This window comes from Ralstonia sp. Ralssp135, assembly GCF_047304345.1.
GTDB classification, from domain to species: Bacteria; Pseudomonadota; Gammaproteobacteria; order Burkholderiales; family Burkholderiaceae; genus Ralstonia; species Ralstonia chuxiongensis.
The window spans coordinates 1-110843 of sequence record NZ_JBGLYZ010000006.1 but is presented as its reverse complement, the minus strand read 5'-3'; the positions used below and the strand labels follow the sequence as shown (position 1 = coordinate 110843).

The 110843-nt window shown below is 63.9% G+C and carries 109 protein-coding genes and 1 tRNA gene (1 of these 110 running past the window's edge); 66 read left to right on the top strand and 44 right to left on the bottom strand.

Features of this window, described 5'->3' with window-relative positions:
* Together lysA and lptM are read right to left on the bottom strand one after the other, a co-directional pair.
* Positions 1 to 628: the beginning of a diaminopimelate decarboxylase gene (gene lysA, locus ACCD03_RS07160; RefSeq protein ID WP_253541862.1), read on the bottom strand. The gene continues 632 nt to the left of window position 1, outside the view; the window shows 628 of its 1260 coding nt (coding positions 1–628); its start codon is at positions 626 to 628; the stop codon falls past the left edge of the window.
* Between the two features lie 64 nt (positions 629 to 692).
* Positions 693 to 926 (bottom strand): LPS translocon maturation chaperone LptM, encoded by a 234-nt coding sequence (gene lptM, locus ACCD03_RS07155; RefSeq protein WP_413411199.1) that lies wholly within the window; start codon positions 924 to 926, stop codon positions 693 to 695.
* A gap of 138 nt (positions 927 to 1064) precedes the next feature.
* On the opposite strand from lptM, the gene cyaY reads away from it, so the two are divergent.
* Positions 1065 to 1409, top strand: coding sequence for an iron donor protein CyaY (gene cyaY, locus ACCD03_RS07150; RefSeq protein WP_413411198.1), 345 nt, complete (start codon positions 1065 to 1067; stop codon positions 1407 to 1409).
* A gap of 70 nt (positions 1410 to 1479) precedes the next feature.
* On the opposite strand, the gene ACCD03_RS07145 is transcribed toward cyaY, so the two are convergent.
* Positions 1480 to 3891, bottom strand: coding sequence for a penicillin-binding protein 1A (locus ACCD03_RS07145; protein WP_413411197.1), 2412 nt, complete (start codon positions 3889 to 3891; stop codon positions 1480 to 1482).
* Positions 3892 to 4343: 452 nt separating this feature from the next.
* Between ACCD03_RS07145 and ACCD03_RS07140 the strand changes: the two genes are divergently transcribed.
* The 8 genes from ACCD03_RS07140 (at position 4344) to ACCD03_RS07105 (ending at position 12424) form a co-directional block, all read left to right on the top strand.
* Positions 4344 to 5414 carry a type IV pilus biogenesis protein PilM gene (locus tag ACCD03_RS07140; RefSeq protein ID WP_325653314.1) on the top strand — a complete coding sequence of 357 codons (1071 nt, stop codon included), beginning with the start codon at positions 4344 to 4346 and terminating at the stop codon, positions 5412 to 5414.
* A gap of 10 nt (positions 5415 to 5424) precedes the next feature.
* Positions 5425 to 6057 carry a PilN domain-containing protein gene (locus ACCD03_RS07135; RefSeq protein ID WP_252695019.1) on the top strand — a complete coding sequence of 211 codons (633 nt, stop codon included), beginning with the start codon at positions 5425 to 5427 and terminating at the stop codon, positions 6055 to 6057.
* A 2-nt stretch (positions 6058 to 6059) separates the two neighbouring features.
* Positions 6060 to 6719 (top strand): type 4a pilus biogenesis protein PilO, encoded by a 660-nt coding sequence (locus tag ACCD03_RS07130; protein WP_325653312.1) that lies wholly within the window; start codon positions 6060 to 6062, stop codon positions 6717 to 6719.
* A complete protein-coding gene (locus ACCD03_RS07125; RefSeq protein ID WP_325653311.1) occupies positions 6716 to 7261 on the top strand; it encodes a pilus assembly protein PilP in 546 nt (181 codons plus the stop codon). Before ACCD03_RS07130 ends, ACCD03_RS07125 begins: the two co-directional genes overlap by 4 nt.
* Positions 7262 to 7263: 2 nt before the next feature.
* Complete coding sequence (gene pilQ / locus ACCD03_RS07120; protein ID WP_325653319.1) at positions 7264 to 9423, top strand: temperature dependent type IV pilus secretin PilQ; 2160 nt, start codon at positions 7264 to 7266, stop codon at positions 9421 to 9423.
* Positions 9424 to 9562: 139 nt separating this feature from the next.
* On the top strand, positions 9563 to 10135 hold the full coding sequence (locus ACCD03_RS07115; RefSeq protein ID WP_253541881.1) for a shikimate kinase: 573 nt from the start codon (positions 9563 to 9565) through the stop codon (positions 10133 to 10135).
* On the top strand, positions 10132 to 11238 hold the full coding sequence (aroB, locus tag ACCD03_RS07110) for a 3-dehydroquinate synthase (protein ID WP_413411196.1): 1107 nt from the start codon (positions 10132 to 10134) through the stop codon (positions 11236 to 11238). Before ACCD03_RS07115 ends, aroB begins: the two co-directional genes overlap by 4 nt.
* A gap of 19 nt (positions 11239 to 11257) precedes the next feature.
* A complete protein-coding gene (locus ACCD03_RS07105; protein ID WP_325653308.1) occupies positions 11258 to 12424 on the top strand; it encodes a deoxyguanosinetriphosphate triphosphohydrolase in 1167 nt (388 codons plus the stop codon).
* 219 nt (positions 12425 to 12643) lie between these two features.
* Here ACCD03_RS07105 and ACCD03_RS07100 read toward each other — a convergent pair whose 3' ends face one another.
* Complete coding sequence (locus ACCD03_RS07100; protein ID WP_232041176.1) at positions 12644 to 13318, bottom strand: OmpW/AlkL family protein; 675 nt, start codon at positions 13316 to 13318, stop codon at positions 12644 to 12646.
* 250 nt (positions 13319 to 13568) lie between these two features.
* On the opposite strand from ACCD03_RS07100, the gene ACCD03_RS07095 reads away from it, so the two are divergent.
* The 28 genes from ACCD03_RS07095 (at position 13569) to tatC (ending at position 39924) form a co-directional block, all read left to right on the top strand.
* Positions 13569 to 14294, top strand: a complete 726-nt coding sequence (locus tag ACCD03_RS07095; protein ID WP_316678775.1) for a transposase — start codon at positions 13569 to 13571, stop codon at positions 14292 to 14294.
* 261 nt (positions 14295 to 14555) lie between these two features.
* A complete protein-coding gene (locus ACCD03_RS07090; RefSeq protein WP_413411195.1) occupies positions 14556 to 19268 on the top strand; it encodes a glutamate synthase-related protein in 4713 nt (1570 codons plus the stop codon).
* A gap of 141 nt (positions 19269 to 19409) precedes the next feature.
* Positions 19410 to 20873, top strand: coding sequence for a glutamate synthase subunit beta (locus ACCD03_RS07085; RefSeq protein WP_413411194.1), 1464 nt, complete (start codon positions 19410 to 19412; stop codon positions 20871 to 20873).
* Between the two features lie 174 nt (positions 20874 to 21047).
* Positions 21048 to 22088: a Bug family tripartite tricarboxylate transporter substrate binding protein gene (locus ACCD03_RS07080; RefSeq protein WP_413411193.1), complete on the top strand. Its 1041-nt coding sequence runs from the start codon at positions 21048 to 21050 to the stop codon at positions 22086 to 22088.
* Positions 22089 to 22357: 269 nt separating this feature from the next.
* Positions 22358 to 23191 (top strand): ABC transporter ATP-binding protein, encoded by an 834-nt coding sequence (locus ACCD03_RS07075; RefSeq protein WP_413411192.1) that lies wholly within the window; start codon positions 22358 to 22360, stop codon positions 23189 to 23191.
* Positions 23188 to 23955 carry a lipid asymmetry maintenance ABC transporter permease subunit MlaE gene (gene mlaE, locus ACCD03_RS07070; protein WP_253541892.1) on the top strand — a complete coding sequence of 256 codons (768 nt, stop codon included), beginning with the start codon at positions 23188 to 23190 and terminating at the stop codon, positions 23953 to 23955. The genes ACCD03_RS07075 and mlaE overlap by 4 nt, the downstream gene beginning before the upstream one ends.
* Positions 23956 to 23992: 37 nt before the next feature.
* A complete protein-coding gene (mlaD, locus tag ACCD03_RS07065; RefSeq protein WP_253541894.1) occupies positions 23993 to 24514 on the top strand; it encodes an outer membrane lipid asymmetry maintenance protein MlaD in 522 nt (173 codons plus the stop codon).
* Between the two features lie 3 nt (positions 24515 to 24517).
* A complete protein-coding gene (locus tag ACCD03_RS07060) occupies positions 24518 to 25321 on the top strand; it encodes a VacJ family lipoprotein (protein ID WP_253541896.1) in 804 nt (267 codons plus the stop codon).
* A 152-nt stretch (positions 25322 to 25473) separates the two neighbouring features.
* Positions 25474 to 26109 (top strand): phospholipid-binding protein MlaC, encoded by a 636-nt coding sequence (locus ACCD03_RS07055; RefSeq protein WP_045203040.1) that lies wholly within the window; start codon positions 25474 to 25476, stop codon positions 26107 to 26109.
* Positions 26110 to 26183: 74 nt separating this feature from the next.
* Positions 26184 to 26495: a lipid asymmetry maintenance protein MlaB gene (locus tag ACCD03_RS07050; RefSeq protein WP_024977844.1), complete on the top strand. Its 312-nt coding sequence runs from the start codon at positions 26184 to 26186 to the stop codon at positions 26493 to 26495.
* Between the two features lie 249 nt (positions 26496 to 26744).
* Positions 26745 to 27710, top strand: coding sequence for an ABC transporter ATP-binding protein (locus tag ACCD03_RS07045; protein ID WP_325653302.1), 966 nt, complete (start codon positions 26745 to 26747; stop codon positions 27708 to 27710).
* Entirely contained in the window at positions 27707 to 28495 is a 789-nt protein-coding gene (locus tag ACCD03_RS07040; RefSeq protein WP_045203042.1) for an ABC transporter permease, read from the top strand. Before ACCD03_RS07045 ends, ACCD03_RS07040 begins: the two co-directional genes overlap by 4 nt.
* Positions 28496 to 28669: 174 nt before the next feature.
* The gene (locus ACCD03_RS07035) at positions 28670 to 28906 is read left to right on the top strand and encodes a BolA family protein (RefSeq protein ID WP_024542178.1); all 237 of its coding nucleotides are present in this window, start codon (positions 28670 to 28672) and stop codon (positions 28904 to 28906) included.
* 98 nt (positions 28907 to 29004) lie between these two features.
* The gene (gene murA / locus ACCD03_RS07030; RefSeq protein WP_413411191.1) at positions 29005 to 30270 is read left to right on the top strand and encodes a UDP-N-acetylglucosamine 1-carboxyvinyltransferase; all 1266 of its coding nucleotides are present in this window, start codon (positions 29005 to 29007) and stop codon (positions 30268 to 30270) included.
* Positions 30271 to 30289: 19 nt separating this feature from the next.
* Positions 30290 to 30979 (top strand): ATP phosphoribosyltransferase, encoded by a 690-nt coding sequence (hisG, locus tag ACCD03_RS07025; protein ID WP_009241938.1) that lies wholly within the window; start codon positions 30290 to 30292, stop codon positions 30977 to 30979.
* Complete coding sequence (gene hisD / locus ACCD03_RS07020) at positions 30976 to 32304, top strand: histidinol dehydrogenase (protein ID WP_253541901.1); 1329 nt, start codon at positions 30976 to 30978, stop codon at positions 32302 to 32304. Before hisG ends, hisD begins: the two co-directional genes overlap by 4 nt.
* A gap of 16 nt (positions 32305 to 32320) precedes the next feature.
* Entirely contained in the window at positions 32321 to 33445 is a 1125-nt protein-coding gene (gene hisC / locus ACCD03_RS07015; protein WP_325653300.1) for a histidinol-phosphate transaminase, read from the top strand.
* Entirely contained in the window at positions 33442 to 34032 is a 591-nt protein-coding gene (gene hisB / locus ACCD03_RS07010; RefSeq protein WP_024977837.1) for an imidazoleglycerol-phosphate dehydratase HisB, read from the top strand. Before hisC ends, hisB begins: the two co-directional genes overlap by 4 nt.
* A gap of 55 nt (positions 34033 to 34087) precedes the next feature.
* Positions 34088 to 34711, top strand: a complete 624-nt coding sequence (locus ACCD03_RS07005; protein WP_004634603.1) for a MarC family protein — start codon at positions 34088 to 34090, stop codon at positions 34709 to 34711.
* A gap of 8 nt (positions 34712 to 34719) precedes the next feature.
* Positions 34720 to 35373 (top strand): imidazole glycerol phosphate synthase subunit HisH, encoded by a 654-nt coding sequence (hisH, locus tag ACCD03_RS07000; protein WP_232041164.1) that lies wholly within the window; start codon positions 34720 to 34722, stop codon positions 35371 to 35373.
* A 76-nt stretch (positions 35374 to 35449) separates the two neighbouring features.
* Positions 35450 to 36193: a 1-(5-phosphoribosyl)-5-[(5-phosphoribosylamino)methylideneamino]imidazole-4-carboxamide isomerase gene (hisA, locus tag ACCD03_RS06995; protein WP_045203048.1), complete on the top strand. Its 744-nt coding sequence runs from the start codon at positions 35450 to 35452 to the stop codon at positions 36191 to 36193.
* Positions 36194 to 36240: 47 nt separating this feature from the next.
* The gene (hisF, locus tag ACCD03_RS06990) at positions 36241 to 37017 is read left to right on the top strand and encodes an imidazole glycerol phosphate synthase subunit HisF (protein ID WP_413411190.1); all 777 of its coding nucleotides are present in this window, start codon (positions 36241 to 36243) and stop codon (positions 37015 to 37017) included.
* The gene (hisI, locus tag ACCD03_RS06985) at positions 37014 to 37436 is read left to right on the top strand and encodes a phosphoribosyl-AMP cyclohydrolase (RefSeq protein ID WP_253541903.1); all 423 of its coding nucleotides are present in this window, start codon (positions 37014 to 37016) and stop codon (positions 37434 to 37436) included. The genes hisF and hisI overlap by 4 nt, the downstream gene beginning before the upstream one ends.
* Positions 37429 to 37803, top strand: a complete 375-nt coding sequence (locus ACCD03_RS06980; RefSeq protein WP_024977831.1) for a phosphoribosyl-ATP diphosphatase — start codon at positions 37429 to 37431, stop codon at positions 37801 to 37803. The genes hisI and ACCD03_RS06980 overlap by 8 nt, the downstream gene beginning before the upstream one ends.
* A gap of 31 nt (positions 37804 to 37834) precedes the next feature.
* On the top strand, positions 37835 to 38209 hold the full coding sequence (locus ACCD03_RS06975; protein ID WP_092975887.1) for a DUF4870 family protein: 375 nt from the start codon (positions 37835 to 37837) through the stop codon (positions 38207 to 38209).
* A gap of 62 nt (positions 38210 to 38271) precedes the next feature.
* On the top strand, positions 38272 to 38529 hold the full coding sequence (tatA, locus tag ACCD03_RS06970) for a Sec-independent protein translocase subunit TatA (protein WP_009241947.1): 258 nt from the start codon (positions 38272 to 38274) through the stop codon (positions 38527 to 38529).
* A gap of 18 nt (positions 38530 to 38547) precedes the next feature.
* The gene (gene tatB / locus ACCD03_RS06965) at positions 38548 to 39060 is read left to right on the top strand and encodes a Sec-independent protein translocase protein TatB (protein WP_045203051.1); all 513 of its coding nucleotides are present in this window, start codon (positions 38548 to 38550) and stop codon (positions 39058 to 39060) included.
* Positions 39061 to 39120: 60 nt separating this feature from the next.
* Positions 39121 to 39924, top strand: a complete 804-nt coding sequence (tatC, locus tag ACCD03_RS06960; RefSeq protein WP_045203052.1) for a twin-arginine translocase subunit TatC — start codon at positions 39121 to 39123, stop codon at positions 39922 to 39924.
* An 86-nt stretch (positions 39925 to 40010) separates the two neighbouring features.
* Here the strand turns inward: tatC and ACCD03_RS06955 are convergent, their stop codons facing one another.
* The 5 genes from ACCD03_RS06955 to ACCD03_RS06935 form a co-directional block, all read right to left on the bottom strand.
* Positions 40011 to 41096 (bottom strand): ABC transporter ATP-binding protein, encoded by a 1086-nt coding sequence (locus tag ACCD03_RS06955; RefSeq protein WP_045203053.1) that lies wholly within the window; start codon positions 41094 to 41096, stop codon positions 40011 to 40013.
* Positions 41089 to 42900, bottom strand: coding sequence for an iron ABC transporter permease (locus tag ACCD03_RS06950; RefSeq protein ID WP_325653296.1), 1812 nt, complete (start codon positions 42898 to 42900; stop codon positions 41089 to 41091). The genes ACCD03_RS06955 and ACCD03_RS06950 overlap by 8 nt, the downstream gene beginning before the upstream one ends.
* A gap of 87 nt (positions 42901 to 42987) precedes the next feature.
* Positions 42988 to 44094, bottom strand: coding sequence for an ABC transporter substrate-binding protein (locus ACCD03_RS06945; protein ID WP_092975708.1), 1107 nt, complete (start codon positions 44092 to 44094; stop codon positions 42988 to 42990).
* A gap of 122 nt (positions 44095 to 44216) precedes the next feature.
* Positions 44217 to 45746 (bottom strand): sensor histidine kinase, encoded by a 1530-nt coding sequence (locus ACCD03_RS06940; protein WP_413411189.1) that lies wholly within the window; start codon positions 45744 to 45746, stop codon positions 44217 to 44219.
* Positions 45743 to 46444, bottom strand: a complete 702-nt coding sequence (locus tag ACCD03_RS06935) for a response regulator (protein WP_316678811.1) — start codon at positions 46442 to 46444, stop codon at positions 45743 to 45745. Before ACCD03_RS06935 ends, ACCD03_RS06940 begins: the two co-directional genes overlap by 4 nt.
* Before the next feature lie 120 nt (positions 46445 to 46564).
* Here ACCD03_RS06935 and ACCD03_RS06930 point away from each other — a divergent pair, with 120 nt between their 5' ends.
* Together ACCD03_RS06930 and ACCD03_RS06925 are read left to right on the top strand one after the other, a co-directional pair.
* Positions 46565 to 47707 carry an ABC transporter substrate-binding protein gene (locus tag ACCD03_RS06930; protein ID WP_045203058.1) on the top strand — a complete coding sequence of 381 codons (1143 nt, stop codon included), beginning with the start codon at positions 46565 to 46567 and terminating at the stop codon, positions 47705 to 47707.
* A gap of 333 nt (positions 47708 to 48040) precedes the next feature.
* Complete coding sequence (locus tag ACCD03_RS06925; protein WP_045203059.1) at positions 48041 to 49147, top strand: porin; 1107 nt, start codon at positions 48041 to 48043, stop codon at positions 49145 to 49147.
* Positions 49148 to 49572: 425 nt separating this feature from the next.
* On the opposite strand, the gene ACCD03_RS06920 is transcribed toward ACCD03_RS06925, so the two are convergent.
* Positions 49573 to 50787, bottom strand: a complete 1215-nt coding sequence (locus ACCD03_RS06920; RefSeq protein ID WP_325653288.1) for a Do family serine endopeptidase — start codon at positions 50785 to 50787, stop codon at positions 49573 to 49575.
* 19 nt (positions 50788 to 50806) lie between these two features.
* On the opposite strand from ACCD03_RS06920, the gene ACCD03_RS06915 reads away from it, so the two are divergent.
* A complete protein-coding gene (locus tag ACCD03_RS06915; protein WP_325653286.1) occupies positions 50807 to 51553 on the top strand; it encodes a Nif3-like dinuclear metal center hexameric protein in 747 nt (248 codons plus the stop codon).
* 12 nt (positions 51554 to 51565) lie between these two features.
* On the opposite strand, the gene mscL is transcribed toward ACCD03_RS06915, so the two are convergent.
* A complete protein-coding gene (gene mscL / locus ACCD03_RS06910) occupies positions 51566 to 51994 on the bottom strand; it encodes a large conductance mechanosensitive channel protein MscL (RefSeq protein ID WP_045203062.1) in 429 nt (142 codons plus the stop codon).
* A 245-nt stretch (positions 51995 to 52239) separates the two neighbouring features.
* On the opposite strand from mscL, the gene petA reads away from it, so the two are divergent.
* The 6 genes from petA (at position 52240) to ACCD03_RS06880 (ending at position 56468) form a co-directional block, all read left to right on the top strand.
* Positions 52240 to 52848: a ubiquinol-cytochrome c reductase iron-sulfur subunit gene (petA, locus tag ACCD03_RS06905; protein WP_045203063.1), complete on the top strand. Its 609-nt coding sequence runs from the start codon at positions 52240 to 52242 to the stop codon at positions 52846 to 52848.
* Entirely contained in the window at positions 52848 to 54251 is a 1404-nt protein-coding gene (locus tag ACCD03_RS06900; protein WP_325653317.1) for a cytochrome bc complex cytochrome b subunit, read from the top strand. Before petA ends, ACCD03_RS06900 begins: the two co-directional genes overlap by 1 nt.
* Before the next feature lie 37 nt (positions 54252 to 54288).
* Entirely contained in the window at positions 54289 to 55032 is a 744-nt protein-coding gene (locus ACCD03_RS06895; protein WP_325653284.1) for a cytochrome c1, read from the top strand.
* A 149-nt stretch (positions 55033 to 55181) separates the two neighbouring features.
* Positions 55182 to 55793, top strand: coding sequence for a glutathione S-transferase N-terminal domain-containing protein (locus ACCD03_RS06890; protein ID WP_004634649.1), 612 nt, complete (start codon positions 55182 to 55184; stop codon positions 55791 to 55793).
* Positions 55794 to 55865: 72 nt separating this feature from the next.
* Complete coding sequence (locus ACCD03_RS06885; protein WP_045203064.1) at positions 55866 to 56363, top strand: ClpXP protease specificity-enhancing factor; 498 nt, start codon at positions 55866 to 55868, stop codon at positions 56361 to 56363.
* 29 nt (positions 56364 to 56392) lie between these two features.
* Positions 56393 to 56468, top strand: a tRNA-Thr gene (locus tag ACCD03_RS06880).
* A gap of 71 nt (positions 56469 to 56539) precedes the next feature.
* Here ACCD03_RS06880 and ACCD03_RS06875 read toward each other — a convergent pair.
* Positions 56540 to 56869, bottom strand: a complete 330-nt coding sequence (locus ACCD03_RS06875; RefSeq protein WP_325653281.1) for a hypothetical protein — start codon at positions 56867 to 56869, stop codon at positions 56540 to 56542.
* A 468-nt stretch (positions 56870 to 57337) separates the two neighbouring features.
* Between ACCD03_RS06875 and ACCD03_RS06870 the strand changes: the two genes are divergently transcribed.
* The 8 genes from ACCD03_RS06870 (at position 57338) to ettA (ending at position 67309) form a co-directional block, all read left to right on the top strand.
* A complete protein-coding gene (locus ACCD03_RS06870) occupies positions 57338 to 58750 on the top strand; it encodes a carbohydrate porin (protein ID WP_325653279.1) in 1413 nt (470 codons plus the stop codon).
* 224 nt (positions 58751 to 58974) lie between these two features.
* Positions 58975 to 59181 (top strand): hypothetical protein, encoded by a 207-nt coding sequence (locus tag ACCD03_RS06865; protein WP_413411188.1) that lies wholly within the window; start codon positions 58975 to 58977, stop codon positions 59179 to 59181.
* A gap of 45 nt (positions 59182 to 59226) precedes the next feature.
* A complete protein-coding gene (locus tag ACCD03_RS06860) occupies positions 59227 to 60870 on the top strand; it encodes an Nramp family divalent metal transporter (protein ID WP_325653277.1) in 1644 nt (547 codons plus the stop codon).
* Between the two features lie 631 nt (positions 60871 to 61501).
* On the top strand, positions 61502 to 62488 hold the full coding sequence (gene cyoA, locus ACCD03_RS06855; RefSeq protein ID WP_325653275.1) for a ubiquinol oxidase subunit II: 987 nt from the start codon (positions 61502 to 61504) through the stop codon (positions 62486 to 62488).
* Positions 62489 to 62497: 9 nt separating this feature from the next.
* Entirely contained in the window at positions 62498 to 64477 is a 1980-nt protein-coding gene (gene cyoB, locus ACCD03_RS06850; RefSeq protein WP_045203070.1) for a cytochrome o ubiquinol oxidase subunit I, read from the top strand.
* A gap of 3 nt (positions 64478 to 64480) precedes the next feature.
* Complete coding sequence (gene cyoC, locus ACCD03_RS06845) at positions 64481 to 65122, top strand: cytochrome o ubiquinol oxidase subunit III (protein WP_027680203.1); 642 nt, start codon at positions 64481 to 64483, stop codon at positions 65120 to 65122.
* Positions 65123 to 65491 (top strand): cytochrome o ubiquinol oxidase subunit IV, encoded by a 369-nt coding sequence (locus ACCD03_RS06840; protein ID WP_024977806.1) that lies wholly within the window; start codon positions 65123 to 65125, stop codon positions 65489 to 65491.
* 150 nt (positions 65492 to 65641) lie between these two features.
* Positions 65642 to 67309 (top strand): energy-dependent translational throttle protein EttA, encoded by a 1668-nt coding sequence (ettA, locus tag ACCD03_RS06835; protein ID WP_024977805.1) that lies wholly within the window; start codon positions 65642 to 65644, stop codon positions 67307 to 67309.
* A gap of 36 nt (positions 67310 to 67345) precedes the next feature.
* Here ettA and ACCD03_RS06830 read toward each other — a convergent pair whose 3' ends face one another.
* The 5 genes from ACCD03_RS06830 to ACCD03_RS06810 all read right to left on the bottom strand — a co-directional run bounded on the left by ACCD03_RS06830 (position 67346) and on the right by ACCD03_RS06810 (position 72893).
* On the bottom strand, positions 67346 to 67579 hold the full coding sequence (locus tag ACCD03_RS06830; RefSeq protein ID WP_024977804.1) for a CDGSH iron-sulfur domain-containing protein: 234 nt from the start codon (positions 67577 to 67579) through the stop codon (positions 67346 to 67348).
* A 10-nt stretch (positions 67580 to 67589) separates the two neighbouring features.
* The gene (locus ACCD03_RS06825) at positions 67590 to 68078 is read right to left on the bottom strand and encodes an aminoacyl-tRNA deacylase (protein WP_045203071.1); all 489 of its coding nucleotides are present in this window, start codon (positions 68076 to 68078) and stop codon (positions 67590 to 67592) included.
* Positions 68079 to 68247: 169 nt separating this feature from the next.
* Entirely contained in the window at positions 68248 to 68556 is a 309-nt protein-coding gene (locus ACCD03_RS06820; RefSeq protein WP_045203072.1) for a hypothetical protein, read from the bottom strand.
* Between the two features lie 189 nt (positions 68557 to 68745).
* Entirely contained in the window at positions 68746 to 71334 is a 2589-nt protein-coding gene (mdoH, locus tag ACCD03_RS06815; RefSeq protein ID WP_413411187.1) for a glucans biosynthesis glucosyltransferase MdoH, read from the bottom strand.
* On the bottom strand, positions 71307 to 72893 hold the full coding sequence (locus ACCD03_RS06810) for a glucan biosynthesis protein G (protein WP_315862611.1): 1587 nt from the start codon (positions 72891 to 72893) through the stop codon (positions 71307 to 71309). Before ACCD03_RS06810 ends, mdoH begins: the two co-directional genes overlap by 28 nt.
* A 310-nt stretch (positions 72894 to 73203) precedes the next feature.
* Between ACCD03_RS06810 and ACCD03_RS06805 the strand changes: the two genes are divergently transcribed.
* Together ACCD03_RS06805 and ACCD03_RS06800 are read left to right on the top strand one after the other, a co-directional pair.
* A complete protein-coding gene (locus ACCD03_RS06805; RefSeq protein ID WP_253541957.1) occupies positions 73204 to 73944 on the top strand; it encodes a hypothetical protein in 741 nt (246 codons plus the stop codon).
* Positions 73945 to 74065: 121 nt separating this feature from the next.
* Positions 74066 to 74236, top strand: coding sequence for a hypothetical protein (locus tag ACCD03_RS06800; RefSeq protein ID WP_232041134.1), 171 nt, complete (start codon positions 74066 to 74068; stop codon positions 74234 to 74236).
* A 22-nt stretch (positions 74237 to 74258) separates the two neighbouring features.
* Here ACCD03_RS06800 and ACCD03_RS06795 read toward each other — a convergent pair whose 3' ends face one another.
* The 6 genes from ACCD03_RS06795 to hemA form a co-directional block, all read right to left on the bottom strand.
* On the bottom strand, positions 74259 to 74882 hold the full coding sequence (locus ACCD03_RS06795) for a UbiX family flavin prenyltransferase (RefSeq protein ID WP_325654170.1): 624 nt from the start codon (positions 74880 to 74882) through the stop codon (positions 74259 to 74261).
* Positions 74883 to 74901: 19 nt separating this feature from the next.
* Complete coding sequence (grxD, locus tag ACCD03_RS06790) at positions 74902 to 75213, bottom strand: Grx4 family monothiol glutaredoxin (protein ID WP_024977796.1); 312 nt, start codon at positions 75211 to 75213, stop codon at positions 74902 to 74904.
* A 69-nt stretch (positions 75214 to 75282) separates the two neighbouring features.
* Complete coding sequence (prmC, locus tag ACCD03_RS06785) at positions 75283 to 76185, bottom strand: peptide chain release factor N(5)-glutamine methyltransferase (protein ID WP_325654172.1); 903 nt, start codon at positions 76183 to 76185, stop codon at positions 75283 to 75285.
* A 97-nt stretch (positions 76186 to 76282) separates the two neighbouring features.
* Positions 76283 to 76651: a hypothetical protein gene (locus tag ACCD03_RS06780; protein WP_045203077.1), complete on the bottom strand. Its 369-nt coding sequence runs from the start codon at positions 76649 to 76651 to the stop codon at positions 76283 to 76285.
* Positions 76652 to 76832: 181 nt separating this feature from the next.
* The gene (gene prfA, locus ACCD03_RS06775) at positions 76833 to 77915 is read right to left on the bottom strand and encodes a peptide chain release factor 1 (protein ID WP_325654174.1); all 1083 of its coding nucleotides are present in this window, start codon (positions 77913 to 77915) and stop codon (positions 76833 to 76835) included.
* Positions 77916 to 78025: 110 nt separating this feature from the next.
* Positions 78026 to 79333, bottom strand: coding sequence for a glutamyl-tRNA reductase (hemA, locus tag ACCD03_RS06770; protein WP_045203079.1), 1308 nt, complete (start codon positions 79331 to 79333; stop codon positions 78026 to 78028).
* Positions 79334 to 79555: 222 nt separating this feature from the next.
* On the opposite strand from hemA, the gene ACCD03_RS06765 reads away from it, so the two are divergent.
* Positions 79556 to 79798, top strand: coding sequence for a GlsB/YeaQ/YmgE family stress response membrane protein (locus tag ACCD03_RS06765; protein ID WP_045203080.1), 243 nt, complete (start codon positions 79556 to 79558; stop codon positions 79796 to 79798).
* A 30-nt stretch (positions 79799 to 79828) separates the two neighbouring features.
* On the opposite strand, the gene ACCD03_RS06760 is transcribed toward ACCD03_RS06765, so the two are convergent.
* From ACCD03_RS06760 to ACCD03_RS06740, 5 genes are all read right to left on the bottom strand, one after another.
* Entirely contained in the window at positions 79829 to 81787 is a 1959-nt protein-coding gene (locus ACCD03_RS06760) for a response regulator (protein WP_413411185.1), read from the bottom strand.
* A 25-nt stretch (positions 81788 to 81812) separates the two neighbouring features.
* On the bottom strand, positions 81813 to 82280 hold the full coding sequence (locus tag ACCD03_RS06755; RefSeq protein WP_009241984.1) for a response regulator: 468 nt from the start codon (positions 82278 to 82280) through the stop codon (positions 81813 to 81815).
* 40 nt (positions 82281 to 82320) lie between these two features.
* Positions 82321 to 84594, bottom strand: a complete 2274-nt coding sequence (locus ACCD03_RS06750; protein WP_413411184.1) for an ATP-binding protein — start codon at positions 84592 to 84594, stop codon at positions 82321 to 82323.
* Between the two features lie 342 nt (positions 84595 to 84936).
* Entirely contained in the window at positions 84937 to 86031 is a 1095-nt protein-coding gene (ychF, locus tag ACCD03_RS06745) for a redox-regulated ATPase YchF (protein WP_024977789.1), read from the bottom strand.
* A gap of 124 nt (positions 86032 to 86155) precedes the next feature.
* On the bottom strand, positions 86156 to 87043 hold the full coding sequence (locus ACCD03_RS06740) for a DMT family transporter (RefSeq protein WP_413411183.1): 888 nt from the start codon (positions 87041 to 87043) through the stop codon (positions 86156 to 86158).
* A 377-nt stretch (positions 87044 to 87420) separates the two neighbouring features.
* Here ACCD03_RS06740 and ACCD03_RS06735 point away from each other — a divergent pair, with 377 nt between their 5' ends.
* Entirely contained in the window at positions 87421 to 87798 is a 378-nt protein-coding gene (locus tag ACCD03_RS06735) for a flagellar protein FliT (RefSeq protein WP_413411182.1), read from the top strand.
* A 31-nt stretch (positions 87799 to 87829) separates the two neighbouring features.
* Here ACCD03_RS06735 and ACCD03_RS06730 read toward each other — a convergent pair whose 3' ends face one another.
* The 3 genes from ACCD03_RS06730 to ACCD03_RS06720 are packed head-to-tail and all read right to left on the bottom strand — an operon-like array spanning position 87830 to position 89063.
* Positions 87830 to 88303, bottom strand: coding sequence for a lytic transglycosylase domain-containing protein (locus ACCD03_RS06730; RefSeq protein ID WP_253541988.1), 474 nt, complete (start codon positions 88301 to 88303; stop codon positions 87830 to 87832).
* A gap of 21 nt (positions 88304 to 88324) precedes the next feature.
* Positions 88325 to 88663, bottom strand: coding sequence for a hypothetical protein (locus ACCD03_RS06725; RefSeq protein ID WP_413411181.1), 339 nt, complete (start codon positions 88661 to 88663; stop codon positions 88325 to 88327).
* Positions 88664 to 88673: 10 nt separating this feature from the next.
* Complete coding sequence (locus tag ACCD03_RS06720) at positions 88674 to 89063, bottom strand: hypothetical protein (protein ID WP_413411180.1); 390 nt, start codon at positions 89061 to 89063, stop codon at positions 88674 to 88676.
* Positions 89064 to 89429: 366 nt separating this feature from the next.
* On the opposite strand from ACCD03_RS06720, the gene ACCD03_RS06715 reads away from it, so the two are divergent.
* From ACCD03_RS06715 to ACCD03_RS06695, 5 genes are all read left to right on the top strand, one after another.
* Entirely contained in the window at positions 89430 to 90725 is a 1296-nt protein-coding gene (locus ACCD03_RS06715; RefSeq protein WP_413411179.1) for a UbiH/UbiF family hydroxylase, read from the top strand.
* A 46-nt stretch (positions 90726 to 90771) separates the two neighbouring features.
* Complete coding sequence (locus tag ACCD03_RS06710; RefSeq protein WP_045203090.1) at positions 90772 to 91518, top strand: DsbC family protein; 747 nt, start codon at positions 90772 to 90774, stop codon at positions 91516 to 91518.
* A gap of 78 nt (positions 91519 to 91596) precedes the next feature.
* Positions 91597 to 92613: an MDR family oxidoreductase gene (locus tag ACCD03_RS06705; protein WP_413411178.1), complete on the top strand. Its 1017-nt coding sequence runs from the start codon at positions 91597 to 91599 to the stop codon at positions 92611 to 92613.
* A gap of 67 nt (positions 92614 to 92680) precedes the next feature.
* A complete protein-coding gene (locus tag ACCD03_RS06700; RefSeq protein WP_413411212.1) occupies positions 92681 to 94537 on the top strand; it encodes a M61 family metallopeptidase in 1857 nt (618 codons plus the stop codon).
* Between the two features lie 18 nt (positions 94538 to 94555).
* Complete coding sequence (locus ACCD03_RS06695) at positions 94556 to 96772, top strand: FUSC family protein (RefSeq protein ID WP_413411177.1); 2217 nt, start codon at positions 94556 to 94558, stop codon at positions 96770 to 96772.
* Positions 96773 to 97379: 607 nt separating this feature from the next.
* Here the strand turns inward: ACCD03_RS06695 and ACCD03_RS06690 are convergent.
* From ACCD03_RS06690 to rpe, 9 genes are all read right to left on the bottom strand, one after another.
* Entirely contained in the window at positions 97380 to 98171 is a 792-nt protein-coding gene (locus tag ACCD03_RS06690) for a uracil-DNA glycosylase (RefSeq protein WP_325653182.1), read from the bottom strand.
* The gene (locus tag ACCD03_RS06685; RefSeq protein ID WP_325653184.1) at positions 98168 to 98827 is read right to left on the bottom strand and encodes a CYTH domain-containing protein; all 660 of its coding nucleotides are present in this window, start codon (positions 98825 to 98827) and stop codon (positions 98168 to 98170) included. Before ACCD03_RS06685 ends, ACCD03_RS06690 begins: the two co-directional genes overlap by 4 nt.
* A 3-nt stretch (positions 98828 to 98830) precedes the next feature.
* Entirely contained in the window at positions 98831 to 99634 is an 804-nt protein-coding gene (gene trpC / locus ACCD03_RS06680) for an indole-3-glycerol phosphate synthase TrpC (RefSeq protein ID WP_045203095.1), read from the bottom strand.
* A gap of 1 nt (position 99635) precedes the next feature.
* The gene (gene trpD / locus ACCD03_RS06675; RefSeq protein WP_024977775.1) at positions 99636 to 100673 is read right to left on the bottom strand and encodes an anthranilate phosphoribosyltransferase; all 1038 of its coding nucleotides are present in this window, start codon (positions 100671 to 100673) and stop codon (positions 99636 to 99638) included.
* 13 nt (positions 100674 to 100686) lie between these two features.
* A complete protein-coding gene (locus ACCD03_RS06670; protein WP_413411176.1) occupies positions 100687 to 101124 on the bottom strand; it encodes a hypothetical protein in 438 nt (145 codons plus the stop codon).
* Positions 101124 to 101693 carry an aminodeoxychorismate/anthranilate synthase component II gene (locus ACCD03_RS06665; RefSeq protein WP_045203097.1) on the bottom strand — a complete coding sequence of 190 codons (570 nt, stop codon included), beginning with the start codon at positions 101691 to 101693 and terminating at the stop codon, positions 101124 to 101126. The genes ACCD03_RS06670 and ACCD03_RS06665 overlap by 1 nt, the downstream gene beginning before the upstream one ends.
* Positions 101694 to 101709: 16 nt before the next feature.
* On the bottom strand, positions 101710 to 103242 hold the full coding sequence (trpE, locus tag ACCD03_RS06660; RefSeq protein WP_413411175.1) for an anthranilate synthase component I: 1533 nt from the start codon (positions 103240 to 103242) through the stop codon (positions 101710 to 101712).
* Between the two features lie 401 nt (positions 103243 to 103643).
* Entirely contained in the window at positions 103644 to 104375 is a 732-nt protein-coding gene (locus tag ACCD03_RS06655; protein WP_413411174.1) for a phosphoglycolate phosphatase, read from the bottom strand.
* Positions 104372 to 105097, bottom strand: a complete 726-nt coding sequence (rpe, locus tag ACCD03_RS06650) for a ribulose-phosphate 3-epimerase (RefSeq protein WP_024977770.1) — start codon at positions 105095 to 105097, stop codon at positions 104372 to 104374. Before rpe ends, ACCD03_RS06655 begins: the two co-directional genes overlap by 4 nt.
* 131 nt (positions 105098 to 105228) lie before the next feature.
* Between rpe and apaG the strand changes: the two genes are divergently transcribed.
* Positions 105229 to 105603, top strand: a complete 375-nt coding sequence (gene apaG, locus ACCD03_RS06645; protein ID WP_045203101.1) for a Co2+/Mg2+ efflux protein ApaG — start codon at positions 105229 to 105231, stop codon at positions 105601 to 105603.
* 7 nt (positions 105604 to 105610) lie between these two features.
* On the opposite strand, the gene ACCD03_RS06640 is transcribed toward apaG, so the two are convergent.
* Positions 105611 to 105844 carry a hypothetical protein gene (locus ACCD03_RS06640; RefSeq protein ID WP_253542018.1) on the bottom strand — a complete coding sequence of 78 codons (234 nt, stop codon included), beginning with the start codon at positions 105842 to 105844 and terminating at the stop codon, positions 105611 to 105613.
* Between the two features lie 74 nt (positions 105845 to 105918).
* Here ACCD03_RS06640 and ACCD03_RS06635 point away from each other — a divergent pair, with 74 nt between their 5' ends.
* Positions 105919 to 107073, top strand: coding sequence for a murein transglycosylase A (locus ACCD03_RS06635; protein WP_253542021.1), 1155 nt, complete (start codon positions 105919 to 105921; stop codon positions 107071 to 107073).
* Between the two features lie 20 nt (positions 107074 to 107093).
* Here the strand turns inward: ACCD03_RS06635 and paaK are convergent, their stop codons facing one another.
* The 3 genes from paaK to paaG form a co-directional block, all read right to left on the bottom strand.
* Positions 107094 to 108398: a phenylacetate--CoA ligase PaaK gene (gene paaK / locus ACCD03_RS06630; RefSeq protein ID WP_413411173.1), complete on the bottom strand. Its 1305-nt coding sequence runs from the start codon at positions 108396 to 108398 to the stop codon at positions 107094 to 107096.
* Between the two features lie 77 nt (positions 108399 to 108475).
* Complete coding sequence (paaI, locus tag ACCD03_RS06625; RefSeq protein WP_325649138.1) at positions 108476 to 108937, bottom strand: hydroxyphenylacetyl-CoA thioesterase PaaI; 462 nt, start codon at positions 108935 to 108937, stop codon at positions 108476 to 108478.
* A 10-nt stretch (positions 108938 to 108947) separates the two neighbouring features.
* Complete coding sequence (paaG, locus tag ACCD03_RS06620) at positions 108948 to 109736, bottom strand: 2-(1,2-epoxy-1,2-dihydrophenyl)acetyl-CoA isomerase PaaG (RefSeq protein ID WP_253542038.1); 789 nt, start codon at positions 109734 to 109736, stop codon at positions 108948 to 108950.
* Positions 109737 to 109819: 83 nt separating this feature from the next.
* Between paaG and ACCD03_RS06615 the strand changes: the two genes are divergently transcribed.
* Entirely contained in the window at positions 109820 to 110596 is a 777-nt protein-coding gene (locus tag ACCD03_RS06615; RefSeq protein WP_413411172.1) for an enoyl-CoA hydratase, read from the top strand.
* Positions 110597 to 110843 lie beyond the last annotated feature (247 nt).

The following is a 110843-nucleotide window of genomic DNA, read 5'->3' as shown; positions in this document are numbered from 1 at the left end:
GCGACACCTCGGTGATTTGCGAGCCGATATGGCAGTCGATGCCGACCACGCGCAGGTTCGGCATTGCAGCGGCCGCGCGGTACGTCGGCAGCACTTCGTCAAACGCCACGCCGAACTTGTTGCCCTTCAGGCCCGTCGAGATGTACGGGTGCGTCTTGGCGTCCACGTCCGGGTTGATGCGCAGCGACACGGGCGCGACCTTGCCCATCGAGGCGGCCACGTCGTTCAGGCGGTGCAGCTCGGGAATCGACTCCACGTTGAAGCACGCCACGCCGACTTCCAGCGCGAAGCGCATTTCGTCTGCGCTCTTGCCCACGCCCGAGAACACCACCTTCGCGGCCGGCGCACCGGCGGCCAGCACGCGCTTGAGTTCGCCTGCGGACACGATGTCAAAGCCTGCACCAAGCTGTGCGAACACCTGCAGCACGGCCAGGTTCGAGTTGGCCTTCATGGCGTACTGCACATGCGCGTTGCGGCCCTCGCATGCGGCGGCGTAGGCGCGATAGTTGGCGGTGAGCGCGGCGCGCGAGTACACGTAGGTGGGTGTGCCGAACTGCGCGGCAATCGCGTCCAGCGCGACGCCTTCGATCATCAGCGCGCCTTCCTGGCGAATCAGGGACTCGGACATGAGTGGGAACATTCTGGGCGCCGCACCGGATGGGGTTGGCGCCGGTTGAGCAAAAAGGACGGGATCAGCGATTCGAGGGTACCGCGCTGGCGGCATCGGCGGCTGCGGGTTTGGCGCCCGGCACCGGCGGCTGCGGCACGGCGTTCGGCCCGGCGATGCCGGGGTCGGTGGTTTGCGGCGCGGTTGGCGCCGGCGGCACCTTGGGCATGTACAGCGGCCCGCGAATCCCGCAGCCGGATAGGCCTGCGACCGTCAGGGTCAGGCCGACAGTGGCTACAATGGCGGCGGTTCGTATCATCGGATGATGGTGCAGAAAGGATGCCCCAGGGGTGTAACCCTTGCGGCGATCGGAGTCATATGGGACGAGGCGCCTGCTGGTCAGGAAGGGCCGGAAATGGCCGCCACGCAACGTCCGCGCAAGATTTTGGAGTGTAGCATGCCCCCCCTGAGCGAATCGGAGTTCCTGGCGCTGGCCGAAGCGGAACTCACCCGCATCGAAAGCATCGTGGAGGCGGCCGCGGACGAGGCCGATGCCGACATCGAGGTCAACCGGACCGGTAACGTGCTTACGCTGGAATTCGACGATGGCTCCAAGATCATCATCAACAGCCAGGCGCCGATGCAGGAACTGTGGGTGGCAGCGCGTGCCGGCGGTTTCCACTTCCGCCGCGGTGACGACGGCCGCTGGGTCGACACGCGCAGCAAAGAAGAGCTGTATGTCGCGCTGTCGCGCTATGTCAGCCAGCAAAGCGATGTGGATGTGACATTGGCCGCCGGTTGAGCGCAACGTTCTCGTCGGATGCCGAAAAGAAAAGCCGCCCCGAAGGGCGGCTTTTTCGTGGGCGCGAAGTTCAGTTGCCGCGGAACATGTCGAGAATCTTCTGCTTCTCCTGTTCCTGTGTCGGCGCCAGATTGACGCCAGGCTGCGGCTGGTCGCCGGCCGGTGCGGATGCTCCCGGCATGGCATCGCCCAGGCCCACCGAAGCCACGCCCTGACCGTTGGCGTATTCCTCGTAGGCCCAGTCGCCGGCCATCTGTACGACGCCTTCGGGCGGCTGACGCTCGGTCTGGGGCTCACCCTTGAGCGCGTAGCTCATGTAGTTGATCCAGATCGGCAGGGCCAGGCCGCCACCGGTTTCGCGATCGCCCAGGCTGCGCGGGTTGTCGTAGCCCATCCAGGCCACGCCGACCACCTTGGGTGTATAGCCGCAGAACCAGGCGTCGAACGAGTCGTTGGTGGTGCCGGTCTTGCCGGCCATGTCGTTGCGGCCCAGCTTGACCTTGGCCTGGTAGCCCGTGCCGCCAGACACCACGCTGCGCAGCAGCGAATCCATGATGAAGTCGTTGCGCGGATCGATCACGCGCACAGCGTCTTTGCCAGCCGTCATCGGATGGCTTTGCTGTACGACGGTGCCGCGCGCATCCACCACGCGATCGATGATGTACGGATTCACGCGATAGCCGCCGTTGGCGAATACCGAGTAGCCGCTCGCCATCTGCAGCATCGTCACCGAACCTGCGCCCAGCGCCATCGGCAGATAGGCTGGGTGCCGATCGGCGTCGAACCCGAAGCGCGTGATGTACTGCTGCGCGTACTGCGTACCAATCGCGCGCAGGATGCGCACCGACACCAGGTTCTTCGACTTCTGCAGCGCGCGGCGCATCGTCATCGGGCCGTCATAGCCGCCGCCGTAGTTCTTCGGCTCCCACACCTGGCCGCCGGTGTCGCCGGTCGGGATGGAGAGCGGCGCGTCGTTGATGACCGTAGACGGTGAGAAACCCTTGTCCACCGCCGCCGAGTAGATGAACGGCTTGAAGCTCGAACCCGGCTGGCGCCAGGCCTGCGTGACGTGGTTGAACTTGCTGCGGTTGAAATCGAAGCCGCCGACCATCGAGTAGATCGCGCCCGTCTGCGGATCCAGCGAGATGAAGCCCGAGGCCACTTCCGGCAACTGCGTGATCGACCACTTCTGCGTCTTCGTGTCCTGAATCACGCGGATCACCGCACCCGGCCGCAGCTTGATCTTCGGCTGCGCATTGTTCGACAGGGCCGCCTGTGCAAAGCGCAGGCCGTCGCCCGCCAGGTCGATCGTCTCGCCGGTGAGCATCGTCGCGCGCACCAGCTTGGGCGTCACGCTCACCACCACCGCAGATTGCAGATCGTCGCTGTTCGGATGTTCGAGCAGGGCGTCGTCGATGGCCTGCTCGCGGTCTTCCGCGTCGGAGGGAAGATCGATGAACGCTTCCGGGCCGCGATAGCCGTGACGGCGCTCGTAGTCGAGAATGCCGCGGCGCACGGATTGATAGGCGACGTCCTGGTCGGCCTTGCGCAGCGTGGTGTAGACATTCAGACCGCGCGTGTAGGTTTCTTCGCGGTACTGCGCGTACATGAGCTGACGCACCATTTCGGCGACGTACTCGGCGTGCACGTCGAACTCATGGCCTTCGCCGCGCACCGGCAGTTGCTCGTTGATGGCCTGGGTGTACTGCTCCGGGGTGATGTAGTGCAGGTCGCGCATGCGCTGCAGGATGTACTCTTGGCGCACCTTGGCGCGCTTCGGGTTCACCACCGGGTTGTACGCTGACGGCGCCTTGGGCAGGCCGGCCAGCATGGCCGCTTCGGCCAAGGTGATGTCCTTGATGTTCTTGCCGAAATAAATCTGCTCGGCGCTCGCAAAGCCGTACGCACGCTGGCCCAGGTAAATCTGGTTCATGTACAGCTCAAGGATCTGATCCTTTGTCAGGCTCGCCTCGATCTTGTACGAGAGCAGCATCTCGTAGATCTTGCGCGTGTACGTTTTCTCGCTCGACAGGAAGAAGTTGCGCGCTACCTGCATCGTGATGGTCGACGCGCCTTGCGACAGGCCGCCGTGCAGGTTCGCTAGGCCCGCGCGCAGCACGCCGATGAAGTCGACGCCGCCGTGCTCGTAGAAGCGGTCATCTTCGATGGCCAGCACTGCGCGCTTCATCACCTCGGGCATCTGGGTGATTGGCACGAAGCTGCGGCGCTCCTCACCAAATTCGCCAATGAGGACGTTGTCGGCGGTGTACACGCGCAGCGGGATCTTCGGGCGGTAATCGGTGATGGCGTCGAGCGACGGGAGGTTGGGCGCGGCGACGAGCAGGGCATAGCCCAGCAGCAGCGCTCCGACGACCCCCATGGCAACGAACAGGCCGAGCATCCAGAGAAGCAGTCGCGCCCACAGCGGGCGGCGGGCTTTGGGCGGCTTGGGCGAGGCTGGGGTGGTTTGGGCAGTAGCCATTACAGGTGGGCACCGGGGGTGTCAGTCAGCGTGGCGGCGATTATATCGTCGAGGCTTCAAGGGGCTGGCGGCATCGGACGTAACAGCACGTAACCAGTGTCACCTCAGCGCACGAGACTGCACTTGTGCGCCGCGTCATGCTCACTGGGCATGCGAATTGTGCGCCCGCCGTACCTTGATTCAAGACGGCTAAGAATCCGCCGATAGAAGTAGACGGAGCGGAAATCAAGTCAGACGAAAGGGGTATCCCCCGACCGTGGGGTTTTGACAACGCTTTCCGAAGGGCATGGCGGGAAATGCATCGCGGTCCGCCTGAGCGTTTGCCTGTTCTAAAGGATTTTGTGAGAATCCAGCAGCAAATCTAAGCAGGCTATGGCGCACGTTGGATTTGCGACGGGCGCCAGGGTTCAAAAAACTATAAACGGTGGGGTGTCTCTGTGCGACGGGGTTTGTTGTCCGGCCTGCTGCGCCGCAATATCGTCGGGATAGATATCGGGTCTTCCAGCGTCAAGGTGGTGGAGTTGTCCGCCAACGGCAAGCAGGGAGATTTCCGTCTCGAAAAATGCGCCAGCGAGCTGATTGAACGCAGTGCCGTCGCCGACGGCAATCTGGTGAATATCGATGCGGTGGGCAATGCGCTCAAGCGTGCCATCGCCAAGGCCGGCATTCGCGGTAAGGAAGCCGTGCTTGCCATTCCCGCAAGCCTGACGGAATCGCAAACCGTCAGCCTGCCCGACAACCTGACCGAAGACGAGCTTTTCGTGCAGGTCGAGAGCGAAGCCAACCGGCTGTTTCCCCCCTCGCAGAACGTCAATTTCGACTATGTCGTGATCGGCCCGTCCGAAACGGAAGGCGGGATCGGCGTGCGCGTGACCGCGACGGTTTCCGAGCGCGTGACCGAGCGCGTGACTGCCGTCGAGATGGCCGGTCTGAAAGCGATCGTCATGGACGTGGAAGAGAACGCCATCCAGCGCGCCATGACGCACATGTTGGCCGTCAAGCCGGACGCCACCGAAACCGAGACGCGCGACATGCCCGTTGTGGCGATGTTCCACCTGGGCGGTGCGCGATCGCACGCACTGTTCTACCAAGGCTGGAAGGAGTTGTACGACCAGCCGATGTCCGGCTCGGGCGACCAGCTCACGCAAAGCATCTCGCGTCTGTTCTCCCTCGACCTGCTCAAGGCCGAGGTGAAGAAGCGCAAGAACACGTTGCCCGACGAATATCGCAGCCAGTTGCTCAAGCCCTCGCTTGAGACGCTGGCCATGGAAGTCGGTCAGGCGATCCAGAATTTCCTGTCGACTTCGAGCGTCGGCCGCGTGGACGAGATCGTGCTCTCGGGCGGCCACGCATCGTTACTAGGCGTGCAGACCGCGATCCAGCAACAGACGCAGATCAATACGACGCTGGCCAATCCGTTCGCCAACATGGGCGCGGCCAAGAACGTCAACGCGCGCTATCTGCAGCGCGATCTGCCGGCCTACATCGTCAGCGCAGGCCTTGCCCTGCGCGGGCTGCAATAAGGAGCAGACGATGGCCAATGAAAGCGCGAATGCCGTGAATGCGCTCCCGAACGTCAATCTGCTGCCGTATCACGCAGAGCGCCGTGCCGGTAAGCGCAAGAAAGTCTTCATGAGCCTGGGCGGCGCTGCCGTTGCGGGCGCTGTGGTGGTGTTCCTGGGCGGCATGGTGATCGATCACCAGACCGAAGAGGCGCAACGCATCAACGACATCCTCACGCAGAAGAACGCGGAGATGGACAAGCAGATCGCCGAGGTCAACACCCTCAAGAAAGACATCGACGACCTGCTGCAACGTCAGCAAGCGGTGGAAAGTCTGCAGAACCAGCGCAACCGCCCGGTGCAGTTGCTTGAAGAACTGGTGCGCCAGGTGCCGGACGGTATCTATCTGACCTCGCTCAAGCAGGATGGCGAGCGTTACACCGTATCGGGTGTGGCGCAGTCCAACGAGCGTGTGTCGGACCTGCTGCGCAACCTGGGTGCGGTGCCTTGGCTGGATCACGCCGAGCTGGGCGAATCGGTGGCCACCACCATGACCAACAACCTGAAGGAACAGCGCCGTCTGTTCAACTTCACGATCCGCTTCCAATGGAAGGCTGAGCCGGCAGCGCCGGCCAAGCCGGGTGCGGCCACGGCGGGGAAATAACCATGGCGCTCTCGACCGAAATTTCGCTGGAAGACCTGGTCAGCCAGTTCCGTGGCCTGAACCTGAATGAGCCGGAAACGTGGCCGATGGCGCCGCGCATCCTGTTCATGATTCTCTCTGCCGTGCTGGTGATCGGACTGGGTTGGCAGTTCTACTGGAGCGGCAAGTTTGACGAGCGCGACGCCAAGCGCACCGAGCAGGACAGCCTCAAGTCGTCATACCAGAGCAAGCTCGCGCAGGTGGTAAACCTTGAGGCGCTGCGCAAGCAGAAGGCCGAGGTGGAGCAGCGTGTCGCCAAGCTTGAGCTGCAACTGCCTAACAAGACCGAAATGGATGCACTGCTGGCCGACGTCAACCATGCCGGTATCGCACGTGGCCTGACTTTCGACCTGTTCCGCCCCTCTGGCGCGGTGATCAAGCCTTATTACGCCGAGATTCCGGTCGCGGTGAAGGTAAACGGCCGTTATCACGATATAGCACTGTTTGCTGCCGACGTGGCGGCGCTGTCACGCATCGTCACGCTGCAGAACATCTCGCTGACGGGCACCAAGGATGGCGGCATGGTGATGGAAACGCGCGCTGAGGCCTACCGGGCGCTCGACGCCGACGAGCAGGCGGCTCAGCGCAAGGCGAATGCCGCTGCCAAGGGAGGCGCCAAATGAGGGGCCGCACCATGAGCCGTCGCCGCATGTCGCACGTTCTGCGTCTGTCGCCGCTGTGCCTGGCCGTCGTGCTGACAGCCTGCGGCGCGAGCGAAGACGATGAATTGCAGCAATGGATGCAGCAAGCGCGCCAGAGCGTCAGTACGACCGTGCCGCCGCTGCCTGAGCCCAAGCCTTACGCGCCGCGCGAATACACGACCACCAAGCAGACTGATCCGTTCAGCGTGCAGAAGGTGGCAGAACTTTCGCGCGCGCAGAACGAATCGCCGGAACCGAATCGCCGTCGCGAGCCGCTGGAAGACTATCCGCTGGAGGCCTTTCAATTGTTGGGGACGATGAAACGCAATGGCGAGACGGAAGGTGTCCTGTCTGTCGGGGGCAAGACGCAGCATGTGCATGTGGGGCAGTACATCGGACAAAACTATGGTCGCATCGTCCGCATCGGAGACCAGGAACTCACCCTGCGTGAGCTGGTGCGCGAAGGCACGACCGAATGGAAAGAAAAAATGACGACCCTGAAAGTTCAGGAGAGCGCGCAATGACGATGCGTCTTGTGAAGGGCGGCCTGTCACAGGCAACCCGAGTGGCCCGGGGGGGCGCGGTGGCATGGCTTTCGCTGTGTCTGTTCATGATGGCCGGTCAGGCCGTCGCTCAGCAGGCAGCGCCTGCGGCGGCAGTCTCTGGCAACACGATTGAAAAGGTGGAGCAGGCCACGGCCGGTGAATCCACCGTGGTGACGGTCACGCTCAAGAGCGCGCCGACGCAGAAGCCGGTGGAGTTCAGCACGCAGCAGCCTGCGCGCATCGCCATCGACTTCTTCGGGGCGACATTCGCGCAAGGCCGCGCCAATTACCAATACGGCGGCAAGCTGCTGCGTTCGGCGAACGTCGTGCAGATCGGCGACCGTACCCGCGTCGTGCTCGATCTGTCGCGCCAGACGCAGTACAAGTCGGAAGTGCGCGGTAACCAGTACGTGCTGACGCTGGAAGCTGCACCGGTGGCGGCGGCTGTCGCGGCGCCGACCTTCTCGGCCCCGACACCCGTCGCAGGCGCCGAGCGCCCGGCGGTGCGCAACGTTGACTTCCGCCGCGGCGAGGATCTTGCCGGCCGCGTGGTGGTCGACCTGTCGACTGCCAACTCGGCGATCAACATCGCCCAGCAAGGTCAGAACCTCGTGGTCGACTTCGTTGGCGCGACGCTGCCGCAGTCGCTGCGTCGTCGCTATGACGTGAGCGATTTTGGTACGCCCGTGCAGGCCATGCGTGCCACCGACAACGGCACTGGCGCGCGCCTGATCATCGAGCCGCGTGGCAACTGGCAGTACAGCTCGTACCAGACCGACACGCAATTCGTGGTGGAAGTGCGCCCGACGAAGGAAGACCCGAACAAGCTGATTTCCGGCCCGGGCTACCGCGGTGAGCGCCTGTCGCTGAACTTCCAGAACATCGATGTGCGTTCGTTGCTGCAAGTCTTCGCCGACTTCACGAACCTCAACATCGTGACCAGCGACAGCGTGACGGGCACCCTTTCGCTGCGTCTGAAGGATGTGCCTTGGGATCAGGCACTGCAGATCGTGCTGGATTCGAAGGGCCTGGCGTCGCGCCGCAACGGCAACGTGCTGTGGGTTGCCCCGCGAGGTGAGCTGGCCACGAAGGAAAAGGCAGAGCTGGAGTCGCAACAACAAGTGACCGAGCTGGAACCGCTGCGCAGCCAGGTGTTCCGCCTGAACTATCAGAGCGCGGGAGATGTGCGCAACATGCTGCTGGGTACTGGAGCCGCAGGTGGAGCAGGCGGTGCTGCTGGTGGCGCCGCGACTTCACGGATTCTGTCCAAGCGGGGCTCGCTCACGGCGGATACGCGTACGAATCAACTGTTCGTCTCCGACATCCCCAGCAAGCTCGAAGAGGTGCAGGCCTTCCTCCAGAAGATCGACATCCCTGTTCGCCAGGTGATGATCGAGGCGCGCATCGTTGAAGCTGACGACACGTTCAGTCGCAACCTGGGTGCCAAACTCGGCTTCGCGTCGAAGACGAATGGCGCGGGTTACGGCAATACCTACACCAACGTGGTGTCGCCGGTTACGCAGGGTGCCACGTGGGACAACAGCCCGGCGCTCAGCTTCCCCGCCAACGGTATCAATGGTGTGAACGCAGCCAGCGTGGCTGTGAGCCTGTTCAACGCCGGTGCCGGCCGCTTCCTGGCGCTCGAGCTGTCTGCGCTGGAAGCAGACGGCCGCGGCAAGATCGTCTCCAGCCCGCGCGTGGTCACTGCCGACAACATCAAGGCGCTGATCGAGCAAGGTACTGAGATTCCGTACCAGCAGGCGACCTCTTCCGGTGCGACTTCGGTGTCGTTCAAGAAGGCCAACCTGAAGCTGGAAGTGACGCCGAAGATCACGCCGGATGGAAACATCTTCCTGGATGTGGACGTCAACAAGGACAGCGTGGGTATCCAGACCACCAACGGCTTTGCCATCGACACCAAGCACGTACAGACGCAGGTGCTGGTGGAGAACGGCGGCACGGTCGTGATCGGCGGTATCTACACGCAGAACGAGCGGACCGACATCAACAAGGTGCCGCTGCTGGGTGACATTCCGGTGCTCGGCAACCTGTTCAAGAGCACGAACAAGATCAACAACCGCACTGAGCTCCTCGTCTTCCTGACGCCGCGAGTGCTGTCCGATCAACTGTCGCTGAAGTAATCGAGCGGCAGTATCGCGATCTGAAAGCCCGGCCTCCTGCGTGGAGCGCCGGGCTTTTTTGTGTCCTGCCGCCGGGTTTGTGCAGGATGGTGACCAAATGCCACTACAATCAAGCTCAAATTCCTGATTTCACGCGATTTTGTCTGTTTCGAACGTATTTTTCGTCGGCTTGATGGGCGCGGGCAAGACCACGGTCGGCCGGGCGGTGGCGCGTCGGCTCGATCTGCCGTTCTTCGACTCTGACCACGAGATCGAAGCGCGCTGCGGCGTGCGTGTGCCGATCATTTTCGAGCACGAGGGCGAAGTGGGCTTCCGCGATCGCGAAACCCACATGATCGACGAACTCACCTCGCGCGATGGCGTGGTCGTCGCCACTGGTGGTGGAGCCGTGCTGCGGGCCGAGAATCGCGCGCTCCTGCGCGAGCGCGGCACTGTGATCTACCTGCGCGCCAATCCGCATGACCTGTATCTGCGCACGCGTCACGACAAGAATCGGCCACTTCTGCAGACCGAAAACCCGCGTGCCAAGCTTGAAGAACTGCATGCGATCCGTGATCCGCTATACCGTGACGTGGCGCACTTTGTCATCGAAACGGGCAAGCCCACCGTCGCCCAGCTTGTTAATATGGTCCTGATGCAACTCGAGGTGGCCGGCATTGTGGTGCCGCCCGCAGGCGCCTCCACCTCCTCGCAAGTCTCCCCTCAGTCATGATTACCGTTGATGTTGACCTTGGCGATCGCGCCTATCCGATCCATATCGGCTCGGGACTGCTGTCCAAGGCCGAGTTGTTTGCTCCCCACATTCGCGGTGCGCGTGCCGTGATCGTCACCAACGAGACCGTCGCACCGCTCTATGCAGCCAAGGTCGAGGAGGCCATTCGTTCGCTTGGCAAGGCTGTCGCCACAGTTGTGCTGCCCGATGGCGAGTCGTTCAAGAAGTGGGACACGCTCAATCGCATCTTTGACGCGCTGTTGACGGCTGGCGCAGACCGCAAGACCACGCTGATCGCGCTGGGCGGCGGCGTGATCGGCGACATGACCGGCTTTGCCGCGGCCTGCTACATGCGCGGCGTGCCGTTCATCCAAGTGCCGACGACGCTGCTGTCGCAGGTCGATTCCTCGGTGGGAGGAAAGACGGGCATCAACCACCCGCTGGGCAAGAACATGATCGGCGCGTTCCATCAGCCGCAGGCGGTGCTGGCCGATATCGATACGCTACGCACCCTGCCCGCGCGCGAGCTGGCTGCCGGCATGGCCGAGGTCATCAAGCACGGCGCGATCGCCGATGCCGATTACTTCGCCTGGATCGAGCAGAACATCAAGGGCCTCAACGATTGCGATACCGACCTGATGGCGGAAGCCGTGCAGGGCTCGGTCCGTATCAAGGCGGCCGTCGTGGCGCAGGACGAGCGCGAAACCGGCCTGCGCGCCACGCTCAATTTCGGCCATACCTTCGGCCACGCCATCGAGGCTGGCCTGGGCTACGGCGAATGGCTGCACGGCGAAGCCGTCGGCTGCGGCATGGTGATGGCGGCAGACCTGTCGCATCGCCTGGGCTTTATCGACATCGACACGCGCAACCGCATCACTGCGCTCACGCGTGCGGCTGATCTGCCGACGGTGGCACCGGACCTCGGCGTCGATCGCTTCATCGAGCTGATGCGCGTCGACAAGAAGGCTGAAGCCGGCGAGATCAAATTCGTGCTGCTGCGCAAGTTGGGCCAGGCGTTCGTGACCACGGTGCCCGATACCGATTTGCGCGCCACCTTGCAGCACGCCGTGCTGCGACCACCGACCGAAGCGCCCGTCGCCTGAGACAAGACGAGATGGCCCGATGAACGACCGATTTGATTTGCCGTCCGCGCCGTTCGACCTCGAAGGCCCTCTCGCTCCCTACGCCGCGCATTCGGCGCAGACGCGTGGCCGCGTACACGCCGAGCCCCCCTCCACCTCGCGCACCGAGTTCCAGCGCGACCGCGATCGCATCATCCACAGCACCGCGTTCCGTCGGCTCGAATACAAGACGCAGGTCTTCGTGAATCACGAAGGCGACCTGTTCCGGACGCGGCTGACGCACAGTCTAGAGGTCGCGCAGATTGGCCGTTCGATTGCGCGCAGCCTGCGTCTGAACGAAGACCTGGTCGAAGCGGTTTCGCTGGCACACGATCTGGGTCACACGCCCTTCGGCCACGCTGGCCAGGACGCGCTCAACGACTGCATGAAGCCGTATGGCGGCTTTGAACACAACCTGCAGAGCTTGTTGGTGGTCGATCGTCTGGAAGAGCGCTACGGTGGTTTCGACGGTCTGAACCTGACGTTTGAAACGCGCGAGGGCATCCTCAAACATTGTTCGCGCAATAACGCCGCCACGCTGGGTGACCTGGGGCGGCGCTTTCTCGAAGGGCAACAGCCTTCGCTGGAAGCCCAGCTTGCCAACCTCGCCGATGAGGTTGCGTACAACAACCACGATATCGACGATGGCCTGCGCTCCGGCCTGATTACGCTGGAGCAACTCGAAGGCGTGCCGCTGTGGGCGATCCACCGGCGCGAAGCCGAGGCCGCGTTCCCGAACGTTAGCGGCCGCCGCCTGATCAACGAAACCATTCGCCGCATCATCAACGCGCTGATCGTCGATCTGATCGGCACCACGCGCGCCGGCATTGCTGACGTTGCGCCGCAATGTATCGATGATGTGCGTGCCGCGCCAGCGCTTGTCGCGTTCTCCGAGCCGATACGTGAAGAGGCGCGCGCGCTCAAGCGCTTCCTGTTTGACAACCTGTATCGGCATTACCTCGTGATGCGCATGGCCGCGAAGGCGCGCCGCATCATCGACGATCTGTTCCGCGTCTTCATGGACGACCCGCGCCTGCTGCCACCGCAGTATCAGGCAAAAGCCAACCCCGAAGAGCAGCCGCGCTGGATTGCGCATTACATCGCTGGCATGACGGATCGTTACGCCATCAAGGAGCATCGCCGCATCTTTGCCGTGGATGCGGTTTGAGTAACGGCGGTAACGGTCGAGCCGCTATCCGACCGCCTGGCTCCCAAGCGATCTGAAACCAGATCAAAATCAAACGCCCAAAAAAAATGCCCGGCCGCCCCAACGCATGCCGGGCCGAACGCGCCAACCACCGCCGACGAGCGCCCCCGCCGTCGACGGCCCCTGCGGCACGTCGGTAAAAGTCGATCAGGACAGTGTCAGTTCGCTGATCGCCCTCCCTTAAAAGCGATAACCCAGGCCGACGCCCAGCAGCCATGGGTCAACCTTGACCTTGCTGATGGTCTGGCCGGCCATCTTCACGTCGGCGCTGATCCAGGTCTTCTTCAGGTCGACGTTGAAGTAGAGGCGTTCGGTCAGGCGATAGTCGAAGCCGGCCTGCAGTGCAGGGCCAAAGCTGTTTTTGCTGAGGTCCAGCGAACCAACGCCCGGCACCTGCAGATTCACATTCGAGATGCGGGTGTAGTTGATGCCCGCGCCCACGTACGGCTTGAAGCGCGACTCGGGCGTGAAGTGGTATTGCATCGTCAGAATGGGCGGCAAGTGGCGGAAGCTGCCGATCTTGGTCGGGCCGCCCAGCGCGCTTTGCATGACCGTGACGTCCTGTTGCTGCGGGTAAGTCAGGATCAGCTCGGCCGCGAGGTGTGGCGTAAAGAAGTACGAGATGTCCAGCTCAGGCAGGACCTTGTTGTTGATTTGAATAGCGTCAGCCGGAATGGCCAGTGCGGGCACCGCGTCGGATTTATTGGCGGCTGTCAGGTTGACGGCGCGAAGACGCACCATCCAGTTGCCGGTGGCCGGCGCCAAATCCGTACTCTGCGCAAAGGCGGTCTGGCTGAATCCGGCGGCAAGCATTCCAGCGGCTACAGCTACGGTGGCTAGGCGGTGAAAAGCCATGAATCGCTCCCTCTTGTGTCGTCTCGTGATGTGATGGGAGCCAGTCTCGCGGGGAAGTCGCTTGGCCGATTTGCTCGGGATCAAGTTCACCCCGTCGTCGATGGCGCGTACGGCCGCCGATTTGACGGCACGCAAACTCTGCCGTTGCCTCTCGACGACAGCGGGCATGCAAGCGTTTGCCTGCCGAAAATTGGGGACAGGTTCGCCGGCTTCACGCTACGATGGCGCTTTTTGCCGCACTGTCTTTTCCATGGCCCGCCTGCCTCGCCTCAGTCCTACCGACGTCCCTGTGCACGTGTTGCAGCGCGGCAACAACCGCCAGATCGTTTTTCGCGGTGACGACGACTACGCGTTCTATCTCGACACGTTGCGCATGGCTGCGCGCGAGCACGACTTTGCCGTCCATGGCTTCTCGCTGATGCCGAATCACGTTCATCTGGTGGGAACGCCCAAGGTGGCGGACAGCCTTTCGCGCACGCTGCAGGCGGTCGGACGGCGCTATACGCGGTACTTCAACGCCGCCGCTGATCGCAGCGGAACGCTGTGGGAAGGGCGTTTCCGCTCGACCGTACTCGACCCGGCCGAATGGGTGTTGCCGCTGCTGTTGTATGTGGAGTCCAACGCCGTGCGCGCGGGTCTCGTCAGCACGCCGGAAGACGACCGATGGAGCACGTATCGACATCATGTGGGCATTCAATCCATCCCGTGGGTGAGTGACCACTATTGCTATTGGCGCCTTGGTAACACGCCTTTCGAGCGCCAATCTCGCTATCGAACGTTGTGGCATGAAGGTTTGGGTCCAGACCAACTGGCGCAGATTCGCCAGCATGTGCATAGCGGCTGGCCACTCGGAAACGAGGCGTTTCTCGCGACGCTGGCGCGCGCCGGAGGCCGCCGCGTTGCCCCATTGCCCAAAGGGCGACCGCCTCGCCAACCCGCAGAAGTGGCCGTGGAGGGCGGCGCGCGCACCGAATAGCGACGTAACGGCGCCGTCATGCGCAGCCGTTTCAATGCAGCCGAATTTAATCTGTCCCCACTAATAAACCCGCACTGTTGTCGTGCATTTATTAATTTACTCCGACCCCATTTAAAAACTTTTGCCTGTTACAGGCCGCTCTTTTATATTCGTTCCACCCCGCATTCATGGTGCGGCGCGCCATTGCTTGTCTGCCACCGCATCCGCACGATCGCGAGGGCCTTCTACGGCGCGCAGTACCCACAACCTCGGAAGATCGCCGTGGAACAACATTCCTTCCCCGCCGCACCGTCGGCCCAGGGTCTGTATGACCCGACCAATGAACATGACGCTTGCGGCGTCGGCTTTGTCGCTCACATCAAGGGCAAGAAGAGCCACGAGATCGTCCAGCAAGGTTTGCGCATCCTGCACAACCTCGATCACCGGGGCGCGGTCGGTGCTGACCCGCTGATGGGCGACGGCGCGGGCATCCTGCTGCAGATTCCCGATCAGTTCTTCCGTGAAGAGATGGCGAAGCAGGGCATCAATCTGCCGCCGGCCGGCGAATACGGCGTCGGCATGATCTTCCTGCCGAAGGAACACGCTTCGCGCCTGGCCTGTGAGCAGGAACTCGAGCGCACCGTCCGTCTGGAAGGCCAGGTTGTGCTGGGCTGGCGCGATGTTCCGGTCGACAAGACCATGCCGATGTCGCCGACGGTGCAGAAGACCGAGCCGGTGATCCGCCAGATTTTCATCGGGCGCGGCCGCGACATCATGACGACCGACGCGCTGGAGCGGAAGCTGTACGTGATCCGCAAGACCGCCAGCCACGCGATCCAGGCACTCAAGCTCAAGCACGGCAAGGAATACTTCGTGCCGTCGATGTCGGCGCGCACTATCGTCTACAAGGGCCTGCTCTTGTGCGAGCAGGTGGGCCGCTATTACCAGGACCTGGCAGACCCGCGTACGGTGTCGGCGCTGGCGCTGGTGCACCAGCGTTTTTCGACTAACACGTTCCCGGCCTGGGAGCTGGCGCACCCGTACCGCATGGTTGCGCACAACGGCGAAATCAACACCGTCAAGGGCAACGTCAACTGGATCAACGCGCGTACGGGCGGCATCTCGTCGCCGGTGCTGGGTGATGATCTGCCGAAGCTGTGGCCGCTGATTTATCCGGGCCAGTCGGACACCGCATCGTTCGACAACTGCCTCGAGCTGCTGACGATGGCCGGCTACCCGCTGGCCCAGGCGATGATGATGATGATTCCGGAAGCGTGGGAGCAGCACACGCTGATGGATGACAACCGCCGCGCGTTCTACGAATACCACGCCGCGATGATGGAGCCGTGGGACGGCCCCGCCGCCATCTGCTTTACCGACGGCCGCCAAATCGGCGCAACGCTTGACCGTAACGGCCTGCGTCCGGCGCGCTATTACGTGACCGATGACGACATGGTCGTGATGGCCTCGGAAGCCGGCGTGCTGCCGATTCCCGAGTCGCGCATCGTCAAGAAGTGGCGTCTGCAGCCGGGCAAGATGTTCCTGATCGACATGGAGCAGGGCCGCATCATCGACGACAAGGAACTCAAGGACAACCTGGCGAACGCCAAGCCCTACAAGAGCTGGATCGATGCTGTGCGCATCAAGCTCGACGAGCTGGACGCGAAGGCCGAAGACGTGGCCGCCGAGACCAAGCCGGCCGCCAAGCTGCTGGACCGCCAGCAGGCCTTCGCCTACACGCAGGAAGACGTCAAGTTCCTGATGACCCCGATGGCCGCCAACGGCGAAGAAGCCGCGGGCTCCATGGGCAACGACAGCCCGCTGGCCGTGCTGTCGTCCAAGAACAAGACGCTTTACAACTACTTCAAGCAACTGTTCGCGCAGGTCACGAACCCGCCGATCGACCCGATCCGCGAAAACGTGGTGATGTCGCTCGTCTCGTTCATCGGGCCGAAGCCGAACCTGCTTGAGCTGAATAACATCAACCCGCCGATGCGTCTTGAAGTGAGCCAGCCCGTGCTGGACTTCAAGGACATGGCGAAGATCCGCAACATCGAGCACTACACCGGCGGCAAGTTCATGGCTTACGAGCTGGACATCTGCTACCCGGTGGCGTGGGGCAAGGAAGGCATCGAAGCGCGCCTGGCCTCGCTGTGCGCCGAGGCCGTCGATGCGGTCAAGTCGGGCTACAACATCCTGATCGTGTCGGATCGCGCGGTCGACGAGAAGCAGGCCGCGATTCCGGCGCTGCTGGCCACGTCCGCCATCCACCATCACCTGGTGGACAAGGGCCTGCGCACGAGCACCGGTCTGGTCGTCGAAACGGGCTCGGCCCGCGAAGTGCACCACTTCGCGCTGCTGGCCGGCTACGGCGCAGAAGCCGTGCACCCGTATCTGGCGATGGAGACCCTCGCCGAATTGGCGCCGGGTCTGGGCCTGACCGCCGAGAAAGCGATCTACAACTTCACCAAGGCGATCGGCAAGGGGCTGCACAAGGTGATGTCCAAGATGGGCATCTCGACGTACATGTCGTACACCGGCGCGCAGATCTTCGAAGCGATTGGTCTGTCGCGTGAGCTGGTCGACAAGTACTTCCAGGGCACCGCATCGAACGTCGGCGGCATCGGCATCTTCGAGGTGGCCGAGGAAGCGCTGCGCCTGCACCGCGACGCCTTTGGCGATGCACCGGTGCTGGCGAACATGCTGGACGCTGGCGGCGAATACGCCTATCGCGTCCGCGGCGAAGAGCACATGTGGACCCCGGATTCGATCGCCAAGCTGCAGCACGCGACGCGCGCGAATTCGTACCAGACGTACAAGGAATACGCGAACCTGATCAACGATCAGAGCAAGCGCCACATGACGCTGCGCGGTCTGTTCGAGTTCAAGGTGGACCCGGCACGCGCGATTCCGCTGGAAGAAGTGGAATCCGCCAAGGAGATCGTCAAGCGCTTTGCGACCGGCGCCATGTCGCTGGGTTCGATTTCGACCGAAGCACACACCACGCTGGCCGTGGCGATGAACCGCATCGGCGGCAAGTCGAACACGGGCGAAGGCGGCGAAGACGAGCGCCGTTACCGCAACGAACTGCGCGGCATTCCCATCAAGCAGGGCACGAAGCTGTCGGACGTGATCGGCCGCGAAGTGGTCGAGCGCGATCTGGAACTGCAGGAAGGCGATTCGCTGCGCTCGAAGATCAAGCAGGTGGCGTCGGGCCGTTTTGGCGTGACGGCGGAGTATCTGGCCTCCGCTGATCAAATCCAGATCAAGATGGCGCAGGGCGCCAAGCCCGGCGAAGGCGGTCAATTGCCCGGCCACAAGGTGACGGACTACATCGGCAAGCTGCGCTATGCGGTGCCGGGCGTTGGCCTGATCTCGCCGCCGCCGCACCACGACATTTACTCGATCGAAGATCTGGCACAGCTCATCCACGACCTGAAGAACGTGAACCCGCGTTCGGACGTGTCGGTCAAGCTGGTGTCGGAAGTGGGCGTGGGCACGGTGGCAGCAGGTGTTGCCAAGGCCAAGGCCGATCACGTGGTGATCGCGGGCCACGACGGCGGCACCGGCGCTTCGCCGTGGTCGTCGATCAAGCATGCCGGCACGCCGTGGGAACTGGGCTTGGCCGAGACGCAGCAGACGCTGATGCTCAACGGCCTGCGCAACCGCATCCGCGTGCAAGCCGACGGCCAGATGAAGACCGGCCGTGATGTCGCGATTGGCGCGCTGCTGGGCGCGGACGAGTTCGGCTTCGCCACTGCACCGCTGGTGGTCGAGGGTTGCATCATGATGCGCAAGTGCCATCTCAACACCTGCCCGGTGGGTGTGGCGACGCAGGATCCGGTGCTGCGCAAGAAGTTCTCGGGCAAGCCCGAGCACGTGGTGAATTACTTCTTCTTCGTGGCCGAAGAAGTGCGCGAAATCATGGCCCAGTTGGGCATCCGCACGTTCAACGAACTGATCGGCCGCGCGGATCTGCTTGACACGAAGTCCGGCATCGAACACTGGAAGGCCCGCGGCCTGGACTTCGCGCGCATCTTCTATCAGCCGGCCAAGAAGGAGGGCGAGCCGTGCTACCAGGTCGACGTGCAAGACCACGGTCTCGATCGCGCACTGGATCACCAGCTCATCGAGAAGGCCAAGGCTGCGCTGGAAAAGGGCGAGCGCGTGTCGTTCATCCAGCCAGTGCGCAACGTCAACCGCACCGTGGGCGCGATGCTCTCGGGTGAAGTGGCCAAGCGCTACGGCCATGAAGGTCTGCCCGATGACTCGATCCACGTGCAGATGCAGGGCACGGCCGGCCAGTCGTTCGGCGCGTTCCTGGCACACGGCGTAACGCTGGACCTGGTGGGCGACGGCAACGACTACGTGGGCAAGGGCCTGTCGGGCGGCCGCGTGATCGTGCGCCCGCCGCACGAGTTCCGCGGTGAGCCGACCAACAACATCATCGTCGGCAACACCGTGCTGTACGGCGCGCTGGCCGGTGAGGCGTTCTTCAACGGCGTGGCCGGCGAGCGCTTTGCGGTGCGCAACTCCGGCGCCACCACGGTGGTGGAAGGCACGGGCGATCACGGCTGCGAGTACATGACCGGCGGCACCGTCGTCGTGTTGGGTACCACCGGCCGCAACTTCGCGGCAGGCATGTCGGGCGGCGTTGCCTACGTCTATGACGAAGACGGCCTGTTCGACAAGCGCTGCAACACGGCGCAGGTCGCACTGGAATCCGTGCTTTCGGCAGCTGACCAGGAGAAGGCGCATACCCCGTCGACCTGGCACAAGGTGAACGGTGAGCGCGTGCTCGACGAGCACCTGCTTAAGGCGCTGGTGGAAAAGCACTTCCGCTACACCGGCTCCGAGCGTGCCAAGGAGCTGCTGGCCGACTGGAACAACGCCCGTCGCCGCTTCGTCAAGGTCTTCCCGACCGAGTACAAGCGCGCGCTGGCCGAGATGTACGAACGCGAACAGGAAGCCAGCCGCGAACAAATCGCGGCCTGATTCCCGTCGATTTGGCGAGTGGTTGATCCGCGCGATCGGCCATTCGCCGCCACCGAATACAACGCAACCTCACAAGACAGGCTCGACTGCCTGGCTGGCACGACTGTGCCGGCAGAGCAGCATCGGGTCAGGAAGGACACCATGGGCAAGGCGACCGGTTTTCTCGAATTTCCCCGCCAGAACGAGGCATACGAAGCGCCCGAAGCGCGAGTGAAGCATTACAAGGAGTTCGTGTTCGCGCTGGCGGACAACGAAGCCAAGATCCAGGGCGCGCGCTGCATGGATTGCGGCATTCCGTTCTGCAACAACGGCTGCCCCGTCAACAACATCATTCCGGACTTCAACGACCTGGTGTATCGCCAGGACTGGAAGACCGCGATTGAAGTGCTGCACTCGACCAACAACTTTCCCGAGTTCACGGGCCGCATCTGCCCGGCACCGTGCGAAGCGGCTTGCACGTTGGGCATCAACGAACTGCCGGTGGGCATCAAGTCGATCGAGCACGCCATCATCGACAAGGCCTGGAAAGAAGGCTGGGTCGCGCCGCAAGTGCCGAAGCACAAGACCGGCAAGACCGTGGCCGTGGTCGGCTCCGGCCCGGCTGGCATGGCGGCTGCGCAGCAACTGGCGCGCGCCGGTCACGATGTGACGCTGTTCGAAAAGAACGACCGCATTGGCGGCCTGCTGCGTTACGGCATTCCCGACTTCAAGCTGGAAAAGGCACAGATCGACCGCCGTATGCAGCAAATGGAAGCCGAAGGCGTGACCTTCCGCACCGGCGTGATGGTGGGCGAGAAGACGGTTCCGGCCGGCATCACCAACGACGCGCGGGAGATGATCGCTGCCGACGACATCCTCAAGCAATTCGACGCCGTTGTGCTGACGGGCGGTTCGGAAGTGCCGCGCGATCTGCCGGTGCCGGGCCGTGATCTGGACGGCGTGCACTACGCGCTGGAATTCCTGATTCCGCAGAACAAGGAAGTGGCCGGCGATGCGCCGAACCCGATCCGCGCCGATGGCAAGCACGTCATCGTGATTGGCGGCGGCGACACGGGCTCGGACTGCGTGGGCACGTCCAACCGCCATGGCGCCGCATCGGTCACGCAGTTCGAACTGCTGCCGCGTCCGCCCGAAGAAGAGAACAAGCCGCTGGTGTGGCCGTACTGGCCGATCAAGCTGCGCACGTCGTCGTCGCATGACGAAGGTTGCGAGCGCGACTGGTCGGTCGCCACCAAGGCGCTTATCGGTGAAAACGGCCGGGTGACTGGCCTCACCGCCGTGCGCCTGGAATGGAAGGACGGCAAGATGGCCGAAGTTGCAGGCAGCGAGTTCACGCTCAAGGCCGATCTCGTGCTGCTGGCGATGGGCTTTACCAACCCCGTCGGCGGCGTGCTGGATGCCTTTGGCGTGACCAAGGATGCGCGCAACAACGCGCGTGCTGCCACCGAAGGCGACAACGCTTATGCCACCAACGTGCCGAAGGTGTTCGCCGCCGGTGATGTGCGCCGCGGCCAGTCGCTCGTCGTGTGGGCCATCCGGGAAGGCCGCCAGGCTGCCCGCTCGGTCGACGCATTTCTCATGGGGCATACGGAACTGCCGCGCTGACCACGCGGTTGACCGGATGACTCAGGCCCGCCTTGGCGGGCCTTTTTATTTGTGACGCGCGTGTGATGACTCGAGCGTCATGCCTCATGGTTTACGTCGACATGGTTTACATGAGTGCAGGGCGGACGGGCGGATTTCTAGAATGAGATCTCCCCGTGATCCCCAACCTGCCTCATGCGACCTCGTGCCCGCAATGTGCGTGCAGATGTGCCCCACGCGCCCGATGTGCCAGATCGGCAGCGGCGGCTGGCGCTTGCGTGGCTGGGTGTGCTGCCGGCAATGCTGACGTCGCCCGCGCATGCATTGCTGCAAGGGTATCCCTCACAACCGCTGCGTCTGGTCGTGCCCGCAGCGGAAGGCAGCGCGTTTGACGCGCTTGCCCGGGCACTGGCGACGCAATTGCAACAGCAGGTCGGCCGCGACGTGGGTGTCGAAGATCGCCCCGCAGCCAATGGCATGGCCGCCGGCGAGGCCGTGGCCCGCGCGCCGTCCGATGGCCATACGTTGCTGCTTCAACAGACCACGTTTGTCGCACAGCCCGCGCTGGAACCGGCGTCGTATGACCCGCTGCGCGATTTTCAGCCAGTGGCGATGGTGGCCACGCTGCCGCTGTTTCTCGCCGTCGATGCGCGCTTGCCGATCTACTCCATCACCGATCTGCTTGCGCAGGCGCGCGGCGAGTCCGTCACGGTCAATTGCGGCTCGGATATCGTCGGCACGTGGTCGCATCTCGTCGCCGAGCAGTTTGTGCGCGACTACGCTTTCCATGCGCCGCATGTGGCCGTTCGTGGTGAAGCCGGACTCGTGCAGCAGATTCTGGCTGGACGCATGACGACGTGTTTCGCCTGCTATCCGAGCGTGGCGGCAGCTGCAGCCAATGGCCAGTTACGGTTGCTCGGGGTGACCGGCGGGGCTCGCTCCCGTTTCGCGCCCGCTGTGCCGACGCTGCGCGAAGGCGGTCTCGCCGGATTCGATCGCAGCGCCTGGATCGGCACCTTCATGCCGGCGCGCACCCCCCGGCTTCTGTCGATGCGCGCGGCGGCAGAACTGCGTCGCGCCGTCGCTTCAGGTGACGTCTACGCTACGTTGCGCGCTGGCGGCTTCGAGCCGGAATGGGATGCCCCCGACACATTTGCCCAGGCCGTGCGCCGTGATGCCGCGCACTGGCAGGGGGTGATTCGCCAAGCCGATCTACGGCTCGATAGCGGCGAATAGACCACCTCCGCTGCCGGCCTGCAGCGTCAGCCCAACTTCGCAGGCGCACCACTTTCAGCAACCCGCAAGGCCCGAAAACCCGCGGCGCGGCGAACAAGCCACACTAACTGTCGGTAAGCAAGGCGTGGCTGACGGGCTACGCGGGTTTCCACCTATAATGGCGGGCCGCGCGAAGCCGCCTTTTTTTGGCGAGCCCGCGGAAGTCAAGACAACGAGATGCGGCAGCATGAAGCCGCCAACCTGCCGAGCCCTCTGCACCGATCTCCACCGTGTCCACCCAGTCTTCCAACGCCGTTGTCGAACTCGATCAGGTCGATTTCGCCTATCAGCCAGGCGCGCGGCGCATCCTGTCCGGCCTGTGCATGCGCGTGCCCAAGGGCAAAGTGGTGGCCGTCATGGGTGGCTCGGGTTGCGGCAAGACGACGATTCTCCGATTGATTGGAGGCCAGGTGGCTGCTGCTGCCGGTACTGTGCGCGTACACGGCCAGGACATCGGCGCCATGGACAAGCGTGAGCTGTACGCCGCACGCCGCCAGATGGGCATGCTGTTCCAGTTCGGGGCACTGTTTACCGATCTGTCCGTGTTCGACAATGTGGCATTTCCACTGCGCGAACATACCGAACTGCCCGAACTTCTCATCCGCGATCTGGTGCTGATGAAGCTCAATGCCGTCGGCCTGCGCGGTGCGCGCGACCTGATGCCCTCAGAGATTTCCGGCGGTATGGCGCGGCGCGTGGCATTGGCACGGGCGATCGCGCTGGATCCGTCGCTCCTCCTCTACGACGAGCCGTTCGCCGGGCTGGACCCGATCTCGCTGGGCCTGACCGCCTCGCTCATCCGCAAGCTGAACGACGCGCTGGGCGCGACCAGCATCATCGTCTCGCACGACGTGCAGGAGACGTTCCACATCGCCGATTACGTCTACTTTATTGCCAACGGCAGCATTGCCGCGCAGGGCACGCCGGCTGAACTCACCGCGTCGACCGATCCGTTCGTGCGCCAGTTCGTGCACGGCGAGGCGGACGGCCCCGTGCCGTTCCACTATCCCGGAGCGCCGCTGGCCGATGACTTCGGTCTGGGCAAGAGCGGAGGTGCACGATGATCTCCGCCATCGGCCGCTTTGTTCTGACGCTGATCAGCCGCTTCGGCTATGCAGCGCGCACGTTGATTTCGCTCATTGGCGCCTCTGGCGACGTGCTGCGTCGCCCACGCCTGGTGATCGAGCAACTGCGCTTCGTCGGCAATGATTCGTTCATCATCATTGCCGTATCGGGGCTGTTTGTTGGCTTCGTGCTTGGCTTGCAGGGTTACAACACACTTAACCGATACGGCTCCGAGCAGGCGCTGGGCCTGCTGGTGGCGCTGTCGCTGGTGCGCGAACTGGGGCCGGTGGTGACGGCACTGCTGTTTGCCGGTCGCGCCGGTACCTCGCTCACGGCCGAGATTGGCCTGATGAAAGCCGGCGAGCAACTGATCGCCATGGAAATGATGGCCGTGGATCCGCTGGCCCGCGTGCTGGCGCCGCGCTTCTGGGCGGGCTTCATCGCCATGCCGCTGCTGGCGGCGATTTTCAGTGCGGTCGGTATTCTGGGCGGATACTTTGTCGGGGTCGGGCTGATTGGCGTAGACCCTGGCGCGTTCTGGTCGCAGATGCAAGCCGGCGTGGATGTCATGGACGACGTGCTCAACGGCGTCATCAAAAGTGTCGTGTTTGGCGTGGCGGTCACCTTCATTGCGCTGTATCAGGGCTATGAGGCCAAGGCCACGCCGGAAGGCGTCTCGCGCGCGACTACCCGGACGGTGGTGATCGCGTCGCTCACCGTACTGGCGCTGGATTTCGTGCTCACGGCACTGATGTTCAGCTGAGCCGCCGGTTGTCGTTAGCGTTCAACGAGAAAAGATCATGCGTAAAAGCGTCCTCGATTTCTGGGTCGGCCTGTTCGTTCTGGTGGGCATCATTGCGCTGCTATTCCTGGCGCTCAAGGCGGGCAATATGAGTTCGGTCTCGTTTGCCAAGACTTACCAGGTGAAAGCGGCCTTCGACAATATCGGCGGGTTGAAGGTGCGGGCTCCGGTCAAGAGTTCGGGGGTAGTCGTCGGCCGTGTGTCGCAGATCCTCTTCGACGACAAGAGCTACCAGGCAATCGCTGTGCTCGATATGGATCAGCGTTATCAGTTTCCGAAAGACAGTTCGGCCAAGGTCCTGACCTCGGGTCTGCTGGGTGAGCAATACATCGGTATCGAGCCGGGCGGCGACTCGGCCATGCTTGCCAGCGGCAGCAAGATCACGATGACGCAGTCGGCGGTGGTGCTGGAAAACCTGATCAGCCAGTTCCTTTACAGCAAGGCCGCGGATGCAGGTGCCGGCAGCGCTAATGGCAGTGCCGGCGGAGCCAAGCCGGCCGAGGGCAGTGGGAGCAAATAAACCATGAAAACAACAACATCCATCCGTACACTGCGCGGCTTTGCGCTGGCCGTGGCTGCAAGCGCCTCGCTGCTGGCCGGCTGTGCCACCGGGCCGAATGCCAATCCGGCCGATCCGATCGAGCCGTTCAACCGCGAAGTCTTCCGCATCAATGAGGACCTCGACAAGGGCGTGCTGAAGCCGGTTGCGCAAACGTATGTCGATGTGGTGCCGTCGCCGGCGCGCACGGCGGTGTCGAACTTCTTCTCGAACGCGGGCGATGTCTATTCGGCCGTCAACAACCTGCTGCAGTTGAAGGGCACGGCCGCGCTGGAAGACACCATGCGTGTGGCTATCAATACGGTGCTGGGTCTGGGTGGTCTGATCGACATCGCGTCGGACGCCGGTCTGCCCAAGCACAAGGAAGACTTCGGCCAGACACTGGGTGTGTGGGGTGTGCCGTCGGGTCCGTACGTCGTCTGGCCGTTGCTCGGCCCGAGCACCGCGCGTGACACCGTGGGGTTCCTGGTGGACTGGCAGATGGATCCACTCACGTACTGGCACGACAGCGCGGTCACCTACTCGCTGGCCGCGCTGCGCGTAGTTGACGTGCGCGCGAACCTGCTTGGGGCCAGCAATGTGCTCGAACAGGCCGCTGTCGACAAGTACACCTTCCTGCGCGATGCCTATCTGCAGCGCCGCCGCTACCTGATCTATGACGGCAACCTGCCGGAAGATCAGGACAACAAGACATCGCCGGATGCCGGTGACGCCACGGTCTCACCGTACCAGCGCTTCACCCCCAACTGGCCGGTGTTCCGTCGCTGATCGGTACACGTAACAAGGTCGCCTCAAAGGTGACAAGGCGTAAAACTGGCCGGCCCGCACGAACTTGCCTGCGGGCGGTCTGTTCTAATCGCCAACAAGATTGCGGCAAATGCGCTGCAAGCGACCCGAAAATCACACTATAAGGACGCGATATGTTGAAGAAGCTTCTCCGCTCCCTGTTCGCCGGTCTCACGCTGACAGCTGCCGTGGCAGCCGCGCCGGTCCACGCTCAGGAAGCGGATGCACAGGCCACCGTCAAGACGGCTGTGGACGACGTGCTCACCACCATCAAGGGCGATCCGGAGCTGCGTGGCGGAAACATGACCAAGGTGTACCAGCTCGTCGACCAGAAGATCGTGCCGCGCGCCGATTTCAAGCGCACCACGCAGATCGCCATGGGCCGCTTCTGGAACCAGGCATCGCCGGAGCAACAGCAGCAGATTCAGGAAAGCTTCAAAACGTTGCTGATCCGCACTTACGCCGGCGCGCTGTCGAACGTGAAGAATCAAACCGTTTCGTACAAGCCGTTCCGTGCGGCCGCCGATGACACCGACGTGGTGGTGCGTTCGACCGTGAACAACAACGGCGAGCCGGTGGCCCTGGACTACCGTCTGGAAAAGACGGCCGGTGGCTGGAAGGTGTACGACATCAATATCAGCGGCCTGTGGCTGTCGGAAACGTACAAGAACCAGTTTGCCGATGTCATCAGCAAGCGGGGCGGTGTGGCCGGGCTGGTGAGCTTCCTGAACGAGCGCAACACGCAGCTCGAGAAGGCTCCGGCAAAGTAAGCAGCCTTCCGGTAGAATCGACACAGCGGTCAACTCTGGCCGCTGTTTCTTTTTCTGACGCATCCACTTTCACCATGTTGACCTTGTCCGGCCCGCTGACTCACCGCGAAGCGCCGCGCGTTCTGCGCGAGGGCGAGGCTCAGCTCGGCCAAGCGCGCGAAGCCGGCATTGCCGCGCTGCACGTCGATTGCGCCGGCTTGTCACAGGTCGATTCGTCTGCGCTGGCGGTGCTCCTGTCGTGGCAGCGCACGGCACAGGATGCCGGTATCGCGCTCGATATCGCAGGCGCTCCGCAAGCGCTGTCCAACCTCGCCACGCTGTACGGCGTGGAGTCTTTGCTGGCCGTCGCGCCGGCCCCCGCAGCCGACCATCACGCTCGACATTGAGGCGGCGTCCGGTGCGGGCGCGGGGCGATTGCCCCGAACCCGTTATCGCGATGCCGCGCTCCGGCCAAGGCGTCGCGCGCGCCTTGGCATTCGCGGTTTGGCGTCGTCAGCTGTGGCGACGTGAGTTGGTCCAGTTCCCCTATAATTCTGGGTTTGTCGCTCTGCCGCCGCCATGTGCGGCGTCCACGGCCGTCATGATCTTGTCGATCCACGGTCTCGATATGCGCAGAGTAGTTCACTTTGTCGGCCATGAAAGCCATCGAAATCGCTGACGTCCGCAAGCGCTACAAGTCGTTGCAAGCGCTCAAGGGCGTGAGCCTGTCTGTCGAGCAGGGCGAGTTTTTCGGCCTGCTGGGCCCCAACGGCGCGGGCAAGACCACGCTGATCTCCATCCTCGCGGGCCTGAATCGTGCCGATTCCGGCCACGTACGCGTGCTCGGTCACGACGTTGTTTCCGACTACCGCACGGCGCGCCGCAAGCTCGGCGTGGTCCCGCAGGAATTGGTGTTCGATCCGTTCTTCACGGTGCGCGAAACGCTGCGCTTGCAGTCGGGCTACTTCGGCCTGACCAAGAACGACGACTGGATCGACGAGGTCATGGCCAACCTAGACCTCACCAGCAAGGCCGACGCCAATATGCGCGCGCTGTCGGGCGGCATGAAGCGCCGCGTGCTGGTGGCGCAGGCCCTGGTACACCGCCCGCCCGTGATTGTGCTGGACGAGCCGACCGCCGGCGTGGACGTCGAGTTGCGCCAGACGCTGTGGAAATTCATCTCGCGCCTGAACCGGGAAGGCCATACCGTCGTGCTGACCACGCACTACCTGGAAGAAGCCGAATCCCTGTGCGACCGCATCGCAATGCTCAAGTTTGGCGAAGTGGTGGCGCTCGATCGCACGGCGAATCTGCTCTCGCAATTTGCCGGGCTGCAATTGGTGCTGAGCTTTGCGAGGGGAGCGTTGCCCTCGTCGCTGGAAGCCCTGCGCCTGCCGGGCAACCACGGCGAGCGCGGTGTGCGCCTGCGCCTGTCGGGCTATGGCGAGGTCGAACAGATTCTCGCCACGTGCCGCCTCGCCGGCTGCGAGATCGACGACATGGAAGTCGCCAAGGCTGATCTGGAAGATGTGTTCGTGCAGATCATGCGCCGCGAAGGTGGCTTGCCGGTCGGGCCTCAAACGCCTGCCATTCCCGATTCTGCGCTGGAGCCCGCCGCATGAACGCCATTCCTGAGAGCTTGCCGGGCCGTTGGGTCGGTTTCCGCACGCTGCTGTACAAGGAAGTGCTGCGCTTCTGGAAGGTGAGCTTTCAGACCGTGGCCGCGCCGGTGCTGACCGCGCTGCTGTATCTGCTGATCTTCGGGCACGTGCTGGAAGACCGCGTCAAGGTGTTCGACCAGCTGAGCTACACCGCTTTCCTGGTGCCCGGTCTGGTGATGATGAGCGTGCTGCAGAACGCATTCGCAAACAGTTCGTCGTCGCTCATCCAGTCGAAGATTACCGGCAACCTGGTGTTCATCATGCTGCCGCCGTTGTCCCACTGGGAGATGTTTGGTGCGTACGTGTGCGCGTCTGTGATTCGCGGTCTGGCCGTGGGTACGGGGGTGCTGATCGTGACGACCTTGTTTGCGCATCTGCACTTCGCGCAGCCGCTGTGGATCATCGTGTTTGCGGTGCTGGGCGCGAGCGTGCTGGGCACGCTGGGGCTTATCGCGGGCATTTGGGCTGAGAAGTTCGACCAGCTTGCGGCGTTCCAGAACTTTCTGATCGTGCCGGCCACTTTCCTGGCGGGCGTGTTCTATTCGATTCATTCGCTGCCGCCGTTTTGGCAGGCGGTGTCCCACGCCAACCCGTTCTTCTACATGATCGACGGCTTCCGCTACGGCTTCTTCGGTGTGTCCGATGTGCCGGTGACGACGAGCCTCGGTGTGATGCTGATCGCGCTGGTCGTGGTGGGGGGGGTGGCCCTGCAGATGCTGCGCACGGGCTACAAGCTGCGCCATTGATGCGTCGATAAGAGACCGCTGAAAAATGATTCTGACGGCCCAGGGCCTCCTTGCCGTACTGCATGTAGCGTCTGCATCGGCCTTGAACCGTCTGAACCGCTTCGCTTCATTTTGCAGCGATCTCTAAAAACAACAACGACGCACCACCCTAACGTTTTTGGAGAAGGGAAGGCCATGTTGCCCACACCCGAACAAGTCAAGCAGTACATCGAAACCGGCCTGCCGTGCGAGCATCTCGAAGTCGAGGGCGACGGCCAGCATTTTTTTGCCACCATCGTCAGCGCGCAATTTGAAGGCAAGCGGTTGATCCAGCGTCACCAGCTCGTCTATGCAGCGCTGGGTGAGCGGATGCGCGCGGAAATCCACGCGCTTTCCATGAAGACGCTCACCCCGGCGGAGTGGCAGTCCTGATGGCCGAGCTTGATCCCACCCCGGTTACCGTTTCAACCGATTCCGACCTTGCGCTCGCCGAGCGCCCCTCTCAAAGTGATCGACGAGACGTCTCGCTCATGGACAAACTGCTGATCGAAGGCAATGGCCCGTTGTCGGGCGAAATCCGCGTGTCTGGCGCCAAGAACGCCGCGCTGCCCATCATGTGTGCCGCGCTGCTGACGGCCGAGCCGCTGGCGCTGAGCAACGTGCCGAACCTGCAGGACGTGCGCACGATGCTCAAACTGCTGCGCCAGATGGGCGTGGAAGGTGTGCTTGACGGTCATCACCTCACGCTCGACGCCGCGACCATCCACACGCCGGAAGCTTCGTACGACCTGGTGAAGACCATGCGTGCGTCGATCTTGGTGCTGGGCCCGCTGCTGGCGCGTTTCGGCCATGCGCGCGTGTCGCTGCCGGGCGGTTGCGGTATCGGCGCGCGTCCGGTCGATCAGCACATCAAGGGCCTGCAACTGATGGGCGCCGAGATCGTCATCGAGCACGGTTACATCGAAGCCAAGCTGCCTGAAGGCGCCAAGCGCCTGAGTGGCGCGCGCATCGTCACTGACATGGTGACGGTCACGGGCACCGAAAACCTGCTGATGGCCGCCGCGCTGGCAGACGGCGAAACCGTGCTGGAAAACGCAGCACGCGAGCCCGAAGTCACCGACCTGGCCAACCTGCTCGTGAAGATGGGCGCGCGCATCGAAGGCATCGGCACTGACCGCCTGGTGATCCAGGGCGTTGAAGCGCTGCACGGCGCTGCGCACACGGTGATTGCCGATCGCATCGAAGCCGGCACGTTCCTGTGTGCCGTGGCTGCGGCCGGCGGCGACGTGACGCTGCGCGGCGTGCCGCCGGGCATTCTCGATGCCGTGCTCGACAAGCTGCGCGAAGCCGGCGTAACGCTCACCACGGGCGACGATTGGATCCGTGTGCAGATGACGGGCCGCCCCAAGGCAGTGAGCTTCCGCACGTCGGAATACCCGGCGTTCCCGACCGACATGCAGGCGCAGTTCATGATGCTCAACGCCATTGCCGAAGGTTCTGCCACGGTAACGGAGACCATCTTCGAAAACCGCTTCATGCACGTGCAGGAGCTGAACCGCCTGGGCGCCAATATCGTGATCGATGGCAAGACGGCGGTGGTGACGGGCGTCGAGCAATTGTCGGGTGCGACCGTCATGGCGACCGATCTGCGTGCGTCGGCCAGCCTCGTCATTGCCGGCCTGATCGCGCAGGGCGAGACGCTGGTCGACCGCATCTATCACCTCGACCGCGGCTACGACCGTATTGAAGACAAGCTGTCCGCTGTCGGCGCCAAGATCCGCCGCATTCAAGCGTAAGGTAAGGAACCCGCCGGCCATGAACGCATTCCAGTCCGCCTCCAACCAGCTCACGCTGGCGCTGTCCAAAGGGCGCATCTTTGAAGAGACGCTGCCTCTGCTGAAGGCCGCCGGCATCGAGGTGACCGAAGATCCGGAAACCTCGCGCAAGCTGATTCTGCCGACGTCGGATCCGGCGTTGCGCGTGATCATCGTGCGCGCGTCCGACGTGCCGACCTACGTGCAATACGGTGCGGCGGACTTCGGCGTAGCCGGCCGCGACGTGCTGATGGAGCACGGCATGGCGGGCCTGTATGCGCCCATCGACCTGAACATCGCCCGCTGCCGCATGTCGGTGGCGGTGCCCAAGGGCTTCGATTACGCCAACGCGGTGCGCCAGGGGGCGCGCCTTTCGGTGGCGACGAAGTATCTGAATACCGCGCGCGAGCACTTCGCCAAGAAGGGCGTGCACGTCGACCTGATCAAGCTGTATGGTTCGATGGAGCTGGGCCCGCTGGTGGGCCTGGCTGACGCCATCGTCGACCTGGTCAGCACGGGCGGCACGCTGCGCGCGAACAACCTCGTCGAGGTGGAAGAGATCGTGCAGATATCTTCCCGACTGGTCGTCAACCAGGCTGCGCTGAAACTCAAGCGCGACCGGCTGGCGCCGATCCTCGACGCTTTCGAGCGCGCCTCCGCGACGGACGCGCGCGTTGGGGAAGCCGCATGAGCCTGACCATCCGTAAGCTGGATTCGGCTGAAGCCGGATTCGCGGCGCAACTGCGCCAGGTGCTCGCTTTCGAAGCGAGTGAAGACGAAGCCATTGATCGCGCCGCCGCGCAGATCCTGGCTGACGTGAAGGCGCGCGGCGACGCCGCCGTGCTGGAAGCCACGCGCCGCTTCGATCGTATCGAAGCCGACAGCGTGGCCGCCCTGGAACTGTCGCCCGCCACGCTGCAGGCTGCGCTCGATGGCCTGGAGCCCAAGCGCCGCGCGGCGCTGGAAGCTGCTGCTGCCCGCGTGCGCGCGTATCACGAGAAGCAGAAGATCGAGTGCGGCACGCACAGCTGGGAATACGCCGAAGCCGACGGCACGGTGCTCGGCCAGAAAGTGACGCCGCTCGATCGCGTGGGCATTTACGTGCCGGGCGGCAAGGCGGCATACCCGTCGTCGGTGCTGATGAACGCGATTCCGGCGCGCGTGGCCGGCGTCAAGGAAATCATCATGGTGGTGCCCACGCCCGGCGGCGTGCGCAATGAACTGGTGCTGGCTGCGGCTTGCATTGCCGGTGTGGACCGCGTGTTCACCATCGGCGGCGCGCAGGCCGTGGGTGCGCTCGCTTATGGCACCGACACCGTCCCCGCCGTCGACAAGATCGTCGGCCCGGGTAACGCCTATGTGGCCGCTGCCAAACGTCGCGTGTTCGGCACGGTCGGCATCGACATGATTGCCGGTCCGTCGGAAATCCTCGTCATCTGCGATGGCACGACCGATCCGGATTGGGTGGCGATGGACCTGTTCTCGCAAGCCGAGCACGACGAGCTGGCCCAGTCGATCCTGCTGTGCCCGAACGCCGAGTTCATCGCGCAGGTGGAAGCCAGCATCAACCGTCAGCTCGAAGACATGCCGCGCCGCAGCGTGATTGCCGAATCGCTGTCGGGCCGTGGCGCGCTCGTCAAAGTACGCGACATGGACGAGGCGTGCGACATCGCCAACGACATCGCTCCCGAACATCTGGAGATTTCGGCCGAGAACCCGCGCCAATGGGCCGAGCGCATCCGCCACGCGGGCGCGATCTTCCTTGGCAAGTACACCAGCGAATCGCTGGGCGATTACTGCGCGGGTCCGAACCACGTGTTGCCGACCTCGCGCACGGCGCGCTTCTCGTCGCCGCTGGGCGTGTACGACTTCATCAAGCGCTCCAGCCTGATCGAAGTGAGCGAAGCCGGTGCGCAGATGCTGGGCGAGATTGCTGCCGAGCTGGCCTACGGCGAAGGCTTGCAGGCGCATGCCCGCAGCGCTGAATATCGCCTGCAACGCCCCGCCTCCGAATAACACGCGCCGCACAACGATGACCGCCACCGCTCCGGCAAAAGCCTCTTTGGATGACCTGCTCGCCCGCATCGTGCGCGACGACGTTCGCGCCATGGGTGCGTACCACGTGCCCGACGCGACCGGCATGGTCAAGCTGGACGCGATGGAGAACCCGTATTCGCTGCCGGCGATGCTGCGCGACGCGTTGGGCAAGCGCTTGGCCGAAGTCGCGCTCAATCGCTACCCGGTGCCGACCGCCGACGCGCTCAAGGCGCAGCTCAAGCAGGTGATGCACGTGCCGGCCGGCGCCGAGGTACTGCTCGGCAACGGTTCGGACGAGATCATCAGCCTGATCGCCATTGCGGCGGCAAAGCCAGGCGCGACCGTGCTGGCGCCCGTGCCGGGTTTCGTAATGTACGCGATGTCGGCGCAGTTGCTCGGCCTGAACTTCGTCGGCGTGCCGCTCAAGGCGGACCTGACGCTCGACCGTGAAGCCATGCTGGCCGCCATGGCTGAGCACCAGCCCGCCGTCATCTACCTGGCGTATCCGAACAACCCGACCGGCAACCTGTTCGACGCGGCCGACATGGACGCGATCATCCACGCCGCACGCGGCCCGGTGTGCCAGAGCCTGGTGGTGGTCGACGAGGCCTACCAGCCGTTTGCGCAACATAGCTGGATGCCGCGCCTGCGCGATTTCGATCACCTTCTGGTGATGCGCACGGTCTCGAAGCTGGGCCTGGCGGGCATCCGCCTTGGCTACGTGGCCGGCCACCCGAAGTGGATCGCCGAGCTGGACAAGGTGCGTCCGCCGTACAACGTGAATGTGCTGACCGAGGCGACTGCCCAGTTCATGCTCGAACACGTGGATGTACTGGATGCCCAGGCAGCGACCCTGCGCGCCGAGCGCACCAAGTTGATCGAAGCGCTGTCGGCCCAACCGGGCGTGACGGTCTTCCCGAGCGCGGCAAATTTCATCCTGCTGCGCGTGCCCGATGCCGCCGCTTTGTTCGAGCGCCTGCTCAATCGGCGGATTCTGATTAAAAACGTCAGTAAAATGCACCCGTTGCTGACCAACTGTCTGCGCGTGACGGTCAGCAATCCCGAAGAAAACGCGCAATTTATCGATGCCTTTGCCGCATCGATGCAGGAAGCCCCATGAGCCGCCGTGTAGAGGTCACTCGTAATACCTCTGAAACGCAGATCCGCGTCGCCCTTGATTTGGACGGCACGGGCAAGCAGACGCTGAACACCGGCGTACCCTTCCTCGACCACATGCTCGACCAGATCGCCCGACATGGCATGGTCGACCTGGACGTCTCGGCCACCGGCGACACCCATATCGACGATCATCACACCGTGGAAGACGTCGGCATCACGCTGGGCCAGGCCGTCGCCAAAGCCATCGGCGACAAGAAGGGCATCGTGCGCTACGGCCATAGCTACGTTCCGCTGGATGAAGCCCTGTCGCGCGTGGTCATCGATTTCTCCGGCCGTCCGGGCCTGGAGTTCCACGTGCCGTTCACGCGCGCACGCGTCGGCAACTTTGACGTGGACCTGTCCATCGAATTCTTCCGCGGGTTCGTCAACCATGCCGGCGTGACGCTGCATATCGACAACCTGCGCGGCGTCAACGCGCACCACCAGATCGAGACCGTGTTCAAGGCTTTTGGGCGCGCGCTGCGCATGGCGGTGGAGATCGACCCGCGCGCTGCCGGTACGATTCCGTCGACCAAGGGCGCCCTGTAAATCACCGCGTCGGCCTGGCCGCGCCTACCCGACTCCCAAACCGGCCGCCGATCCGATGGATCTGACAAAAAGCTTTTTCTCGCTGCTCGCGCTGATCAACCCGATCGGGGCGATCCCGTTCTTCATCAGCCTGACCGAGAGCCAGACGGATGAAGAGAAGCGCCGCACCATCAAGGTCGCGTCGATTTCGGTGGCGATCGTGATTGGTCTGTCGGCGTTGCTCGGCGAGCAGATCATCAGCTTTTTCGGGTTCTCGGTTGGCTCGCTGCAGGTCGGCGGCGGGATCATCATGATCATGATCGCGCTGAACATGCTCAATGCGCAGACCAGCCGCACCAAGGCCACGCCCGAAGAAGAGGACGAGGCCGGCGCCAAGGCCAGCATTGCCGTTGTGCCGTTGGCGATTCCGCTGCTCACGGGCCCAGGCTCGATCAGCACGGTCATCGTCTATGCCGGCAAGACCAAGCATTGGTGGGACCTGTTTCTCCTGGCTGGGGTCGGTGTTGCGATCGCAGTCGTGGTCTGGATCGTGTTGCGCGCGGCCGAGCCGATCGCCCGTGTGATCGGTCGCACCGGCATCAACGTCGGCACGCGGTTGATGGGCTTGATCCTGGCGGCGCTGGCCGTGGAATTCATCGTTGATGGGCTGAAAACCCTGTTGCCCGTACTTAGGGCCTAAGTTAAGTCATGACTAAGATCGCAATCGTCGATTACGGTATGGGCAATCTGCGCTCGGTAGCGCAAGCCTTGATGGCCGTTGCTCCAGAGGCCGATGTGCGCATCAGTGCGCAAGCGGATGAAATTCGTTCGGCCGACCGCGTGGTGCTGCCGGGTCAGGGCGCCATGCCCGACTGCATGGCTGCGTTCGACCAGTCCGGCCTGCGCGACGCTGTGCTGGAGGCATCGCGCAGCAAGCCGATGCTCGGCGTGTGCGTGGGCGAGCAGATGCTGCTCGAGCGCAGCACCGAGGCACGCCCCGGGCAGCAGTACACCGAAGGGTTGGGCCTCATCAAAGGCGATGTGGTCCGCTTTGACCTGGACGGCCAGTTGCAGCCGGACGGTTCACGGTACAAAGTGCCTCAGATGGGCTGGAACCGCGTGCACCAGAGTCGTGCCCACGCCCTATGGGAAGGTGTGGCGGATCAGAGCTATTTCTATTTCGTGCACAGCTACTACGCCCGGCCTGCCAACGCCGACGAGTCGGTCGGAGAGACCGAATACGGCGTGCGGTTTACCTCCGCCATCGCCCGGGATAATATTTTTGCAACACAGTTTCACCCGGAAAAAAGTGCGCAAGCCGGCCTGCAGATCTACCGGAACTTCGTGCACTGGAATCCGTGACACCCGCCGTGGCGTCGCAATCGAATCCATTTTTCGCCCTTTTTAATCTTTTCCCCTCAACTCTGTCGTCACGCTTATGTTGCTCATCCCGGCCATCGACCTGAAGGACGGTCAGTGTGTGCGCCTCAAACAAGGCGATATGGATCAAGCCACCGTATTCTCGGAAGACCCTGCAGCCATGGCGCGGCATTGGGTCGAGCAGGGTGCGCGCCGCTTGCACCTTGTCGATCTGAATGGCGCTTTCGCGGGCAAGCCGCGTAACGAGGCGGCCGTCAAGGCCATCCTCGCCGAGGTGGGCGATGAGATTCCCGTGCAACTCGGCGGCGGCATCCGCGATCTGGGCACCATCGAGCGCTGGCTCGACGATGGTTTGTCGTACGTGATCATCGGCACGGCGGCGGTCAAGGATCCGGGCTTTCTGCGGGACGCATGCACGGCGTTCGGCGGCCACATCATCGTCGGGCTCGACGCCAAGGACGGCAAGGTGGCGACCGACGGCTGGAGCAAGCTCTCGGGCCACGAAGTCGTTGACCTCGCCAAGAAGTACGAAGACTACGGCGTCGAAGGCATCATCTACACCGATATCGGCCGCGACGGCATGCTGCAGGGCATCAACATCGATGCCACCGTCAAGTTGGCACAGTCGGTGAAGATTCCGGTCATCGCCAGTGGCGGCCTGTCGAACCTGAAGGACATCGACCATCTTTGCGCGGTCGAAGAATATGGCGTGGAGGGCGTGATCTGTGGTCGCGCGATCTACTCCGGCGACCTGAACTTCAAGGAAGCGCAAGCCCTCGCGGACAAACTCGGCGCGGCCTGATCGTTGATCCAGCCGTGCACAACGGGCGCTCCGGCGCCCGACTCATCATGCTAGCCAAACGAATCATCCCCTGCCTGGACGTGACCAACGGCCGGGTGGTCAAGGGCGTCAACTTCGTCGAATTGCGCGACGCAGGCGACCCCGTCGAAATTGCACGCCGTTACGACGAGCAGGGCGCCGACGAAATCACCTTCCTCGACATCACGGCCACGTCGGACGGGCGTGACCTGATGCTGGGCATCATCGAAGCAGTCGCTTCGCAGGTGTTCATTCCGCTGACGGTGGGCGGCGGTGTGCGCGCGCTGGAAGATGTGCGCCGGCTGCTCAATGCGGGTGCGGACAAGATCAGTATGAACTCGTCGGCGGTGTCGAATCCGCAACTGGTTTCAGACGCCAGCGCTCGCCATGGCGCGCAGTGCATTGTCGTGGCCATCGACGCGAAGAAGGTGTCGGGCGAAGGCGAGGCGCCGCGCTGGGAGGTCTTCACGCACGGTGGCCGCAAGGTCACGGGCCTGGACGCCGTGGCGTGGGCACGTGAAATGGCCCAGCGGGGCGCCGGCGAAATCCTGCTCACCAGCATGGACCGGGACGGTACCAAGGCCGGCTTCGATCTGGAACTCACGCGCGCCGTGTCGGACGCAGTGCCGGTGCCGGTCATCGCCTCAGGTGGCGTCGGCAACCTGCAGCATCTGGCAGACGGCATCCAGCAAGGTCACGCCGATGCGGTGTTGGCCGCCAGCATCTTCCATTACGGCGAATACACCGTCGGCCAGGCCAAGCAATTCATGGCGGAGCATGGCATCCCAGTACGGATCGGACTATGAGCAAGAAGTGGCTGAACAAGGTCCACTGGGACGACAACGGCCTGGTACCGGTGATCGTGCAGGAGCAGGGCAGCAATGACGTCCTGATGTTCGCCTTTATGAACCGCGAGGCGCTGCAGAAGACCGTGGAAACCGGCGAGGCCGTGTTCTGGTCGCGCTCGCGCAAGCGCTTGTGGCACAAGGGCGAGGAGTCCGGTCACATCCAGAAGGTGCACGAAATCCGTTTGGACTGCGACGAAGACGTAGTCTTGCTCCGCGTCACACAAATCGGTGGCATCGCCTGCCATACTGGGCGCCACGCGTGCTTTTTCCAGAAGTTCGAAGGCAATGTGGAGGACGGCGACTGGCACACCGTCGAGCCCGTGCTCAAGAGCCCCGACGACATCTACGCCGGCAAGCCCGGCCACAATCATGAGTGACACCCTGCGCCGCCTGGGCGAGGTGCTCGAATCCCGCAAGCTCGCCAACGGCGGCGACCCGGAAAAGAGCTACATCGCCCGCCTGTTCAACAAGGGCGACGATGCCATCCTCAAGAAGATCGGCGAAGAGGCCACCGAGACGGTCATGGCAGCCAAGGACGCCCGCGCCGCAGGCATGACCGACGAGGCGCGCAGCAAGGTCGTCTATGAGGTGGCCGACCTCTGGTTCCACACCATGGTGTTGCTGTCGCACTTCAACCTCACGCCGGATGACGTCGTCAGTGAACTGGCGCGCCGCGAAGGGCTTTCCGGTCTGGAAGAGAAGGCGCTGCGCAAGTCGCAGGCGCGCGACGCGGCGGGTGACTGACTACGGTGACGAATCGTCGCAGGGAGGCAGCGTGGACAAATACGGAGCGGCAATGGTGGTGACGGACGACGCGGAGCGCCTAGCCGGACTGCGTCGCCTGACGCATATTCTGTATGCGCTCTACGCCATTTTTTGGCTGACCGGCGGTATCACCGCATTGATTGCCATCATCGTCGGGTATGTTAAGCGGGACGATGTGCGGGGCACGCTGTATGAGTCGCACTTCCGTTGGCAAATCCGTTCGTTCTGGTGGTGCGTACTGTGGGGTGTGATCGGCGTGCTGCTCATTCCCGTGGCCTTTATCGGCTTTGCTGTCCTGTGGGCTCTGGGGATCTGGATGCTGTATCGTATTGTGAAAGGTTGGCTGTATTTGAATGACAGCAAACCGATGTACGCAAATCCGTAAAATCAACCAATGGCGTCGCCACCGTTGCGACGCCGCTAGCCGTATTTACGTGGGAGTAGGACATGGGTTCCTTTAGCATTTGGCATTGGCTGATCGTGCTGGTCATCATCATGATGGTGTTCGGCACGAAGAAGCTGCGCAACATCGGTTCGGATCTGGGCAGCGCCGTGAAGGGCTTCAAGGACGGCATGCGCGAAGGGCAGGAAGACAAGCCCGCAGGTTCGCAACAACCGCAACAGACCGCCGGCCAGCCGCCGCGCGAGCTGCACGATTCGACGACGATCGACGTCGAAGCGCGCGACAAGTCCAAGCAAGGCTGAACCGGCGCGCGCTGACCGATGATCGATCTCGGCATTTCCAAGCTGGCGCTGATTGGCATGGTGGCGCTCGTCGTCATCGGGCCGGAGCGTCTGCCCAAGGTGGCGCGCACCGCTGGCGCCTTGCTTGGCCGCGCACAGCGCTACATCGCCGACGTGAAGGCCGAGGTCAGCCGCGAAATCGAGCTTGAAGAGTTGCGCAAGATGCGCACCGACTTCGAGCAGGCCGCGCGCAATGTCGAGCAGACCATCCACCAGGAGGTCAGCAAGCACACGACCGAGATCAACGAACGCCTGAACGAGGCGCTTGGTGATCCCGCGCAAACGGCGACCTCCGCTCCAGACTGGCGCCCGGCACCGGGCAAGTCGCGCAATGGCCGCAACAGCTGGCGCAACAAGCAACTCTCGATGCCCAAGTGGTACCGCCAGAAGCAAGGCGTGCGCATGTGGGCGCAATCGGGTGCGGCACGCGTCAAGCGTCATCGTCCGCCCATCGTTGCCGCACAGTCGCGTGCGCGCTCCTTCTTCGAATGATTTTCGGGCGCGGGCCGTTTCTGCGGTGCCGCGTCCTGACTTCCCTTTTTCCTACCCGACATGAGTGCCGCTCCGCTCGATCCGCAAGAGTCGCCCGAGGACGGCGCGCAGGAAACCTTCATTTCGCACTTGGTCGAGCTGCGCGAGCGCATCGTCAAGGCAGGTGCAGGCGTGCTGCTGGTCTTTCTGGGCCTGGTCTACTGGGCGCCGGATATCTTCAACCTGTTCTCGCGGCCGTTGATCCAGGCGTTGCCCAAGAACGGTCACATGATCGTGACTGACGTCACCGGCTCGTTCTTCGTGCCGATGAAGGTGACGCTGCTGGCCGCCTTCCTCATCGCCCTGCCGTGGGTGCTGTACCAAATCTGGCGCTTTGTGGCACCAGGCTTGTATACGCACGAGAAGCGGATGATAATGCCGCTGGTGGTGAGCACCTACGTGCTGTTCCTGTGCGGTGTGGCATTCGCATATTTCCTGGTTTTCCCGACGGTGTTCAAGGTGATGGCGCACTACAACGCGCCGCTGGGTGCCGAAATGTCGACCGACATCGACAAGTATCTGAGCTTTGCGATGACCACGTTTCTTGCCTTCGGCATCACCTTCGAGGTGCCGGTGGTGGTGATGGTGCTGGTGCGCTTTGGCATCGTGAGCCTGGATAAGCTGCGGCAGGCACGGCCATACGTGGTGGTGGGTGCGTTCGTGATTGCCGCGGTGGTGACGCCCCCGGATGTGATGTCGCAGCTACTGTTGGCCGTGCCGCTGTGGTTGCTGTACGAGCTGGGGCTGATCTTGGCGGCAATTTTCCTGCGTCAGGCCACGGCTGCGGAGAACAATCCCGAGCACTTGCCGGTGGTGAAGGACTGACAGGCTGACCCCAGCGTCAGCCAAAGAAAAAGGCAGCCGAGGCTGCCTTTTTTGTTGCCGATGAATCCGCAGTTGCTGCTGTTGCCTCAAGCCGCGTACAGCCAGAACTGTTCGCGCGGGAAGGTCAGTGCGTACTTGCCGTCGCTCGGGGCGCTGGCGGAGTAGGCGCGCAGGCCTGTGCCGGTCGCGCCGCTGTCGTCGGTGGCGCGGAACAGGCATTCCCAACGGTCGCCCAGATACATGCGCGTAGCGAGTGGCAGGTGGATGGTGTTGTCGGCGTTGTCGACGCCCACGCGCACCTGTTCGAGGCGGATCACGCCGTGCGCTGATGCACCGGGCTTCAAATCACCGCGCGCCACACCCCACAGCGACCAGCCGCCAGTCTCGTCCACCAAGCGCGCCATGCCGTCACGCACTTCGGCGATCTTGCCGTTGATGCGGTTGTTGCTGCCCATGAACTCGGCGGTGAAGAGTGTTTCGGGCGCGCCGTACATCTGCTCGGGCGTGCCTTGCTGTTCGATCACGCCGTTATTCAGCAGCAGGATGCGATCGGACATGGCCATCGCTTCGCTCTGGTCGTGCGTGACCATCAGGGCCGAAAGGCCCAGGCGCACGATCAGCTCGCGCAGGAAGGCGCGGGCTTCTTCGCGCAGCTTGGCGTCGAGGTTCGAGAGCGGCTCGTCGAGCAGGATCACGGGCGGGTTGTAGACCAGCGCGCGGGCGATGGCCACGCGCTGCTGCTGGCCGCCGGAGAGCTGGCTCGGGAAACGCTCGCCCAGATGGCCGAGGCCCAGTTGCTGCAGCACCGCTTGCACGCGTTCCTTGATCTGCGCGGCAGGCGTCTTGCGCAGCTTGAGCGGGTAGGCGACGTTCTCGGACACGGTCTTGTGCGGCCACAGCGCGTACGACTGGAACACCAGGCCCAGGTTGCGCCCTTCGGCCGGCACGTCGAGCTTCTTGGCGCCGTCGAACATGACCCGATCGCCGATCTGGACAGTGCCCTGGCTCGCTTGCTCGAGGCCGGCGACAGCACGCAGCAGCGTGGTCTTGCCCGAACCCGACGGGCCCAGCAGCGAGACGACCTCGCCCTTCTGCAGCTGCATCGAGACACCCTTGAGAACCGGGTTGTTGCCGTATTGCAGGTGCAGGTCGTTGACAGTGAGTTCAATCATGGAGCTTCACTCCGAAACGCAGTGCGATGCCGAGGCCGACGGCCACCAGCACGATATTGACGAAGGACAGCGCGGCAACGATATCGATGGCGCCGCCCGCCCACAGGGAAACCAGCATCGAGCCGATCGTCTCAGTGCCCGGCGACAGCAGGTACACACCGGTCGAATACTCGCGCTCGAAAATCAGGAAGATCAGCAGCCAAGCGCCCAGCAGGCCGTAGCGCGTGAGCGGTACGGTCACGTCGCGCGTGGTGCGGGCACGGGTGGCGCCCACCGAGCGTGCGGCTTCTTCCAGCTCCGGACCGACCTGCAGCAGCGCGGCCGAGATCAACCGCAGGCCATAGGCCAGCCACACCACCGTGTAGGCGATCCACACGCTGAAGATCGTGCTGCGCAGGTCGCGCAGGCTCGGCACGATGTTCTCGATGATCCAGTTGGCGAACGGCAGGCCGCTGTCGGTCAGGCCGGTCTCGATCCAGTTGGGCACGAACAGAAACACCCACAGGAAGGCCAGGCCAGCCAGGAGACCCGGAATGGCGCGAGGCACCAGCACGCTGTAATCGAGGAAGCGCGTCCAGCCATCCGGCTTGCGGTGCATGGCCAGGCCGATGCATGTGTAGCAGCCCACCGCCAGCGCGCCGCCGATCACGCCGATCAGCACCGTGTTGACCATCGCACGCAGGAACTGCGGCTGCTCGAAGATCTGCTGGAACGCCGTGGTCGAGAATGCGTCGACCAGCGACACGCCTTCACCCCAGTTCGACACGAAGGCGCGCAGCGCGATACCCGAGAGCGGCACCACCACCGTCACGAAAAACCACAGAACCACCACCGCCCACGCCGGCCAGCGCCAGTTGCCCAGCGGCAGCGGACGGCTGCGCGTGACCTTGCCCTTGACCGTGACAAAGCGGTTGGCCGACTTCAGCATGTAGCGTTGCAGCAGCACCAGCGGGAACGTCACCATCACGAGGCAGACCGCCACGGCCGCCATCAGGTGATACGCCGGCGTGCCGAGCTTGTTCGTCAGCTTGTACAGATAGGTCGCCAGCACGAGGTGGCCTTCCGGATCGCCCAGCACGAGCACCAGGCCGAACACCTCGAAGCCCAGGAACGTCACCAGCACGGCTGCGTACAGCAAGGCGGGGCGCACCATCGGCAGGCTCACGTTGAGCGCCACCGACAGCGGCGATGCCCCCGCGATACGGGCGGCTTCTTCCACGTCAGAACCGAGGCTGCGCAGCGCCGACGAGACATACAGATACACGTGCGGCACGTGCGTCAGGCCGGCAATGATGATGATGCTTGTGAACGAATACACGTTCCACGGTGCACCGCCAAACACGCTCTTGAACCACACGGTGTAGAAGCCTACCGGGCCGGCGGACACCACGTAGCCGAACGCCAGCACCATAGGCGAGACGAACACCGGAATCATCAGCAGCGGTTCGAGAACGCGGCGGCCGGGCAAGTCCGAGCGCACCATCAGGAACGCCAGGATGCCGCCCAGCGGTACCGAGATCACCGCCAGGCCGAAAGCGAGCGCGGTGGATTTCTCAAAGGCCTGCCAGAAATCCGAATCCGTAAAGATGAAGCGATACGCATCCAGCCCCGCCAGCGCGTCGGGCATGAAGAACGGCGCGGACAGAAAGCTCTGGTAGAAGATCAGCGCCAGCGGCGTGAAAATCGCCAGCGCGGTAAGCAGAATGACCACGCCGCGCGGCAAAGCCTGTCCCACACGCGTCCAGGGCGAGCGCTTGAGGGTGACTTGGCGAGCGGCGGCACGGTCTTGCGCTAGAGAACGCATGGTGCCTCCAGGAGGAACCGGCGCCAGATACGGATGGCGCCGGCGGGTCGGTCAGATGAGAAGGGTGCCGATGATCAGCGGATCAGATCAACGGCCGGCGGCGGTGCGCCATTGCTTGATGAAGTCCAGACGCTTCTTGGGTTCCAGGAAGGCCAGGATCGATTCGTCAACCGGAATCGGCTTGATGCTGTTGCCGAGAATCTTCTTCAGGCCTGCGGCGGTGGCTTCGCCCGTCACGTCTTCACGCAGCGAGTGCAGATCCGACTTGTTGGCGAGGATTTCCTGGCCGCGCTTGGACAGGATGTAGTCCAGCCACAGCTTGGCCGCGTTCGGGTTCTTCGCCTTCTTGGCGATCATCGCCACGCGCGACACCACCAGCGTGTAGTCCTTCGGATAGACGATGCCGATCGACGGATCCTTCTTGGCGCGTGCAATCGCGTACGAACCGAGGATGTTGTACGCCACCAGGTTTTCACCCGAGGCCACGCGCTCCATCATCGTGCCGGTGGAGGACTGCAGCACGAGGTTCGGGCCCACCGCCTTGACGAAGTCGAAGTACTGCGGCGAATCGAGATTGTCTTGCGCCGCCATCATGAAGCCCACGGCCGACTTCTCGATGTCGTACGTCGTGACCTTGTTCTTGAAGCGCTCGGGTTGGCTGGCGACCAGCTTGGCGAAATCGGCGTGCGTTTGCGGCACTTCCGAATCTTTGATGAGGCGCTTGTTGTACAGGAACACGGCCGGCTCATACGTCGTGCCGTATGCGATGCCCTTGTGGACCGCCCACTTCGGGAGGTTCGGCACTTCGGGCGAGTCGTACTTCATCGCGTAGGTCTGCGCGAGCTTGAGCTGCGAGTCCATCGACGAGTTCCACATCATGTCAGCCGAGGCGCCACCGGCTGCCTGCTCGCTGATGAAGCGGTTGTACAGCTCGCTGCTGTTCATGTCGTTGTACTCGACCTTCACACCCGGGTAGAGCGACTCGAAATCCTTGATCAGCGGATCTGCAGCCTTGGTGTCGGTCGTCGCATACACGACCACCTTGCCTTCCTTCTTGGCGGCGGCGATGGTGTCGGCGTAGTTGGCGGGGTAGCCGGCCGGGACTTGTGCGAAGGCGGCAGCGCTGAGGGTCAGGGCGGCGGCTGCAATCGAAGCGAGAGCGGCGTGCGCAGGCGTAAAGCGTCCACGAAGCATGAGTTTGTCTCCTGTTTGCTTGTGATGGCGTGGGGCCGGCTACTTATGACTTGTTGCTCGTAGCTCGGACGGATGGCCCCAGGTGCGGCGGATTATAGAAATCGCGCGCTTTCGCCACGCTTTCATTGCGGCTGCTGCATCGCAGCATGTTCAAAGGGGGCGGCCGCAGTCGCCAGCGGCACGCGAATCCGCGCCGACAAACCGACGCCACCGTGCTCGTTCGGCTCGCCGTCGGCCAGCTCGATTTGCCCGCCGCTACGCGCTGCATAGGCACGTGCGATGGCCAAGCCGAGGCCAGAACCTTCGGCGGCATAGCGGGCGTCTTTAGGCGCGACCTTGGGTTTACCCGAGCGACCTCCGCCCTCGTGCGCACGGCGGAAGCGCTGGAACGCGTGTGCGCGCTCGTCGGCGTTCATGCCGGGCCCGGTGTCGTCCACGCAGACCAGTGCGGCATCGCCTTCCGCCGTGGCGCGTACGGTGATGCGTCCGCCGGCCGGCGTGTAGCGGATGGCGTTGTGCACGAGGTTGGAGAGCGCCTCGCGCAGGAAGGCCGGATAGCCGATGACGGGCAGCGCCATGGCGAGGCCGCCGTCATCCCACCCGAGGTCCTGCTGTTTTTCGCGCGCCAGCGGTAGTGCGTCTACCACCACGTCGCGCGCCAATTCACCAAAGTCAAAGATTTCGGCCGGCGCATCCTGTCCGGCATGTCGTGCGCGGGCGAGGGCGAGCAATTGCGTTGTCAGCCGGTTCGTCGACTGCAGGCGCGCGATGATGGCGGACAGGCTTTCGCGCACGCGCGCCGGGTCGGTTTCGCGCAGCGCGTATTCGGCCTGCGTGAGCAGTACGGCCAGCGGCGTGCGCAACTGGTGCGACGCATCGGCAAGGAACTGGCTTTGCGCCTCTGCAAGTTCGGCGTAGCGATGAATGTGGTGATTGATCGCGTCGACCAGCGGGCGCACTTCAGCGGGCACATCCGTGGCGTCGAGCGGACGCAGGTCATCCGACGCCCGCACGCCGATGCTGCGCGCCAGGCGATTGAGTGGGCGCAGCGCGACGGTCACGCCGAGCCACAACAGCGCGGCGCTGACCGCCACCAGCGCCGCATCGCGCAGCAGCGTACCGCGCCACACCGCCTGTTGCAGCGCGCGTCGCGTCTCGATGGTTTCCGCCACCTGAATGACGATGCGTGCCGGCAGCCCCGGCTGGTAGAGCGGCTTGGCCACGGCGGCCACGCGTACGGGCTCGTCGTGGTACACCGCGTCGTAGAAGAGCGGGGTGTCATTTTCCAGCCGCGTGACGGGCAGCGGCAGATCGTCGTAGCCGGTCAGCGCGGCTTCAGGCGCCTTGCCGGGCAGGGACTCGAACGCGACGCGGTAATAGACATTGCTCTGCGCGGTCGATTCGAACATCGACAGCGCCACATACGGCACGTTGACCTGGACCTGCCCGCGCTCGATCGTCACGCCGTTCTCGATGGCGCGCACCGAGCCGAGCAGGGCGCGGTCGTACGCGCGATCGGTCGCGCTACGCAGCGCCTGGTACGCCGAGACGATGTCGATGGCCAGCACACCTACCAGCCCCGGCAGCAGCAACCAGAGCAGCGTGAGTTTCAGGCTGCGCGGCAGCCGAAGCCAGGCGAGCCGCTTCATCATGCGCTGCTATCGCCGGCGGCGGGCGCTTCACCATCGCCGGCTTCGAGCATGTAGCCCAGCCCGCGTACGGTGACGATCTGCACGCCCGTGCCCGCCAGCTTTTTGCGCAGGCGGTGCACGACCACCTCCACTGCATCGGGGCTGGAATCGCTGTCCAGGTTGAAGACCTTGTCGAACAGATGCACCTTGCTGATAGGCTGGCCGGTCTTGTGCAACAGCGCCGACAGCGCGGCGTGCTCACGCGGCGTGAGCGACAGCGGCTCGCCGGACAGCAGGAATGCCTTGCGTCCGGTGTCGAACTCCAGCGGCCCGCAACGCAGACGCGGGAACGCCCGGCCGCGGCTGCGGCGGATGAGCGCCATCAACCGCGCTTCCAGCTCGGACAACGCGAACGGCTTGGTGAGGAAATCGTCCGCGCCGGCATTGAGGCCGCGCACGCGTTCATCCAACGCGCCCTGCGCGGTGAGGATCAACACCGGCGTGCGGTCGTCGCGCGCGCGCATGTCGGCCAGTACGGCAAAGCCATCCTTGCGCGGCAAGCGCAGGTCCAGCACCACCGCGTCAAATTCTCCGGAGCCGAGGAACGCTTCCGCGATGACGCCATCGGCCGCGCGCTCGATCACGAAGCCGCTTTGCGCCAGCGCGCGCGCCAGCCATGCGGCCAATTCTTCCTCATCCTCCACCAGCAAAATCCGCATCGGGTGTCTCTCAATATCGTTCTGGCTACTTTTTCATGATAATGCGTGGCGCCCTGATCTCGGCCACATCGCCGATCACACCGTCCACCTGATGCGCAGCACAGTTGCGCGTCGACAGGCATGTCGTCCATCCTCAATTCCCGTCGCCGTTGGCTATGTCAGACCGCCGCCTTGCTGGCTGCAAGCGGCGTCGTCGCGCGCGGGGCGCAGGCGCAGTGGCTGGCCCGTCCGGCGCCGGAGCTGCCGTCGTACTACCCGCGCGATTACGGCGCGATGATCGACGCCGCGCGTCGCGAAGGCCGTGTCACGGTGTATTCCACGACGGATTTCTCCGCCGCGTACCCGCTTATCCGCGCCTTCGAAACGCGCTACCCCGGCATCACCGTCGACTACCGCGAGCAAAACAGCGACGACATTTACCGCCGCTTCCTTGCTGAATTCGCCGCCAAGTCGCCGGGCGCCGACGTGGTCTGGAGTTCGGCCATGCCCGAGCAGTTCAAGCTGGTGAACGACGGCCACGCACTCTCGTACGCCTCGCCCGAACGGCCGTACCTGCCGTCATGGGCCATCTGGAAGAACGAGGCCTACGGCACGAGCTACGAGCCGGTCGTCTTCGTCTACAACACGCGCCAGTTGCCGGCGGAGTTGATCCCTTCCACCCACGCCGACTTCGCCCGCATTCTGAATGGCCATCGTGACTTGCTGCGCGGCCGCGTCGCCTCGTACGACATCGAGCACTCCGGCTCGGCCTTCCTCTTCGCCGCCGAAGACGCGCGCACCACGCCGGTGTTCTGGGATGTTGCCAAGGCATTGGGTGGCGTCAACGTCAATCTGTACATCACCACGGCCGCGATGCTGGAGCGCGTCGCTTCCGGCGAAAGCCTGCTCGCCTACAACGTGATCGGCTCGTACGCCGCGCGCTACGCCGATCGCAACCCGGCGCTCGCCATCAAGATGCCCACCGACTACACGCTGGTGGCTACGCGCGTCGCCTTCATCGCGCGGCGTGCTGCCCGCCCGAACGCCGCGCGCCTCTGGCTCGACTTCATGCTTTCGCGTGATGGCCAGAGCGTGATGGCAGACCGCGCATTCCTGTTTTCGCTGCGCCAGGACGTCGAGACCGGGCTCACTGCCAAGCGCCTGCTCGCCGAACTTGGAAATACGCACCGGCCCATCCCCGTCGGCCCGGGTTTACTCGCCCATCAAGATCAGCTCCGTCGTGCCGATTTCCTAAAGCGATGGCACGCAGCACTCGGTCGATAAAAAGAGAATAAACGATCACTTTTGCTGTAACGTGGTGCGAAGGCGACAATTCAGAACCGGCACAAACTCCCCAAATTTGTTGGGTGGGGAGAGGGTGACAATCGCCCGCCAACCCCAGTGCCACCGCGCAAAAAGCGGGTCGCGCCCCCCTCTTAACGGGGTCTGGCGCGTGTTGCCCATGAGCAACAACTTGGCCGCAAATCGCGGCCCAGAGCCAGAAAGGGTTTCCGGAATCAGTCAACGCTGGCACATAATGCGGTCAGACGTGAGGTATCTGCGTCGTCCATAAGGACAGTCAAGATTTCCCAATCAGTTGACAAGGAAAGTGTCGATATGAAGATGAAACTGTTTGCAGCTGCTGTTGCAGCTCTGGCCGCCGGTGGCGCCTATGCACAATCCTCCGTGACCCTGTACGGCGTGGTCGACGCTGGTCTGACCTACGCAAACAAGGTTCCGGGCGCAACCGCTGGTTCGAGCGGCTCGCGTTTTGGCCTGGATTCGGGCGGCCTGTCGGGCTCGCGTTGGGGCCTGCGTGGCGTTGAAGACCTGGGCGGTGGCCTGAAGGGTATCTTCAACCTGGAAAGCGGCTTCAACCTGGACACGGGTACGTCGGCTCAAGGTGGCCGTCTGTTCGGTCGTAACGCTTACGTCGGTCTGCAAGGCCAGTGGGGTCAACTGACCCTGGGTCGTCAGCAAAACCTGCTGTATGACTTCTCGCTGATGTATGACCCGATGGCAATCGCCACGCGTTACTCGCTGGCCTCGCAAGACGCGTTCTTCGCTGGTCGTGCTGACAACGCCGTCAAGTACGTCGGCACGTTCGGTGGCCTGAGCGTCTCCGGTCTGTACTCGTTCAACTACAACGGCAACGAAGTGGCTGGCAGCAACAAGACCGGCCGCGAGTGGAGCCTGGGTGCTAACTACGCTGGCGGCCCGCTGGGTATCGGCGCAGTGTACGACCAGACCAACTCGACGACCGTTGGTAGCGACAACCGCGAACAACGCGCCACGATCGCTGGCACGTACGCTTTCGGCCCGGCCAAGCTGTACGCTGGCTACCGTTGGTACAAGGCTAACTACGCAACTGTTGCTGGCAACGGCAACCTGCGTTCGAACCTGTACTGGGCTGGCCTGGGTTACCAAGCTACTCCGGCTCTGTCGCTGACGGGTACGGCTTACTACCAACAGTTCAAGAACAGCGGTACGGGCAACCCGTGGCTGTTCGTGGTCGGTACCGACTACGCTCTGTCGAAGCGCACCGACGCCTACTTCAACGTGGCCTATGCTAAGAACAGCGGCGGCTCGGGTCTGGGCGTTATGGGTCTGAACGACACTGGCTACGCTGGCACGACGCTGACGGGCGGCAACCAAGTGTTCTCGGGCCCGAACAACAGCAACAACCAGTTCGGCGCTACCGTCGGCCTGCGTCACAAGTTCTAATTTGACGCGCTCGTAAGGGCGCATCGAATTAAACGGTTAAACGCCGATTCCGAAAGGGATCGGCGTTTTTCTTTGTGCGAACGATCCGTAGCGTGCCTCCATGCTCGAAACGCTGCCGAGGATGGCTCGGCTTGATGTGCAAGCTTCGGTTGATGATGCGAGTGCAGGCGAAGCGAGCGGGAAGTCGTCTCGCTTGCTGTCTTGTGGCGGCATAAACCCGGGTGCGCCGACGCCGCCCCAGCAGAGCGTGACGCAGGCAGTTCGCAGCGATGTCGCGCACCTCTGTTGGTCTGATCGCTTGTTGAGCGGGCGTGGCCGCATCAAGGTGGCCCACCGCCTCAACATGTTGGCTTGATGGCCAAGCGTGCGCGCATAAAAAAACGGCGGCACATTTGGCCGCCGTTTGTGTGTTCCAAAACTGCTGCTTACTGTTGTTCTTCGTCGTCCTGCGAGGGCATCGGTACGTTGCGACGCGTCGGCGGCGGACGCTTGCCGACCACGATAGTCAGTTCCACTGCCTTGCCTTTGCGCGACACCGTTACTTTGGCTTCCGCGCCGGGTTGCAGCTGAGCGATGCTGTTGAGCAGCGCCGTCGTATCCAGGATTGGCTCACCGTTGACGCTGGTGAGGATGTCTCCCGGGCGCAGGCCCGCCTTGTCGGCGGGGCCACCTTGCACCACGGCGGCAATCAGCGCGCCATCCTTGCGGGACAAGCCAAACGACTCGGCAATTTCCGGCGTCACATCCTGCGGCTCAACGCCGATCCAACCGCGCACCACGCTACCGGTCGAGATGATCGATTCCATCACCTGCTTGGCCAGCGACACCGGAATCGCAAAGCCAATGCCCAGCGAGCCACCCGAGCGCGAGTAGATCGCTGTGTTGATCCCGAGGAGGTTGCCGTCGGCATCGACCAGCGCGCCACCCGAATTGCCTGGGTTGATCGCCGCGTCGGTCTGGATGAAGTTTTCGAAGGTGTTGATGCCCAAATGGCTGCGACCCAGGGCGGAGACAATGCCCATCGTGACCGTCTGGCCCACGCCGAACGGGTTGCCAATGGCTAGCACCACGTCACCGACGCGCACATTCTCCAGCCGGCCCAGCGTGATGGCGGGCAGATTCGGCAGGTTGATCTTGAGGACGGCCAAGTCGGTTTCGGGATCGGAGCCGACCACCTTGGCGTTGGCCTTGCGGCCGTCGGTCAGGGCGACTTCAATCTCGTCGGCGCCGTCCACCACGTGGTGGTTCGTTAGAATGTAGCCTTCCGAGCCGACGATCACGCCCGAGCCAAGACTGGCCGTGGGTTCCTGGCGTTGTTCTGGGGCGCGGTCTCCGAAGAAGAAGCGAAACCACGGATCTGCGCTGGCCTGCGGGTTATTGCCGCGCTTCGGCGCGTTCTTGCTGCTGAAGATGTTGACCACCGCAGGCATGGCGACCTTGGCGGCCTCCGCGTAAGAGTTGCTGGAGGTGCCGCCGTGGCCGAGCGGCGCGACTTCCTTAAGCGCAACAATTGGCGAGCCGGATTGCACTGCCACCTTGCCGCGCTGCAGCCAATCAGGCTTGAGCGTGGCGATCACAAACCAGACGGCCAGGACGACCGTGACGGCTTGCGCGAAGAACAGCCAAAAGCGGCGCAACATAGAGCGAAATTGAGTCCAAATGGATCGAAAAGAACTTGAATTGTACTTGAACGACCTGTTACAGGCGGCCCGTTTTCGGGACTATTGCCCCAATGGTCTACAGGTACAAGGGCGCGACGCCATTACGCATATCGTGACGGGGGTGACCGCCAGCCTGGCACTGATCGAAGCCGCCATCGAAGCCCGTGCCGATGCCATCCTCGTGCATCACGGCTATTTCTGGAAGGGCGAGGACGGCCGTGTCGTGGGGCAGAAGCATGCGCGCCTGAAGCAACTTCTGGCGCACGATCTCAACCTGTTCGCGTATCACCTGCCGCTCGATGCGCATCCTGAACTGGGCAACAACGCGCAGCTGGGTGCGTTGCTGGGCATCTCGCCCCAGGGCCGGTTCGGCGACGATGAACTTGGCTGGATTGGTACGCTTGCCGAAGCGACTACGCTGGGCGCTTTTGCGCAGACGGTGTCGGCCAAGCTGAATCGGGCGCCCCTCGTGATCGGCGAGGAGGATCGCCCGGTGCGCACAGTCGGGTGGTGCACGGGCGGTGCCCAAGGTTGGTTTGATGCTGCCGTGGCCGCCGGTGTGGACGTGTATCTGAGCGGTGAGGCGTCGGAGCAGACCACGCATCTCGCGCGCGAATCGGGGGTTGCCTATATCGGTGCGGGCCACCACGCCACCGAGCGCGGCGGCGTTCAGGCGCTCGGCAATCACCTGGCCGAGCGCTTCGCCGTGCGTCACACCTTCATCGATATCCCGAATCCGGTGTGATTCGACGTCCGATTACGGCTTGGTCTTCAGGCTGTCGCGAATCTCGCGCAGTAGCAGGATGTTTTCCGGCGTTTCAGCGGGTGCTGCCGGCGGGTTGGCGTCGATCATGCGCGTGATGGCGCGCACCATCAGAAACACGATAAATGCCAGAATTAGAAAGTTGACCGCCACGGTGATGAAGTTGCCGTAGGCGAAGACTGGCACGCCAGCCTTCTTCAGATCGACAAGGGTGTGCGGCACGCCCGCTGGCGCCTCTGCCAGCTGGATGAACAGGTTCGAGAAATCCAGCTTGCCAACGATGCGGCCGATCAGCGGCATGATCAGATCATTGACGAGCGAATCGACGATTTTGCCGAAGGCCGCACCGATGATCACCCCCACTGCCAGGTCGATCACGTTGCCGCGCATCGCGAATTTCTTGAAGTCTTGCATCAGTGCCATCGGTTTTCTCCGGATTGTTTGATTCGAGACAAACGGTCAAGCTAACGAACGGTTGACCTGAATTGTTGAAAGCGAGGCTGCAAGAGCCATGCCAAAGCCTTGTCAGCATTGGGCTGGCGGGCGATCGGCGTGTTCACTATATCCGTAACCGCTGCGCCCGGCGACCGCTATCGTTCGCTCGGTACGCTCGGGTATAATTTTTGGTTGACGCGAATCTATCTTGATTTCTCATCCTGGGGTCTTGAATGAGTGACCAGCAAAACGTGGACAAGGGTCGCCGTAATCTATTGATTGCGACGTCCGTGGCTGGTGGTGTGGGAGGGGTTGCAGTTGCGGCCCCTTTCGTTTGCACATTCGCACCATCTGAAAAAGCCCGTGCAGCGGGCGCGCCCATAGAGGCCGACGTGAGTGACCTGGCCCCCGGCCAGATGAAGGTGGTGGAATGGCGCGGCAAGCCGGTCTGGCTGCTAAAGCGCACGCCCGACATGCTGGAATCGCTCAAGAAGACCGATAACGAAGTCGCCGACCCCAAGTCCGACGTGCCCTTCACCATGAAGACGCCGGACTATTGCAAGAACGAAACCCGCTCCCGTGCCGAGCATAAAGACCTGCTGGTCGTGGTCGGCATCTGCTCGCATCTTGGTTGCTCCCCGTCTGGTCCGTTTCCCGCGGGCGCCAATGTGCAGCTCGCCGGAGACCCCGGCTTTGTCTGCCCGTGTCACGGCTCCACGTTCGATCTGGCTGGCCGCGTGTTCAAGAACAAGCCCGCGCCGCAAAACCTCGACGTTCCGCCGTACATGTTTCTGTCCGACACGAAACTGGTGATCGGTAAAGACGAGAAAGGAGAGGCTTGATCATGGCCGAGAAGAAGGTGGAGACAACCGGGCTGCTGGGCTGGATCGATGCACGCTTCCCTGCATCCGAGCTGTGGAAGGCGCATCTGTCGGAGTACTACGCGCCGAAGAATTTCAACTTCTGGTATTTCTTCGGCTCGTTGGCGCTGCTGGTGCTGGTGATCCAGATCGTCACGGGCATCTTCCTGGTGATGAACTACAAGCCAGACGGCACACTCAACGCCGCTGGCATCCCCGTCGCCTACGCGAGCGTGGAATTCATCATGCGCGAGGTGCCGTGGGGCTGGCTGGTGCGGTACATGCACTCGACCGGCGCTTCGGCGTTCTTCATCGTCGTGTATATGCACATGTTCCGCGGCATGCTGTACGGCTCGTACCGTAAGCCGCGCGAGCTGGTCTGGATCTTCGGCTGCCTGATCTTCCTGTGCCTGATGGCCGAAGCGTTCATGGGCTATCTGCTGCCATGGGGCCAGATGTCGTACTGGGGCGCGCAGGTGATCGTGAACCTGTTCTCCGCTATCCCGCTGATCGGCCCGGACCTGTCACTTTGGATTCGCGGCGACTACGTGGTGTCTGACGCGACGCTGAACCGATTCTTCTCGTTCCACGTTATCGCGGTGCCCCTGGTGTTGCTGGGCTTGGTGGTGGCGCACATCATCGCGCTGCACGAAGTGGGCTCGAACAACCCGGACGGTGTCGAGATTAAGGCCAAGAAGGACGAGCGCGGTATTCCGCTCGACGGCATTCCGTTCCACCCGTATTACTCGGTGCACGATATCGTGGGCGTGGCGGTGTTCCTGTTCATCTTCAGCGCGATCGTGTTCTTCGCGCCGGAAATGGGCGGCTACTTCCTGGAAGCCAACAACTTCATCCCAGCAGATTCGCTTAAGACGCCGCTGCACATTGCGCCGGTCTGGTACTTCACGCCGTTCTACTCGATGCTGCGCGCAACCACGTCGGACTTCCTGCCGTGGCTGTGGGGCTTCATCGCGATCATGCTGGGTCTGCTGTTCGTGCGCTCCAAGAGCATGAAGATCAAGGGCGTGGCGGTGGCTGTAGCCGTAATCCTCGCGCTGGGCTTCGCTTTCATCGACGCGAAGTTCTGGGGTGTGGTGGTGATGGGCGGTTCGGTGGTGATCTTCTTCTTCCTGCCGTGGCTGGATCAGTCGCCGGTCAAGTCGATCCGCTATCGCCCGGGCTTCCACAAAACGCTGCTGATCCTCTTCGTGATCGCCTTTGCGGTGCTGGGCTACCTGGGTATTCAGCCGCCAAGCCCGGTCGGTTCGATCATCTCGCAGATCGGCACCATTCTGTACTTCGCGTTCTTCCTCGCGATGCCGATCTGGAGCCAGATCGGGACGTTCAAGCCAGTGCCTGAGCGCGTCACGTTCACGCCGCACTGATTCGAGCCGAGCACAAGGACCCATGAAGGACACAAGAATGAAAAAGCTGCTTGCGATTTTCGCCTTGGCCGGTCTCGTGTTTGCCGCGCCTGTGATGGCCAATGAGGGCGGCGTGCCGCTCGATCCGGCGCCCAACCAGTCCAGCGACACGTCTGCGCTGCAGCGCGGCGCCAAGCTGTTCGTCAACTATTGCCTGAACTGCCACGGCGCCAGCGCCATGCGCTACAACCGCCTGCGCGACATCGGTTTGAGCGAGGAGCAGATCAAGCAAAACCTGCTGTTCTCGTCAGACAAGGTCGGCGACACGATGCGCATCGCCATGGACCGCGAGGACGCGAAGAAGTGGTTTGGTGCCGTACCGCCAGACCTCTCGGTGATTGCCCGGGCGCGCGGCAGCGACTGGCTCTACACCTACCTTCGCACGTTCTACCGTGACGACACACGTCCGACCGGCTGGAACAACCTGGTCTTCGACAAGGTTGGCATGCCGCATGTGCTGTGGGAACTGCAAGGCCAGCAAGTGCCGAAGTACGCCGAAGTGAAGTCCGAGCACGGTGAGGCCGAGAAGAAGCTTGTCGGCCTTGAAGTGACGGTCCCAGGCAAGATGAACAAGGTCGAATATGACCAGGCGGTGGCTGATCTGGTCAGTTATTTGGACTGGATGGCTGAGCCTGCGGGCAACCTGCGCAAGCGCCTCGGCGTCTGGGTATTGTTGTTCATTGGCGTGTTCTTCGTGCTGGCCTGGCGCCTGAATGCGGCCTATTGGAAGGACATCAAGTAAAATCCGTGTTTTCCGGGCAAGGGCTAGGCCGGTGGAGAACTGGCTCTAGCCCTTTGCCTTTTCGCTTTTGTGCCGTGGCGATGTCATTTGTCGTCACGGCTGTACCGTCATAGGGCCGCCCCCGGCCCATGCGCCAAGGAACTACAACCATGATGGTCTTGTACTCGGGCACCACTTGCCCGTTCTCGCAGCGTTGCCGCCTCGTCCTGTTCGAAAAGGGCATGGATTTCGAGATTCGCGACGTCGATCTCTTCAACAAGCCGGAAGATATCGCGGTGATGAACCCGTACGGCCAGGTGCCCATCCTGGTTGAGCGCGACCTGATTCTGTACGAGTCGAACATCATCAACGAGTACATCGACGAGCGCTTCCCGCACCCGCAGCTGATGCCGGCCGATCCGGTGCAGCGCGCCCGCGCCCGCCTGTTCCTGTTCAACTTCGAGAAGGAACTGTTCACGCACGTCTCCGTGCTCGAGAACGAAAAGGGCAAGGCCGCCGAGAAGAATCACGAGAAGGCACGTGCGGCCATCCGCGACCGCCTTACGCAGCTGGCTCCGATCTTCCTGAAGAACAAGTACATGCTGGGCGAAGAGTTCTCGATGCTGGACGTGGCGATTGCGCCGCTGCTGTGGCGTCTGGACCACTACGGCATTGAGGTCTCCAAGAATGCGGCCCCGCTGATGAAATACGCTGAGCGTATCTTCAGCCGTCCGGCGTATATTGAAGCGCTGACGCCGTCGGAAAAGGTCATGCGCCGCTGATTGCCGCTGGGTCGCCGGTCTCGCCCGGGTTGCACGTGTGCGCGGCCGCGCCCAACGGTCACTGATTTCATCATGTCGGAAACATCCACCAAGCCCTATCTGATCCGTGCCATCTATGAATGGTGCACGGATAACGGCTTCACGCCGTACATCGCTGTCTTCGTCGACAAGAGCACCAACGTGCCGCGCGAGTTCGTCAAGAACGACGAGATCGTACTGAACGTGAGCTTTGACGCGACCAGCCAGCTCGACATGGGCAATGAGTGGATCACGTTCCACGCACGCTTCTCGGGCGTCTCGCGCAAGATCGAGGTGCCAATCGAAAACGTGCTTGCGGTGTATGCGCGCGAGAACGGGCAGGGTATGGCATTCCCGGTAGAGCGCAGCACGCCGACGACACAGGCCGCGACCGAACGCGAGAACAATCCGCCGCCCAAGCTGGCCGCGGTGGACTCTGAGTCGGTGCCTGCGCCGGTCCCTGTCGAAGCGGAAACCGGCCCGGAAGACGAACCGACACCGCCGAATGTGCCGCGCATCGGTGGCAAGCCCGCACTAAAGGTCGTCAAGTAACGCGTGTTAGGTTAGAATCGCGTTTCTTTGCCGGCTTAGCTCATCTGGTAGAGCAGTTGATTTGTAATCATCAGGTGGCGGGTTCGAGTCCTGCAGCCGGCACCAGCATCACGAAAACGGTCTCCCTTGCGGAGGCCGTTTTCTTTTGTCCGGCGGCTCGTTCAACTTCGCGAGCTTCAACCGCGCCGCACCCAGATCACCTTGCCGCCCTGAATGCCCAGATTGCGGCGTTCTTCCCGGTAATCCATGGTGCCGGGCAGGGCTCTGCCATCCCGCTCGCTGATGCGCCAGATGCAGCCGTTGAGCAGGGCGGCAGCGTCCTGTTCGGATTTGCCGATCAGGGCGTTGTCAGGACCTGCGGCCGCCTGGCAAGTGGCCGTGGCTGGTGTGTGTTCGGTCATCTTGGATTCGGCCCCGTTCCTGGTCTGTTCTGAGACTGCCGTCGAGCAGCCGGCCATGCCCGCTATTGCAGCAATCGTAGTGAGCAGCGTTGCTAAGCGCGTCATACAACCTCCGTCTGATATCGCTGTGGCGAGCGCCCCCACGTGATGCGCTCGATCGTGATTGCAGTGTATCGATGCCGACTTGCGAGACGCCTCTTATCGGGTTGTTGCCGTCGCGCAATGGGCTTCGTAACAGCTCCAAGAAAACGCTTGCCGCCGTCAACGAGACTTTGTTACTCTGCGCCCCGTCATAGCTACGGAGTGCATCTCCATGGACAGTTGTTCTAGTCGATCCTCGATCGCACATTGAACGGCTAGACAGTCTCGGCGCACCGTCTTCGCGCCTCACCACTGCCTAGCCGTATTGCACGGCGGGTGGTGGCGCTTGCGTAGGTTCTCTGCGCAAGTCCCTTCCTGAATTCGATTGTTGTATCCGGCACAGCCCCATGGCTGCGTGCGTTTGCGCGCGCCACGACGTGGCGTAGCCGGCGTTCGCCTACGCCTGTCAGAGAAACGGGCGGGGGAGGTCTCATGCTGTTTCTCTCGATGCTGGAGTACGTTTGGGTGGCGGTGCGTCCGCTGGTTTGGGTTCGCTTGCTGATGGGCGCAGCGGCCATTGTGTCGGTGATGTCGATGGCGCATGCGGCGGATGTACCCACTTCAGCGGGTGACGTTTCGCGCATTGCCAGCGGCGAACTGGACGACCGTTTCGGTTTCCATGGCCAAACCACCTACGTGTGGCAACGCAAACCTGCATTCGACGCTGCGGTCAGCGGCGGCAACAGCCTCGGCGCCGCCCGCGCCAAGAGCTATTCCTTCACGGCCACACTCGACTTGGGCATGCGCTTGTGGAAGGGCGCCGAGTTCCACTTCAACCCCGAGGTCGCGCAGGGCGTGGCGTTCTCGGAGCTGCATGGCCTCGGTGGCTTGCCCAACGGCGAGCTGGCCAAGACGGCCGGGACGAATCCAACGCTGTACCGCGCCCGCGCTTTCCTGCGCCAGACGTGGGGCCTGGGAGACAACACGGAAAAGGTCGACGCCGATTTCAACCAGTTCGCCAACGTCGTCGACAAGCGCCGCGTGGTGCTGACTGCCGGCAACTTCGCCGTGCCCGATGTGTTCGATGCGGTGTCGTATGCGCAAGACCCGCGCACGCAGTTCTTGAACTGGTCGTTCATGGCGCATCCGTCGTTCGACTATCCCGCCGATGCGCGTGGCTACAACTGGGGCGTGGCGCTTGAGTACATCGACAGTGAGAACGGTTGGGCCGTGCGCGCTGGCCGCTTCCTGCAGCCGGAACAATCGAACGGGTTGTCGCTCGACACGCGATTCCTCAAGCACTACGGCGACATCCTCGAGCTGGAGAAGCGCTACACGCTGTTCGGCCAGGAAGGCACGGCGCGGTTGCTCGGTTGGCGCAACGAGGCGCATATGAGCCGATTTGACGATGCGATGGCGCTTGGCGCCGCCACGGGTGCGGCGCCCGACGTTGGGCTGGTGCGCAAGGCACACGCAAAGCTGGGCGTTGGCATTTCGTTCGAACAGAAAGCCAGCGACAACCTCGGCCTGTTCGCACGCCTGAATTGGTCGGACGACAAGACCGAGACATACGCCTTTACCGAAGTTGGCCGGAGCGTGTCGTTTGGTGGATTGCTCAAGGGTGCTGCTTGGCGCCGTCCGAACGATGTGCTGGGCGTGGCCGTCGCGGTGAATATGCTGGGGCCCGATCACCGCGCCTATCTGGCCGCGGGCGGCAGCGGCGCGTTCCTTGGCGATGGCGGCTTGAACTATGGCCACGAGCGCGTGGTCGAGCTTTTCTACAGCCTGCAGGTAACCAAGGCGCTGGCGATCAGCCCGGATTTCCAGCTCATTCAGAACCCAGGCTACAACCGCGATCGCGGTCCGGCCAAGTTCGTGGGCGTACGCGTCCACGCCGAGTTCTAACCGTAGGAGGACCCATATGGACAGTCCGAGTCGACCTTACCGAACGTCTTTTCTCTGCTAGGCGAGTCCGCCGCACGGTTGTTCCCTGCTGCTGACTTGCCGCCCTGGCAAGGCAGCGGTGTCTGCATCGCTCCTTGATCGTTTCGACTATGCCGCCGCGTGTGTTCAACGCGCGCGGCCATTGCTGCGTGCCGGGCGTCTGTGCACGCGGCGAGGAGAGTGTCATGCGCAAATTCAATATTCCCACTCGTCGTTTCTCGGCGATCGCACTGCCGTTCAGTTCGCCGTTTGTGCAGGCCCGGGCCGGTGCGCCCGAGCGTGCCGACGCCGCGTCGACCACGTCCAACCGGCGCGCCGGTGACGGCGGCCAAACGCTTTCCAACCACGGCTACGCGGCCGCGGCCATCCGGCTCTCGCGCACCTATTGGTAGTTCAACGGCGGGTAATCCGACAACACAACGCAAACGGAGGTCGATATGACCCAATTCGCTTCGGGCATCGACGCGCCACCACGTCACGCCGCGCTCGACGATGCCCACGTGGGTGATATTCGCGGCGCGCTCGGCACCATCGCGCACCACGATACGGGCGCACGCAATAGTTGGCGCGCGCGCTTGCGAACATTGCTCGCCATCCTCGGGCCCGGCCTGATCGTGATGGTCGGCGACAACGACGCCGGCGCCTTCGGCACGTACACACAGGCGGGGCAGAACTACGGCACCACGCTGCTGTGGACGCTATTACTGCTCATTCCGGTGCTGTACGTGAACCAGGAGATGGTGCTGCGCTTGGGCGCCGTCACGCGCGTTGGCCATGCTCGGTTGATCTTTGCGCGCTTCGGCAAGTTCTGGGGCAGCTTCTCCGTCATCGATCTGTTCCTCGTGAACGCGCTGACGCTCGTGACGGAGTTCATTGGCATCAGCCTGGCACTTGAGTACCTCGGCATCCCGCGGCATTGGGGCGTGTGCGCGGCGGCGGCGTTGGTGATGCTGGCCGCGTCCACCGGAGATTTCCGCCGCTTCGAGCGCTTTGCGCTGGTGCTGGTGGCGGGCAGCCTCACGCTCATCCCGGTGTTCGTGATGGTGCATCCGCCGATGGCGCAGGTGGCGCGCGATTTCTTCGTGCCGGCGCTGCCGGCGGGGGCACCGCTGGCCGAGGTGATGTTGCTGATCATCGCCATCGTGGGGACGACGGTGGCGCCGTGGCAGTTGTTCTTCCAGCAGAGCTACGTGATCGACAAGCGTATCACCGCGCGTTTCATTCGCTATGAACGCGCCGATTTGTGGCTCGGCATTGTCCTCGTGATTGCTGGCGCGGTGGCAATGATCGCCTTCAGCGCGCAAGCCTTTCATGGCACGCCGGAGTTCGGCAACTACACCGATGCGCTCGGCACGGCGCACGGCCTGGAGCGCCACTCGGGCCGCTGGGCCGGCGTGCTGTTTGCGATTGCGCTGCTGGATGCCAGCATCATCGGCGCGTGCGCGGTGTCGTTGTCGACCGCGTATGCGATTGGCGATGTGTTTGCCGTCCGGCACTCCCTGCATCGCAAGCCGACGGAGGCCAAGGGTTTCTATGCCGTGTACTTCGGGCTGACGTTGCTGGCCGCAGGGCTGGTGCTGACGCCGGGCGTGCCGCTCGGTCTGCTGACCAATGCCGTGCAATCGCTGGCAGGGGTGCTGTTGCCAAGCGCCACGGTGTTCCTGCTGCTGCTGTGCAACGACAAGGCTGTGTTGGGCCCGTGGACGAACGGTCGCGCGATGAACATCTTCACCGGCGGTGTGGTGGCTGTGCTGGTGATGTTGTCGGTCATCCTCACTGCCGCTGTGCTGTTCCCGGGCATTGGCGAATTCGAGATTGGCGCCATCCTGATCGGCGGCACGCTGATCGCGGTGGTGATGTCGCTCGTGCTGTGGCGTATCGGGCGACGTACCCATCGGCTGCACCATCCGCGGCGCGTGAGTGTGCTGGATCGTGATCACTGGAGCATGCCATCCCTCGAGCAGCTCACGCCTGCGCGCTGGACGCCACTCAAACGCACATGGATGTTTGTGCTGCGCGGTTACCTCGTTGTGGCGGCAGGGCTGGTGCTGGTGCGGATTGTTGGGCTCCTTAGTCAGTGACGCCGTCCGGTGAAGGACGAGGGAGCCACCTGGGTGGCTCCCCAAGATGAGAATTGTTCTTATTATCTGCAGCCTATTTGGGCGCACATCTGGGGATAACGTCGGGTGCGCGCCACTGTGGCTGATTGTCGCAGTGCAACAACAGGCACTTTCGATTTGCTTACCCGCAAAGCCACGTAAACCCTAGCCGTACGGCGAGGGCATCACTTGTCAATCGACGCCGTTTTCTATTTGCCTGAGCACATAGCGCAATCCGGAGCGCCATCTGGCGGTAAGATCGCGCCCGCATTCCACTCCCAACCGCGCTCCCCCAACGGGCGCATGACGTAGTGCCTGCTCCGACCTTTTACGCCCCCGATCTGTCGTCCGCCGCTTTGTGCGACGCGGCGGCGCTCGACTTCGCCCATGCCCGGCATGAGCGAAGCCCGCCTCGCCAACTGAGGGCGTTGGGTTCAGCTTCTCCCTGACCGGCGCCTGATGTGATCGAAGATCCGCTGCTGCACCCAGGCCTATTCGGGGTGACGGTAGTTCGGTCTTTTCTCATTTCCCGCGTTTTTCCGCCTGTGGCCGCTGTCTGGGCTGCTGGGCTCCCGTGATGTCCGGAAGCATCGCCGGCGCAATTGTGCAAGACATGAAGAACACACTCGTTCCACATATGAAGCGGCTCCTCGCCGCAAGCCTCCCGCTCTTGCTGGCGGGTTGCAACCTGACGGTCCTGGACCCGAAGGGGATGATTGCGGCTGAAGAAAAGACGCTGATCCTGGTGGCGACCGGCCTGATGCTGCTAGTGGTCATCCCCGTGATCGTGCTGACGCTGGTGTTTGCGTGGAAGTACCGCTCCACCAACACCAAGGCCCGCTACGAGCCGGACTGGTCGCACTCCAACGCCATCGAGGCTGTGGTGTGGCTGATCCCCTGCCTGATCATCATCGTGCTGGGCGTGATCACCTACAAGTCCACGCACGCGCTCGATCCGTACAAGCCGATCGAATCGGATGTGAAGCCCATCACGGTCGAAGCTGTTTCGCTCGACTGGAAGTGGCTGTTCATCTATCCGGAACTGAAGATCGCGACGGTCAATCAGCTGGCGTTCCCGGCCAACACCCCGATCAACTTCAAGATCACGTCCGACACGGTGATGAACGCGTTCTTCATCCCGCAGCTCGGCAGCCAGGTGTACGCCATGGCGGGCATGCAGACCAAGCTGCACCTGATCGCCAACGAGACCGGTGTGTTTGACGGTATGTCGTCGAACTACAGCGGCTCGGGCTTCACGGGCATGAAGTTCAAGGCCACGGCCATGACGAACGAAGAGTTCGATGCCTGGGTCAAGCAGGTTCGTGAGTCGTCGCAGAACCTGACCAAGGAAGGCTACGCCGAGCTGTCCAAGCCGAGCGAGAAGGTGCCGCCAGCGGTGTATGCATCGGTCGACCCGACCCTGTATCACAGCATCCTGCACAAATACATGGACAAGATGGGCGAGGGCGAGAAGGTCCTGACGCTCGACGAGGCGCTCGAAGGCGCCAACTGCACGACGGCCACGGCTGAGGCGGCAACGCGTCCGCTGCCGGTGCAGTCCGCCCTGCCAGCGCCCAAGAGCGCGGCCAAGAATTCCTAGGAGTTGACGATGTTTGGCAAGTTGAGTCTGGAGGCCATTCCGCTGCACGAGCCCATCGTGGTCGTGACGGTGTCGGCCATTCTGTTGGGTGGCGCAGGCGTGTTCGGCCTGATCACCTATCTCAAGAAGTGGACCTACCTCTGGAATGAGTGGATCACCTCGGTCGATCATAAAAAGATCGGCGTGATGTACTGCATTCTGGCCATCGTGATGCTGCTGCGCGGCTTTGCCGACGCCATCATGATGCGCTCGCAACTGGCGGTCGCCTCGGGCGGTGGTGCCGGCTATCTGCCGCCTGAGCACTACGACCAGATCTTCACCGCGCACGGCGTGATCATGATTTTCTTCATGGCCATGCCGCTGATGACGGGTTTGATCAACCTGATCGTGCCGCTGCAGATTGGCGCGCGTGACGTGGCGTTCCCGTTCCTGAACACGCTGTCGTTCTGGCTGGCCGCCGCAGGTGTCGTGCTGATCAACGTGTCGCTGGGCGTGGGTGAATTCGCTCGCACCGGCTGGCTGGCATACCCGCCGCTGTCGGAGCTGGCGTACAGCCCGGGCGTGGGGGTCGATTACTACATCTGGGCGTTGCAGATATCGGGCCTGGGGACATTACTGACCGGCGTGAACTTCGTCGCGACCATCTTCAAGATGCGCGCGCCGGGCATGACGTTGATGCGCATGCCGATCTTCACCTGGACCGCCCTGTGCGCCAACATCCTGATCGTGGCCGCCTTCCCGGTGCTGACCGTGGCGCTGGCACTGCTGGGTGCCGACCGCTACCTGGACATGCACTTCTTCACGAACGGCGGCGGCGGTAACGCCATGCTGTACGTGAACCTGATCTGGATCTGGGGCCACCCCGAGGTGTACATCCTGATCCTGCCGGCCTTCGGCATGTTCTCGGAAATCGTCTCGACGTTCTCGCGCAAGAAGCTCTTCGGCTACACGTCGATGGTGTGGGCGACCGCCGGCATCACCGTGCTGTCGTTCCTGGTGTGGCTGCACCACTTCTTCACCATGGGCTCGGGTGCGAACGTCAACGCGTTCTTCGGTATCGCGACGATGATCATCTCGATCCCGACGGGCGTGAAGATCTTCAACTGGCTGTTCACGATGTACCGCGGCCGCGTCGAGCTGAACTCGATGATGCTGTGGACGATCGGCTTCATGATCACCTTCGTGATCGGCGGCATGACCGGCGTGCTGCTGGCTGTGCCGGGCGCCGACTTCCTGCTGCACAACAGCCTGTTCCTGATCGCTCACTTCCACAACACCATCATCGGTGGCGTGGTGTTCGGTTACCTGGCGGGTATCACGTACTGGTTCCCGAAGGCCTTCGGCTTCAAGCTGGACGAGAAGTGGGGCAAGCGCGCTTTCTGGTGCTGGTTCGTGGGTTTCTACACCGCGTTCATGCCGCTGTACGTGCTTGGCTTCATGGGCATGACGCGTCGTCTGAACCATACCGACAACCCGGCATGGCAACCGTGGCTGATCGTTGCCGTGATCGGCGCCGCGATCATCGCCTGCGGTATTGCTTCGCAGCTCATCCAGATCTTCGTGAGCATCCGCAACCGTCATGCGCTGGCTGATCTGACGGGCGACCCCTGGGGCGGCCGTACGCTGGAGTGGGCGACGTCGTCGCCGCCGGCGCACTACAACTTCGCACGCGTGCCGGTCATCCGTGACATCGACGCCTTTGCAGACATGAAGGCGCGCGGTGAAGTGCTGACGCAGGTTGCACCGAGCTACGAAAAGATCCACATGCCGAAGAACACCGGCGCCGGCTTCTTCATCGGCATGTTCTCGATCGTGATGGGCTTCGCGCTGATCTGGCACATCTGGTGGATGGCCGTGCTGGGCCTGGTCGGCATGATCGGCAGCTTCATCCTCCGCAGCAACAACGACGACATCGATTACTACGTGCCCGCTCACGAGGTTCACGAGACCGAGTCGGCCTACTTCCAACGTATCGGTTCGCAGGCTTAAACCATGGCTTCCAATGTTCTAGACGGTCACGCCGCGCACGGTCACGCGCACGGCCACGACCACGCGCATGACCATGCGCACCACCACGATGCCGCAGACACCAAGGTCTTCGGCTTCTGGGTGTACCTGATGAGCGACTTGATCATCTTCGCGTCGCTGTTTGCCACGTTCTGCGTCCTGCGCGGTGCGACGGCAGGCGGCCCGACGGGCAAGGAACTCTTCGATCTGTCGTATGTAGCAATCGAAACCGGCATCCTGCTGGTGTCGTCCATCACCTACGGCATGGTGATGATCAGCCTGCAGAACGGCCGCAAGGATCAAGTGATGCTGTGGCTGGGCATCACGCTGCTGCTGGGCGCCGCGTTCGTCGGCATGGAAATCAACGAGTTCCATCACCTGATTGCAGAAGGCGCGGGCCCGAGCCGCAGCGCGTTCCTGTCGTCGTTCTTCCTGCTGGTCGGCACGCACGGCCTGCACGTGGCGAGCGGCATGCTGTGGATCATCGTCCTGATGTGGCAGATCAGCCGCAAAGGGCTGACCCCGACGCAATCGACCCGCCTGTCGTGCCTGAGCCTGTTCTGGCACTTCTTGGACGTGGTGTGGATCGGCGTGTTTACCGTCGTGTATCTGCTGGGAGCGATGTAAATGGAACAGACCAACGTTTCGACGGGCATTGCCCACGATGATGCCCACGGCCATGCAGCTGGCGGCGCCGGCCATGCCACCGTCAAGGGCTACCTGATCGGCTTTGTGCTGGCTGTGATCCTGACGGCCATCCCGTTCAAGATGGTGATGGACGGCGGCTACTCGCACCAGACGGTGCTGGTGACGGTGATGGCCCTGGCGGTCGTGCAGATCGTCGTGCACCTGATCTATTTCCTGCACCTGGATGGCTCGTCCGCCCAGCGCTGGAACGTGATGGCCTTCCTGTTCACGCTGCTGATCCTGGCAATCGTCATTGTCGGCTCGCTGTGGGTCATGCATAACATGAACGCCAACATGATGACGATGTAACGAGGCTTGGCCTCTGTTGCATCGGAAGGGCGCCCCTGGTGGGCGCCTTTTTCTTTTGCTCGGGCGGCCTTGAGCCTTGGGTTTGCCATGCCCCGGCTTTGTTAAACTCGCCGGGTTCCCCATTTCTGCGTTTCCCCCCGCAATTCCGCCATGTCACAGTACGTTTTCACCATGAACCGCGTGGGCAAGATCGTTCCGCCCAAGCGCCAGATCCTCAAGGACATCTCGCTGTCGTTTTTTCCGGGCGCCAAGATCGGTGTGCTGGGTCTGAACGGCTCGGGCAAGTCGACCGTGCTCAAGATCATGGCCGGCCTCGACAAGGACATCGAAGGCGAAGCCACGCCGATGCCCAACCTGAACATCGGTTACTTGCCGCAGGAGCCGCAGCTCGATCCCGCCAAGACCGTGCGTGAAGAGGTCGAGAGCGGCCTGGGCGAAGTGATGGATGCGCAAAAGCAACTCGAAGCGATCTACGCCGCGTACGCCGAGGAAGGCGCCGACTTCGACAAGCTGGCCGAAGAGCAGGCGCGCCTGGAAGCCATCATCGCCGCTGGTGCCGGTGACAACGTGGAACTGCAGCTGGAAATTGCCGCCGATGCACTGCGCCTGCCGCCGTGGGACGCCAAGATCGAGCACCTCTCGGGTGGCGAAAAGCGTCGTGTCGCGCTGTGCAAGCTGCTGCTCTCGCGCCCCGACATGCTGCTGCTCGACGAGCCGACCAACCACCTGGATGCCGAATCGGTGGACTGGCTTGAACAGTTCCTCACGCGCTTCCCGGGCACCGTGGTGGCCGTGACGCACGATCGCTACTTCCTCGATAACGCCGCCGAGTGGATTCTCGAACTCGACCGAGGCCACGGCATCCCCTGGAAGGGCAATTACAGCTCGTGGCTCGACCAGAAAGAGACGCGCCTGAAGCAGGAAGAGTCGAGCGAATCGGCCCGCCAGAAGGCGCTGAAGAAAGAACTGGAATGGGTGCGCCAGAACCCGAAGGGCCGTCAGGCCAAGTCGAAGGCGCGTCTGGCTCGCTTTGACGAGTTGAACAGCCAGGAATACCAGAAGCGCAACGAAACGCAGGAAATCTTCATTCCGGCGGGCGAGCGTCTGGGCAATGAAGTGATCGAATTCACCAACGTCAGCAAGAGCTATGGCGATCGCCTGCTGATCGACAACCTGAGCTTCACGATTCCGCCGGGCGCGATCGTCGGCATCATTGGCCCGAACGGCGCCGGTAAGTCGACGCTGTTCCGCATGATCACGGGCAAGGAACAGCCGGATTCGGGCACCATCAAGATCGGTCCGACGGTCAAGCTGGCTTACGTTGACCAGAGCCGCGATGCGCTGTCCGCAGACAAGACTGTCTTCGAAGAGATTTCGAACGGGTCCGACATCCTTACGGTGGGCCGATATGAGACGCCATCGCGCGCCTACATCGGCCGCTTCAACTTCAAGGGCGGCGATCAGCAGAAGCACGTCGGCACGCTGTCGGGCGGCGAGCGTGGGCGCCTGCATCTGGCCAAGACGCTTATCTCGGGCGGCAACGTGCTGCTGCTGGATGAACCGTCCAACGACCTCGACGTGGAAACGCTGCGTGCCCTGGAAGACGCGTTGCTCGAATTCGCGGGCTGCGTGATGGTGATTTCGCACGATCGCTGGTTCCTCGACCGCATCGCCACGCACATCATTGCCTTCGAAGGCGATTCGCACGTCGAATTCTTCCCGGGCAACTACCAGGAATACGAAGCCGACAAGAAGAAGCGTCTGGGCGAAGAGGGCGCGAAGCCCAAGCGTATCCGCTACAAGCCTGTCACGCGCTAAGCGAAAATACGCGGGTCTTTCGGCCCGCGTTCTTGCTTACGGCGACCGGTCCGCCTCAACCGGCGCAGGCGCGTCGAGGTTGCTGTCAAACTCGACGCGCTTATGCGAGCCGTCACAGAACGGCTTGTTCAGTGAGTGCCCGCAGCGGCACAGCCATGCCTGCCCTTCCTCCACCGGTAATTCGCGTCCGCCCTGGGTGACGATCCGGAAGCTTCCCTTGATGTGATACGGGCCGTTGTTGCGGACCGTGATGACAACGTCGTCGGCCATGGCCGCCTCCTCAGAAGAGGATGCCCTGCATGCGATACGCGAAGTGAGCGGGCTTGGCGTCGCGCATCAAGGCCATGAACTGATCCATGTCCATATGCACGACGTTTTCGTGGTCGCCAGCTTCAAAGTAGACGTCGCCGTGGGTCATCAGGCTGCTGTCGATGTAGGTCGGCATGCCGTAGGCCGTGCCCACAGGCGGAACGGCCCCTGCATCGCAGTCCCGGAAGACTTCGCGCAACTCGGATTCATCGGCCAGCGTCAGGTCCATGCGCCCCGATTCCTTTTGCAGCTCGGACAGATGCAGGTGATACGTGGATGGCAACACGGCCGCGACATAGCCAAGCTTGTCTTCGAGCAGCAGCGTCTTGGCCAGACGGTCGCCCGGGACATGCGCAGATTGCGCGGTTTCAGTGCTCGTATGGGTATGCGGATGACGAATCACCTCGTACAGGCAGCCCTTGCTGCGCAGGCAGCCGTCGAGGGTGCTGGAGATCGACATGGCGTCCTCCCGTGTGCTGTGCGACCGACGGCGGGATTGCTGTGGCCGCTACGTCAGCATAGGTCGGTTTGCAGAATGCGCAGGCATTCGAGCGTACAAAAGCAACGGGCCGCTCGTGTGAGCGGCCCGCGTGGCGATGTAGTTATCTGTTCGCGCTAGGCGTCAGGCGTTAGCGGTCCCAGCCGCGGTGCCAGCCGTGATCATGACGCCATTCGCGTTCGCGCCACTCGTGACGGCGCCATTCACGCTCACGCCAGTCGTCGCGGTCGCGATAGTAGCCGCCATAGACGACCGGGGCAGGGGCATAGACCGGGGCCGGGCGATACACCACGGGCGGCGGTGCATAGACAGGGGCCGGGGCCACGTACACCGGTGCAGGCACGCCGATCGACACGCCAACATCCACATGCGCCAGCGCCGCCGTCGAGGCGCACAGCGCGGCGCCACCCAGAACGAATGCGAGCAGTGTGCGTTTCATGATGCTTCTCCTTACGGTTGCGAGGCCGGGGCGGAGGTGCCGTCGACTTCGTGTATCAAGTTCGTGATGCCATTCTATGAACCGCCAGGCTCTTCAGGTGATACGCAAATCCTACGGATGTAACGGGAAGTAAAACGCCCCACCGGCAAGACACTGGTGGGGCGCGGTATTTCACGTGGGGCGGCTCGTTCAGCCCTGTGCAGGCTCCCAGGCCGCTCGCTGTTCAGGTGACGACCACACCGCCAGGTGCAGCGCCGACAGCGCGAACGGATCCGACAGCAATACCAGCTTCTGCTTGCCTGTGAGCCTGTCGGGGCCGACTTCCAGTGCGTGACGCACATGTGCTTCACGCACGGCAATCAGGCGTCGGTCGTGCGGAAAACGGGCTGTGCCGATCGCGCACATCAGCGCGTTGGTGACGGGGTCGACCACGGCTTGGCGGAAGTCCGGCATTGGCGGCGCATTGCGCAGGTGCTTGCGCGTGGCGCGAAGTTCGCGCGGCGGGCGCACTTCCTCGGGGATCATGAACAGGCGCAGGCGCCGCATGCGGCGGCCCAGGCTCACGCGGCTGGAGAGCACCGACAGCGGAATCGACACGATCAGCGCGCCCACGACTGGCGAAAGCCACCAGAGGAAGCTCGGGTTCAGCCAATACACGATCGCAGCCCAGACGATGCCGATCACGGTGTGCAGGCCGTGGCGGCGGACGGCGTCGCCCCAATGTGTTTGCGCGTCTTCACGTGGCGGCGATTTCCAGTGCACCTTCCAGCCGAGGAACGCGGCCGTCACGAAGCGCGTGTGGAACAGCATGCGCACCGGCGCAGCCAGCACCGAGAACGCTGCCTCAATCGCCATCGACAACGCCAGGTGGATCGCCCCGCCAAAGCGCTTCGGCCCCTGGGCCCACAGAACGAGCACGCTCAAAATCTTCGGCAGGAACAGCACGGTGGCGGTAGCGGAAAACAGCGCGGCGGCTTTTTCGGGATGCCACTCCGGCCAGATTGGGAAGAGCTGGCGCGGCTGCGTGAAGTACTCCGGCGCGATCAGCGTGTGCTTGGCCAGCAGGGCCGTCGACAGGATCAGGAACAGGAACCACAGCGGCGCCGACAGATAAGCCATCACCCCGGTGATGAACACGGCGCGGTGCACACGATGGAAGCCAGGCGCGCCGAACAGGCGGAAGTTCATCAGGTTGCCGTGGCACCAGCGGCGGTCGCGGCCCAGCTCGTCGAGCAGGTTGGGCGGCATTTCTTCGTAGCTGCCGTCTAGGTCGTAGGCGATCCACACGGCCCAGCCCGCGCGGCGCATCAGCGCGGCCTCGACGAAGTCGTGCGACATGATCTCACCTGCAAGCGAGCCCTTGCCCGGAATCGGTGCCAGCGCGCAGTGCTTGATGAATGGGTCCAGCCGGATGATGGCGTTGTGGCCCCAGTAGTGCGATTCGCCGAGTTGCCAGTAGTGCAGGCCGGCCGTGAACAGCGGCCCGTACACGCGCGTGGCGAACTGCTGGATACGTGCGTACAGCGTGTCGCGGCCGGCGGCGCGCGGCGCGGTCTGGATGATGCCCGCGCTTGGCGCACCTTCCATCAACTGCACGAGGCGCGTCAGGCAATCGCCGCTCATTACGCTGTCGGCGTCGAGCACGATCATGTAGCGATATTTGCCGCCCCAGCGCCGGCAGAAATCGTCGATGTTGCCGCTCTTGCGCTTCACGCGGTGGCGACGCCAACGATAGAAGATGCGACCGAAACCATCGAGTGCGCGGCAGATATGCAGCCACGCGTCGGCTTCTGCGGTGCGGATGTCCGGGTCGCCGGAGTCTGAAAGCACGAAGAAGTCGAAGTGTTCCAGATGCCCCGTGCGCTGCAACGATTCGTACGTTGCGCGCAGCCCCGCGAACACGCGCTGCACATCTTCATTGCAGATCGGCATGACGATGGCCGTGCGCGCATCGTCGGGAATCGTGGCGTCGGGCGTGGCGCGGCGCGAGATGACGAAGCGGTCGCCGTGGAAGGCCAGCAGCAGGAAGCCGGTGATGGCCGTCCAGAAGCCTGCCGACACCCAGCAGAACAGCACAGCAAACAGCACGATGATGATGGCTTCGAGCCAGTCGGCACCGTGGTACGGCAGCACCGTGCTCATCGCCCAGGTGGCAGCGATGGTCTGCGCGATCATCAGCGCCAGCAGCGTCAGACGGCGGCGCGAGCCGACGAAGCGCCAGATGCCCTTCGGGTCCGGCGAGTCGGGCGCTTCATACGGCACTGGCTTCTTGCCGCCGTGCATCCAACGGTCGATGGCCTTGCGGGTGCGCCAGATCGGCCCGAGCACCCAGGGCCACGGCACCATCGAGCGACGCGCAGGCGTGGGCCCGGTATCCAGGTGGATGCGGCCTTCGCTGTCGTGTTCAAGCGGCGGTGCGGGCTCGGCAGAGGGCTCCGTCGACGCGGCATCGGCGCGCGTGGCGCCATAGGCGGCATCCAGACGCGAGCCTACAGAAGCGTAGGCCGGCGCATCGGCGTCGAGCGAGGTCGTCTGCGCCGGGTCGAGCTTGGCCAGTGCGCGATGCAGCTTGGCGAGCACTGCCGCATCATCGTCGCCGGCTGTGATGCCCGCGGTGCGCAGCAGCGCAGCGCGCGCCTCGGCCGCCAGCGGCAGCGCCTCTAGGTAATGGTCGGCCACAGACTGCGCTGTGGCAGGGGTGGTGGAGGGGGCGGTGCCAGCGGCACCGTCAGTCTGGGCTGTCGTCACGTTCAGCCCGGAGGTAACAGGTAGCTCCACGTCTCAGAAAGTCCGGTGCCGCCGCTGCGCAGGTAGCCACGCATTTCGACGGGTTTATCGTCGTCGACCCGCTTGAGGCGCACGGTCACGCGCCAGCCGCCGGTCGCGGTGTTGGGTTGGCCGAAGATCGATTCGATCTTGCCGTTGGCATCTGCCGAGAAAACGGGCTCAACCGGTGCATTGGGCGGAAGCTTCGCCAGCGCGGGGCCTTCAAAGTCGACCACGAAGGCGATCGTATCGTCGGGCTTGCGCTCGTCGGGGCGCTTGGTCGTCCAGCCGTGCGAGCGGCGCGTCTGCGTAACCCACGCCAGCGCCGGTTTCTTGTCGGCGTCTTTCTGCCACAGCAGGCGGTATTCGAGATTGAACGGCTGATGGGGCTTGGGCGGGTTCTCTGGCACCCAGTAGGCGACCACGTTGTCGTTCGTCTCGTCTGGCGTCGGAATCTGTACCAGCTCCACACGGCCCGCGCCCCATTTGCCGACGGGCTCGACCCACGCGCTCGGGCGCAGCTCATAGCGGTCGCCGATTTCCTGGTAGCTGGAGAACGCGCGGTCACGCTGCATCAGGCCGAAACCGCCCGGATTGGTCGTCCCGAACGAGCTGACCAGCAGGCGCTTGGGGTTCGTCAGCGGACGCCAGATCCATTCGCCTGTTCCGGAAAGCACCGACAGGCCGTCGGAGTCATGCACTTCGGGGCGGAAATCCAGCGCAGGCGCCGGTTGGTTCTCGCCAAAGAAGAACATGCTGGTGAGCGGGGCGATGGCCAGCTTGCTCACGTTCTCGCGCATGTACAGCTGCGCCTTGACGTCGACCGCCGTGTCGCTGCCCGGCTTGATGACAAAGCGGTAGGCGCCCGTGGCGCGGCGCGAGTTGAGCAGCGCGTAGATCGTCAGCTCTTTCGCGTTGGCGGCAGGCCGTTCGATCCAGAAATCAGTGAAGCGGGGGAATTCCTCGCCTGAATTGAGCGCGGTGTCGATGGCCAAGCCGCGCGCGGATAGACCGTAGACCTGCCCCTTGCCGATGCCTCGGAAGTACGACGCGCCCAGGAACACGATGACCTCGTCCTTGTACTTGGGCGTGTTCATCGGGTAGTGCACGCGGAAGCCGGCAAAGCCGAGCTTCTGCAACTGCTTCGGGTCGAGCTTGACCGGGCCGTAGTCGAACAGGCGCGGATCGAAGCGGATTTCGCGCACGCCGGCGGGCGACACCTCGTTGATCTTCACGGGCTGGTCGTAGTACGAACCCTCGTGGAAGAAACCGAGTTCGAACGGCAGCTTGTCGCGGCGCCAGTAAGCCTGGTCGGACTTGAAGCGGATTTCGCGGTACTGGTCGTAGCGCAGCTCGCGAAGTTCGCGGGGCAGGGTTTCGGCGGGCGCCTGGTACGGCTTGGAGGCCAGTTGCTTGGCGCGTGCGGCCACATCGTTGAAGCCGAAGGCCAGCGCAGCATGCGCCGAAGCCAGTGCCAGCAGGCCCACGGCCAACCGCGCATAGCCGGCTACCGAACGGTTGCGTGCCGCGCGAGCGGCCCCCGGCGTGCGGGAGGAAACAGCGGAGGGAATGTTCAAAATGAGATCGCGTCTATGCGGCGGGCCGAGGAACGTGACGCTTCGGTCCTGCCGGTCATTCGTCTGTGCCGCCGAGATTTTACCCGCCGTACCTTTGCGAGATCAAAACCGGCAACATTTTGATAATGTTTCTGGCCGTATCGGACCGCCATCGGCGTCAAATGGCGTGTAATCAGGCGGTCTGTGGCGGGTCAACCGTTCGGTTGAGGGGAACGCACACCGCCGGCTAGCGGTCAGAACCGCTTTCCTGTGTGCCGGGATTTCCGCATGGCACACTCTCGGCTTTTTCCTCCATGGAGTTCGCATGACCTGCTGGACGCGACGCGCCACGGCAACTGCCGCGCTTGCCTTTTCGACCTCGTTGCTCGCGCCTGTGGCGTTTGCCGCACCCGCAGCCAAGGCGGCTCCAAAGGCTGCAGCGCCTGCCAAGGCAGTGCGCGATCCCGGCGACGTGGCGGTGCTGCTCGATGCCTTCCCGCTCGGCAAGCCCCTGCGCAAACTGCCCTCGTGCGAAGACGTACGCGCGAATGGCGGCAAGGACGTCGCCGAATATTGCTCCGACGCGCTTGAATCGCATGGCCGCACGCGCTCGCTGGGCGTGCCGCAGGCATCGCGCCCCGAGTTGATGGACGGGCCGCAGGCCGTGCTCCTGATTGACCAGGACGGCAACATCGCCGGCATGTTCGTGCCGACACGCGGCGTCGATACCGAACAGCGCGTCTTCCAGGCCCTGTCCGATCGTTACGGCAAGCCCGCGCAGGAAGGCAAGGCGCCGCTCAAGCTCAAGTCTGGTAAGACGGTCGATTCGCTGCGCGCACGCTGGGCAGGCCATCAGACCATCATCACGATGTACGCGATTCCCGAAGAGCCGCAGAACGGCACGGTGGAATTCCTTTGGGCACCGCGCGCCGGGGCAGTAATGGATCAGATGCGTGCCGAAGTCGATCCGAATGCCCCCAAGCCGGCTGCTGCGTCCGGTGTGGCGGCCTCGGCACCCGCCGCGACGGCTAAGCCCTCTGCAGGCAAACCGGCGCCTAAGCAGTGAACTTACGGACACACGTTCGTAGTTTTCGGTTACACCGCTTACACCCGCATGACGCCGGCGTCGCTCGCGTCGGCTTATAACGTCCACGTGGCTCCACTAGCGGGGCCGAAGGACGCTAATCATGAAAATCGTGGCTCTGGCCTTGTTGGCCGCGACGCTTGGGGGTTGCGCGGTGTATCCGGCACCGGTAGCCGTGGCGCCTGTGCCTGTCTATGCTGCACCGGCTTATCCGGCCTATTACGGCGGCTATTGGGGTGGACCTTCGGTGTACTTCAATTACCACCACCGCTGATCACCCGTTGGCTGATCTGCGTCTAGTCCGTTGAACGCAAGCCCGGCCAGCCCGGCGCTAATGTCTGCGGCAAGCCAAGCAGATCCATCACGCGCCCGACCGTGTGGTCGACCAGGTCGTCGATCGTCTTGGGGCGCTGGTAGAAGCCCGGCACGGGCGGGAACACGATTCCGCCCATCTCTGTGACGGCCGTCATGTTGCGCAGATGCGCTAGATTCAACGGCGTTTCGCGCACCATCAGGATGAGGCGGCGACGCTCTTTGAGCGTGACGTCGGCCGCGCGGGCAATGAGATTGTCCGACAGGCCGTGCGCGACGGCCGCCAGCGTCTTCATCGAGCAGGGCGCCACCACCATCGCTTCCGCCGCAAACGAGCCGCTGGCAATGGTCGCGCCGATATCGCGCACGTTATGCACGACGTGCGCCAGCGCTTCCACTTCTTCGCGTGCCATGTGTAGCTCGTGCTGCACGTTCATCAGCCCTGCGGGCGACATCAGCAGGTGCGATTCCACCCCCGCTGATTCACGCAGGCCCTGCAGAACCTGCAGCAGCCGCACGCCGTAGATTGCCCCCGACGCCCCCGTGATGGCCACGATGATGCGGCGCACAGGTGGCGTCTGGGCCGCTGCGTTGAGGGTTGAGGTCACGCTGAAACGAGAACAGAGCTCAAGCAGCCAGCAGCGGCTGCAGTTCGCCGCTCTGGTACATCTCCATCATGATGTCCGAGCCGCCGATGAATTCGCCCTTGACGTAGAGCTGCGGAATGGTCGGCCAGTTGGCGTAGTCCTTGATGCCCTGGCGGATTTCATCGTCTTCCAGCACGTTGACGGTGTGCGGACGGTCCACGCCGCAGGCCTTCAGGATCTGGATGGCGCGGCCCGAAAAGCCGCACATCGGGAATTGCGCCGTGCCCTTCATGAAGAGGACGACGGGGTGGCCTTTGACGATCTGATCGATCTTTTCGTGCGTGGTGCTCATGGGGAGACTCGATTTGGTGAGGGGCGGCAGCTGGGTGTCCCGAGCTGACATCCGCATTGGAAAACCTGCCTATTTTAGCGAGGAACGCGCGCTGGCGTTTTGATCCAGCCATTGCCCGCCGCTGCAGCGGTCGTGGTCGGCCAAGTCTTGCGCGGTGAAGACGTTGGCGAAGCCGGCGCCGCTCAGCAGCGCGCGCACGGGTTCGCCCTGATCGTAGCCGTGTTCGAGCAGCAGCCAGCCGCCGGAGGCAAGCCGTGCAGGCGCCCCTGCGACGATGCTGCGCAGGTGGCGCAGGCCGTCATCGTGGTCGGTGAGGGCGCTGGCGGGTTCGAAGCGCAGGTCGCCCTGGTCGAGATGCGCGTCGGTGGCGGCAATGTAGGGCGGGTTGCTGGCGATCAGGTCGAAGGCGTGTGGCGCATGGGTTTCGGCCAGCGCGCCATACCAGTCGCCCAGCGCAGCCTGGACGTTGGCGGCCCCCAGCGCCTCGGCGTTGCCGATTGCCACGGCCAGCGCATCAGCGGAGGCATCGGTGGCCCATACGCGCGCGTCGCGTCGCGCCAACGCAATCGTGATGGCAATGATGCCGCTGCCGGTGCCCATGTCGAGCACGGCGGGCGCATCGCGTTCTTCCAGACGGTCCAGCGCCTGTTCAACGAGCAATTCCGTATCGGGGCGCGGAATCAGCACGGCTGGCGTCACCTTGAACGTGCGGCCGAAGAATTCACGTTCGCCCAGCAGATAGGCCATCGGCTCGCCGGCCAGGCGGCGGGTGGCGAGGTCGCTGATTTGCGCGCGCGCGGCCACGTCGATGGCGCACGTGTCTTGCGTGATGAGTTGCACGCGCGACAGGCCCGTCACGTGCGAGACCAGCATCCGTGCTTCCAGAGCAGGCAAGCCGGCGCGCGCCAGCGCCGTCAGCGCGTCGGACACGCGAGCCAGGGTTTCGGGCGAAATGACGGAAGCAGACGACACGGCAACAGACCAGCAGCGAAGATCGGGCGCACAAAATAACACGGGCCCGGCCGAAGTGGCGCGGGCCCGCGAGCGGGTCGGTTTGGTTAAACAGCGTTTATTGCTTGGTCGCGTCCTTGACCTTGTCGGCCGCTTCCTTCGTGGCGTCTGCGGTCTTGTCGGCTGCAACCTTGGCGGCGTCGGCCGTCTTGTCGGCTGCGGTCTTGGCGGCATCCTTGGCCTGTGCCAGCGCACCTGATGCAGAGACCTGCGCATCCGAAGCGGCTTGCGAGAGTTCCACCTTGGCGGCGTCGGCGGCCTTGCTCACGGCGGTGCCGGCGTTGTCGATCGCCTGCTTGGCGGCGTCCTTCGATTGCTCCATCGCGCTCTTGGCAGCCTGGTCGGTGGCGTCGTCTTTCTTGCCGCAGGCGGCCAGGCCGAGTGCGAGGGTGGTAGCGACAGTGATGGCCAGCAGTTGGGTACGCATTGCGATTCTCCTAATCGTGATGTTGCCGCGCTTGTTGATGAGTGCGCGCCGGATGCGACCGGCGATGCACTCGGCGTGATCGAGATCGATTATAGGAACGCGAGGCCGGCTCGCCATCGCGCAAAGCTGTATCAAACGCAAGCGGATGTTACGGAAGGCGCGCTTTTTAACGATTGAGCGATCAGGCGTCTTCGCCCAGCGCCGCGAGCTGTTCCGCTTGGTGCTCGGCCGCCAACGCGCCCACGAGTTCGTCGATGTCGCCGTCCATGATCGCGTCGATCTTGTACAGCGTCAGGTTGATGCGGTGATCGGTCACGCGGCCTTGCGGGAAGTTGTATGTGCGGATGCGGTCGGAGCGGTCGCCCGAGCCGATCAGGCTCTTGCGGGCGCTGGCTTCCTTGGCTTGCGCTTCGCGCTCCTGGCGATCCTTCAGGCGCGCAGCCAGCACCTGCATGGCGCGATCCTTGTTGCGGTGCTGACTGCGGTCGTCCTGGCACTCCACCACCAAGCCGGTCGGCAGGTGGGTAATGCGCACGGCCGAATCCGTCTTGTTGATGTGCTGACCGCCCGCGCCGGACGCGCGGAACGTATCGATGCGCAAATCGGCCGGGTTGATCTGGATGTCGGCCAGCGCATCGGCTTCCGGCATGATCGCCACGGTGCAGGCCGACGTGTGGATGCGCCCCTGCGCCTCGGTGGCCGGCACGCGCTGCACGCGGTGGCCGCCCGATTCGAACTTCAGGCGCGAGTACGCACCTTCGCCCACCAGCCGCGCAATCACTTCCTTGTAGCCGCCCAGGTCCGAGGGCGATTCGCTCACGATCTCCACCTGCCAGCGCTGCCGTTCGGCGTAGCGCGTGTACATGCGCAGCAAGTCGCCGGCAAAAAGAGCGGATTCATCGCCGCCCGTGCCTGCGCGGATTTCTACGAAGATGTTGCGATGGTCGTTCGGGTCTTTGGGCAGCAGCAGGCGCTGCAGCTCGCCTTCGAGGGATTCCATGCGCTCACGCGCGGCGCGGAGTTCGTCTTCGGCAAACGCCTTCATGTCCGGGTCGGCCGCCAGTTCCTGCGCGGTGGCGATGTCTTCGTCGGCCTGCTTCCACGCGGCAAATTGTGCGACCACGGGCTCCAGTTCGGCGTGCTCGCGCGTGAGCTTGCGATATTGGTCGAGGTTGGCGGTGGCGTCTTCACGCGCGAGCAGCGCGTTGATTTCGACGATGCGCTCGGCCAGTTGGTCGAGCTTGGACAGCATGCTGGGCTTCATTCGGGCAGTCGCGGAGGGAAACGCTGGAAGCGAGGGCGGCGCATGATACCGCGCCAGAAGTTGCGTGCCGGAGTGAAAACATGCGGCGCGCGCGTGCGATGCGCTGGCCGCTAGCGCTCGGAGTGGCTGGACTGGCGGAACAACGCCGGCAGCAGGTCGATGAGCTGTTCGCGGCCTTCGCCCTGCGTGTGGTTGAGCGCATGCGTCGGGCCGTGGAGGAATTTCTTGGTCAGCGCCTGCGACAGCGCTTCGAGCACCAGCGCCGGATCATCGCCGCGCGCAAGCATGCGCTGGGCGCGTTCCAGTTCACCCTGGCGCAGCGTTTCGGCCTGCGCATGCAGATCGCGGATGATGGGCACCACGCTGCGCGCATCGAGCCAGTGCATGAAGTTCAGCACGCGCGTTTCGATAATGGCCTCGGCCTGCGCCACGGCGGCCTGCCGCAGCGCGTTGCCCTCGCGCACGATGGCGCCCAGGTCGTCCACGGTGTAGAGGAATACGTCGGACAGACGCGCGACTTCGGGTTCGATGTCGCGCGGCACGGCCAGGTCGACCATGAACATGGGGCGGTGGCGGCGCTGCTTGATGGCGCGCTCCACGGCGCCCAGGCCGATGATGGGCAGCGTGCTGGCCGTGCACGAAACAACGATGTCGAACTCGGCGAGCTTGGTCGGCAGTTCGGCCAGGCGGACGGCGCGGGCGTTCAGGCCCTGGTTCGACAGCGATTCGGCGAGCTTCTCGCCGCGTTCCAGCGTGCGGTTGGCGATCACTACCTCACGCGGCGTCTGCGCTGCGAAGTGCGTGGCGCACAGCTCGATCATTTCACCGGCGCCGATGAACAATACGCGCTGATCGGCGATCGATTCGAAGATGCGCTGCGCCAGGCGTACGGCGGCAGCGGCCATCGACACGGAATGCGCGCCGATCTCCGTCGTGCCGCGCACTTCCTTGGCCACCGCAAAGGTGCGCTGGAATAGCTGATTCAGGTACGTGCCGAGGGCGCCCGCTTCGGTGGCGGTGCGCACGGCGTCTTTCATCTGGCCGAGGATCTGCGTCTCACCCAGCACCATGGAATCGAGCCCGCTGGCCACGCGGAAAGCATGCCGTACCGCCAGCGATTGCCCGAGCGAATACACATGGGGCGCGAGTTCGCCGGGGTCGATGTTGTGGTGCTGTGCCAGCCAGCGAATCGCATGCTCGTGCGCGGTCTGCTCGGGCAGGTTGCCGTCGGTGGCGCAGTAGATTTCGGTGCGATTGCAGGTGGAAAGGATGGCCGCTTCGGCCGTGCTTCTGAGGTGCGGCAGGTGCTGGCGCAGCGTGCCCAGCGCGGGCTTGAGCTGCTCGAGCGGAAACGCCACCTTCTCGCGCAGGGAAAGCGGCGCAGTGTGGTGGTTGATTCCGAGGGTCAGCAACTGCATGTGGGGCGGCCGGTTAATTGGGGACGGCACGAATTTTGAGCACTCTGGATTATAACGCCCGGCCTCCGGATGAGCAGGACCCAGGTCAAATCTGGTGGCATGTGTGGACGAATGTCGATTATTCGTCACGCACCGCGTGGTGGGCCACCGTGGCCTTCTGCACCGTCCTGCGCTAAGGTACGCGTCCAGTTGAATCGCTCAAGGGCAATACGGAGAACAGGCATGGGGTGGATCGGGCCGCTATGGATCGGGCTGGCGGTGGGCGTGGCGGCGCGTTGGCTGCATCCCGCAGGCAAACGCCTGGGGTGGGCGGCTGCGCTCGTGACGGGCGGGATTGGCGCGTTGTTTGGTTACTACAGCGGCCAGTTTGCCCACCTCTATGCCGATGGGCAGATCATGGCCTGGACGGCCGCCGTGGTGGGCGCCATGCTGCTGCCCGCCGCCTGGGGCCTGCTGCGCCGCTAGGGCGAGTGTCCTGCGGCGTTCTGGCGCGGCTCAGCCCGCGCCCACGTCGGCAGTGCGCGCATCGCGCGCGGCCAGGTAGCCGGCCATCAGCGTTTCCAGCCGCTTGAAGTCAACCGGCTTGGTCAGGTGATCCGTAAAGCCCGCGTCGCGGCAGCGGGCGATGTCTTCTTCCATGCCGTAGCCCGTAATCGCAATCGACGGTGCGGCTTGCCGCTCGGCAAAAATACGCACCACGTCCAGGCCGCTGCCGTCCGGCAGGCCAATATCGCTGATCAGCAGATCGAACGTGCCAGATTCAGCGGCTTGCATGGCCGTGCGGGCACTATTGGCCACGGCGACGCTGTGACCGAGAATCTCCAGCATTTGCGACATCGCTTCGGCCGTATCGGCGTTGTCTTCGACCAGCAGCACGTGCAGGCCGCGCGTCGGTTGGGCGCGCGGCAAGGGTGGCGAGGGGGGTGTCTCGGGCTGCACCATCTCGGTGGCCAAGGGCAGCGTGAGCGTGAACGTAGCGCCCTCGTGGCGGCCTGCGCTCTCGGCAATCAATGACCCCTCGTGCTTCTGCACCAGCGCGTAGGCAATCGCCAGGCCCAAGCCCAGCCCGCCAAAGCGCTGCGTGATCGATGCGTCGGCCTGTTCGAACGCCGAGAAGATACGCGGCAGTGCGTCGAGTTCGATGCCGATGCCGTTGTCCTTCACCGCCACGGCCACGGTGGCGGGCGACGGGTTCCAGACGCGCACCTCGATGGCGCCGCCTTCGGGCGTGAACTTGACGGCGTTGCGCACCAGGTTCCAGATCACCTGCTGGATGCGTGCGCCGTCGGCATACAGCCGGCTGCGGCCCGCCTCGAAGCGCGTCTTGAGCGACAGCCGCTTGGCCTGCATGTCGTTGCGCGACATCTCCAGTGTGCTTTCCAGCAGCGGATACAAATCGACCAGCGCAAAGCTGACCGCCAGCTTGCCGCGTGCAATGCCGGTGATGTCGAGCAGGTCGTCGATCAGGCGCGCTTCCAGCTCTGCATTGCGGCGCACGACTTCCAGTTGTGCGACCACATACGCCGGCAGATCCTGGCGCAGTTCCAGCAGGTGCACCGCGGTCAGGATGGGCGTGAGCGGCGTGCGCAGTTCATGCGAAAGCACGGCCAGGAAGTGGTCCTTGGCGTGGTTGGCGGTCTCGGCTTCTTCCTTGGCACGGCGCAGGGCGTCGGCAGCGATTCGTTCTTCCGTGGAGTCGCGGATGATCTTTGAGAAGCCGACCAGTTGCCCGGTCTCGTTGTGGATGGCGGTGACCACGCTTGATGCGTAGAACGGCGTGCCGTCCTTGCGCAGCATCCAGCGGTCGTCGGTGAGGCTGCCTTCGCGGCGCGCGCGTTCGAGCTTGCGCTGGAATTCACCGGCCTCGCGCGCGGCCTGCGGATACAGAATCTCGGCCGACTTGCCGAGGATGTCTTCGCGTGCATAGCCGAGAATGCTGCGCGACGCCGCGTTCCAGGTGCGCACGATGCCCTGCGGGTCTAGCGAGAGCACGGCGTGCTCCTTGAGTGCGTTGATCAGCAGGCGAAAGTGCGTCTCCGCCTCGCGCAGGGCGGCTTCGGCGGCGATGCGCTGGCGGCGCTCGGCGGCTTCGGCCAGCGCGCGCAACAGCACCACGGGCAGGCGCTGCAAGCGCTGCTTGATGACGTAATCGGTGGCGCCGCGCTTGAGCATGTCCACTGCGTGCTCCTCGCCCAGCGCACCCGATACGAAGATAAACGGCGTTTGCGGCGCCATGCGGCGCGCAATATCGAGCGCTTCCACGCCCGTGAATTGCGGCAGCATGTAGTCGGCCAGAATGGCGTCGAAGGTCCGTGCGCTGAGCTGGGCGATGAAGTCGGTCTCGTTGTCGACCAGCGTGGTGTCGGCCTGCAGGTTGGCGGTTTCCAGACGCGCGCGCGTCAGTTCTGCGTCGAGCGGATTGTCTTCGACCAGCAGCAGTTGCAGATTGGGCATGGGGGCGAATGCTCCGGATTGGCGGCTAGCTCGCCGGCAGCAACGTGCGGCGTGCCCGGGTGGAGCCCGGCGGCGGTTCGTTCAGCACCGCCCAGAACACGCCCAGGTCGGCAATCGCATCGACAAACGCGCGAAACTCCACCGGTTTGACCACATAGGCATTGACGCCCAGCTCGTAGCTGCGCAGGAGGTCGGTTTCTTCTCGCGACGAGGTCAGCATGACCACCGGCAGGCTCTTGAGCACCGGCGTTGCGCGAATCTCAGCCAGCACTTCCAGGCCGTCGACCTTCGGCAGCTTCAAGTCGAGCAGCACCACGGCGGGGTTGCCCGGTACGCGTTGCGCGTAAAGGTTGCGTGCGTGCAGGTAATCCAGCGCTTCAGCGCCGTCCCGGGTGACGACCACATCGTTGGCAAGCTGGCTGCGCTCCAACGCCAGCAGGGTCAGCTCGAGGTCGTTTGGGTTGTCTTCGACGAGCAGGATGGGTTTGAGCATGGTGACAATGAACGTGGAAAGAACGATCAGGCATCGCGAGTCAGGGTGTGCTGAGGCCTGCCTCGGATACCGCCTGCGGGTCGGGCGTGCGCGGCAGCGCGAAGTAGAACGTCGCGCCGCGATTGAGCTCGCCCTCGGCCCAGGTGCGGCCGCCGTGGCGATCGATGATGCGCCGCACATTGGCCAGGCCGATGCCGGTGCCCTCGAACTCGTCCATGCGATGCAGCCGCTGGAACACGCCGAACAGCTTGGCCACGTATTCCATCGAGAAGCCCACGCCGTTGTCGGCAATGCGCACGATGGTTTCGGCGTCGGTCTGTTCGGCGTCGATATGGATACGCGCCGGATCACGGTCACGCGTGTATTTGACGGCGTTGGAGAGGAGGTTGCGCATCGCCAGTTGCAAGAATGCCGGGTCGGCGCACACCACGGGCAACGCGGCGATACTCCACTCGATATGGCGGCGTCCCTGGTCGATCGTCATGTCGCGCACGACGCCACGCACGAGCTGGGCGAGATCGACATCGGTCAGGTGGAGCGCGCCCCGGCCCATCTGCGAGAAGGTCAGCAGATCGTCGACCAGCTTGCCCGCAAAGCGCGACGACTCCGAGATCGTCTGCAGAAAATGCCGCCCGCGCGCCGAGACATGCTGGCCCTCCATCTCGTCGAGCAGTTCGGCATAGCCGGCAATGTGGCGCAGCGGTGCGCGCAAGTCATGTGAAACGGAATACGAGAACGCTTCCAGCTCGTGATTGGCGCGGCGCAACTCGCTGGTCAACTCCGCGGCTTCTTCAGCGCGGCGCAGCACGATGTTGAGGACGGCGTAGCGGAACTCCGCAGCGGTCTCCACTTCGCTCGTACGCCATGGGCGCGAGGTGTGGGCGATGTGTTCCTGCCAATGGCGCGTGCGGCCGAGCATATGCTCGTTATCGTGGCTGGTGGCCAGGTCCGGTGCGTCGCCCGTCCAGCGCACGGTGTGCGGGGTTTCGGGGCGGAACCACATTACGTAGTGCCGATGCAGCTGCGAAACCTGCACGGCCAGCACGCCGCTGGCCTGGGGCAGCAGCGCGGCGCCGTCCGCATAGGTGGCGGCCAGGCGGTCGGTGTGGAAGACCTCGCCGGGGTGCTCATTGGCCAGCCATTCGGTCAGGCGCAGGATGCTGTCTTCGTCAGGCGCGGCACCGATGCGCATGCACTCGCCCTGGCGCACGATGGCAGCGCCGCTGGCCGAGGCAAAGCGCAACAGATCGGCGGGATGTTCGATCAGGCCATCCTGGAAATGGTCACGGTCGGCCATCGCGGCCAGCAGGCGCACCAGGATGCGTCGCAGCTCGAGCCGGTGGGCGATCTCGGCGCGGTCTTCCTTCGCTTCGATCTGCAGCGACAGAATCTGCGCCAGGTGTTCGCATGCCGTGCGCACCTCAAACGACAGCGAACAGGGCGTCGCATGGTGGCAGGCGATCAAGCCCCAGAGGTTGCCGCGCACCGTAAGCGCCAGCGTAAGCGAGGCCTTGGCGCCCATACGGCGCATGGTTTCGCGCTGGGCCTCGGACGCAGCGCGCAGGGCAGCGTACGTCAGATCAGTCGCGCGCCCCGTGGACGGATGCAGCGGCGGCACCAGCCCGACCGGCGTGTCGTCCACGTCTGCCACCAGGCGCAAGGGGCTGTGGCTATACAGGCTGTGCAGTTCGGGCGTCACGCCCGCTCCGGACAGGTGCGTGCCGACCAGCGTGTCATAGGCGTTGTCGCGCGCCTCTGCGAGTGCCTGCAAGGAACCATCGCGGTCTATGCGGTAGATCGTGACGCGGCCAAAGCCGGTCAGGCGGCGGACTTCGCGCGCGGCCAAGTCCGTCAGCGCATCGACCGTGCTGGCCGCTTGCAGGCTGGCGACGAACGTGCGCACCAGCGGGTACATCGATGCAAACGCGCCGTCGGCCGCATGCACCGCGGGTTCCAGCTCCAGGATCAGCGTGCGCTTGTGCCGGTGCATCACCGCGTCGAGCGCGTGGCCGTGCGGCGTCTGCAGCGTGCCGATATACAGCGGATGGCCGTCGATGCTGTATGTGCCCAGGGCGCGCTCCAGCACCTCCCGGCCGGCGGTGCCGATCACACGGTCGACGGGTGCGTGCAGGGCAGTGGCCAGTGGCGTACCCAGGGCCGCCTCCAGGTTTTCGCTCACCTGACGGATGCGTAAATCAGGTTCGGACAGGCACAGCAACACCCCGCGCGACTGGATGGCGGCGTTGCTGCCACTACCTATGGCGTCGTCGATGTCGTCCACTACGGACAAGGGCGGAGGCGATTGCGAACTCATGGCGTCGGGCGAGTGCGCCACCCCGATGGCCTTGGCTGAATGCTTGGCGGGGGCGGCGGGCTGCCCCGGGCGGAAGCGGCCTGCCGGGGTTCAGCGTATTTGCCAGGTTCCTACGCAAGCGACGTGCCCGACACGCGAAAACGGCATGGCGATGCGCCCGGTTGAGCACCGAAGCAGCGTTGTCGTCCCTTCCTGCATGTAAAAAAGTGCTGCTGGGCCGCCTCAACGTTACAAGGCTGGACGGTGCCCCGCGCAGCCCTGTTGCCCAGGCTTGCATTTTCGCGTCGCCCATGAAAAAAGCCCCGCAGCGATTGCGGGGCTTTTTCGTTGTGCTTGTGCTGGTCAGACGTTGAACAGGAAGTGCAGCACATCGCCGTCCTTGACGATGTATTCCTTGCCTTCGGCGCGCATCTTGCCGGCTTCCTTGGCACCTTGTTCGCCCTTGAACTGGATGAAATCGTCGTACGAAATCGTCTGGGCGCGGATAAAGCCGCGTTCGAAGTCGGTGTGGATGGCCGCAGCGGCACGCGGGGCCGTGTCGCCGATGTGGATCGTCCAGGCGCGCACTTCCTTCACACCGGCGGTGAAGTAGGTTTGCAGGCCGAGCAGCTTGAAGGCCGCGCGGATCACGCGGTTCAGGCCGGGTTCGTCCATGCCGATGTCGGCCAGGAATTCAGCCTTGTCAGCGTCATCCAGATCCGCGATTTCGGCTTCGATGGCGGCGCACACGGCAACCACCGGCGAATTCGTCTGCGCGGCGTAGTTGCGCACGGCGTCCAGGTGCGGGTTGTTCTCGAAGCCGTCTTCGCGCACGTTGGCCACGTACATGGTCGGCTTGGCGGTAATCAGGCACAGCGGCTTGATGGTTGCCCACTCATCGTCGGTCAGGTTCAGGCCGCGCACCGGCTTGGCTTCATCCAGCACCTTCTGCGCTTTTTCCAGCACCGCGACCAGCTTGGCGGCTTCCTTGTCGTTGCCCGACTTGGCGGCCTTGGTGTAGCGCTGCAGTGCCTTTTCAACCGTGGCCAGGTCAGCGAGGGCCAGTTCGGTGTTGATGACCTCGATGTCGGCGATCGGGTCGACCTTGCCGGCGACGTGGATCACGTTTTCATCTTCGAAACAGCGCACCACGTGCGTGATGGCATCCGTCTCGCGGATGTTGGCCAGGAACTGGTTGCCCAGGCCTTCACCCTTGGAGGCGCCCGCCACCAGGCCCGCAATGTCGACGAACTCGACCACCGCCGGCAGCACCCGCTCGGGCTTGACGATGTCGGCCAGCGCTTGCAGGCGGACGTCCGGCACTTCCACCACGCCTACGTTGGGCTCGATCGTGCAGAACGGGTAGTTCTCGGCAGCGATGCCGGCTTTGGTCAGGGCATTGAACAGGGTCGACTTGCCGACGTTCGGCAGACCAACGATGCCGCATTGGAGGCTCATGGTGAAAAAGGCTCTAAATCAAGGGGTTGCGTGACGCGGGGGAGGCGGCAGCACAGCGGAATCCGGGCTGTGCGCGTCGTTCACGGAAAGGCGTGATTGTAACCGCTCCGGATGGGGGCTAGCCCTACGATGCTGCTTCGGCGCGCTTGCGCTGCGTGCGGCTGGCCAGCACCAGGCTAATGCCGCCGAGGATGGCGCCAGAGGCGGCAGCCAGGCGCGGGGTCAGCGGCTCCGCCAGGAACAGCACCGCGCCGAACGCCGCAATGGGCGGTACCGACAGTTGTACCGCCGCCGCACGGATCGCCGACAGCCCTTTGAGCGCGGCGTACCAGATCACATAGCCGATGCCCGAAGTGAGGGCGCCGGAGGCAAGCGCGAGCAGGATACCGGCCGGGCTGGCGTGTGCGCGGTCATACAGCAACATGCTCAGCGCGAGCGCCATGGGCGCGGCGCGCAGGAAGTTGCCGGCAGTTGCACCCAGCGGATTGTCGAGCCCGCGCCCGCGCAGCGAATACACGCCCCAGGCAACGCCCGCCACCGTCATCAACGCGGCGCCCAGGGGCGTCGGCGCTGTCACGCCGGGCGATACGAGATAGACGAGCCCACCTGCCGCCAGCGCAAAACCCGCCCAGCCAAGCGCCTCGAACCGTTCGCCGGCACGCAGGCCGGCCGCCAGCATGGTGAGCTGCACCGCGCCAAACAGAATCAGCGCGCCGGTGCCTGCGCTCAGCGTCAGATACGCAAACGAGAAGAAGACGACATAGACGAAGAGCATCGTCGCGGCAGCCCAATCAACACGCGCTGGCGGTGTCTGCCCCGCGCTTGCCCGCGCAAGGACGGCCAGCACGGCGGCGCCCGATACCAACCGGATGCTGGAAAAGCTCGCCGCATCGATGGCCGCGTGTTGAAGCGCCAGCCGGCACAGCAGCGAGTTCGACGCGAACGCCACCATGGTGATGCAGGTGAGCAGCACCGTGCGCAGGGCGGGGTGCGCGTCGTTTGTCTGGTCCATGTGAGTTCTCATTCGATGGGCAATCGGCGCTCCGGAGATGCCCGGCCCGAGCAACAGACCGCATGCGAGCGGCGTGATGTCCTCATTCTAGAGTGCGGCTTTGGGCAAACAAGGCGCTCCACGGCCGCATGGACGAGGGGGCGAAGGCGTTACGGGCCCCGTTACGCGTTACGTTCCAGAAACGTAACAAATTCGCTTGAAGCGGCCGTTTTTCGGGCCTGCGACGCCTGCCGCCAGATGCCCTCCGTATCCTGCGGGGCCAAGCCGGCAAAGGCTTGAGCGCCGTTTCCGCGCGAGCTGGAGACGGCGGCGGGCCGCCCGGGCATGCCTATTGCACTGGTCTCCCGCAAATAACACGTTTGATTCTGGAGCACAGCATGTCCTGGACCGTCGCCACCGCCGCCCGCCCGATCCATACGGTTTCCGACAGCGCCGGCCTGTTCGCCAGCTACGAGGCCATCGCGAGCCTGTCCGAAGACATGGTGGATGCTGCCGAACGCGGCGATTGGGACGAAGTGAGCCTGCTTGAGCGCGAATGCGCGGCCCACATGGAGCGTCTGGGCCACGGCCTGCGCCCGGCCTTGTCGCACGAAGAAGTGCAACGCAAGCGTGACCTGATGATGCGTATTCTGGCCAACGACGCCCGCGTGCGTGCGCTGGTCTGCCCGCGCCAGGATGAACTGATGCGCCTGGTCAGCGGCGAGCGCCGCGCCATTGGCGCACGCCAGGCGTACGCCGCCGTTTCGTACTACTGAGCAGCAGAGCGGTTCCGGGACCGGACCCGATTCAGCGGTCGGCCCGCAATTCTCCCCACGACATCAGCACCCGCTGGATGCTGCGCGCATAGGCGTCGCGGTGGACAGGCGTTTCCGAGTGGTACGCGCCGATGGCCCGCCAGGTGTTTCCGTGGCGCACCATCTTTTGCTTGAGCAGCCACGCCGCCACGAACACGTTGACGCAGGCGTCGGTCAACGCACGGCGCGGCACGCCGTAGCGGGCCAGCGTGCTGAAGTGGATCGAGTTGATCTGCGCCTGGCCGATGTCGACCGAGCCGTCGGCGTTGCGGTGGATGGCGCCGGCATCGCCCTTTGATTCAAACCACACGATCGCGCGCAGCACCGCAGGGTTGACGCCCTGGTAGGTGCCCGCCTGCTCGAAGCAATCGCCCGAGGCGGCGTGCGCAGCAACGCTGGAGGCGGCCAGCACAAGCGCCACGCCAAGGCGGCTGCAGGTCAAGCGAAGAGGGCGGGCGAGGGACATGGCGGCTCCGGCGGTTTCCGATTACTTCTGCAGGGCCACTTCAAGCTGCCGCTCGATACCGGCCAGATACGTGTGCGATGCCTCCGACACCACCATGCGCGGCACCGGCTCGGTCGCCTTGCGCCACTGTGGGGGCGCGACCTTGCGCTTGCCGCCGCGCGTGCGCGCCACGGGCGCCGGTTCGATTTCGGCTCCGCCGCCGGGCGGCAGCATCGCCAGCGAGGGCAGGGGCGGATAGACGCGGTCGGGCGCCGCGGCCGTCGCCGGCATCAGTGCGTCGGGTGGCGCGGCAAAGGCCGTTGCGGCCGGTGTCGCCAGCAGGCCAACGGTGAGCGGAAAAAGCAGATGAGTCATACGCATGACGTTCCTCTTAATCCTGCGTGCGGATCGTCACGCTGTAAGGCTGGCTGGCGCTGACGGTCAGGTTTTCCAGGCGGACGTAGCCGGCGCGCTGCGCGGGCACGCCGTTCCACAGCGCCTGGTTCAGATAGCGGAAATCCTGGGCCAGCGCGGCCACCTGGATCGTCGCCGGGCGTTTCTGCGCTGCGGCCAACGCGCCGGCCTTGGTCAGCACGGCGGTCAGTTGCGGGTCATGCGCGCCCAGTGCATCGGGCGGGATGGCGAAGGTCATGACTTCGCCCGTGGGCGCGGTGCGGGCTACCGGGGCCGGCGTCTGGGCAGGCATTTGCGCGCAGCCGGCCAGTGCCAGCAGCGCGGCCAGCGTCAGCGATGCGGCGAAGCGTTCGGAAAAAGTCCACATGGCGATGAGGAATGCGTGGATCGGACCCGCACTGTATCGGCGGGTCGTGCGTGTCAAAACGTCGAATTACCCAGCTTTTATCGGCCATCCCGACGGATGGCTTGAGGGCCCGATCCAAGGTGAAAACGGCGTCACATCGCGGGTTTGTGGGCAGGCGACGTGCTTGGCACATATGCGGCGCAAACGTCATCTCAAAGCGACAAATATGCGCTGTACGCTGCAATGGGCCCGGGTGATGCGAACGTCTCGCCGGGCCGGCGCTGCGCGTAAACACCGAGCCGGGATACCACGGCGCCAAGTGTCGGCCGTGACACATTTGCGCGGCCACAAGGCTGGAAGACCCCTCGCCGCTATAATCGGCGCACCATGAATACACCCGCGTTTTCCTCTTCCAAGGCTGTGCCCAAAGAGGCAGCGCCTTACCACTTAGCCGTGGTGGGCGGCGGCATCGTCGGGCGCGCCTGCGCGCTGCGGCTGGCGCAGATCGGCTTGCGCATCGCGCATATCGCACCGCCCGCTCCAGCCTCCGCGCCCGCTGGGCCGGATGCCTGGGATGCGCGTGTCTACGCGTTCTCGTCCAGCTCCCAGGCGCTGCTGGAGCAGCTGCGCATCTGGCCGGCGCTCGACATGACGCGCGTGCAGCCTGTGCACGACATGCGGATCTTCGGCGACGACGCTGCAGCACGCGGCGAGCACGCCCACCCCGACCTGCATTTTTCCGCCTACGCAGCCGGCACGCCGCAACTGGCGTGGATTGCCGAATCGTCGCTCGTCGAGCGCGCGCTGGAAACGGCGCTGCGCTTCGCCCATACGGTGCAGACCTTCCCGCACGCCGCCACCGGCTTCGAAATGGAAGCTGATGCCGTGCGGCTGACGCTGGCCGACGGGCAGACGATCCGCGCGGAATGCGTGATCGGCGCCGACGGCAAGAATTCGTGGGTGCGCCAGCAGGCCGGCATCCAGGCTGAAGCGAAGCCGTATCGACAGCTTGGCGTGGTTGCCAACTTCCAGGCCGAGCGCTGGCATCAGGACACCGCGTGGCAATGGTTCCTCGGTGCATCTGCCGAGCAGGCCGCCGCAGCGGATGACACCGCCCCGTTGCGCGGCGAGATCCTCGCGATGCTGCCGTTGCCCGATCGGCGCATGTCGATGGTGTGGTCCGCCAGCGAAGACCACGCCCGCGAGCTGCTCGCGCTGTCGCCGGAGGCGCTGTGCCGCGCCGTGGAAGCCGCGGCCGGTGGCGCCATCGCCGCACGCTTTGGTCGTCTGTCGAACATCACGCCTGCGCAGGGCTTCCCGCTCGTGCTGCAACACGCCGGCCGGGCGGTCGCGCCGCGTGTGGCGCTGGTGGGCGACGCTGCGCATGTGATCCATCCGCTGGCCGGGCAGGGCATGAACCTCGGGCTTCGGGATGTGGCCGAAATTGGCCGGGTGATGGCGGAACGTGAAACCATGCGCGATCATGGCGATCTGAGGTTGCTGCGCCGTTACGAGCGCGCCCGCCGCGAAGACCTGCTTTCGCTTACGGCCGCTACCGATGGTCTGCACAAACTGTTCGCCCTGCCGGGCGCGCTGCCCCGCACGGTACGCAACGCGGGGATGCGCATGGTGGGCATGACGCCATTTATCAAACGCTTGTTGATCAAGCACGCACTCGGCTGAGGCTGTCTCAGCGGGTTTGTGGTTTTTCGGGGTTCCAGGAGTCGTTATGTCGTTTCGTATTCGGGTGGCGGCCATCGCCTCTGCGGTGGCTGTGGCAGCCATTGGCGCGGGCTATGTGTTGAGCGCCGGTGCTGCCGAGCCCGCATTGGACAAGGTCAAGGCCACGGTACAGAAGGCCCTGGGCCCGAACGTGGAAATCAAGAGCGTCACCAAGTCGCCGCTGGCTGGCCTGTACGAAATCAACCTAGGCAGCCAGGTCGTCTATAGCGATGCCACCGGCCGCTACGTGCTCAACGGCGACCTGCTTGATACGCAGACCGCTACCAACCTCACGCAAGAGCGGCTGGCTGAGCTGAACCGCGTGAAGTGGTCCGACTTGCCGCTGGACCGCGCCGTGAAGTGGGTCAAGGGCAACGGCGCACGCAAGATCGCCGTGTTCTCCGATCCGAACTGCCCGTACTGCCATAAGCTGGAGCAGATGCTCACGCAGGTCGACAACATCACGGTCTACACCTTCCTGTTCCCGATTCTGTCGGAAGACTCCAACACCAAGGCTAAGCAGATCTGGTGTTCGGCTGACCGCGCCAAGGCCTGGCGCGACTGGATGACCGCCAAGACCGCCCCGGGCGGCGCCGGCACCTGCGACACACCGCTGGAAGCCAACCTGAAGCTGGGCCAACAGCTCAACGTGACCGGCACGCCGGCCATCATCTTCCCGGACGGCACCCGGGCCCCCGGCCTGATCGACGCGGCTACGCTGGAGCGCAAGTTCGCCGCGCTCAAGAAGTCGTAATTCGCACGAAGGAAGCGCCGGTAGATCCGGCGCTTTTTCTTTGGGCGCTTGCATTCACCTCACCCTCGGAGACTTGGCATGTCGTTTCGCGCGCTGATGCTGGAAAAGCAGGATGGCGGGCCGCTGGCCCACATCGTCGACCTCGATGACGCGGCGTTGTCCACGCCCGAAGCGCTTGCCAACGACGTGACCGCTGGCGACGTGCTGATCCGCGTGGACTGGTCGACCATCAATTACAAGGACGGCCTGGCCATCACCGGCAAAGGCCCCGTCGTGCGCAAGTGGCCGATGGTGGCTGGTATCGACGGCGCGGGCGTGGTGCTCGATTCCTCGCACCCGGACTGGAGGACGGGCGATTCGGTCGTGCTCAACGGCTGGGGCGTCGGCGAGACGCACTGGGGTTGCCTTGCCCAGCAGGCGCGGCTTTCCGGCGATTGGCTGGTGGCATTGCCGGCGGGGCTCGATGCGCGCCAGGCCATGGCGATCGGCACCGCAGGCTACACGGCGATGCTCTCGGTGTTGGCGCTTGAGCGCGCCGGCGTGAAACCGGGCGACGGCGAGGTGCTGGTGACCGGCGCCTCGGGCGGCGTGGGCTCGATCGCCATCGCGCTGCTCGGCAAGCTGGGCTACCGCGTGGTGGCGTCCACCGGCAAGACGAGCGAGGCCGATTTTCTGCAGGCGCTGGGCGCGGCGGAGGTGATCGACCGCGCCGAGCTGTCCGCCCCTGGCAAACCGCTGCAGAAGGAGCGCTGGGCCGCGGTGGTCGATTCGGTGGGCTCGCACACGCTGGTCAACGCCTGCGCACAGGTGCGCTACGGCGGCGTCGTCACGGCGTGCGGGCTGGCGCAGGGGATGGATTTTCCGGCCACCGTCGCGCCGTTCATCCTGCGTGGCATAACGCTGTGCGGGATCGACAGCGTGATGGCGCCGCGTGCGTTGCGCCAGACCGCGTGGCAGCGCCTGGCCGCCGATCTGCTGCCCGATCGCCTGGCCGCCATCACGCGCGAAGTGACGCTCTCAGGGGCCATCGACGCTGCACACGACATCATGGCCGGCAAGATGCGCGGGCGCGTCGTGGTCGACGTCAACCGATAGGCTGGCAGGCCGGTTTGCGGACGATTTGCCTTCGGCAGCGTGGGACGGCAACGCTACAATGTCCGCCATGAAGCCGATCCGCTACACCATCGCCCCCACCGCGCCTGAAGCGCACGTTTTCACCGTCACCGTCACGGTTGACGCGCCTGACAGCCAAGGCCAGCGCTTTTCGCTGCCGGCGTGGATTCCGGGCAGCTACATGATCCGCGAGTTCGCACGCAACATCGTGCGGATCGAGGCATCGTCGGCTGACAGGCCGGTGCGCCTGACCAAGGTCGACAAGCACACGTGGTGGGCCGCCCCGTGCAGCGGGCCGCTGACGGTTTCATACGACGTCTATGCGTGGGACTTGTCGGTGCGCGCCGCGCATCTGGACGCCACGCACGGCTTCTTCAACGGCACGTCGGTATTCCTGCGTGTGGAAGGCGCGGATGACCAGCGGTGCCTGGTCGACATCCAGCCGCCCGCCGGAGATGCCTACCGGGGCTGGCGCGTGGCCACCGCGCTGCGCGAGGCCACTGGCCGCGTCCAGGGCAAGGCTGGTGCCAAGCGCTACGGCTTCGGCTGGTACGAAGCGGCCGATTACGACGAACTGATCGACCACCCGGTCGAGATGGGCACGTTCGAGCTGGTGTCGTTCGAGGCCTGCGGCGCGCAGCACGACGCCGTCTTTACCGGCCGTGTGCCGAATCTCGATCTGGAACGCATTGCCCGCGACTTCAAGCGCATCTGCGAAGAGCAGATCCGCCTGTTCGAGCCGCACACTGCCACGGCGCCGTTCCTCGACAGCAACCGCCGCTACGTCTTCATGACGATGGTCACCACCGACGGCTACGGCGGCCTGGAGCACCGTGCCAGCACCGCATTGATGTGCGCGCGCAATGACCTGCCCGTGACCGGCCGCGACGAAACCACCGAGGGCTATCGCACCTTCCTTGGTCTTGTCAGCCACGAGTATTTCCACACCTGGAACGTCAAGCGCATCAAGCCGGCCACCTTCGTGCCGTACGCGCTCGACCGCGAGGTCCACACACCGCTGCTGTGGCTGTTTGAAGGGTTCACCAGCTACTACGACGACCTGATGCTGGTGCGCTCGGGCCTGATCTCCGAAGCGCAGTATCTGGAGATGCTCGGCAAGACGTGGAACGGCGTGCTGCGCGGCAGCGGCCGACTGAAGCAGAGCGTGGCCGAAAGCTCGTTCGATGCGTGGACGAAGTACTACCGCCAGGACGAAAACGCACCCAACGCCATCGTCAGCTACTACACCAAGGGCTCCCTGGTGGCGCTGGCGCTGGACTTGACGATCCGCACGCAGACCCACGGCGAACGTTCGCTCGACGACGTGATGCGCGCCCTGTGGGTGACGTACGGCCGTGATTTCTATGCCGCCGGGCACACGCAGCGCGGCGTGACTGAAGCCGGGCTGATCAGCCTGATGGAAGAAACCACCGGTGTGCGCCTGCGCACGCTGGTGCGCCAGTTGAGCGAGGGCCGCGACGACCCGCCGCTGCCCGCGCTCTTCAAGGCGATGGGCGTTAGCGCCACGCGCAAGGCTGCCGATACGGCGCTCGCGCTGGGCGTCAAGACCGCCGCCGAGAACGGCTTCGTCAAGCTGCAGCAGGTATTCGACGGCAGCCCGGCGCAGCGCGGCGGGTTGTCTGCCGGCGATCTGATCGTTGCGGTGGATGGCCTGCGTGTGCCGGCCGGCCAGCTCGACAAGACACTCACGCGCCATCGCGCCGGCGATACCGTGCCGGTGCACGTGTTCCGCCGCGACGAACTGATGACGCTGAACGTGACGCTCGCCGCCGATGCTACGCCGCAGTTCACCCTGGCGCTGGCCACGGAGCCTTCGCCGCTGCGCTCGGCGTGGCTGGGCAAGCGGGCGGCCGCGCGCAAGGTGGCGCGCGGCAAATCGGCCTGACGCGCGCCGCCTGATCCGATGGATTACGTCCACGATCCTCGCACCTTCCTCTACAGCCATTACGTCTCGCGCGGCATCCGTACTGCCACCGGCGTGATCGGCCTGACGCTGCTCGCGCTGCTGGTGATGGACCTGCAGGGCGCGATGGTGGTGTCGATCGGCGCGCTGTGCACGAGCCTCATGGATTTGCCCAGCCCGCTGCGGCACAAGTTCAACGAGATGATGGCGTGCGTGCTGCTGACCACCGCCGTCACTTTTCTCGTAGCGGTGGTGACGCCGTACGCCATCCTGCCGGCGGTCATCGTGGTGGTGAGCTTCCTGGCGGGGCTCATGGTGGCGTACGGCAACAAGACGATGCCGCTGCAGTTTGCGGCGCTGTTCGTCATGACGCTCACGTTCACCGAGGAATTCGCTTTTCGCGAAGCGGTGGAACACACCCTGCAGTTCTTCCTCGGCGCCATCGGCTACATGGCCTTTGCGATGGCGGTGGCGTGGGGCCAGCGGCGACGCATCAAAGAGCAGGTGCTGGCCGAATGCCTGTACGAACTGGCCGTGTACGTGGAACGCAAGGCCGGCTTCTACGACGCATCCAAGGATTTCGACGAGCAGTTCAATGCGCTCGTGCGCCAGCAGATTTCGGTGGCCGACAAGCAGCAGGTGGCGCGCGATTTTGTTTTCCGCGATAACCGCACCTCCAGCGACGGGCGCCTCGTGCAGATCCACATGCGGATGCTCGACATCTACGAGTACCTGCTGTCGTCCAACACCGACTATGTCGTGCTGCGTCAATGGCTGGCCGATGCCGAGGTGTTGCGTCTGCTGCGCGAGCTGATCGAGCGCATGCGCCTGGACATCGAAGGCGTCGCCTATGCCGTCGGCCGTGATCGGCCATCGCCTACGCCGATGTCGTACGACAAGGAGATGGCCGCCATTGAGGCAGCGCTGCTCGAACTCCAACGCGACCACCATGGCGTGCCGATCGAAGCCATTGCAGCGCTGGAAGAATCGGTGGCCACGGTGCGCGGCGCGATCCGCCTGATGGCGCAATTGCATGCCGCCACCGACACGCAGGTCGAGCCGTCGCAGGTGCTGCTGCGTCCGGACATGACGCCGTTCCTCACACGCCAGAAATACGAACTGCGCCTGGTGCTGGAAGAACTGACCTGGCGGTCTCCGGTGCTGCGCTTTGCGTTGCGCATCTCGATGGCGGTGGCTGCCGGGTTGTGGATTGCCGACCACCTGCCATATGCGTCGCACGGCTACTGGGTATTGCTGACCATTGTCGTGATCCTCAAACCGACGTTCAGCATGACGCGCCAGCGCAACTTCGACCGGGTGCTTGGTACGCTCATCGGCTGCGTGATCGCGGCGGTGATTCTGCGCTTCACCCATTCGACCTGGATTCTGATGGGCGTGCTGTACCTGTCGACAGCGGCCAGCGCGGCGTTCGTCACCGTGCGTTACCGCTACACGGCCATTGCCGCCTGCGTGCAGGTGCTTATCCAGATCAACCTGCTGCTCCCGGGCAGCAAGGGCGCCATTGGTGAACGGCTGGTCGATACGCTGATCGGGGCGGCCATCGCCACCGCCTTCAGCTACGTGCTGCCCGCCTGGGAATATCGCAACCTGCCCAAGCTGGTCGATGACGTGCTGCGCACGAACCGGCGCTTTATTGAGGCCGCGCGCGAGCTGCTGCTCGGCACGCTCAAAGATGATTTCGCCTATCGCGTGCAGCGCAAGCAATACATGGAATCGCTCACGGGGCTGATCTCCGCCTTCGCGCGCATGCTGGACGAGCCCAAGAGCCGCCACCGCGCCGTCGACAACCTCAACCGCTTCATCGTCCAGAACTACTTGGTGGCCGCGCATGTGGCGGCGGTGCGCATCCTGATGCGTCAGCGCGCGCAGGAACTGGACGAAGCTGACACCCGCGCGCTGGTCGAGCAGACCGCCGAAGCCGCGCTCGAAAGCCTCGCGCGCGCCAAGGAGCGTTTCGACCAGGCTGTGCATGAAGGCGGGTGGGGCGTGCGTCCGCGCGACACGCAAGAGTTGGGCGCTGCGGATTTCGCCGATAAATCCGCCCGTTCCCGCATGGTCGATGCGGCAGCAGAATCAGATTCGCTATCGGCGATGCACTTGCTGGAGCGGCGCCTGCAGGCGCTGCGGGCCGATACCGCCAAGATTGCATTGCGCTGTGGTGCGCTCGGACGCGCGCTGCGTATCTCGAAGGACTAGCGCGGCTGGTGGCTGAAAGGCTTCGCTCGGGCGGCGATCTTCCACCGCAACTGCGCTGAGCCCTGGACCCTCGACGACGGGGCTCAGAGAGCCGACGTCCAGCTACAGACAGCCGACATCCAGTATCCGAGCGTCAAAGGTCGGCCTCAGAGGGCCGAAGTCGAGTCTCGGAGGGCCGATGACGGATCTCGGAGGCTCAAACTCGAGTCGAGAAAAAGTCGAATTTGAGCCTCAGAGAGTCGAAGCCGAGCCTCAGACAGTCAAAGGTGACCTTCGGAGCGTCGACGTTGGGCCTCGGAGGGTCAAAGAGTCGAGTCTCAGAGAGTCGAAGCCGACCCTCGGAGAGTCGAAGCCGAGTCTCGGAGAGTCAAAGTCGAGCCTCAGAGAGTCGAAGCCGAGTCTCGGAGAGTCGAAGTCGAGTCTCAGAGAGTCAAAGTCGAGTCTCGGAGAGTCAAAGTCGAGTCTCGGAGAGTCAAAGTCGAGCCTCAGAGAGTCGAAGCCGGGCCTCGGAGATTCAACGTTGAGTCCTGGAGCGTCGAACCCGGCTTCCAGGCACTCAAAGCCGATGCTTTGGGGCTCGTCGATGGGGCCGCGTGGCCCGCGCGGTTCAAGCGGCCTGCGGTTTCAGCCAGTCGATGGTGGGTTGGTGCTGCGCAGCCAACCAATCATTGGCCGTCTTGAAATGCCCGCATCCCAAGAACCCCCGATGCGCTGACAGCGGCGAGGGGTGCGGCGCCTCCAGCACGAGATGCCCGTCCGACAGCAGCGCGCGCTTGGCCTGCGCGTGGCTGCCCCACAGCATGAACACGCGCTTGTGACCGACGCGCGCCAGTTGCTCGAGCAGGCAATCGGTAATGCGCTCCCAGCCGCGCTTGGCGTGGCTGGCGGCCTGGCCTTGTTCGACAGTGAGCACCGTGTTCAGCAGCAGCACGCCTTGCTGTGCCCAGCCCTCCAGGTTGCCGGAGGTGCTTGGCAGCTTGCAGCCGAATTCCGCTTCGATTTCCTTGTAGATATTGCGCAGGCTGGGCGGGACGCGCACGCCCGCGGGCACTGAGAATGCCAGCCCATGCGCCTGCGGAATCTCGTGGCCATCGACGGTGCCCGTGCCGTGATACGGATCCTGACCGAGGATGACGACGCGCACATCGTCTACCGATGTCAGGTGCAGCGCGCGAAAGACATCGGTCGGAAAGATCGGCTTGCCCGCCGCGCGCTCGCCATCGACAAAGGCGCACAACTCGGGCCAGTTGGCCTGCGCGATGCAAGGCGTCAGCACCGCCTTCCAATCGGCGGGCAGCGCGTCGAACTGCCGGGCCAGCGGGATGAAATCCCCAGCGGGGGTGTCCACCGCAGGTTCATCGAAGAGCGCGGCTTGCGCCGGATTGGCGCGTCGCGTCATGTCTGGCCCCCGATGGCTTTCGCGCGCAACTGGTAGCCGCGTTGCGCCTTGCTGATGTCGAGCGGCGTGAGTCCGGTCACGGCGGCGCGCAGCGTCTCGGTCCACGCATGCAGTCGCTCGGCGATTGCGTCTTCGCTGAGCGTGCTGTCGGCGGCCGGCTTCCATTCCAGTTCCAGCTCGTCGATCGGCTCGCGTGCTTGCGTGCCGGGGATGAGGATGGCGCCGGCGTCCAGTGCAATCTCGATCTCACCGCCATCTGCTGCGACATGCCACAGGCGGCGCGTGAAGTCGGTGCGGAACAGCGGGGCGAGCGCGGCTGCATGTGGCCGAACATAATCGGCCGCTTCAGCGGCGTTGTTGGCGACAAAGGCATCGACCGACAGCGCATCGTTCGGCAGCGGCACCTCCCATTCGTGGCGGGCGCTCAAACCGGACGTACTCACTGCTGCGGTCTTCAGCGTTTGCAGCCATTGACTGCCCTGACGGCGCACGCGCAACGCGGCACGGTTGCGTGCCAGCGCCTGGTCGGGCGTGTCGTAGTAGACGTTTCCCAATTCCACCGAGCCGGCTGCCTGCGCATGGGCGTCCAGCCAGCCGACCAGCGCGTCGTGCGTGCCGGCCGACACGGCCAGCTTCAATTCAACTTCGCGGGCCATCGATCAGGCAAACAGGCGGGCGAGTTCGGCGCCCGGGTCTTCGGCGCGCATGAAGGCTTCACCGACGAGGAATGCGTTGACCGCGGCGGCGCGCATCTTGCGAACGTCGTCCGGCGTGAGAATGCCGGATTCCGTCACGACGATGCGATCGTCCGGCATGTGTTTGAGCAGGTCGAGCGTGGTGTCGAGCGAGGTCTCGAACGTGCGCAGGTTGCGGTTGTTCACGCCCACCAGCGGCGTTTGCAGACGCAGCGCGCGGTCCAGCTCGCGCCCATCGTGCACTTCCACCAGCACGTCCAGGCCAATTTCGAGCGCGCACGCTTCGAGTTCGACCATCAGGCCCTGATCCAGCGCAGCAACGATCAGCAGGATGCAATCTGCGCCCCACGAGCGCGCTTCGTACACCTGGTACAGGTCGACCATGAAGTCCTTGCGCAGTGCCGGCAGCGTGCAGGCGGCGCGGGCTTCGCGCAGGTAATCAGCGTGGCCCTGGAAGAACTGCTCGTCGGTCAGCACCGACAGGCATGCGGCGCCGTGCTCGGCATAGCTGCGGGCGATGTCGGCGGGCTTGAAGTTCGGGCGCAGCACGCCCTTGGACGGCGAAGCCTTTTTCACTTCAGCGATGACGGCGGCGTTGCCGGCAGCGATCTTGTCGCGCATTGCCTTGGCAAAGCCACGGGGGCCGAGCGCGCTGTCGTTGCGGTTGGCTTCAGCTTCGGCGCGCACGCTGGCGAGGTCGCGGTGCTTGCGTGCGGCGGTCACTTCTTCGGCCTTCACGGCCAGGATTTTCTGCAGGATGTCGGACATATCAGGCTTTGAACTGGTTGGTGACGCGCACGAGTTCGTCGAGCTTGGCACGCGCTGCGCCCGAGGCGATCGCCTCGCGGGCCAGCTTCATGCCGTCACCGATCGAACCGGCGATGTTGGCTGCGTACAGCGCTGCACCCGCGTTGAGCGACACGATTTCGCGCGGGGTGCCGGGCTTGTTTTCCAGCGCGTCGATCAGCATGGCTTTGGACTCCTCCGCGTCGGCCACTTTCAGGCTGCGGTTGGAGACCATCTGCATGCCGTAGTCCTCGGGGTGGATTTCGTATTCGGTTACCACGCCGTCCTTGAGTTCCCCGACGAGCGTGGCGGCACCCAGCGAGACCTCGTCCATGCCGTCCTTGCCGTAGACAACCACGGCGTGCTTGGCGCCCAGGCGCTGCATCACACGCACCTGAATGCCGACCAAGTCCGGATGGAACACGCCCATCAGGATGTTCGGCGCGCCGGCCGGGTTGGTCAGAGGCCCGAGGATGTTGAAGATCGTGCGCACGCCCAGTTCCTTGCGGATGGGGGCGACGTTCTTCATGGCGGGGTGGTGATTGGGCGCAAACATGAAACCGATGCCTGCTGTCTCGATGGATTCGGCCACTTGCTCGGGCGTGAGCATGATGTTCACGCCCAGCGCTTCCAGGACATCGGCGCTGCCCGACTTGGAGCTGACGCCACGCCCGCCATGCTTGGCGATGCGCGCGCCGGCCGCCGCCGCCACGAACATCGAGGCGGTCGAGATGTTGAACGTGTTGGCGCCGTCGCCGCCCGTGCCGACGATGTCGACAAAATGATCAGACACCTCAGCGGGCACATCGACCTTGGTGGCGAACTCGCGCATGACAGTGGCAGCGGCCGCGATTTCGCCGATGGTCTCTTTTTTGACGCGCAGCCCCATGGTGAGGGCGGCGGCCATGACAGGCGACATCTCGCCGCGCATGATGAGCCGCATCAGGTGCAGCATTTCGTCGTGGAAGATTTCCCGATGTTCGATACAGCGGACGAGCGCTTCTTGCGGAGTGATGGACATGGTCGTTCCGTATTCAGTTGGGCGCTGCCGGAGCCGCAGCCGGGGTGGCCGGCTGTGCGGCGTCGCGCAAGGCGCCGATGCGCTCACGCGAGAGATCGGCCTCGCACGCGGCTTCAGCCAGTTCGGCATCGGGCGCATTGCGGGCCAGGCGGCGTTGCAGGTCGCATTCGGCCTGCCGGTAGAGTTGGTGTGCGCGCACGGTGCGGTCGAACGCCATGGCGGCGCCACGGTCCGTGCCGGGGTTGTCGGCAATGCGGGCGCGCAGCATGTTGCGGCGTGCCGATTCAGCAACGGTCAGTTCGGCCAGCGCCGACTTGCGCGCGGCCTGCACGCAGCGGGCGACGTTGCCGGCTTCGGGCTGGGCGGTGCGGCAGGCTTCCAGCGTACCGCCCATTGCCGGCAGGCTTGCCATCATCGCCAGCGCCAGCGCCACCGCGCACGCGCGGCGCATCAGACGCGTTCCTTCAGGAAGTTGGCAAGCAGCGCGTGGCCGTGCTCCGACAGGATCGATTCCGGGTGGAATTGCACACCTTCGACGGGCAGCGTCTTGTGGCGCACGCCCATGATTTCACCGTCTTCCGTCCAGGCGGTGATTTCCAGGCAGTCCGGCAGCGTTTCGCGCTCGATCGCCAGCGAGTGATAGCGCGTCACCTTGAAATGCCTCGGCAGGTTGGCGAACACGCCCACGCCGGTGTTTTCGATGGTGCTGACCTTGCCGTGCATCACCTTCTGCGCGCGGATCACGCGCCCGCCAAACGCGTCGGCGATGGCCTGATGCCCCAGGCATACGCCCAGGATGGGCACGCGCCCCGCAAAGTGCTTGAGCGCCGGAACCAGGATGCCGGCTTCCGTCGGCGTGCACGGGCCGGGCGAAAGGCAGATGCGCTCCGGATTCAGCTTTTCGATCTCTTCGATCGTGATCTCGTCGTTGCGGACCGTGTGCACGTCCTGGCCGAGTTCACCAAAGTATTGGACGATGTTGTAGGTAAAGGAGTCGTAGTTATCGAGCATCAGCAGCATGGTGTTCTCCTTGACCTCAGAAATCGGCGTCGAGGCCGTCTTGCACTTGCTCGGCGGCGCGCAGCACGGCGCGCGCCTTGTGTTCGGTTTCCCTCCATTCGGCATCCGGGTCCGAATCGGCCACCACGCCGGCGGCGGCCTGCACGTAGAGATTGCCGTCCTTGATGATGCCGGTGCGGATGGCGATGGCCAGGTCCATCTCGCCCGAGAACGACAGGTAACCGACGGCGCCGCCGTAGATGCCACGCTTGACCGGCTCCAGCTCGTCGATGATCTCCATCGCGCGCACCTTGGGCGCACCCGAAAGCGTGCCCGCCGGGAAGGTCGCGCGCAGCACGTCCATGTTGGTCATGCCGGGCTTCAGGCGGCCTTCGACCGAGCTGACGATGTGCTGCACGTGCGAATACTTCTCAATGACCATCTGGTCCGTCACCTTGACCGAGCCGATCTCGGCAATGCGGCCGATGTCGTTGCGCGCCAGGTCGATCAGCATGACGTGCTCGGCGATTTCCTTCGGGTCGTTGAGCAGTTCGGTGGCCAATTCGGCATCGCGCTCTGGCGTGCTGCCGCGCGGGCGCGTGCCGGCCAGCGGGCGGATCGTGACGATGCGGGCGGATTCGTCGGTGCCGTTGCCGTTGTTTTCAGCAGCCGGCACACGACGCTCTTCCTGGCGCACCAGGATTTCCGGCGATGCCCCGACGATCTGCATGTCGCCGAAGTTGTAGAAATACATATACGGCGAAGGGTTCAGCGAACGCAGCGCGCGGTACAGCGACAGCGGTGCGTCGCGGAACGGCTTGACCAGGCGCTGGCCGATCTGCACTTGCATCATGTCGCCGGCGGCGATGTATTCCTTGGCCTTGAGCACGGCGGTGATGTAGTCCGCCTTGTCAAACTCGCGGATGGTGTCGGTGCGCACCGACGGCGACGTCACCGGCACATCCACCGGCTGGTGCAGTTTCGTGCGCAGCGCGCGCAGGCGCTGTTTGGCGCGTGAATAGGCCTCGGGCTTGGACGGATCGGCGTAGACGATGAGGTAGAGCTTGCCCGACAGGTTGTCGATCACGGCCAGCTCTTCGCACAGCATGAGCTGGATGTCGGGCAGTTGCAGATCGTCGGGTGGAGCGGTTTCAGCCAAGCGGGGCTCGATGAAGCGCACGGCGTCGTAGCCGAAGTAACCCGCCAGGCCGCCGCAGAACCGCGGCAGACCCGGGCGCAGCGCCACTTTCTGACGGCGCTCGAACGCGGCGATGAAGTCCAGCGGGTTGCCGTCGTGCGTTTCCACCACCTTGCCGTCGGTCACCACTTCGGTGTGGTTGCCCTTGACGCGCAGCAGCGTGTGCGCGTGCAGGCCGATGAAGGAGTAACGCCCGAAGCGCTCGCCGCCCACCACCGATTCCAGCAGGAACGTGTGCGTGCCGCGGTCGTGCGACTGCGCCAGCTTCAGATACAGCGACAGCGGCGTCTCCAGGTCGGCCAATGCCTCGGCAATCAGCGGAATGCGGTTGTAGCCCTGGTCGGCCAGCGATTTGAATTCGAGTTCGGTCATGAGCGGTCAGGTCGATTCGCCAGGCGGGCGGTTGCGCGCCCATCGGCATGCGTTCGCTCCACGGCAAACGCAAGAGCGTCAATGATGCCGTCGGAACGTTAGCAGAACATCAGGGATGGGAACGCGCGAACGTCGTAAAAGCGACCGTGCGATCCCGCAAGGGCCGTCCGCAGCCGATAGCAGGCCAGCGGAAGACCGACGGGCGGTCAGCGTTTGGGGCAGGAGATACGAGGGTGGTTCGGGCGGCGCGTTCGTGACGCGCCAGAGTGCCGAAACCGAGGAAGAACGATCAGCAGCCGTGCAAACGCTTACGCCCGGACAAGGGCGTGCCAGGGCCGCCAGGGCCAGGCCCCCCGGTCACCACCAGCGTCGACGCGTTTGCGATTCAGGAACATGGATCGTCAGTTGGAAGCGGCAGAAACGAGGCTGTGTGGCTCTGCATACGGCCGGATCAGCTCAGCTGCCGCAAAAAGTGTGTCGACTATAGCATCGGCTCCTGCGCCCTGTATAGGCTGGCCGTGGTTGTAGCCATACGGCACCGCCAGCACGCGCATGCCGGCAGCACGGGCCGCGCGGGCGTCGTTTTCCGAGTCGCCAATGGCCACGATTTCGGCCGGTGTCACGCCAAATGCCTCCGCCACGCGCAGCATGGGGTACGGATCGGGCTTGCGATATTGAAAGGCGTCCCCGGGGTACACAAGGTCGAAATACGTGTTCAGACCGAGTTGGGCCAGAAGCGGCTGCGTGAAGTCGTGTGGCTTGTTCGTCACGCAGGCGAGGGGAACGCCCATGCCGCGCAATGCAGCCAGCCCTTCGCGCACGCCCTCATAGACGTTCACGTGTTGGCCGTTGATGGCGATGTAGGCGCGCTGGTATGCCTCCAGGCCCTCCGCAAAGCGGCTATTGGCCTGAGCAGGTGGCAAGCGCGCATCCAGCACGCGCCGCACGAGGTTTTCTGAGCCTTTGCCGACGTAGCTGACGACTTCCTCGGCCGACATGTCTGGCGTGGCACCAAGGGCCTCCAGCATCGCATTGATGGCGGCGTGGAAATCGCCCGCCGTGTCCACCATCGTCCCGTCCAGGTCGATGATGACAGCGCGGACGGGGCCGGCGGGTAGCACGCCCGTCGTCATGCCAGAGGGGCCAGCGCTTGGCGCAGCGCGCCCACGGTGCCGCGATAGCCGCCATCCGCGTCCGGCTTGCCGAACACGGCCGAACCCGCGACGAAGGTGTCGGCGCCGGCCTTGGCAATCTCAGCGATGTTGTCCGCCTTCACCCCGCCATCGATCTCAAGCAGGATCTTGCGGCCGGTCTTGTCCTGGTATGCATCGAGTTTCTGGCGAACGGTGCGCAGCTTGTTCAGCGCTTCCGGAATGAACGATTGGCCGCCAAAGCCCGGGTTGACCGACATGATCAGCACCATGTCCAGGCGATCCATCACATGATCCAGATAGTGCAGCGGCGTGGCCGGGTTGAAGACCAGGCCAGCCTTGCAGCCGTTGTCGCGGATCAGCGCCAGCGAGCGGTCGATGTGCTCCGAAGCTTCCGGGTGGAACGTGATCAGGTCAGCGCCGGCCTTGGCGAAGTCCGGGATGATGCGATCGACCGGGCTGACCATCAGGTGCACGTCGATCGGCACCGGCTTGCCGTCCTTTTGCGCGTGCGGGCGGATCGCCTCGCAGACCAGCGGCCCGACGGTCAGGTTCGGCACGTAGTGGTTGTCCATCACGTCGAAATGGATCCAGTCGGCGCCCGATTCGAGCACGCGGCGCACTTCTTCGCCCAGGCGGGCGAAGTCGGCGGACAGGATGGACGGGGCGATGCGGAAACCGGACGGATCGATGGCTGCGGACATGATGGGAGACGGATAAGGCGCGCAGATGCGCAAAGGAGGCCGCTATTTTAGCCGGATCGGCCGTCTGTCCGCGCCTTGCCGCTGCCACAGCCATGCCGCACAATGGGCGCCAATTCTGATTGTGGATCGACATGCCGAGCTACGAATTCACCGTCCAGGTCCGGACGCGCTATCTGCCGGAGCAATCCGAGCCGGAGCAGGGCAGCTACGCCTTCGCCTACACCATCACCATTCGCAACACCGGTGACGTGCCGAGCCAGCTTATTTCCCGCCACTGGCTGATCACCGACGCCGACGAGCAGGTGCAGGAAGTGAACGGCCTGGGCGTGGTTGGCCACCAGCCGCTGCTGCCACCGGGCGAGTCTTTCGAATACACGAGCTGGGCGACCATCAAGACACCCGTGGGCACGATGCGCGGCGAATACTTTTGCGTGGCCGAAGACGGTCACCGCTTCGAGGCGCCCATCCCCGAATTTGCGCTGGTGATGCCGCGCATGCTGCACTGATCGGGAATCAGGGCGCGTCGGATTTGGCCGCTTGCGAATCTTTCGGGGCGCTGGCGGTCGATTCCGAAGGTTTGACAGCGTCGCTGTGGCGCGACGGGTGTTCGGGCGGCGCACGCAGTGGGCGCGGATGCTTCTTGGCGCCCGACATCGTCCAGATCACGACGAAGATCAGCAGGAACAGCGCCACGCCGGCCTCTAGGCCGAACAGCATCATTGGATGGTTTTCAAAGAATTCGCTCATGGTCAACGGCGGGAAGGTCGGGTGCGAGGCATTGTAGCCAAGCCCGCGCCCGTTCTAGACAGGATGGAACACGCATGACAGCAGCAACCTTGGACGCATTGACACGAGCCGGCAACGCCCTGCACCGCCGATGGGCTGCGCGGATGGGTTCCCTGGCCGCGGCCCTCGTCGCCGCAATGCTGGCAGCTTGCACGAGTGGACCGCCGCCGCGCGTCGAAACGCCGCAAGCGCCCACCGGCACGCTCGGCGGCCATCTGGCCCCCGCCGCGTGGGCTGATGTGTCCGGCTGGACTGCTGACGACCTCGCCTCCGCCTGGCCCGCACTGCAATCGAATTGCCAAGCGATGAAGCGCCGCGCCGAATGGTCGCGCGTGTGCTCCGCCGGTCTGATGGTCGATGCTGGTGACCCGATTGCCATGCGCGTTTTCTTTGAAGACAACTTCACGCCGTATCGGGTCGTGAAGGACGACGGCACCGACAGTGGCCTCATCACCGGTTATTACGAACCGCTGCTGCGCGGCTCCCGCACCCGCCACGGGGCCTATCAGACGCCGCTGTACCGCATGCCCGCTGCGTGGCGCGGCAAGACGCTGCCGGCCCGCGCGCAATTAATCCGCAGTCCGGCGCTCCAGGGACAAGAGATTGTCTGGGTGGACGACCCGGTCGAAGCTGCGTTCCTGCAGATCCAGGGCTCGGGCCAGGTTCAGTTGGAAGAGGGCGGCATCATGCGCCTGGGCGTGGGCGGGACCAATAATCAACCGTTCCGCTCGTTCGCCCGCTGGTTGCTCGACATGGGTGAAATCACGCCGGTGCAGGCGACCATGCAGGGCATCAAGGCCTGGGCACGCGCCAATCCGGGCCGCGTCGAGGAGATGCTCAACATCAACCCGCGCTACGTTTTCTTTGCAGAGACGCCTGGCAACACGGGCGGCCCGATCGGCAAGCTCGGCGTGCCACTCACGGACGAGCGTTCGATTGCCGTGGACCCGACTTACATTCCGCTTGGCTCCCCGGTGTTCCTGTCGACCACCAAGCCGCTGTCGACCGATCCCATCCAGAAACTCGTTTTTGCGCAGGATGTGGGTTCGGCCATTCGTGGCGCGGTGCGTGCCGATTATTACTTCGGCCATGGCGATGCCGCGGGCGATCTGGCCGGGCGCATGAAGCAGGCGGGCCGCCTTTGGGTGCTTGTGCCGAAGGGTGGCAGCGTCGGCGTCGCCGCCCGTTAAAGAGAGGTGCTTGAAAGGGACTAACCGCGCCGCAAGTCCACCACGCGGCGCGCTTTACCGACCGAGCGCTCGATCCCGCCGCTGGCCAGCGTCTCGATCGCGGCCGTTACACCAATCAACGACTTGATGTCGTGCGCCAGCTGACGGCTCGCCGATTGGGCTTCGTCCGCCGGCGCACCCAGCGCCGCCTCGATCCGCACCGTCAGCGTATCCAGCGGCCCTTCCTTGCCGAGCACGCATTGATAGTGCGGTGAAAGCGCCGCGTGCTTCAGGATCAATTCTTCGATCTGCGATGGGAACACGTTCACACCGCGCACGATCATCATGTCGTCGCAGCGGCCGGTGATTTTCTCCATGCGACGGAAGCCCGGACGTGCCGTGCCCGGCAATAGGCGCGTCAGATCGCGCGTGCGATAGCGCACCACCGGCATCGCTTCCTTGGTCAGCGACGTGAACACCAGTTCGCCGAATTCGCCGTCGGGCAGCACCTCGCCCGTGTCCGGATCGATGATCTCCGGATAAAAGTGGTCTTCCCAGATGGTCGGGCCGTCCTTGGTCTCGGCGCATTCGCTGGCCACGCCTGGCCCCATCACCTCTGACAGGCCGTAGATATCGACCGCTGAAAGCCCCATGCGCGCTTCGATAGCGCTGCGCATTTCGGGCGTCCATGGCTCGGCGCCGAAGATGCCGATCTGCAGGCTCGACGCGGCAGGGTCCATGCCTTGCCGCTCGAACTCATCGGCAATTGCCAGCATGTAGCTGGGCGTGACCATGATGATCTGCGGCTGAAAATCGACGATCAACTGCACTTGCCGCTCGGTCTGCCCCCCGCCGAACGGGATGGCCGTCAGCCCAGCGCGCTCCACACCGTAATGCGCGCCTAGGCCCCCGGTGAAAAGCCCGTAGCCGTAGCTCACGTGGACTTTGTCGCCGCGCCGTGCCCCCGCCGCACGAATCGAGCGCGCCACCAACCCGGCCCACGTATCGATATCCGCCAGCGTGTAGCCGACGACCGTGGGTTTGCCCGTCGTGCCCGACGACGCGTGGATGCGCGCAATCCGATCCTGTGGCACCGCAAACATGCCGAACGGATAGTTGTCGCGCAAATCCGCCTTGGTCGTGAATGGAAACTTCGCCAGATCGGCAAGCGATCGCAAATCCGACGGATGCACGCCCGCCGCGTCGAACTTGGCCCGGTAGGCTGGCACGTTCTCATACGCATGCGCCAAGCTGCGCTTCAGGCGTTTAAGTTGCAACGCCTGGATGGCGTCGCGGCTGGCGGTCTCGATCGGATCGAGCGGCAGGTCGGTCGAGCGGGGGCGCATGCGGGTCTCCTCGGGACGCCGTCATGCGGCGTCCTCTTGTGGTGGCGCGATCTCGGATCTTTATAACGATGGCGAGGCTAGACCTCGCTGCTGTCGGAAACGGGAATGACGTGGCCGCGAATCTGCGCGGACTTGCCGCGAAACATGGCGACCACCTCCCCCGCTTGGTTGGAGACACGAACGTCGTACACGCCATGCCGGCCGGACAAAACCTGCTCGGTTGCCTCGGCAACGAGAACATCGCCGCCATGCGCCGGCCGCAGAAATTCGACGCTGCACCCAGCCGCCACCGTGTTGTGATTGTGGCTGTTGCAGGCAAACGCGAAGGCAGAATCGGCCAGCGTGAAGATCAGCCCGCCATGACACGTGCGATGGCCATTCAGGAATTCCGGCCGCACGGTCATGGATAAGCGGGCAAAGCCGGGCCTGACCGCCTCCACGTGCATGCCGAGCCAGCGGGTGCAGGCATCGGCGTCAAACATGCTCTTGCAGGCGGCTTCGGCCAGGGCCTGCGCATCGTGGAGGGTGGTCTCGGTCATGCAGATTCCTCTATTCGCCGGTGAAATGCGCCACGCGCTTGTTGAGGAACGCGTCGACGCCCTCGGCGTAATCATGGGAGTTGCCGAGTTCGCGCTGCAGGTCGCGTTCCAGATCCAACTGGGCGTCGAGCGACTGAGTGGGCGCCGCATGCATCGCACGCTTGATGGCGGCCAGCGCCCGCGTCGGCTGCTTGGCCAGGTGGTCGGCCATGCAATTCACTTCGGTCATCAGGATCTTGGCATCGTGATAAACGCCCCAGATCAGGCCCCAGGCGAGCGCGGTCTTGGCGTCGAGTTTCTCGCCAAGCATCGCCAGCCCCATCGCCCGCGCTACGCCGATGCGCTGCGGCAGGAACCACGTCCCGCCCGAATCCGGCAACAGCCCGATCTTTACAAAGGCTTGGAGGAAGCATGCATTCTCGGCGGCCATCACGATGTCGCACGCCAGCGCCAGATTCGCGCCCGCGCCCGCGGCCACACCATTCACAGCGGCAATCACCGGCAGGGGCATGGCACGCAGACGGCGCACCAGCGGGTTGAATTGTTCGTCGATGAGCTGACCCAGGTCGGTCATCTGACCGGGCGTGAAATTGAGTTCGGAGAGATCCTGGCCCGCGCAGAAGCCGCGCCCCGCACCGGTCAGGATCAGCGCGCGGGCCCGCTGGCGCTCCACCTTGTCCAGCGCGTCGCGCAGTTCCCGGTGCATGCCGGCCGTAAAGCTGTTGAGCTGATCGGGCCGGTTCAGCGTGATGGTTGCCACGCGTTCATGCCAGTCGAGCAGAATGGTCGGGCTAGTCATCTTGTCTCCTCCTCGGTCATCGGTTTATTGATTAACCGACCGGTTGGTCGGCTAATATTACATCCATTCCAACTGGAGCTTCTATGTCCTACGAAAACATTCTGGTCGAAACGCGCGGTCGCGTCGGTCTTATTACGCTCAATCGTCCGAAGGCGCTCAATGCCCTCAACGATGCGCTTATGGATGAACTTGGCGCCGCGCTTCTCGCCTTCGATGCCGATGCCAACATCGGTGCCATCGTCATCACCGGCAGTGAGAAGGCATTCGCCGCGGGCGCGGATATTGGCGCCATGGCCGACTACGACTTCGCCACGGTCTATAAGAACGAATACATCACGCGCAACTGGGAAACCATCCGCCGTATCCGCAAGCCGGTGATTGCCGCGGTGGCCGGCTACGCGCTGGGCGGCGGCTGTGAACTGGCCATGATGTGCGACATCATCCTTGCCGCCGACACCGCCAAGTTCGGCCAGCCGGAAATCAAGCTTGGCACCATGCCCGGCGCTGGCGGCACGCAGCGCCTGCCGCGCGCCGTCTCCAAGGCCAAAGCCATGGATCTCTGCTTGACCGCCCGCATGATGGGCGCTGAAGAAGCCGAGCGCGCCGGCCTAGTCTCGCGCGTCATCCCCGCCGACAAGCTGCTCGACGAAGCCATCCAAGCCGCAGAAACCATTGCCGCGTTCTCGCTACCCACGGTCATGATGATCAAAGAGTCGATCAACGCGGCCTACGAGACTTCGCTCACCGAGGGCGTGCATCTTGAGCGCCGCCTGTTCCACTCCACATTCGCCACGGAAGACCAGAAAGAGGGCATGCGCGCCTTCATCGAGAAGCGCGCACCGGCGTTCAAGCACCAGTAAGTGCGGCGTAGCGGTGTGATCTCGGGAATACCCGAGTAACCATCTCGGGTATCTCGGGTCTCGTTTGCGCGTGCTTTGCGGCCGCAATCCTAGGCGCAGACGGGGCTGGCGGCGATTCTTCACGAACTCGTCATCAACCCGTCACGACAAAGGTGTTGCCAACCTCCAGGAACCCGCCTATAGTTCGCCCCTCGCTGCAAAACACAGCGCCGAAACGCAGGTTGAGGCGGTGGAGTTTGGTGGTGGA

Excerpts from the sequence above, each read along its gene's own strand:
- lptM (WP_413411199.1), bottom strand. The coding sequence starts at position 926 with ATGATACGAACCGCCGCCATTGTAGCCACTGTCGGCCTGACCCTGACG.
- cyaY (WP_413411198.1), top strand. The coding sequence starts at position 1,065 with ATGCCCCCCCTGAGCGAATCGGAGTTCCTGGCGCTGGCCGAAGCGGAA.
- ACCD03_RS07145 (WP_413411197.1), bottom strand. The coding sequence starts at position 3,891 with ATGGCTACTGCCCAAACCACCCCAGCCTCGCCCAAGCCGCCCAAAGCC.
- ACCD03_RS07135 (WP_252695019.1), top strand. The coding sequence starts at position 5,425 with ATGGCCAATGAAAGCGCGAATGCCGTGAATGCGCTCCCGAACGTCAAT.
- ACCD03_RS07130 (WP_325653312.1), top strand. The coding sequence starts at position 6,060 with ATGGCGCTCTCGACCGAAATTTCGCTGGAAGACCTGGTCAGCCAGTTC.
- ACCD03_RS07125 (WP_325653311.1), top strand. The coding sequence starts at position 6,716 with ATGAGGGGCCGCACCATGAGCCGTCGCCGCATGTCGCACGTTCTGCGT.
- pilQ (WP_325653319.1), top strand. The coding sequence starts at position 7,264 with ATGCGTCTTGTGAAGGGCGGCCTGTCACAGGCAACCCGAGTGGCCCGG.
- aroB (WP_413411196.1), top strand. The coding sequence starts at position 10,132 with ATGATTACCGTTGATGTTGACCTTGGCGATCGCGCCTATCCGATCCAT.
- ACCD03_RS07105 (WP_325653308.1), top strand. The coding sequence starts at position 11,258 with ATGAACGACCGATTTGATTTGCCGTCCGCGCCGTTCGACCTCGAAGGC.
- ACCD03_RS07100 (WP_232041176.1), bottom strand. The coding sequence starts at position 13,318 with ATGGCTTTTCACCGCCTAGCCACCGTAGCTGTAGCCGCTGGAATGCTT.
- ACCD03_RS07095 (WP_316678775.1), top strand. The coding sequence starts at position 13,569 with ATGGCCCGCCTGCCTCGCCTCAGTCCTACCGACGTCCCTGTGCACGTG.
- ACCD03_RS07085 (WP_413411194.1), top strand. The coding sequence starts at position 19,410 with ATGGGCAAGGCGACCGGTTTTCTCGAATTTCCCCGCCAGAACGAGGCA.
- ACCD03_RS07080 (WP_413411193.1), top strand. The coding sequence starts at position 21,048 with ATGCGACCTCGTGCCCGCAATGTGCGTGCAGATGTGCCCCACGCGCCC.
- mlaE (WP_253541892.1), top strand. The coding sequence starts at position 23,188 with ATGATCTCCGCCATCGGCCGCTTTGTTCTGACGCTGATCAGCCGCTTC.
- mlaD (WP_253541894.1), top strand. The coding sequence starts at position 23,993 with ATGCGTAAAAGCGTCCTCGATTTCTGGGTCGGCCTGTTCGTTCTGGTG.
- ACCD03_RS07060 (WP_253541896.1), top strand. The coding sequence starts at position 24,518 with ATGAAAACAACAACATCCATCCGTACACTGCGCGGCTTTGCGCTGGCC.
- ACCD03_RS07055 (WP_045203040.1), top strand. The coding sequence starts at position 25,474 with ATGTTGAAGAAGCTTCTCCGCTCCCTGTTCGCCGGTCTCACGCTGACA.
- ACCD03_RS07050 (WP_024977844.1), top strand. The coding sequence starts at position 26,184 with ATGTTGACCTTGTCCGGCCCGCTGACTCACCGCGAAGCGCCGCGCGTT.
- ACCD03_RS07045 (WP_325653302.1), top strand. The coding sequence starts at position 26,745 with ATGAAAGCCATCGAAATCGCTGACGTCCGCAAGCGCTACAAGTCGTTG.
- ACCD03_RS07040 (WP_045203042.1), top strand. The coding sequence starts at position 27,707 with ATGAACGCCATTCCTGAGAGCTTGCCGGGCCGTTGGGTCGGTTTCCGC.
- ACCD03_RS07035 (WP_024542178.1), top strand. The coding sequence starts at position 28,670 with ATGTTGCCCACACCCGAACAAGTCAAGCAGTACATCGAAACCGGCCTG.
- murA (WP_413411191.1), top strand. The coding sequence starts at position 29,005 with ATGGACAAACTGCTGATCGAAGGCAATGGCCCGTTGTCGGGCGAAATC.
- hisG (WP_009241938.1), top strand. The coding sequence starts at position 30,290 with ATGAACGCATTCCAGTCCGCCTCCAACCAGCTCACGCTGGCGCTGTCC.
- hisD (WP_253541901.1), top strand. The coding sequence starts at position 30,976 with ATGAGCCTGACCATCCGTAAGCTGGATTCGGCTGAAGCCGGATTCGCG.
- hisC (WP_325653300.1), top strand. The coding sequence starts at position 32,321 with ATGACCGCCACCGCTCCGGCAAAAGCCTCTTTGGATGACCTGCTCGCC.
- hisB (WP_024977837.1), top strand. The coding sequence starts at position 33,442 with ATGAGCCGCCGTGTAGAGGTCACTCGTAATACCTCTGAAACGCAGATC.
- ACCD03_RS07005 (WP_004634603.1), top strand. The coding sequence starts at position 34,088 with ATGGATCTGACAAAAAGCTTTTTCTCGCTGCTCGCGCTGATCAACCCG.
- hisH (WP_232041164.1), top strand. The coding sequence starts at position 34,720 with ATGACTAAGATCGCAATCGTCGATTACGGTATGGGCAATCTGCGCTCG.
- hisA (WP_045203048.1), top strand. The coding sequence starts at position 35,450 with ATGTTGCTCATCCCGGCCATCGACCTGAAGGACGGTCAGTGTGTGCGC.
- hisF (WP_413411190.1), top strand. The coding sequence starts at position 36,241 with ATGCTAGCCAAACGAATCATCCCCTGCCTGGACGTGACCAACGGCCGG.
- hisI (WP_253541903.1), top strand. The coding sequence starts at position 37,014 with ATGAGCAAGAAGTGGCTGAACAAGGTCCACTGGGACGACAACGGCCTG.
- ACCD03_RS06980 (WP_024977831.1), top strand. The coding sequence starts at position 37,429 with ATGAGTGACACCCTGCGCCGCCTGGGCGAGGTGCTCGAATCCCGCAAG.
- tatA (WP_009241947.1), top strand. The coding sequence starts at position 38,272 with ATGGGTTCCTTTAGCATTTGGCATTGGCTGATCGTGCTGGTCATCATC.
- tatB (WP_045203051.1), top strand. The coding sequence starts at position 38,548 with ATGATCGATCTCGGCATTTCCAAGCTGGCGCTGATTGGCATGGTGGCG.
- tatC (WP_045203052.1), top strand. The coding sequence starts at position 39,121 with ATGAGTGCCGCTCCGCTCGATCCGCAAGAGTCGCCCGAGGACGGCGCG.
- ACCD03_RS06955 (WP_045203053.1), bottom strand. The coding sequence starts at position 41,096 with ATGATTGAACTCACTGTCAACGACCTGCACCTGCAATACGGCAACAAC.
- ACCD03_RS06950 (WP_325653296.1), bottom strand. The coding sequence starts at position 42,900 with ATGCGTTCTCTAGCGCAAGACCGTGCCGCCGCTCGCCAAGTCACCCTC.
- ACCD03_RS06945 (WP_092975708.1), bottom strand. The coding sequence starts at position 44,094 with ATGCTTCGTGGACGCTTTACGCCTGCGCACGCCGCTCTCGCTTCGATT.
- ACCD03_RS06940 (WP_413411189.1), bottom strand. The coding sequence starts at position 45,746 with ATGATGAAGCGGCTCGCCTGGCTTCGGCTGCCGCGCAGCCTGAAACTC.
- ACCD03_RS06935 (WP_316678811.1), bottom strand. The coding sequence starts at position 46,444 with ATGCGGATTTTGCTGGTGGAGGATGAGGAAGAATTGGCCGCATGGCTG.
- ACCD03_RS06930 (WP_045203058.1), top strand. The coding sequence starts at position 46,565 with ATGTCGTCCATCCTCAATTCCCGTCGCCGTTGGCTATGTCAGACCGCC.
- ACCD03_RS06925 (WP_045203059.1), top strand. The coding sequence starts at position 48,041 with ATGAAGATGAAACTGTTTGCAGCTGCTGTTGCAGCTCTGGCCGCCGGT.
- ACCD03_RS06920 (WP_325653288.1), bottom strand. The coding sequence starts at position 50,787 with ATGTTGCGCCGCTTTTGGCTGTTCTTCGCGCAAGCCGTCACGGTCGTC.
- ACCD03_RS06915 (WP_325653286.1), top strand. The coding sequence starts at position 50,807 with ATGGATCGAAAAGAACTTGAATTGTACTTGAACGACCTGTTACAGGCG.
- mscL (WP_045203062.1), bottom strand. The coding sequence starts at position 51,994 with ATGGCACTGATGCAAGACTTCAAGAAATTCGCGATGCGCGGCAACGTG.
- petA (WP_045203063.1), top strand. The coding sequence starts at position 52,240 with ATGAGTGACCAGCAAAACGTGGACAAGGGTCGCCGTAATCTATTGATT.
- ACCD03_RS06895 (WP_325653284.1), top strand. The coding sequence starts at position 54,289 with ATGAAAAAGCTGCTTGCGATTTTCGCCTTGGCCGGTCTCGTGTTTGCC.
- ACCD03_RS06890 (WP_004634649.1), top strand. The coding sequence starts at position 55,182 with ATGATGGTCTTGTACTCGGGCACCACTTGCCCGTTCTCGCAGCGTTGC.
- ACCD03_RS06885 (WP_045203064.1), top strand. The coding sequence starts at position 55,866 with ATGTCGGAAACATCCACCAAGCCCTATCTGATCCGTGCCATCTATGAA.
- ACCD03_RS06875 (WP_325653281.1), bottom strand. The coding sequence starts at position 56,869 with ATGACGCGCTTAGCAACGCTGCTCACTACGATTGCTGCAATAGCGGGC.
- ACCD03_RS06870 (WP_325653279.1), top strand. The coding sequence starts at position 57,338 with ATGCTGTTTCTCTCGATGCTGGAGTACGTTTGGGTGGCGGTGCGTCCG.
- ACCD03_RS06865 (WP_413411188.1), top strand. The coding sequence starts at position 58,975 with ATGCGCAAATTCAATATTCCCACTCGTCGTTTCTCGGCGATCGCACTG.
- ACCD03_RS06860 (WP_325653277.1), top strand. The coding sequence starts at position 59,227 with ATGACCCAATTCGCTTCGGGCATCGACGCGCCACCACGTCACGCCGCG.
- cyoA (WP_325653275.1), top strand. The coding sequence starts at position 61,502 with ATGAAGAACACACTCGTTCCACATATGAAGCGGCTCCTCGCCGCAAGC.
- cyoB (WP_045203070.1), top strand. The coding sequence starts at position 62,498 with ATGTTTGGCAAGTTGAGTCTGGAGGCCATTCCGCTGCACGAGCCCATC.
- cyoC (WP_027680203.1), top strand. The coding sequence starts at position 64,481 with ATGGCTTCCAATGTTCTAGACGGTCACGCCGCGCACGGTCACGCGCAC.
- ACCD03_RS06840 (WP_024977806.1), top strand. The coding sequence starts at position 65,123 with ATGGAACAGACCAACGTTTCGACGGGCATTGCCCACGATGATGCCCAC.
- ettA (WP_024977805.1), top strand. The coding sequence starts at position 65,642 with ATGTCACAGTACGTTTTCACCATGAACCGCGTGGGCAAGATCGTTCCG.
- ACCD03_RS06830 (WP_024977804.1), bottom strand. The coding sequence starts at position 67,579 with ATGGCCGACGACGTTGTCATCACGGTCCGCAACAACGGCCCGTATCAC.
- ACCD03_RS06825 (WP_045203071.1), bottom strand. The coding sequence starts at position 68,078 with ATGTCGATCTCCAGCACCCTCGACGGCTGCCTGCGCAGCAAGGGCTGC.
- ACCD03_RS06820 (WP_045203072.1), bottom strand. The coding sequence starts at position 68,556 with ATGAAACGCACACTGCTCGCATTCGTTCTGGGTGGCGCCGCGCTGTGC.
- ACCD03_RS06805 (WP_253541957.1), top strand. The coding sequence starts at position 73,204 with ATGACCTGCTGGACGCGACGCGCCACGGCAACTGCCGCGCTTGCCTTT.
- ACCD03_RS06800 (WP_232041134.1), top strand. The coding sequence starts at position 74,066 with ATGAAAATCGTGGCTCTGGCCTTGTTGGCCGCGACGCTTGGGGGTTGC.
- grxD (WP_024977796.1), bottom strand. The coding sequence starts at position 75,213 with ATGAGCACCACGCACGAAAAGATCGATCAGATCGTCAAAGGCCACCCC.
- ACCD03_RS06780 (WP_045203077.1), bottom strand. The coding sequence starts at position 76,651 with ATGCGTACCCAACTGCTGGCCATCACTGTCGCTACCACCCTCGCACTC.
- prfA (WP_325654174.1), bottom strand. The coding sequence starts at position 77,915 with ATGAAGCCCAGCATGCTGTCCAAGCTCGACCAACTGGCCGAGCGCATC.
- hemA (WP_045203079.1), bottom strand. The coding sequence starts at position 79,333 with ATGCAGTTGCTGACCCTCGGAATCAACCACCACACTGCGCCGCTTTCC.
- ACCD03_RS06765 (WP_045203080.1), top strand. The coding sequence starts at position 79,556 with ATGGGGTGGATCGGGCCGCTATGGATCGGGCTGGCGGTGGGCGTGGCG.
- ACCD03_RS06760 (WP_413411185.1), bottom strand. The coding sequence starts at position 81,787 with ATGCCCAATCTGCAACTGCTGCTGGTCGAAGACAATCCGCTCGACGCA.
- ACCD03_RS06755 (WP_009241984.1), bottom strand. The coding sequence starts at position 82,280 with ATGCTCAAACCCATCCTGCTCGTCGAAGACAACCCAAACGACCTCGAG.
- ACCD03_RS06750 (WP_413411184.1), bottom strand. The coding sequence starts at position 84,594 with ATGAGTTCGCAATCGCCTCCGCCCTTGTCCGTAGTGGACGACATCGAC.
- ychF (WP_024977789.1), bottom strand. The coding sequence starts at position 86,031 with ATGAGCCTCCAATGCGGCATCGTTGGTCTGCCGAACGTCGGCAAGTCG.
- ACCD03_RS06740 (WP_413411183.1), bottom strand. The coding sequence starts at position 87,043 with ATGGACCAGACAAACGACGCGCACCCCGCCCTGCGCACGGTGCTGCTC.
- ACCD03_RS06735 (WP_413411182.1), top strand. The coding sequence starts at position 87,421 with ATGTCCTGGACCGTCGCCACCGCCGCCCGCCCGATCCATACGGTTTCC.
- ACCD03_RS06730 (WP_253541988.1), bottom strand. The coding sequence starts at position 88,303 with ATGTCCCTCGCCCGCCCTCTTCGCTTGACCTGCAGCCGCCTTGGCGTG.
- ACCD03_RS06725 (WP_413411181.1), bottom strand. The coding sequence starts at position 88,663 with ATGCGTATGACTCATCTGCTTTTTCCGCTCACCGTTGGCCTGCTGGCG.
- ACCD03_RS06720 (WP_413411180.1), bottom strand. The coding sequence starts at position 89,063 with ATGTGGACTTTTTCCGAACGCTTCGCCGCATCGCTGACGCTGGCCGCG.
- ACCD03_RS06715 (WP_413411179.1), top strand. The coding sequence starts at position 89,430 with ATGAATACACCCGCGTTTTCCTCTTCCAAGGCTGTGCCCAAAGAGGCA.
- ACCD03_RS06710 (WP_045203090.1), top strand. The coding sequence starts at position 90,772 with ATGTCGTTTCGTATTCGGGTGGCGGCCATCGCCTCTGCGGTGGCTGTG.
- ACCD03_RS06705 (WP_413411178.1), top strand. The coding sequence starts at position 91,597 with ATGTCGTTTCGCGCGCTGATGCTGGAAAAGCAGGATGGCGGGCCGCTG.
- ACCD03_RS06700 (WP_413411212.1), top strand. The coding sequence starts at position 92,681 with ATGAAGCCGATCCGCTACACCATCGCCCCCACCGCGCCTGAAGCGCAC.
- ACCD03_RS06695 (WP_413411177.1), top strand. The coding sequence starts at position 94,556 with ATGGATTACGTCCACGATCCTCGCACCTTCCTCTACAGCCATTACGTC.
- ACCD03_RS06690 (WP_325653182.1), bottom strand. The coding sequence starts at position 98,171 with ATGACGCGACGCGCCAATCCGGCGCAAGCCGCGCTCTTCGATGAACCT.
- ACCD03_RS06685 (WP_325653184.1), bottom strand. The coding sequence starts at position 98,827 with ATGGCCCGCGAAGTTGAATTGAAGCTGGCCGTGTCGGCCGGCACGCAC.
- trpC (WP_045203095.1), bottom strand. The coding sequence starts at position 99,634 with ATGTCCGACATCCTGCAGAAAATCCTGGCCGTGAAGGCCGAAGAAGTG.
- trpD (WP_024977775.1), bottom strand. The coding sequence starts at position 100,673 with ATGTCCATCACTCCGCAAGAAGCGCTCGTCCGCTGTATCGAACATCGG.
- ACCD03_RS06670 (WP_413411176.1), bottom strand. The coding sequence starts at position 101,124 with ATGCGCCGCGCGTGCGCGGTGGCGCTGGCGCTGGCGATGATGGCAAGC.
- ACCD03_RS06665 (WP_045203097.1), bottom strand. The coding sequence starts at position 101,693 with ATGCTGCTGATGCTCGATAACTACGACTCCTTTACCTACAACATCGTC.
- trpE (WP_413411175.1), bottom strand. The coding sequence starts at position 103,242 with ATGACCGAACTCGAATTCAAATCGCTGGCCGACCAGGGCTACAACCGC.
- ACCD03_RS06655 (WP_413411174.1), bottom strand. The coding sequence starts at position 104,375 with ATGACGACGGGCGTGCTACCCGCCGGCCCCGTCCGCGCTGTCATCATC.
- rpe (WP_024977770.1), bottom strand. The coding sequence starts at position 105,097 with ATGTCCGCAGCCATCGATCCGTCCGGTTTCCGCATCGCCCCGTCCATC.
- apaG (WP_045203101.1), top strand. The coding sequence starts at position 105,229 with ATGCCGAGCTACGAATTCACCGTCCAGGTCCGGACGCGCTATCTGCCG.
- ACCD03_RS06640 (WP_253542018.1), bottom strand. The coding sequence starts at position 105,844 with ATGAGCGAATTCTTTGAAAACCATCCAATGATGCTGTTCGGCCTAGAG.
- ACCD03_RS06635 (WP_253542021.1), top strand. The coding sequence starts at position 105,919 with ATGACAGCAGCAACCTTGGACGCATTGACACGAGCCGGCAACGCCCTG.
- paaK (WP_413411173.1), bottom strand. The coding sequence starts at position 108,398 with ATGCGCCCCCGCTCGACCGACCTGCCGCTCGATCCGATCGAGACCGCC.
- paaI (WP_325649138.1), bottom strand. The coding sequence starts at position 108,937 with ATGACCGAGACCACCCTCCACGATGCGCAGGCCCTGGCCGAAGCCGCC.
- paaG (WP_253542038.1), bottom strand. The coding sequence starts at position 109,736 with ATGACTAGCCCGACCATTCTGCTCGACTGGCATGAACGCGTGGCAACC.
- ACCD03_RS06615 (WP_413411172.1), top strand. The coding sequence starts at position 109,820 with ATGTCCTACGAAAACATTCTGGTCGAAACGCGCGGTCGCGTCGGTCTT.